131 protein-coding genes, 1 other RNA gene, 1 pseudogene and 1 other annotated feature (1 of these 134 running past the window's edge) are annotated in these 115343 nt (G+C 35.4%); of the genes and pseudogenes, 17 read left to right on the top strand and 116 right to left on the bottom strand.

Annotation, left to right across the window (positions count from 1 at the left end; all coding sequences use genetic code 11):
- Positions 1-1142 (top strand): IS256 family transposase (locus H7K77_RS10050; RefSeq protein ID WP_186577711.1); only part of this gene is annotated, 1142 nt, incomplete at its 5' end.
- A 399-nt stretch (positions 1143-1541) separates the two neighbouring features.
- Here H7K77_RS10050 and H7K77_RS10060 read toward each other — a convergent pair.
- From H7K77_RS10060 to H7K77_RS10130, 17 genes and pseudogenes are all read right to left on the bottom strand, one after another.
- Entirely contained in the window at positions 1542-2081 is a 540-nt protein-coding gene (locus tag H7K77_RS10060; RefSeq protein ID WP_186577712.1) for a GNAT family N-acetyltransferase, read from the bottom strand.
- Between the two features lie 372 nt (positions 2082-2453).
- Positions 2454-3155: a class I SAM-dependent methyltransferase gene (locus tag H7K77_RS10065; protein WP_186577713.1), complete on the bottom strand. Its 702-nt coding sequence runs from the start codon at positions 3153-3155 to the stop codon at positions 2454-2456.
- A 40-nt stretch (positions 3156-3195) separates the two neighbouring features.
- Positions 3196-3417, bottom strand: a binding site (T-box leader).
- A gap of 108 nt (positions 3418-3525) precedes the next feature.
- Entirely contained in the window at positions 3526-3870 is a 345-nt protein-coding gene (locus H7K77_RS10070; protein WP_186577714.1) for a hypothetical protein, read from the bottom strand.
- 111 nt (positions 3871-3981) lie between these two features.
- Positions 3982-4488 (bottom strand): nucleoside deaminase, encoded by a 507-nt coding sequence (locus H7K77_RS10075; protein WP_407926429.1) that lies wholly within the window; start codon positions 4486-4488, stop codon positions 3982-3984.
- Between the two features lie 320 nt (positions 4489-4808).
- The gene (locus H7K77_RS10080; protein ID WP_186577715.1) at positions 4809-5525 is read right to left on the bottom strand and encodes a ferredoxin reductase domain-containing protein; all 717 of its coding nucleotides are present in this window, start codon (positions 5523-5525) and stop codon (positions 4809-4811) included.
- 425 nt (positions 5526-5950) lie between these two features.
- On the bottom strand, positions 5951-7387 hold the full coding sequence (locus H7K77_RS10085; protein WP_186577716.1) for a pyridoxal phosphate-dependent decarboxylase family protein: 1437 nt from the start codon (positions 7385-7387) through the stop codon (positions 5951-5953).
- A gap of 255 nt (positions 7388-7642) precedes the next feature.
- Positions 7643-8104, bottom strand: a complete 462-nt coding sequence (locus H7K77_RS10090; RefSeq protein WP_186577717.1) for a hypothetical protein — start codon at positions 8102-8104, stop codon at positions 7643-7645.
- A 221-nt stretch (positions 8105-8325) separates the two neighbouring features.
- Positions 8326-8910 (bottom strand): annotated as a pseudogene (locus H7K77_RS10095) (DUF5694 domain-containing protein).
- Between the two features lie 237 nt (positions 8911-9147).
- Entirely contained in the window at positions 9148-9282 is a 135-nt protein-coding gene (locus H7K77_RS21510) for a hypothetical protein (RefSeq protein ID WP_268911906.1), read from the bottom strand.
- A gap of 120 nt (positions 9283-9402) precedes the next feature.
- The gene (locus H7K77_RS10100; RefSeq protein ID WP_222599313.1) at positions 9403-9936 is read right to left on the bottom strand and encodes a hypothetical protein; all 534 of its coding nucleotides are present in this window, start codon (positions 9934-9936) and stop codon (positions 9403-9405) included.
- 206 nt (positions 9937-10142) lie between these two features.
- On the bottom strand, positions 10143-10547 hold the full coding sequence (locus H7K77_RS10105; RefSeq protein ID WP_186577720.1) for a hypothetical protein: 405 nt from the start codon (positions 10545-10547) through the stop codon (positions 10143-10145).
- A gap of 336 nt (positions 10548-10883) precedes the next feature.
- Positions 10884-11483, bottom strand: coding sequence for a class I SAM-dependent methyltransferase (locus tag H7K77_RS10110; protein WP_186577721.1), 600 nt, complete (start codon positions 11481-11483; stop codon positions 10884-10886).
- Between the two features lie 119 nt (positions 11484-11602).
- Positions 11603-11950 carry a VOC family protein gene (locus H7K77_RS10115; protein WP_186577844.1) on the bottom strand — a complete coding sequence of 116 codons (348 nt, stop codon included), beginning with the start codon at positions 11948-11950 and terminating at the stop codon, positions 11603-11605.
- A 125-nt stretch (positions 11951-12075) separates the two neighbouring features.
- Positions 12076-12210, bottom strand: a complete 135-nt coding sequence (locus tag H7K77_RS21515) for a hypothetical protein (protein WP_268911907.1) — start codon at positions 12208-12210, stop codon at positions 12076-12078.
- Positions 12211-13026: 816 nt separating this feature from the next.
- On the bottom strand, positions 13027-13869 hold the full coding sequence (locus tag H7K77_RS10120; RefSeq protein ID WP_186577722.1) for a MetQ/NlpA family ABC transporter substrate-binding protein: 843 nt from the start codon (positions 13867-13869) through the stop codon (positions 13027-13029).
- A 33-nt stretch (positions 13870-13902) separates the two neighbouring features.
- The gene (locus H7K77_RS10125) at positions 13903-14565 is read right to left on the bottom strand and encodes a methionine ABC transporter permease (protein ID WP_186577723.1); all 663 of its coding nucleotides are present in this window, start codon (positions 14563-14565) and stop codon (positions 13903-13905) included.
- Positions 14558-15304 carry a methionine ABC transporter ATP-binding protein gene (locus H7K77_RS10130; protein WP_186577724.1) on the bottom strand — a complete coding sequence of 249 codons (747 nt, stop codon included), beginning with the start codon at positions 15302-15304 and terminating at the stop codon, positions 14558-14560. The genes H7K77_RS10125 and H7K77_RS10130 overlap by 8 nt, the downstream gene beginning before the upstream one ends.
- A 252-nt stretch (positions 15305-15556) precedes the next feature.
- On the opposite strand from H7K77_RS10130, the gene H7K77_RS10135 reads away from it, so the two are divergent.
- Together H7K77_RS10135 and H7K77_RS10140 are read left to right on the top strand one after the other, a co-directional pair.
- Positions 15557-16687, top strand: coding sequence for a CAP domain-containing protein (locus tag H7K77_RS10135; RefSeq protein ID WP_186577725.1), 1131 nt, complete (start codon positions 15557-15559; stop codon positions 16685-16687).
- Between the two features lie 109 nt (positions 16688-16796).
- A complete protein-coding gene (locus tag H7K77_RS10140) occupies positions 16797-17270 on the top strand; it encodes a DinB family protein (RefSeq protein ID WP_186577726.1) in 474 nt (157 codons plus the stop codon).
- Positions 17271-17326: 56 nt separating this feature from the next.
- Here the strand turns inward: H7K77_RS10140 and H7K77_RS10145 are convergent, their stop codons facing one another.
- The 7 genes from H7K77_RS10145 to H7K77_RS10175 form a co-directional block, all read right to left on the bottom strand.
- Positions 17327-17869 (bottom strand): GNAT family N-acetyltransferase, encoded by a 543-nt coding sequence (locus tag H7K77_RS10145; protein ID WP_186577727.1) that lies wholly within the window; start codon positions 17867-17869, stop codon positions 17327-17329.
- A 120-nt stretch (positions 17870-17989) separates the two neighbouring features.
- The gene (locus H7K77_RS10150; protein ID WP_186577728.1) at positions 17990-19147 is read right to left on the bottom strand and encodes a glycosyltransferase family 4 protein; all 1158 of its coding nucleotides are present in this window, start codon (positions 19145-19147) and stop codon (positions 17990-17992) included.
- A 17-nt stretch (positions 19148-19164) separates the two neighbouring features.
- The gene (locus H7K77_RS10155) at positions 19165-20313 is read right to left on the bottom strand and encodes an NAD-dependent epimerase/dehydratase family protein (RefSeq protein ID WP_186577729.1); all 1149 of its coding nucleotides are present in this window, start codon (positions 20311-20313) and stop codon (positions 19165-19167) included.
- A gap of 157 nt (positions 20314-20470) precedes the next feature.
- Positions 20471-21232, bottom strand: coding sequence for an alpha/beta fold hydrolase (locus tag H7K77_RS10160; protein WP_186577730.1), 762 nt, complete (start codon positions 21230-21232; stop codon positions 20471-20473).
- A gap of 15 nt (positions 21233-21247) precedes the next feature.
- On the bottom strand, positions 21248-22780 hold the full coding sequence (locus H7K77_RS10165; protein WP_186577731.1) for an FAD-dependent oxidoreductase: 1533 nt from the start codon (positions 22778-22780) through the stop codon (positions 21248-21250).
- A 122-nt stretch (positions 22781-22902) separates the two neighbouring features.
- Complete coding sequence (locus H7K77_RS10170; protein ID WP_222599314.1) at positions 22903-24120, bottom strand: peptidase U32 family protein; 1218 nt, start codon at positions 24118-24120, stop codon at positions 22903-22905.
- An 18-nt stretch (positions 24121-24138) separates the two neighbouring features.
- A complete protein-coding gene (locus H7K77_RS10175) occupies positions 24139-25068 on the bottom strand; it encodes a peptidase U32 family protein (RefSeq protein ID WP_186577733.1) in 930 nt (309 codons plus the stop codon).
- A 179-nt stretch (positions 25069-25247) separates the two neighbouring features.
- Here H7K77_RS10175 and H7K77_RS10180 point away from each other — a divergent pair, with 179 nt between their 5' ends.
- Positions 25248-25526 (top strand): acylphosphatase, encoded by a 279-nt coding sequence (locus H7K77_RS10180; protein ID WP_186577734.1) that lies wholly within the window; start codon positions 25248-25250, stop codon positions 25524-25526.
- A 111-nt stretch (positions 25527-25637) separates the two neighbouring features.
- Here H7K77_RS10180 and H7K77_RS10185 read toward each other — a convergent pair whose 3' ends face one another.
- Positions 25638-25877, bottom strand: coding sequence for an indolepyruvate ferredoxin oxidoreductase subunit alpha (locus H7K77_RS10185; protein WP_186577735.1), 240 nt, complete (start codon positions 25875-25877; stop codon positions 25638-25640).
- A gap of 229 nt (positions 25878-26106) precedes the next feature.
- Between H7K77_RS10185 and H7K77_RS10190 the strand changes: the two genes are divergently transcribed.
- Complete coding sequence (locus H7K77_RS10190; protein ID WP_186577736.1) at positions 26107-27297, top strand: M14 family metallopeptidase; 1191 nt, start codon at positions 26107-26109, stop codon at positions 27295-27297.
- A 31-nt stretch (positions 27298-27328) separates the two neighbouring features.
- Here H7K77_RS10190 and H7K77_RS10195 read toward each other — a convergent pair whose 3' ends face one another.
- The 10 genes from H7K77_RS10195 to H7K77_RS10240 form a co-directional block, all read right to left on the bottom strand.
- Positions 27329-27979 (bottom strand): histidine phosphatase family protein, encoded by a 651-nt coding sequence (locus H7K77_RS10195; protein WP_222599315.1) that lies wholly within the window; start codon positions 27977-27979, stop codon positions 27329-27331.
- Between the two features lie 293 nt (positions 27980-28272).
- Entirely contained in the window at positions 28273-28476 is a 204-nt protein-coding gene (locus H7K77_RS10200; protein ID WP_186577737.1) for a DUF6501 family protein, read from the bottom strand.
- A gap of 108 nt (positions 28477-28584) precedes the next feature.
- Positions 28585-29655, bottom strand: coding sequence for an AbrB family transcriptional regulator (locus tag H7K77_RS10205; RefSeq protein ID WP_186577738.1), 1071 nt, complete (start codon positions 29653-29655; stop codon positions 28585-28587).
- Between the two features lie 93 nt (positions 29656-29748).
- Positions 29749-30711 (bottom strand): peptide-methionine (S)-S-oxide reductase MsrA, encoded by a 963-nt coding sequence (msrA, locus tag H7K77_RS10210; protein WP_186577739.1) that lies wholly within the window; start codon positions 30709-30711, stop codon positions 29749-29751.
- Positions 30712-30795: 84 nt separating this feature from the next.
- The gene (vrrA, locus tag H7K77_RS10215; RefSeq protein ID WP_186577740.1) at positions 30796-31407 is read right to left on the bottom strand and encodes a VrrA/YqfQ family protein; all 612 of its coding nucleotides are present in this window, start codon (positions 31405-31407) and stop codon (positions 30796-30798) included.
- A gap of 588 nt (positions 31408-31995) precedes the next feature.
- On the bottom strand, positions 31996-32244 hold the full coding sequence (locus H7K77_RS10220) for a DUF2584 family protein (protein ID WP_186577741.1): 249 nt from the start codon (positions 32242-32244) through the stop codon (positions 31996-31998).
- A 71-nt stretch (positions 32245-32315) separates the two neighbouring features.
- Positions 32316-32693: a DUF5365 family protein gene (locus tag H7K77_RS10225; RefSeq protein WP_186577742.1), complete on the bottom strand. Its 378-nt coding sequence runs from the start codon at positions 32691-32693 to the stop codon at positions 32316-32318.
- A gap of 135 nt (positions 32694-32828) precedes the next feature.
- A complete protein-coding gene (locus H7K77_RS10230) occupies positions 32829-35945 on the bottom strand; it encodes an AAA family ATPase (RefSeq protein WP_186577743.1) in 3117 nt (1038 codons plus the stop codon).
- Between the two features lies 1 nt (position 35946).
- Entirely contained in the window at positions 35947-37092 is a 1146-nt protein-coding gene (locus H7K77_RS10235; protein ID WP_222599321.1) for an exonuclease SbcCD subunit D, read from the bottom strand.
- A gap of 78 nt (positions 37093-37170) precedes the next feature.
- Positions 37171-37377 (bottom strand): hypothetical protein, encoded by a 207-nt coding sequence (locus H7K77_RS10240; RefSeq protein WP_186577745.1) that lies wholly within the window; start codon positions 37375-37377, stop codon positions 37171-37173.
- A 122-nt stretch (positions 37378-37499) separates the two neighbouring features.
- Between H7K77_RS10240 and H7K77_RS10245 the strand changes: the two genes are divergently transcribed.
- Positions 37500-37814: a YolD-like family protein gene (locus tag H7K77_RS10245; protein ID WP_186577746.1), complete on the top strand. Its 315-nt coding sequence runs from the start codon at positions 37500-37502 to the stop codon at positions 37812-37814.
- 83 nt (positions 37815-37897) lie between these two features.
- Here H7K77_RS10245 and H7K77_RS10250 read toward each other — a convergent pair whose 3' ends face one another.
- From H7K77_RS10250 to H7K77_RS10280, 7 genes are all read right to left on the bottom strand, one after another.
- On the bottom strand, positions 37898-38116 hold the full coding sequence (locus tag H7K77_RS10250; RefSeq protein WP_186577747.1) for a YozE family protein: 219 nt from the start codon (positions 38114-38116) through the stop codon (positions 37898-37900).
- A 14-nt stretch (positions 38117-38130) separates the two neighbouring features.
- Complete coding sequence (tatC, locus tag H7K77_RS10255) at positions 38131-38889, bottom strand: twin-arginine translocase subunit TatC (RefSeq protein ID WP_186577748.1); 759 nt, start codon at positions 38887-38889, stop codon at positions 38131-38133.
- Between the two features lie 112 nt (positions 38890-39001).
- Positions 39002-39181 (bottom strand): twin-arginine translocase TatA/TatE family subunit, encoded by a 180-nt coding sequence (gene tatA / locus H7K77_RS10260; protein ID WP_186577749.1) that lies wholly within the window; start codon positions 39179-39181, stop codon positions 39002-39004.
- Between the two features lie 20 nt (positions 39182-39201).
- A complete protein-coding gene (locus H7K77_RS10265; protein WP_328701089.1) occupies positions 39202-39399 on the bottom strand; it encodes a twin-arginine translocase TatA/TatE family subunit in 198 nt (65 codons plus the stop codon).
- 82 nt (positions 39400-39481) lie between these two features.
- A complete protein-coding gene (locus H7K77_RS10270; RefSeq protein ID WP_186577750.1) occupies positions 39482-39970 on the bottom strand; it encodes a dihydrofolate reductase in 489 nt (162 codons plus the stop codon).
- Between the two features lie 22 nt (positions 39971-39992).
- On the bottom strand, positions 39993-40952 hold the full coding sequence (locus H7K77_RS10275; protein ID WP_186577751.1) for a thymidylate synthase: 960 nt from the start codon (positions 40950-40952) through the stop codon (positions 39993-39995).
- 47 nt (positions 40953-40999) lie between these two features.
- Entirely contained in the window at positions 41000-41806 is an 807-nt protein-coding gene (locus tag H7K77_RS10280) for an anthrax toxin lethal factor-related metalloendopeptidase (RefSeq protein ID WP_186577752.1), read from the bottom strand.
- Between the two features lie 172 nt (positions 41807-41978).
- Here H7K77_RS10280 and H7K77_RS21720 point away from each other — a divergent pair, with 172 nt between their 5' ends.
- A complete protein-coding gene (locus H7K77_RS21720) occupies positions 41979-43019 on the top strand; it encodes a C40 family peptidase (protein ID WP_186577753.1) in 1041 nt (346 codons plus the stop codon).
- 39 nt (positions 43020-43058) lie between these two features.
- On the opposite strand, the gene H7K77_RS10290 is transcribed toward H7K77_RS21720, so the two are convergent.
- Positions 43059-43670, bottom strand: a complete 612-nt coding sequence (locus H7K77_RS10290; RefSeq protein ID WP_186577754.1) for an HD domain-containing protein — start codon at positions 43668-43670, stop codon at positions 43059-43061.
- A gap of 16 nt (positions 43671-43686) precedes the next feature.
- Positions 43687-44541: a DUF72 domain-containing protein gene (locus H7K77_RS10295; protein WP_186577755.1), complete on the bottom strand. Its 855-nt coding sequence runs from the start codon at positions 44539-44541 to the stop codon at positions 43687-43689.
- A gap of 373 nt (positions 44542-44914) precedes the next feature.
- Between H7K77_RS10295 and H7K77_RS10300 the strand changes: the two genes are divergently transcribed.
- The 3 genes from H7K77_RS10300 to H7K77_RS10310 all read left to right on the top strand — a co-directional run bounded on the left by H7K77_RS10300 (position 44915) and on the right by H7K77_RS10310 (position 46401).
- Complete coding sequence (locus tag H7K77_RS10300; RefSeq protein ID WP_186577756.1) at positions 44915-45115, top strand: cold-shock protein; 201 nt, start codon at positions 44915-44917, stop codon at positions 45113-45115.
- 165 nt (positions 45116-45280) lie between these two features.
- A complete protein-coding gene (locus H7K77_RS10305) occupies positions 45281-45958 on the top strand; it encodes a queuosine precursor transporter (RefSeq protein WP_186577757.1) in 678 nt (225 codons plus the stop codon).
- Between the two features lie 50 nt (positions 45959-46008).
- Positions 46009-46401 (top strand): ribonuclease HI family protein, encoded by a 393-nt coding sequence (locus tag H7K77_RS10310; protein WP_186577758.1) that lies wholly within the window; start codon positions 46009-46011, stop codon positions 46399-46401.
- 4 nt (positions 46402-46405) lie between these two features.
- On the opposite strand, the gene H7K77_RS10315 is transcribed toward H7K77_RS10310, so the two are convergent.
- From H7K77_RS10315 to H7K77_RS10330, 4 genes are all read right to left on the bottom strand, one after another.
- Positions 46406-46675: a DUF6123 family protein gene (locus tag H7K77_RS10315; protein WP_186577847.1), complete on the bottom strand. Its 270-nt coding sequence runs from the start codon at positions 46673-46675 to the stop codon at positions 46406-46408.
- Positions 46676-47005: 330 nt separating this feature from the next.
- Positions 47006-47146 (bottom strand): hypothetical protein, encoded by a 141-nt coding sequence (locus H7K77_RS10320; protein WP_186577759.1) that lies wholly within the window; start codon positions 47144-47146, stop codon positions 47006-47008.
- Between the two features lie 61 nt (positions 47147-47207).
- Positions 47208-47642, bottom strand: coding sequence for a DUF6376 family protein (locus tag H7K77_RS10325; RefSeq protein ID WP_186577760.1), 435 nt, complete (start codon positions 47640-47642; stop codon positions 47208-47210).
- Positions 47643-47833: 191 nt separating this feature from the next.
- Entirely contained in the window at positions 47834-48601 is a 768-nt protein-coding gene (locus tag H7K77_RS10330; RefSeq protein ID WP_186577848.1) for an SDR family NAD(P)-dependent oxidoreductase, read from the bottom strand.
- 278 nt (positions 48602-48879) lie between these two features.
- Here H7K77_RS10330 and H7K77_RS21040 point away from each other — a divergent pair, with 278 nt between their 5' ends.
- From H7K77_RS21040 to H7K77_RS10345, 3 genes are read left to right on the top strand one after another with little or no spacing between them, the layout of a single operon-like run.
- Positions 48880-49011 carry a cytochrome c oxidase subunit 2A gene (locus H7K77_RS21040; protein ID WP_328701090.1) on the top strand — a complete coding sequence of 44 codons (132 nt, stop codon included), beginning with the start codon at positions 48880-48882 and terminating at the stop codon, positions 49009-49011.
- A 17-nt stretch (positions 49012-49028) separates the two neighbouring features.
- Entirely contained in the window at positions 49029-49535 is a 507-nt protein-coding gene (locus H7K77_RS10340) for a cytochrome c oxidase subunit II (RefSeq protein WP_186577762.1), read from the top strand.
- Between the two features lie 44 nt (positions 49536-49579).
- Complete coding sequence (locus H7K77_RS10345; protein WP_186577849.1) at positions 49580-51184, top strand: b(o/a)3-type cytochrome-c oxidase subunit 1; 1605 nt, start codon at positions 49580-49582, stop codon at positions 51182-51184.
- Positions 51185-51261: 77 nt separating this feature from the next.
- On the opposite strand, the gene H7K77_RS10350 is transcribed toward H7K77_RS10345, so the two are convergent.
- The 10 genes from H7K77_RS10350 to H7K77_RS10395 all read right to left on the bottom strand — a co-directional run bounded on the left by H7K77_RS10350 (position 51262) and on the right by H7K77_RS10395 (position 58505).
- Positions 51262-52752 carry a carboxypeptidase M32 gene (locus H7K77_RS10350; protein WP_407926432.1) on the bottom strand — a complete coding sequence of 497 codons (1491 nt, stop codon included), beginning with the start codon at positions 52750-52752 and terminating at the stop codon, positions 51262-51264.
- A 58-nt stretch (positions 52753-52810) separates the two neighbouring features.
- Positions 52811-53950: a THUMP domain-containing class I SAM-dependent RNA methyltransferase gene (locus tag H7K77_RS10355; RefSeq protein ID WP_186577764.1), complete on the bottom strand. Its 1140-nt coding sequence runs from the start codon at positions 53948-53950 to the stop codon at positions 52811-52813.
- A gap of 94 nt (positions 53951-54044) precedes the next feature.
- An RNA gene (gene rnpB / locus H7K77_RS10360) (RNase P RNA component class B) lies at positions 54045-54427 on the bottom strand.
- Between the two features lie 88 nt (positions 54428-54515).
- Positions 54516-54812, bottom strand: coding sequence for a cell division regulator GpsB (gpsB, locus tag H7K77_RS10365; RefSeq protein WP_186577765.1), 297 nt, complete (start codon positions 54810-54812; stop codon positions 54516-54518).
- Positions 54813-54876: 64 nt separating this feature from the next.
- Entirely contained in the window at positions 54877-55446 is a 570-nt protein-coding gene (locus tag H7K77_RS10370; protein WP_186577766.1) for an SLOG family protein, read from the bottom strand.
- A gap of 65 nt (positions 55447-55511) precedes the next feature.
- Entirely contained in the window at positions 55512-55904 is a 393-nt protein-coding gene (locus H7K77_RS10375; RefSeq protein WP_186577767.1) for a CotD family spore coat protein, read from the bottom strand.
- 102 nt (positions 55905-56006) lie between these two features.
- The gene (locus H7K77_RS10380; RefSeq protein WP_186577768.1) at positions 56007-56402 is read right to left on the bottom strand and encodes a cytidine deaminase; all 396 of its coding nucleotides are present in this window, start codon (positions 56400-56402) and stop codon (positions 56007-56009) included.
- Between the two features lie 114 nt (positions 56403-56516).
- A complete protein-coding gene (locus tag H7K77_RS10385) occupies positions 56517-56876 on the bottom strand; it encodes a DUF1798 family protein (RefSeq protein WP_186577769.1) in 360 nt (119 codons plus the stop codon).
- A gap of 34 nt (positions 56877-56910) precedes the next feature.
- Positions 56911-57237, bottom strand: a complete 327-nt coding sequence (locus H7K77_RS10390) for a hypothetical protein (protein WP_186577770.1) — start codon at positions 57235-57237, stop codon at positions 56911-56913.
- 338 nt (positions 57238-57575) lie between these two features.
- The gene (locus H7K77_RS10395) at positions 57576-58505 is read right to left on the bottom strand and encodes a DUF2515 family protein (protein ID WP_186577771.1); all 930 of its coding nucleotides are present in this window, start codon (positions 58503-58505) and stop codon (positions 57576-57578) included.
- Between the two features lie 131 nt (positions 58506-58636).
- Between H7K77_RS10395 and recU the strand changes: the two genes are divergently transcribed.
- Positions 58637-59224 (top strand): Holliday junction resolvase RecU, encoded by a 588-nt coding sequence (gene recU, locus H7K77_RS10400; protein WP_186577850.1) that lies wholly within the window; start codon positions 58637-58639, stop codon positions 59222-59224.
- Positions 59225-59242: 18 nt separating this feature from the next.
- Positions 59243-61963 (top strand): transglycosylase domain-containing protein, encoded by a 2721-nt coding sequence (locus H7K77_RS10405; RefSeq protein ID WP_186577772.1) that lies wholly within the window; start codon positions 59243-59245, stop codon positions 61961-61963.
- Positions 61964-62076: 113 nt separating this feature from the next.
- Here the strand turns inward: H7K77_RS10405 and H7K77_RS10410 are convergent, their stop codons facing one another.
- The 17 genes from H7K77_RS10410 to H7K77_RS10490 all read right to left on the bottom strand — a co-directional run bounded on the left by H7K77_RS10410 (position 62077) and on the right by H7K77_RS10490 (position 76979).
- Positions 62077-62424, bottom strand: a complete 348-nt coding sequence (locus H7K77_RS10410; protein WP_186577773.1) for a YpoC family protein — start codon at positions 62422-62424, stop codon at positions 62077-62079.
- Positions 62417-63082 (bottom strand): endonuclease III, encoded by a 666-nt coding sequence (gene nth / locus H7K77_RS10415; protein ID WP_186577774.1) that lies wholly within the window; start codon positions 63080-63082, stop codon positions 62417-62419. Before nth ends, H7K77_RS10410 begins: the two co-directional genes overlap by 8 nt.
- Before the next feature lie 14 nt (positions 63083-63096).
- A complete protein-coding gene (locus tag H7K77_RS10420; protein ID WP_235988902.1) occupies positions 63097-63777 on the bottom strand; it encodes a DnaD domain-containing protein in 681 nt (226 codons plus the stop codon).
- Positions 63778-63912: 135 nt separating this feature from the next.
- A complete protein-coding gene (gene asnS, locus H7K77_RS10425; protein WP_186577775.1) occupies positions 63913-65205 on the bottom strand; it encodes an asparagine--tRNA ligase in 1293 nt (430 codons plus the stop codon).
- A 65-nt stretch (positions 65206-65270) separates the two neighbouring features.
- Positions 65271-65798, bottom strand: coding sequence for a cell wall elongation regulator TseB-like domain-containing protein (locus H7K77_RS10430; protein WP_186577776.1), 528 nt, complete (start codon positions 65796-65798; stop codon positions 65271-65273).
- The gene (locus H7K77_RS10435) at positions 65764-65937 is read right to left on the bottom strand and encodes a YpmA family protein (RefSeq protein WP_186577777.1); all 174 of its coding nucleotides are present in this window, start codon (positions 65935-65937) and stop codon (positions 65764-65766) included. Before H7K77_RS10435 ends, H7K77_RS10430 begins: the two co-directional genes overlap by 35 nt.
- Before the next feature lie 230 nt (positions 65938-66167).
- On the bottom strand, positions 66168-66974 hold the full coding sequence (locus H7K77_RS10440) for a ComEC/Rec2 family competence protein (protein ID WP_186577778.1): 807 nt from the start codon (positions 66972-66974) through the stop codon (positions 66168-66170).
- A gap of 57 nt (positions 66975-67031) precedes the next feature.
- Positions 67032-69833, bottom strand: a complete 2802-nt coding sequence (gene dinG / locus H7K77_RS10445) for an ATP-dependent DNA helicase DinG (protein WP_186577779.1) — start codon at positions 69831-69833, stop codon at positions 67032-67034.
- Positions 69834-69918: 85 nt separating this feature from the next.
- Positions 69919-70302 carry an aspartate 1-decarboxylase gene (gene panD / locus H7K77_RS10450; RefSeq protein ID WP_186577780.1) on the bottom strand — a complete coding sequence of 128 codons (384 nt, stop codon included), beginning with the start codon at positions 70300-70302 and terminating at the stop codon, positions 69919-69921.
- Between the two features lie 14 nt (positions 70303-70316).
- On the bottom strand, positions 70317-71186 hold the full coding sequence (panC, locus tag H7K77_RS10455) for a pantoate--beta-alanine ligase (RefSeq protein ID WP_186577781.1): 870 nt from the start codon (positions 71184-71186) through the stop codon (positions 70317-70319).
- Positions 71187-71189: 3 nt separating this feature from the next.
- Positions 71190-72026 carry a 3-methyl-2-oxobutanoate hydroxymethyltransferase gene (gene panB / locus H7K77_RS10460; RefSeq protein ID WP_186577782.1) on the bottom strand — a complete coding sequence of 279 codons (837 nt, stop codon included), beginning with the start codon at positions 72024-72026 and terminating at the stop codon, positions 71190-71192.
- Between the two features lie 12 nt (positions 72027-72038).
- Positions 72039-73010, bottom strand: a complete 972-nt coding sequence (locus H7K77_RS10465) for a biotin--[acetyl-CoA-carboxylase] ligase (RefSeq protein ID WP_186577783.1) — start codon at positions 73008-73010, stop codon at positions 72039-72041.
- Positions 72986-74191: a CCA tRNA nucleotidyltransferase gene (locus H7K77_RS10470; protein WP_186577784.1), complete on the bottom strand. Its 1206-nt coding sequence runs from the start codon at positions 74189-74191 to the stop codon at positions 72986-72988. The genes H7K77_RS10465 and H7K77_RS10470 overlap by 25 nt, the downstream gene beginning before the upstream one ends.
- A gap of 2 nt (positions 74192-74193) precedes the next feature.
- A complete protein-coding gene (gene bshA, locus H7K77_RS10475; protein WP_186577852.1) occupies positions 74194-75321 on the bottom strand; it encodes an N-acetyl-alpha-D-glucosaminyl L-malate synthase BshA in 1128 nt (375 codons plus the stop codon).
- 32 nt (positions 75322-75353) lie between these two features.
- Positions 75354-75749, bottom strand: a complete 396-nt coding sequence (gene mgsA, locus H7K77_RS10480; RefSeq protein ID WP_186577785.1) for a methylglyoxal synthase — start codon at positions 75747-75749, stop codon at positions 75354-75356.
- Positions 75750-75760: 11 nt separating this feature from the next.
- The gene (gene dapB / locus H7K77_RS10485; protein ID WP_186577786.1) at positions 75761-76561 is read right to left on the bottom strand and encodes a 4-hydroxy-tetrahydrodipicolinate reductase; all 801 of its coding nucleotides are present in this window, start codon (positions 76559-76561) and stop codon (positions 75761-75763) included.
- Complete coding sequence (locus H7K77_RS10490; protein WP_407926430.1) at positions 76548-76979, bottom strand: nucleotide pyrophosphohydrolase; 432 nt, start codon at positions 76977-76979, stop codon at positions 76548-76550. The genes dapB and H7K77_RS10490 overlap by 14 nt, the downstream gene beginning before the upstream one ends.
- Before the next feature lie 74 nt (positions 76980-77053).
- Here H7K77_RS10490 and H7K77_RS10495 point away from each other — a divergent pair, with 74 nt between their 5' ends.
- Positions 77054-77941 carry a YitT family protein gene (locus tag H7K77_RS10495; RefSeq protein WP_407926431.1) on the top strand — a complete coding sequence of 296 codons (888 nt, stop codon included), beginning with the start codon at positions 77054-77056 and terminating at the stop codon, positions 77939-77941.
- 280 nt (positions 77942-78221) lie between these two features.
- Here the strand turns inward: H7K77_RS10495 and H7K77_RS10500 are convergent, their stop codons facing one another.
- The 39 genes from H7K77_RS10500 to prsW form a co-directional block, all read right to left on the bottom strand.
- Positions 78222-78902: a zinc metallopeptidase gene (locus H7K77_RS10500; RefSeq protein ID WP_186577788.1), complete on the bottom strand. Its 681-nt coding sequence runs from the start codon at positions 78900-78902 to the stop codon at positions 78222-78224.
- Between the two features lie 70 nt (positions 78903-78972).
- Positions 78973-79731 (bottom strand): sporulation protein YpjB, encoded by a 759-nt coding sequence (locus tag H7K77_RS10505; protein WP_186577789.1) that lies wholly within the window; start codon positions 79729-79731, stop codon positions 78973-78975.
- 61 nt (positions 79732-79792) lie between these two features.
- Positions 79793-80380, bottom strand: a complete 588-nt coding sequence (gene lhaT, locus H7K77_RS10510) for a lipoprotein heptaprenylglyceryl N-acetyltransferase LhaT (RefSeq protein ID WP_186577790.1) — start codon at positions 80378-80380, stop codon at positions 79793-79795.
- 121 nt (positions 80381-80501) lie between these two features.
- Positions 80502-81278 carry a menaquinol-cytochrome c reductase cytochrome b/c subunit gene (locus H7K77_RS10515; RefSeq protein WP_186577791.1) on the bottom strand — a complete coding sequence of 259 codons (777 nt, stop codon included), beginning with the start codon at positions 81276-81278 and terminating at the stop codon, positions 80502-80504.
- Positions 81279-81308: 30 nt separating this feature from the next.
- Entirely contained in the window at positions 81309-81983 is a 675-nt protein-coding gene (gene qcrB, locus H7K77_RS10520; protein WP_186577792.1) for a menaquinol-cytochrome c reductase cytochrome b subunit, read from the bottom strand.
- A 6-nt stretch (positions 81984-81989) separates the two neighbouring features.
- Positions 81990-82499, bottom strand: a complete 510-nt coding sequence (locus tag H7K77_RS10525) for a QcrA and Rieske domain-containing protein (protein ID WP_186577793.1) — start codon at positions 82497-82499, stop codon at positions 81990-81992.
- A gap of 132 nt (positions 82500-82631) precedes the next feature.
- Entirely contained in the window at positions 82632-83084 is a 453-nt protein-coding gene (locus H7K77_RS10530; protein WP_186577794.1) for a DUF2487 family protein, read from the bottom strand.
- Positions 83085-83177: 93 nt separating this feature from the next.
- Positions 83178-83759, bottom strand: a complete 582-nt coding sequence (locus tag H7K77_RS10535) for a ReoY family proteolytic degradation factor (protein ID WP_186577795.1) — start codon at positions 83757-83759, stop codon at positions 83178-83180.
- An 18-nt stretch (positions 83760-83777) separates the two neighbouring features.
- Entirely contained in the window at positions 83778-85046 is a 1269-nt protein-coding gene (locus H7K77_RS10540; RefSeq protein ID WP_186577796.1) for a tetratricopeptide repeat protein, read from the bottom strand.
- A 349-nt stretch (positions 85047-85395) separates the two neighbouring features.
- A complete protein-coding gene (locus tag H7K77_RS10545; RefSeq protein ID WP_186577797.1) occupies positions 85396-86277 on the bottom strand; it encodes a hypothetical protein in 882 nt (293 codons plus the stop codon).
- A gap of 60 nt (positions 86278-86337) precedes the next feature.
- Positions 86338-87627: a 3-phosphoshikimate 1-carboxyvinyltransferase gene (gene aroA, locus H7K77_RS10550; RefSeq protein ID WP_186577798.1), complete on the bottom strand. Its 1290-nt coding sequence runs from the start codon at positions 87625-87627 to the stop codon at positions 86338-86340.
- A gap of 13 nt (positions 87628-87640) precedes the next feature.
- Positions 87641-88741: a prephenate dehydrogenase gene (locus H7K77_RS10555; RefSeq protein ID WP_186577799.1), complete on the bottom strand. Its 1101-nt coding sequence runs from the start codon at positions 88739-88741 to the stop codon at positions 87641-87643.
- A complete protein-coding gene (gene hisC, locus H7K77_RS10560) occupies positions 88738-89844 on the bottom strand; it encodes a histidinol-phosphate transaminase (protein WP_186577800.1) in 1107 nt (368 codons plus the stop codon). Before hisC ends, H7K77_RS10555 begins: the two co-directional genes overlap by 4 nt.
- A 42-nt stretch (positions 89845-89886) precedes the next feature.
- Positions 89887-90255, bottom strand: a complete 369-nt coding sequence (gene aroH, locus H7K77_RS10565; protein WP_186577801.1) for a chorismate mutase — start codon at positions 90253-90255, stop codon at positions 89887-89889.
- 2 nt (positions 90256-90257) lie between these two features.
- Positions 90258-91331, bottom strand: coding sequence for a 3-dehydroquinate synthase (gene aroB / locus H7K77_RS10570; protein WP_186577802.1), 1074 nt, complete (start codon positions 91329-91331; stop codon positions 90258-90260).
- On the bottom strand, positions 91331-92497 hold the full coding sequence (aroC, locus tag H7K77_RS10575) for a chorismate synthase (RefSeq protein ID WP_186577803.1): 1167 nt from the start codon (positions 92495-92497) through the stop codon (positions 91331-91333). The genes aroB and aroC overlap by 1 nt, the downstream gene beginning before the upstream one ends.
- Before the next feature lie 221 nt (positions 92498-92718).
- Complete coding sequence (locus H7K77_RS10580; RefSeq protein WP_186577804.1) at positions 92719-93492, bottom strand: CheR family methyltransferase; 774 nt, start codon at positions 93490-93492, stop codon at positions 92719-92721.
- Positions 93493-93682: 190 nt separating this feature from the next.
- Positions 93683-94129 carry a nucleoside-diphosphate kinase gene (gene ndk, locus H7K77_RS10585; RefSeq protein ID WP_186577805.1) on the bottom strand — a complete coding sequence of 149 codons (447 nt, stop codon included), beginning with the start codon at positions 94127-94129 and terminating at the stop codon, positions 93683-93685.
- A gap of 96 nt (positions 94130-94225) precedes the next feature.
- The gene (gene hepT / locus H7K77_RS10590; RefSeq protein WP_186577806.1) at positions 94226-95197 is read right to left on the bottom strand and encodes a heptaprenyl diphosphate synthase component II; all 972 of its coding nucleotides are present in this window, start codon (positions 95195-95197) and stop codon (positions 94226-94228) included.
- 23 nt (positions 95198-95220) lie between these two features.
- The gene (menG, locus tag H7K77_RS10595; RefSeq protein WP_186577807.1) at positions 95221-95931 is read right to left on the bottom strand and encodes a demethylmenaquinone methyltransferase; all 711 of its coding nucleotides are present in this window, start codon (positions 95929-95931) and stop codon (positions 95221-95223) included.
- A 5-nt stretch (positions 95932-95936) separates the two neighbouring features.
- Positions 95937-96728 carry a heptaprenyl diphosphate synthase component 1 gene (locus tag H7K77_RS10600; RefSeq protein WP_186577808.1) on the bottom strand — a complete coding sequence of 264 codons (792 nt, stop codon included), beginning with the start codon at positions 96726-96728 and terminating at the stop codon, positions 95937-95939.
- Between the two features lie 178 nt (positions 96729-96906).
- Positions 96907-97179 carry an HU family DNA-binding protein gene (locus H7K77_RS10605; protein WP_066193194.1) on the bottom strand — a complete coding sequence of 91 codons (273 nt, stop codon included), beginning with the start codon at positions 97177-97179 and terminating at the stop codon, positions 96907-96909.
- A gap of 385 nt (positions 97180-97564) precedes the next feature.
- On the bottom strand, positions 97565-99043 hold the full coding sequence (gene spoIVA / locus H7K77_RS10610) for a stage IV sporulation protein A (protein WP_186577809.1): 1479 nt from the start codon (positions 99041-99043) through the stop codon (positions 97565-97567).
- 210 nt (positions 99044-99253) lie between these two features.
- Positions 99254-99979 carry a hypothetical protein gene (locus H7K77_RS10615; protein WP_186577810.1) on the bottom strand — a complete coding sequence of 242 codons (726 nt, stop codon included), beginning with the start codon at positions 99977-99979 and terminating at the stop codon, positions 99254-99256.
- Between the two features lie 16 nt (positions 99980-99995).
- Positions 99996-100193 (bottom strand): DUF2768 domain-containing protein, encoded by a 198-nt coding sequence (locus H7K77_RS10620; RefSeq protein WP_186577811.1) that lies wholly within the window; start codon positions 100191-100193, stop codon positions 99996-99998.
- A gap of 331 nt (positions 100194-100524) precedes the next feature.
- Positions 100525-100785 (bottom strand): stage VI sporulation protein F, encoded by a 261-nt coding sequence (locus tag H7K77_RS10625; protein ID WP_186577812.1) that lies wholly within the window; start codon positions 100783-100785, stop codon positions 100525-100527.
- Positions 100786-100847: 62 nt separating this feature from the next.
- Positions 100848-101888 carry an NAD(P)H-dependent glycerol-3-phosphate dehydrogenase gene (locus H7K77_RS10630; protein WP_186577813.1) on the bottom strand — a complete coding sequence of 347 codons (1041 nt, stop codon included), beginning with the start codon at positions 101886-101888 and terminating at the stop codon, positions 100848-100850.
- 17 nt (positions 101889-101905) lie between these two features.
- Positions 101906-103216: a ribosome biogenesis GTPase Der gene (der, locus tag H7K77_RS10635; protein WP_186577814.1), complete on the bottom strand. Its 1311-nt coding sequence runs from the start codon at positions 103214-103216 to the stop codon at positions 101906-101908.
- Between the two features lie 157 nt (positions 103217-103373).
- Complete coding sequence (locus H7K77_RS10640; RefSeq protein ID WP_186577815.1) at positions 103374-103559, bottom strand: capping complex subunit for YIEGIA; 186 nt, start codon at positions 103557-103559, stop codon at positions 103374-103376.
- Positions 103556-104452 (bottom strand): YIEGIA family protein, encoded by an 897-nt coding sequence (locus H7K77_RS10645; protein ID WP_186577816.1) that lies wholly within the window; start codon positions 104450-104452, stop codon positions 103556-103558. The genes H7K77_RS10640 and H7K77_RS10645 overlap by 4 nt, the downstream gene beginning before the upstream one ends.
- Entirely contained in the window at positions 104449-105051 is a 603-nt protein-coding gene (locus H7K77_RS10650; RefSeq protein ID WP_186577817.1) for a YphA family membrane protein, read from the bottom strand. Before H7K77_RS10650 ends, H7K77_RS10645 begins: the two co-directional genes overlap by 4 nt.
- A gap of 285 nt (positions 105052-105336) precedes the next feature.
- Entirely contained in the window at positions 105337-106476 is a 1140-nt protein-coding gene (gene rpsA / locus H7K77_RS10655; protein WP_186577818.1) for a 30S ribosomal protein S1, read from the bottom strand.
- 103 nt (positions 106477-106579) lie between these two features.
- Positions 106580-107158, bottom strand: coding sequence for a lysophospholipid acyltransferase family protein (locus H7K77_RS10660; protein WP_186577819.1), 579 nt, complete (start codon positions 107156-107158; stop codon positions 106580-106582).
- Entirely contained in the window at positions 107145-107840 is a 696-nt protein-coding gene (cmk, locus tag H7K77_RS10665) for a (d)CMP kinase (protein WP_186577820.1), read from the bottom strand. The genes H7K77_RS10660 and cmk overlap by 14 nt, the downstream gene beginning before the upstream one ends.
- Positions 107841-107886: 46 nt before the next feature.
- Positions 107887-108087: a DUF5359 family protein gene (locus H7K77_RS10670; protein ID WP_186577821.1), complete on the bottom strand. Its 201-nt coding sequence runs from the start codon at positions 108085-108087 to the stop codon at positions 107887-107889.
- Between the two features lie 56 nt (positions 108088-108143).
- Positions 108144-108800 (bottom strand): flagellar brake protein, encoded by a 657-nt coding sequence (locus tag H7K77_RS10675; RefSeq protein WP_186577822.1) that lies wholly within the window; start codon positions 108798-108800, stop codon positions 108144-108146.
- Between the two features lie 126 nt (positions 108801-108926).
- Positions 108927-110261, bottom strand: a complete 1335-nt coding sequence (ypeB, locus tag H7K77_RS10680; RefSeq protein WP_186577823.1) for a germination protein YpeB — start codon at positions 110259-110261, stop codon at positions 108927-108929.
- A gap of 15 nt (positions 110262-110276) precedes the next feature.
- Positions 110277-111173 (bottom strand): spore cortex-lytic enzyme, encoded by an 897-nt coding sequence (gene sleB / locus H7K77_RS10685; protein ID WP_186577824.1) that lies wholly within the window; start codon positions 111171-111173, stop codon positions 110277-110279.
- 153 nt (positions 111174-111326) lie between these two features.
- Positions 111327-112022, bottom strand: a complete 696-nt coding sequence (prsW, locus tag H7K77_RS10690; RefSeq protein WP_186577825.1) for a glutamic-type intramembrane protease PrsW — start codon at positions 112020-112022, stop codon at positions 111327-111329.
- A gap of 87 nt (positions 112023-112109) precedes the next feature.
- Between prsW and H7K77_RS10695 the strand changes: the two genes are divergently transcribed.
- Entirely contained in the window at positions 112110-113078 is a 969-nt protein-coding gene (locus H7K77_RS10695; protein WP_186577826.1) for an asparaginase, read from the top strand.
- Between the two features lie 224 nt (positions 113079-113302).
- Here H7K77_RS10695 and H7K77_RS10700 read toward each other — a convergent pair whose 3' ends face one another.
- Complete coding sequence (locus tag H7K77_RS10700; RefSeq protein ID WP_186577827.1) at positions 113303-114277, bottom strand: YpdA family putative bacillithiol disulfide reductase; 975 nt, start codon at positions 114275-114277, stop codon at positions 113303-113305.
- Positions 114278-114466: 189 nt separating this feature from the next.
- On the bottom strand, positions 114467-115343 hold the 3' portion of the coding sequence (locus H7K77_RS10705; protein WP_186577828.1) for a Glu/Leu/Phe/Val family dehydrogenase. The gene runs 404 nt beyond the window's last position; only the last 877 of its 1281 coding nucleotides appear in the window; its start codon lies beyond the right edge, outside the window; it ends in the stop codon at positions 114467-114469.

A 115343-nucleotide genomic window follows, 5' to 3' on the forward strand; every position in this document is an offset into this window, starting at 1 on the left:
CTTTAAAAGATATATTCGGCCCGATGTTTGAAGCGATGTTAAAAGGTGAAATGAACCATCACTTGGGGTATGAATCCAATGATAAAGGAGAAAAAGAAACGTCAAATAGACGAAATGGATACGGGAAAAAGTCGGTGAAAACAACAGCTGGAGAAGTGGAAATATCCGTTCCTAGAGATCGTGATGGGTCGTTTGAACCGTATTTAATACCAAAACGTCAAAAAGATGTTTCGGAAATGGAGAATAAGGTCATTTCTATGTATGCGAGGGGAATGTCGCAGCGAGATATTTCCGCCACCGTTGAGGACATTTATGGTTTTTCTGTATCCCATGAAATGATTTCAGATATTACAGATGCAGTTCTACCTGAACTGGAAGAGTGGCAGACACGCCCATTAAGCAACTGCTACGCTTTCCTATTTGTCGACTGTATGTACACAACGATTAGGAATCAATATGAGACAAAGAAATATGCAGTCTACACCATTTTAGGTTATACGATAGATGGAAAGAAGGATATTCTAGGTCTGTGGCTGAATGAAACAGAAAGTAAGCATAAATGGATGCAGATATTTGATGAGTTAAAAGCTAGAGGGATTGAAGATATTTTCTTTATTTCTATGGATGGCGTAAGTGGCTTAGAAGAAGGAGCCCGTGCCATATTTCCTGACGTTACCGTTCAAAGATGCATCGTTCATTTAATTCGAAACGCTATTAAATATGTCCCAAGCAAAGATTATAAAGCATTTACAGCTTCTTTGAAGAAAGTCTATGGAGCTCAAAGTTTAAAAGCATGCCAAAGTGCATTTGAAGCCTTTAAACAGCAGTGGTCTGCTTATCCAGGTGCCATTGATGTGTGGATAAGGAACTTTCACCATGTCGAGCAGCTCTATGATTATGGTAGTGCCATTCGTAAGATTATGTACACCACTAACGCCGTAGAAAGCATCCATTCCAGCTTCAGAAAAGTCACAAAAAAAGGAGCATTCCCCAACGAGAACGCTCTACTGAAAGTCTTATTTTTACGTACAAAAGAACTGGAGAAAAAGTGGAACGGTGGCCACATTCAAAACTGGTCCATGGTCATGAATCAACTACTCATCCATGATAAATTGGAGAGTAGGGTTTTAAAATATATTTAAAACTTACACACTTTTCTTGACAAGCCCAACTAAAGAACCTACTAATTTATTAGTGGTTTCTTTAGTTTACAATCAATTCTTTATTCAACTCTTGCATCCCGTTAGTTCGACAACAGGTACGGACTAACTACGAACCATCAGGTTTTCCAAAAACAAATTTCTGCAAAGTTATGACGATATTACATCACCATTTAGTTCAGTAACAGATACTTTGGTGCACCACCCCAGCCAGTAGGGTATCTTTTTTCAATCAGTTCTTTTGCTGTTTTATATAATTTTTGTTCAATATCCAATTTTGTTCCTCCTAATTACTCCTTTTTCTTGCCTAACATAATTTACTGCCATATAACACAATAGAAGCTGCCGAATAAACAACTTCTTATTCCACTTTTGCATCCGTTAATTAAAGAAATCTTGTTTAAGAATACTCATTCTTAAACGGTCAACAAACTCTCCGTTTCGTAGTCTGTCTTGTCTTAAAATTCCCTCTTCTACATAGCCTGCTCGTTGGTAAGATTTGATGGCTTTTTCATTATCCACTTCAACTCTTAGCCAAATTTTATTTAGCTCTAATTCATTAAATCCCCATAAGAGCATTTCTTTCATTGCTGCAAGTCCAAAACCTTTGCCCCAATAGTTTTTATCGCCAATCGCAATACCTAATTCAGCGTGTTTATTTAATTTATCTATGTTCTTTAAATCAACCCACCCAATGTGTTTTCCCTCTTCTGTTAGGATGGCTTTTTGTTCATATCCATTTGTCTTGTGTATACACATTTCAATCCAATTTCGAGTTTCTTCTCTGCTAAAAGGTGGGTATTTCTTTGGCATATTTAAGTGTTCCGTCAATTCTTTATCTAAACACCATTGATAACGGTCTTCCACGTCTTCAAGAGTTAACTCTCTTAATTGAACTATCGGTAATTTATTTGTTTTCATCTCTCTATCTCCCAAAACTTATTTCTAATTACTTAAATTTACTTTCAAAGATTAAGCTAAATCTTATTTAACTCTTCTCCCCTTTAACACAATCAGAGTTGCCGCATAATTTCCTATCTGACAAAATCTCACCTACTTTAAGCAATCCATTTAATAAATTTGATTAACAATCGCCCAGTTCCTTCTTCAACAATTCACAATGTCGGAAATTTCTGTACAAAAATCTTACCAGAAGATAATAAGGATTTGTTTTTTCAAAAATTATTTTCTGCGTAGTATCCGTTGTACTATTCAGAAAAATAATTAGCTTGAACCCATGCCAACTTTAACAAACGCATGCTTAGTTGAACAGTAAAATTATTGGGAATCGCCTTATTTCACACCCCCAAAAACAGCAAGCTCCATCCATTTAAAATAACAATCTGCATGTTTAAATCCAATATGTCTAAGCCACTCCACTTGTATATCTACTCTTTCAAGAATATTATCTTCCTTATCTGGTCGATTGTAATGTTCCTTAGCAACTTCATCTCTATTTTTATCGTTATGCGAAGCAAGGTAGTCAATAAAAAGCTCATCGTGCAATCTTTCAATTTCGGAAGTTGCGGATGCAACATGCTCAATATTTACAAAAACACCACCTTCTGATAACAGATTATATATATCAAGGTAAAGTTCTTTTTTCTTTTCATGTGTAAGATGATGAATTGCAAAACCAGAAACAATACAATCAACTGAATTTTGTTCTGCATATTTTTTAATTGATTGACTGAAATCACCATGAATAATCTCACAACGGTCGCTATATTCACTCATATGTTTATGGGCTTCCTGAATCATCGGTTCAGAATGGTCTAATAGTAGAGCAGAAGCATCAGGATATGTTTTAAGTAAAAGTTCAGCTAAAAAACCATTACCGCAGCCCAAGTCCATAATTCTCTTAGGATTTGTTGTGAAATGATTAACAACTTGGAGCATTACTTTAGCTTGCTCAGCCCCAAAGGGAATTCCCCCTCTAACTTGTTCTAAATAATGTTGTGTAACGTCTTGTCTTTGCCAATTTGTAGTAGCCATCCTAACTCCTCCTATAAAAAATAAAAAAGCCCCTCATCTCATAAGAGACGACAGGCTTATACTGACATGGTACCACTCTTTTTGGTTTAATATTTATAAAATACCAAACCCTCTTCATAACCGATTACGGAAGTCAACCGTTAAGACCTATTATCAGCCTTACCACTCATGGGCGAGTTGGGGATTCTATTGACTGTCTTTCACCAACCGACAGCTCTCTATACAATAAATAAACCTTAATACTCCCAATCATAGCGTTTTCCTAATTGTTTAAATTTCCCTTATTTTAAATGTGTTGGTTTTATTTGTCAATCTTTTTTTCTAAAGAAAATACATACTCTGTTACACATTTGACCCGTTACGCAATATTCTAATTTACCTCTTCTACTTCAAATTTTAATCTATCTAAATCCCAGACATCTTCAGCATAATTTTTGAAAACTTTTACCGATATTTTTTGCCCTTCATCATAATCTTCTGGATTGGAAACCCGAATAGTTTGTGATTTTGCCTTCTTTTTAAAACTATATATTTTGTTAGTAGTTCCTTGCTGGCTAACTGTTGACCATGCTTCGATTTCGATTTCCATATCTCCACTTTTTTCATTAATCTCAGTTATGTCACCTTGAATAAAAGTTCCTTCTTCGATCTGAGAACAACCTATCAACGTAATAGTTATAGTTGTAATAATGAAGAATATCTTGCTTTTTGACATATGGTAATCCCCCCCCTAATTTATTAAATAATCCGACTTCTTTAATACAATAGGAGCTACCGCATCAACAATCCCTTTTACAATATTCGCCACCCGTTACTAGAATAGGAATTACTCATTTACAGCTTTTCGTAAATTAACAATGTTATTTGAATTTATTGACCATCTCTCCATTAGGTTTATTTGTTTCTTTTTTAAATCCTCAAAAGGCTCTTCTATTAATACTACTTCGCTAAATCTGTCATCAAAAACATTTGCGTCTTTAATTTTTCTGTATCCACCAAAACCTAAATCATCATTTATCATCCAAACTACTTTTTTTATGTTCGCAAATAAGATACCACCAGTACACATTGGACAGGGCTCCAATGACGTATAGATTGTAAATTTCTCTCGATTAACTTTCGCATTTAAAATTGCTTGACCAGCACTTCTGATAGCATCAATCTCTGCATGGGCTGTTGCATCTTGTTGTGGGTGAACTCTATTTCTACCCTTTGATATTAAATTAAAAATCTCATCAACGATGACTGCACCTATCGGATATGTATTCTCCTCCAATGATTGTTCAGCTTCATTTAGTGCCATCTCTAAATAATAACTATCTTTATCCATCATCGTAGCTTCCCCTCTGAGATTTAAGATTACTTCTATTTTCGACTAATTAGTAGCTATACCCTTCCTTCCTATGAAGGGTTCATACGGCAAGATTTCTTTGTTATTGGCTATATTAGGATTTATTTTATGTATAATGGCATTGTTTATATTAACATCTACTTATATACAAAAAAACGAATCCAAATAATGTGATTCGTTTCTTTTTTAGATAAATGAACGCAATAAGGTCGACCATATTGGACAGCCCTTATTGCGTTCAACCATTGCACACTGTTAATGAACATCTATTTGGTCTTTACCATGGCAATATTTTATCTCGTTTAAATTGACAAATCTAATGATAAAAATTCAGGCAGTTGTTGCTCATGCTTATCAAGCATAATCTGTTCTGGCTTGATGTTCTGCTCACGCAGTACTTCAATGTTCTGCACAAGGAACTCATCACTGCCAACAACATAAAAGAGACCATCCTTGTCTGCAGCAAGATTTTTCACTTCTTCATAATAGTCTTTACGGTTATCGACGAACTGTGCTGTAAACTTCTTGTCAGATGCAGATTCAAAAACATTAGTAAATAAGAAATCTTTTGATGAATCGATATTCAAGGAATGAATTTGATTGACATTATCAGCACTTTCGAAATAATCAAGTACAAGTGGTCTGAATGTTGCTAGGCCAACACCTGACGATAACAGGTAAACATTTTTATTTTCTCTTTTTAGCGGTACATTCGAATGAGTTTTAAAGATGGCAACTTCATCACCGACTCCAAGATTTCTTAAAATCGACTTAAATTCAGAGCACTGCTCTTTGATGCGTGTTGTGATACCGATTGAATTTTCGTGCGGTAAAGTGGAGATCGACATGTGGCGAATTAGACTACGATTTGGCTTTTCTCCGGCATTGAAACCTTCCAGTGCAAAGTGGGTGTGGGAACCTTCTTCCCATGTAAACTCTTTCGGACAGTCGAGTAAATATGTATTAACCTCTGGTGTTTCCTTAATAACCTTATTTATTTTGGTCCAATAAATTTGCATTGTACATTCTCCTTACTCCATCAAATGGATCGTTACTATCAAGTATACAACAAGTGATAATAATTCTCAATTAAAAACATACGAATATTACTTAATATTCCACAATCTCCCCCATTTGTTTAAGAGTTTTATTATTAAAGGTTTACGCTATTAATTTCTTCTAATAAAGAAATTACCTTTTCGTTTTGTTCTATTATCCAATCGTTTTGTTTCCTAAGTCTTGTAAAATCAAATAAAAATACTATTAAAATTACTCCGATAAAAAAATCATTCCGTTCACCCCATATACTATTTTCCGCTTTAAATAGACTCAACAATAATACTATAAAAAATTTCCATTCTTTGACGAAACGGAGCCTGTATCTCATGGTCTGGATAAGCACCCTTTCAGTGTATCCTTTCACCATTCCTTTATTTATAGTTTTTTAGGAATTTGAATTCATGTAAAACTCATCAACTTTTGCAAATAACTCTTTGATTATATCTTCATTGATAAGTGGATTAAGTAGTACCGTTCTTAGCCATCGGTTTCCTTTGTAACTCGGTAGAGATAGAAAAGTATTTATTTCTTTTAACAGAAATTGCTGTAATTCTAAATTCCAATCATCCCATTTCGTTTCGTCTAACTGAGAAGGTTTTCCTCTGAAACATATTAAATTAGTTTCAGGCACACTAGCTAACTCTAAAAATGACCGTTGCTTGATCTCATATAGGAAGTAGTCAACTAATTTATAAGACTCCTTGATAAGATTGTCGTACCCTCTTAAACCAATATGTTGAATGGAAAGATACAATTTCAATATATCAGCGTGCCTTGTCCCCTGAACGCTAATCTCCCCTAAGTTTGTAAAATCTGTTTCATTCATATAAGGAGCAGAAATGCGAAATTCTTTTTCTAATAACTCGAGATCTTTAAATAGAACCATCGCACACGTTTTGGCGACATACATCCATTTTTGTGGATTAAATGTAATAGAGTCCGCACGATTGATTCCTTTTAGAAGTTGACGTTTATCTTTAGAAAAGACAAGAGCACCAGCATATGCAGCATCAACGTGCAGCCAAAGATCGTATTTATTAGCTACTTCAAAAATGGATTCGATAGGGTCTATATTTCCAGTCACAGTCGTTCCAGCCGTTGCTACAACTGCAAATGGATATTTCCCGTCTTGTTTTAGATGTTTTATTTTAGCCTCTAAATCTACTACATCCATCTGAGATTTTGAATTGACCTCAACCGGAACTACATTTAAGCTCCCAATACCAATTACACTAGCCACCTTAATTATCGAGGTATGACTATCTTCTGAAACTAAAATGACAGGTTGTTTTGTAAGAGCAATAAGACCATATTTTTTAACATTTAATTTTTTGTTTCTTGCGACTGTTAATGCTTGTAGATTAGCTAAACTTCCACCGCTAGTCATTACACCTCCACTGTGGTCATCATAGCCAAATAAACTGGCTATATGCTTGAGAACTTCAACTTCCATTTGTGAAAATACTGGAGACATTTCCAGACTTAATAAATTGTTATTTAAGGATGTTGATACAAACTCACCTAAGCAGGAAATTAAAGTTGGTATTGAATCCATATGACCAATATAGCTTGAAGATAGTGGATTCATTGATCCATTTATTATGTATTGAAGTTCTTTAACGATTTCCTCATTTGTCAATCCCTCGTAAGAAAAGTTAGTCAAAGCAAACTCTTCTGGTGTTGGTATCGCAGTCCTATTTTGAGCTTGGGAGGAATTTTCAACTATTAAATTAATAACTGTATCTATTAATTTTTTTACTGATTCAATATTCTCTCCATTTGGCAAAACAAACGAGTTATCAGGTAATAATTCAATATTCATTTTTCACCTCTATTCTTATGTAAATTAAACTTCCCAGGAAACAGTATTGATTCTCTACCCTAAATTTTTATTTCTTTTTAAAAAGATATTCTTGTCCTTAAAGTTGATTCCATGAATAATACGAAGTTCATTCCGTATAAAACGTTAATATTATCATGAAGTTGTAGCTAATTGAATATTTCATTAAGTATCATCCCACCATTAAAATTCACTATTATATTTCTTATCGCCCATTCTCACTCCCAATTAACTTCACTACTCCTGATTACGTTCTTTTTTAAATAAACCTCGAAGTCTCGTTATAATAACAACTAGCATGAGTAGAGAGAAGATTAATATCGATAATTGAGAAATATAAATTTCTATTGGCATATCTTTAAAGAAAAACACCATTATGAGTACCTCCGCAACTCCAGCCAACATGGAGAATCCGAGTATAACGGTTAATAAATAAAGTTTTATCTTTTTGTATATCTGATTGCCAAACAAAAAGTGAATATAAAGATATAGAACAATGCTACCTACTAAAAAAAAGCCTATGTAATCATGAAAGGGCATTGTCATGTACTCTTCGTATGGCATATCTACTGTAATAACATTTCCAGCCCATAACAAATGGAAGATGAAACTATATAATGCAGTAAAAAATCCCAATACTAGAAAAATCACTAAATCCCCAAGATATTGAAGAAGCTTAATTCCATTACCTTTTTCCACATCTGTCCCCGCCTTTTATGTGCTTAAAGCTAATAAGTGTAATATCTCACAAATCAAAAAATAAAGACTGTCTCAGATTTATTTATGTTAGACGATAAAGCTAAAAAAACAAAAAACAGGGTTGAAAAACCGAAACCAATCCCCTGCCCAATTAGCCGGAACCACATCTCTTAAATAGTCAAAGTCCCTCACTTGTAAGGTACTAACAGGCTCACGCTCAACTAAAATGGATTTGTCACACTCCATCCATGTCCTTCAAACAACTTTCTTAACAACCATAGATGGTCACTGCCAATTATGAGTAGTATGCGTTCGTCAGGATTGTTGGTCTCAATAATATTCTTAAAAATCAATAGTTCCCTTTCCATCTATTTCTGCAAGAAATTAAAACCAACCTTTCTACCATTTTTGTCTGTTATAACAACAAATGACAAATACACTTCTTCCAGTGCTTTTGTAGACTTTTTGTCATTTAGTTTTTTATATGATTCTATCAATGGCGTGTCTAAACTAATATCAGGGGTGTTTTGTTGAATGTTTTTCATTTTATGTGCTATTTCAGGATAGGAATTTTGGATTGTTTGATTTAGTTCAATCATATCTGCGGATGAAATTTGACCAGGTGAATCAACTGCATATACTTTATCATGTCCTAAACTGTTAGCTAACCCAAATCCAACCTGGTGAATTTCATTGCTTGAATATCCTCCATCTATTTGTTGATATTCTTTATTTAGTTCTTTTTCTTTTAAAATATCCCACTCTAAAGCTACTTTTTCAGGTTTGAAATCTGCTAAATATTCCACCAACTCTTTTATATCATTTTCTTTCTTTTCTATCAGTTCTTCATATTGTTCAAAATGATAAGTGCCAACTAGTATAATTTCTCTTTCCAAATTCTTCTCCCCTAACAATGTAAGTTCTACTAGTTTTCCATCTAATACTTCTAAGCAACTCTTTTTCCACTTTAGGCTTTAGAGTAATAATTACCTTGATAGGTTTGTTAGTTGGAAGAACTCTTGTTCTGGTTTCATTAATTTTGTTCACTTACCCGATTGAAAGTAGATTTCCTTTTTGTTTTCATACTTAACCTCTACGTCCATAGTCCCAAACTCAATTATACTTGATTCATTACGTGGCATTACTTCTCCCTTCCAATCAATCGCGTCGTTAATCAATCCAACAATTTGTTGAATTTTAATTTTATCTGTTATCTGAGAACATTTTTTGTCTGTTGAACTTTTATAAATACAAATACTCTCCGGGACTTTTTCAATCCAAGTCGTTGCGTTATGTATTTATCTTTTGTCAAAACTGACCTCTGTTCGATCTTCATATTGATTATAATAAGCTGCAATACTTAATTCCCCATCAAAGCCAGTTTTTATCCAGCTAGAATGAAAGCCACTCCAATCATTTTCTGTATCACTATCTTGGAGTGCAGATCCTTCGTAATCCAGATTCCAATCTAAGCTAGGGAGCTCTCTTAAGTAATACTCATATATATCAACCCAACGGTTTCCATCGATAACATAATTGGATTGAGTGGGTTTTAAACCCTCGAACAACGGTATGTCATCCGTTTTCTCTGGAATAATAGACATCCCTTCATAAGTATCATCCGTGATCTTTAGAAATAATAACCAGCCTATAAAAATCAAAAAAATTATAATACCAAAAATTAACCAATTTGTTTTTTTCATTCCATACACCTCAAACCATTCTTTACTATCTAGGTATACTACTTTACCACAAATTCCCATTAAAAAGGAAAAGATCGCCAAAATTGACGATCTCTTGATATACTTTTTCAACCCTATCAGGTTCTTCACTTAGGAAATACAAAGTATCGATTGTTTTTTCATACCCCTTTCTTATTTCCTTAGCCACCAACAAATATTTTCCAGTAGTTTTTTACTCCTGCACATTGCCAACTGTCGGTATGCTATTGATTAAAATCCATCAAAGGATACGACTTCTATTTTCGTTGCTTACTCTTTACATCTATTAAATGAATGGTTAATAAAATGGTTTTGATCTACTGTATTGGTTCAACTAACTTTTCGATATAATTATAATCAATAGGAATGTTTGTCGACCTGTAAAAGAACCCTCTATATCTTATTGTTTTACTTGAGTTTATTATTAAACTCTTAATTTCGTTTCCTTTGCTATCAAAAATGGTTGCTCTAAAATTAAAACCCATGTAACCGATTGATAGTTTCTCTTTTTGAAAAGTAACGTTGTTCAAATTATTGATAATATGGCTAATATCATTATTATCAGTGATCTCAATTTCGTTCCCCGTGTTTCCATCAAATACGGTTATTTTTGATACATTGTTTGGGTCTATCTTAACAACTTTATGAGGGATAAAAGTTAATATGAAAATTAAAACTAATACGATTGGAATTGCTAGGATAATCCATTTTCTTTTATACAAAATAAAGATTTCCTCCTTTAACAAGTAAATATATTTCATAAAGCTAGTTTGATTTTATAATATTATAAAAGGAAAGAACAAACCTCACAGAGCGTTGGTTAGCGACGTACGGACTGGACTGACTGTGCGAGATAAAGGTAGTGCGGTGAAGGAAGTGATTTAGGAAATTTTTCGTAGGGAGGTGAAGGGATTCTCTAGCAGCGTACATGGATGAGGGTGCTTTTACCTGTATCCCTAGCAATAAAGAAAGAAGATTCCTTTTGAGTACAACCTTTCATTGAGAGGTTATTTTCGGAATCTTAACTGAGAAATCAAACTAACTGTGGTAATCCTGGTTTACCCTTTTATAGCCTGAATACAAATAAACTTCTTATTTTTATTTTCAAAAATCTTAACTCTTTTAAATCCTATTTCCCTTAACAATATCTCCATCTCTTCTTTTGTTTTATAGGAGTGCATGTGATAATTCATTTTATATGTCTCCGCAACAATTAAGAAACAGCCTTCTGATTTCAATACTCTAAAAATTTCTTTTAAACCCTTCTCTATATCGTCCCAAAAGTAATGTGTTTGAAAAGCAGTAATGATATCAAAAGCATCTCTTTGAAACGGGAGGTTGGCTACACTTGCTCTCCTAATATCAACTTTCCCTGTTTCAACATCATGATGATTGGCTCTTATAGAATCCGTTACTGCCTGTTGGGAATAATCTATACCATATATCTTCCCATCTTTTCTCAACTGGGATAATAATTGTATAGTTTTTCCTCCACCACATCCTATGTCTAAAATCATAGCATTATCTTTGACCACAATGTATTCAAATGCCCATTTATTCATATTTGAGTGTGCAACATTCATTATTTTTAACATGAATGAACCTAATCTCCCACTCGGATTTTTAGCTTGACCAATCAACTTTTTTAACAAGTTCACCTCATACCACCTATACACATCAGAATTTTAGTTTACGATAAAAATACTTGTTTTGCTTTATGACAATTCATCAATGAGAGCCAATATCTCAAACATAATCGTCTATTTCAACTCCATAGTCATTCACAAACCATTATTAAATTACCATCAGGGTCTTTAAAATTAAACCAATGGCCATTCTCGATTTCTGTAACTAACTCCACCTTCTTCTTTCGCATAAACTCATATGCTTGTTTAATAGATTCCGTATGTAATTGTAAGGCCGGAATATTATACACGTTATCTGGACTATAAATTTTACTGTCCAGAATAATATTGGTACCTGTTAATGGAAGCACGTAAATATGCCCAAAGAAGATTTCGCCATCTGCTGGCAAACCTAACAAATCACAATACCAATCACGAGCACTTTCTATGTTACTTACCGGGACAAAGACGCCGTTGATTTTAGCTGAAATAGGATTCATAATAATTCCTCCATTTGTTTTTTTGTATAATACATTCGGCACAACTAACTCAATTCCTTTCTTTTTAACAAAAAAAGGAAGAATCATCTACTAGATGCTCCTTCCTTTTTTCACTAACTCATCTGTTATTTTTTTTTTGCAGATTGTTTTCCCTTAGACTTTTGATGTTGTGTTTCAGTATCGTCATTCATTCTTAATGTAGAAGAACCCAAATTATTATTAAGTGCGGCCTCTTCATTCAACTTTTCTTCCCTAGCCATCCATATTCCCTCCAATAATATATTTAATTAAGTTAGTTTTTAGCAAAAAGCATAAATTATTCGTTATTACATAAGCTTCTTATCACAACTACTGCTGCTTTTGTCACAATATAAAGTAAAAGATAGATTGTGCGACTGAATTTCACTGCTCGCCGAGGTTTGTAAGATACAAAAGTACATCCTTTTATTAGCGGTGATTGTAGTGGCGGACAGTCGACTCCAGCGGGAAAAGCAACAGCTGAAGATCCCGGAGGAAGCGGTCTTCTTCCGAGGAAGCTGAAGCGTTGCCCGCGGAAAGCGACTGCCCGGAGCGGAGATCACTAACTCGTTATGACGTATTTTTTCATATGTTTACAATAAAAGAAACGACAAAGTTTACGAAAAACGCCTCCATAAAAAAAGTACTCTCCTAAAGGAAAGCACCTTACAATTTAAATGTTTACTTTTTAGCCGGCGTTACGAAATAACTAATATTTGAATAGTTAACATGACAGGTGGTAAAGTAGCCGGATAATTCAAGTGTGGATAATTTTGCATCACGGCACTCCTTTTCTTAACCCTATACTATATGCATAACAATATAGGATGACACCCAATGTTCTTTCCTGTAGAATTCATCATAGGAATGGGATATGATCGAGAAATACCATTTTTTAACACTACTTAATTTATTTAAATATCCTTCCATGTCAGTTGCGTGAAATTTCTTAATTTTCTTACAAACGTCCTATACCAATAATTAGGTTATAAACATTTTAAAACATAGAAAAGACCATTCTCGTGTATGTACAGCTACTAGAATGGTCTTTTTGTTATTTAGAATGCCGGAATGGCAGTTTCGTTATAATTTTCTTCTAAAAACTCACGTATCTCAGGACTAGTCATCGCTTCAGCTAACTTTTGAATTGGCTCTGAATCAGCATTATCTTTACGCGCAATCAATGTGATAGCAAATTCATTATCTATCCCTTCTGTAAGCAAAGCATCACTTTTAGGTGTCAATCCAAGTGGTGCTGCATAAGCAGGGGTCATGACAACAGCATCTGCATCATCATACATTCTTGCTAGCATTAACAAGTCTACTTCCTCAAACTTATAGTTTTTCGGATTTTCTATAATATCAGCTTGTGTATAGAAAGAACCTGTTTTTTCTTTTAACGTAATCACTTCATGTTGAGCTAGCAATGCTAAAGAACGATCAATATTAGAGCTATCATTTGCAATTGCAACTACAGATCCTTCAGGTAATTCATCCATTGAACTGAATTCTTTTGAATACACACCATAGTTCGCAAAGTAGATTGGTTTTACAGGAACTAACTCTGCATCATTATTTTTATTGAATTCCTCCATATAAGGAACATGTTGAAAGAAATTAGCATCTACTTCTTTTGCTGCAAGAGCGGTATTAGGTTGCACATTATCACTAAGTACAACCATCTCAAGGTTAATACCTTCTTCTTTTAATTTTGGTTTGACGAGCTCAAGTATTTCCGTCATTGGCGGTATTAATGAAGCAACTTTTAATGTTACTTCTTCCTCTGTTTTTGGTTCCGTTTGTGTTTCTTCATTATTCTTAGTTGTTTCATTATTTTCCTGGCTACAGGCTGTTAAAACGATTAGAAACAATGTTACTAGAAAAAGTAATGTCTTTTTCATTTGTGATTCCCCCTACTATTCTCTTTTTATCTTCTATCTTTTGTCAATTAATCTGGATACAGTTGTACCAGTGAATTGTATGAACTGTACTAATATGACCATAATAATAATCATATACACCATTAAATCTGTTTTAAATTGTTGGTAACCATATCGAATCGCAAAATCGCCGATCCCACCGCCTCCGACTACACCCATAATAGTTGAATAGGAAATAAAACTTATGATTGATGTCGTTAATCCTAGAACGAGTCCAGAACGAGCTTCCACATATAGAAATTTGATGATAATTCCTTTAACAGATGCTCCCATAGAGATAGCTGCTTCCAGGACACCTTTTGGTATATCCAATAAAGATTGTTCAACTAATCGCGAATAATGAGCAATTGCAATGATAGATAACGGTACAGTTGCTGCCGCAGTACCTATTGCAGTCCCAATTATTAATCTTGTGAATGGAATTAAAAATACGACTAAAAGTAAAAATGGAAAAGAGCGTATGATATTTACTACTAAATTTAATGATGAAAAGATAATCCGGTTTTCGAGAATATTGCCTTTTCTACTAAGAAATAACAATGTTCCTACCGGTAGTCCAATCAATACAGCTGCTAAAATAGAAACACCAACCATTATAAACGTTTCTACTATAGCTTGCCAAATCTCTGCTTGGTATTGAACTAATATCTCAGGCATCGTCATCACCAGCCTTAGTTAATTGTGTTACAAACCATTGTGGACTACTGTTTAGATGTTGAATTCCTGACGGTTCTACTGATAGCGTGTCGTAGCATTCTCCTTCAGCCATTACAGAGACTCGATTACATATACTCTTAATAACCTCCATCTCATGGCTAACTATAACTATGGTTACTCCAAGACGTTTATTAATATTTTCTAATACACCTAATATTTCAGCAGTTGTGTTGGGATCAAGAGATGAAGTTGGTTCGTCACATAATAAGACCTGCGGTTGGTTTGCCAATGCTCTTGCAATCGCAACACGCTGCTTTTGTCCCCCACTTAATTCCGCAGGGTATTTATCCTGTAAACTCTCCAACCCAACGAATTGAAGACACTCAACCACTCGGTTCCGAAGTTTCTGCTTTGGAAATTTTGCAATTTCTAATGGTACCGCAACATTATCATAAACCGATTTATTTGCTACGAGATTAAAGTGTTGAAAAATCATCCCAATTGATTGACGTGCATGTCGAAGTTGTTTGCTAGTCATCTCCGTTAAACATTGACCATTAACTTCTACTTCCCCGTTATCTGGGATTTCCAACAAATTCATTAATCTCAGTAATGTTGACTTCCCAGCTCCGCTTGCACCAATAATCCCATAAATCTCACCTTTATGTATTGTTAAAGATGTCGACTTTATAGCCGAAAACTGTGAAAAGCTTTTCGTTACATTTTTCAATTTAATCATAAAAAAACCCCCTTCCTACTATTTGAAAGGTGATTAGAACTTTTCTATTATAGCTTAATATGAGGGGGTTGTCATTTTCTCAGGTTTTATTACTTAGTAATTTTTCGAGTAAAAGCTTCTAAGAACTAAAAATTCACGAAAATAACAGAATATGATGCTACTCCATTCTCAAAAAGCTTTTTGTTGTCTACAATAATAATACTTGCTAGAATAATGAGTTATTAGATACCGTGAGACGGGAGTGCCTTTTTTGTGAGGAAGATTAAAAATATAGTCTTATTAGTGATCGTTTTGGGTGTGCTTTGGCATTTTTATGGAGAGACATTCAAAGAAGCAGGGATTCAAGGTGTAGTTTCAGACATCAAAACGGATGTTAATCAAATAAAAGATAACCCAAAGTTTATTAGTACTATTGAAAATATACATATAGGTATCGAACAACTGATCAGCAAGGTGGGTGGAAACAAAGAGGAAAGCAAACAACCAAACGAAACTACCCCAGATAAACCTTTATTGGAAAACCCAACTGAACAATCCTTCTCTGTACATAATATCGAGCTAGGTGATGATCGTTCAGCAGTAGAACAGGTAGTTGGATCCCCTAAAAGGTCTTCTTTAAATGAATACGGGGTTGAATGGGTAGCCTACCATGAAAACTATCATAATTTTCTTATGGTCTCCTATAATGAGCAAAATAAAGTAGTCGGATTATATACCAACCAGAACTTGATTAAATCGAAACAAGAAATTAGCTTTGAGAGTACACGAAATGATGTACTACAACAATTAAACGAACCGTTAGAATTTATCCGTAAGGGATTTGTTAACTATCAGGTCCAAAGTAATCAAGAGTACGACTTATTTCAAATCAATCAAACTTACGTTACCATCTTCTATGATAAGCATGAAAATAACACAGTGACAGCTATTCAACTTATTAGTAACGACTTGGAAAATCAAAAAAAGAAGTTTTTTGCTCCTCCTAGTGATTCTCTGAAAGAGGGGTTTGAATATCAATTGTTTGATCTTACGAATGCAGCCAGAGTGAACCATAATCTTTCTGTCCTATCCTGGGAAGATGAGGTGAGACAGACTGCTCGTGATCATAGTGACGATATGGCAGTAAATAATTATTTCGGCCATACAAACTTGGAAGGACAGTCTCCTTTTGATCGTATGACAGAGGATAATATTAGCTACAGAATGGCTGGAGAGAATTTAGCGACAGGCCAACCGAGTAGTATTTTTGCTCATGAAGGTTTGATGAACTCCCTTGGGCACCGGGAAAATATATTACAACCAGATTTTGAAATGCTTGCTGTCGGGGTTGCTTTTAACGAGGAATCTCAGCCATTTTATACTGAAAATTTCTTAACCAAATGATAATAGCAAATAGAATAATTATGTTGTTATCAGGCTATATTATTTTTCTATCCTAGTATAATTTGATATCTTTAACTTATTCCTACATATAAATACGAGGAGGATAATTATGTATCGTAATGTTAATGATTTTGTAAAAGATTGGACAAGAGCTAGTGAAGGTACAATTAAAGTACTTGAGTCTCTTACGGATGACAAATTAGGTCAATCTATTGTTGAGGGGCATAGTACCCTAGGTTGGCTAGGTTGGCATATAGCTACAGCACCTATTTATTTTGCTTCATTAGTTGGTGTAAATTTGGGTATTTCGACAGACCCAAGTGACATTCCTAGCAAAGCTAGTACTATTCTTGATACCTATAAAGAGGTTACAAAAAAATTCAAACAAGAAGTGGAAAATAATTTTACAGATGAGCAGCTATTAGAAGAAGTAGATCAACATGGAACGCTAGCGCCTCGTGGCGAAATTCTACGTACCTTGATTGATCATCAGACCCATCATCGCGGACAAATGACCGTCCTTCTTCGTCAAGCTGGTCTACCAGTTCCAGGAATTATGGGACCAACTCAAGAACAAAATTAATGAATATAAAACACGTCAGAAAACAGTATGTACAGCTTTCTGACGTGTTTTTTCTATTATTGAATCCTTCCCATCACTAGCGTATTATAGAATTCCCCATCGGAAAGAAGCTTATCATTTCGCAGTGTCCCTTCAATCTCAAAGCCATGCTGTTGATAGATTTTAATTGCTTTCTCGTTAGTCTCCAGTACACTTAACATGATTTTCTTTATTCCATTTGAATCTGCCCAATCAATTGATCGTTTTAAAAGGGTTGTACCTATCCCATAACCCCAATATTCTTTTAATACAGCAATTCCGAACTCCACTCGATGCGAATATCTCTTTAAGAGGCTTCCTTCACACCTTGAAAAGCCTACAATTTCCCCATTTATCTCTGCTATTAAGAATACATTTCGCTCAGCTACATTATCATCCGTAATGAGTTGCTTAAAGGCCGCTTCATCTAAATACTCCTCGCCTCTCACCCTGTCTAAATTCTCTGTCTCTCCATCAATTTGTAACCTTATCTGAGATAATTGTCTTGCGTCTCCTTCTGACGCGCTCCGAACCGTGTAGCATATTTGTTCACCATTATATTCTTTTGCATCCACTATCATTTTATCTTCTCCTACTATGGCTTTTTTCTCTAGTATAGCTTAATCAGCTATACTAAAATATACATAAGAAAACAGCCTACATTATTTTCAGATCAATAAATGTAGGCTGTGAAAGGCTATCTAATTATTCACTTGTTCTTGTACTGCTTTGTAACTAGTAACATTGTTCATTCTCAAAGTCTTCTCATAGAAATCGAGTAATTGTTCCGATGGTCCCGTCCAACTAAACTTCTCCGCTTCTTTTCTCGCATTTTCTTTTAATGATTGATGAAGCAATTGATTGTCTAGTTGATTAACGGCATTAATTAAGCTATCTATATTTTCATTCTCAAACAACAGACCCGTTTTCCCGTCTTCTACTTGTTCCATTGTAGGTCCACTTTTGGCTGCAATAACTGGTAGTCCCGCTGCCATAGCTTCTAAAATGACTAGTCCTAATGTTTCTGTGACAGATGGAAACACTAAAGCATCAGCTGAAGCAAATGCTTGACCTAGCTCATCCCCATGTAAGAAACCAGTAAAGACCGTATTTGTACCTTCAAACGTTTTTTCTAAATCGTCTCTAGCTGGTCCATCCCCAACAATAGCTAAACATACATCATTTCTTTTTTCTAGTAGTGGCTTCAACTTATGAATCTCTTTCTCAGCAGCCAGGCGTCCTACAAATAATAATAACTTTTTACCTGGTTGATGATGATTGGTCAAAGCCTGACGCATATCGTTGCTATATTTGTTTGGATGATATTTCTTGATATCAACTCCACGTTTCCAAAGATGAACATTGAAGAAATCTTTTTCTACTAATTCGTTTTTTACGGCCTGGGAAGTACATAAATTCACATCTGCTTTGTTATGAAGTGATCGAAAATACTTCCAACATAAAGGAATTAACGGCTTTAAATTATAGTAGTCAAAATACTTTGGTACGTGTGTATGATAGGATGCTACCAGTGGGAAACCCAGTTTTTCTGCATAATGAACACCAGCAATACCAAGAATAGCTGGGTTAACGACATGAACGAGATCTGGATCATATTTCTGTAAAATTTTCTTAACCTTCCGTTGCGGCAGTGAAAATTTCTTGTAGCGATAAAAAGGTAATGTAGTTGCCTTTACCCCTTCTACGATTGCTCCTTCGTATTCCTTCACACCAAGATCAGGTGCAATCACAACTACTTCATGATTTTGTTTACGCATATGCTTAATTGCTTCCGTTAATCTAGTAACGACCCCGTCTGTTGAAGGTAAGAATGTTTCAGTCACTATTGCAATTTTCAAAACTAAATGCTCCTTTACTATTTCCAAGAAATAGATGGTAAGACGTTCTCTTTTATTACTCTGTCCTTATACTTAATAACCGTTTCTAAAATGTTTTCAAGTACATTATCGGTTAATAAGTTTGGCTCTAAACCTAAATCACGAAGTTTCGTATTCACAGCATGATAATAATGCTCTTCTGTTTCAACGCGAGGATTTTCTAAATGCGCGATATTTGCTTGAATACCTAATTTATCAGCAACTACTTTCACCTTGTCTGCTAATTCTTGTACAGTAAAGTATTCTGTAAATTGGTTAAAGACACGGAATTCACCTTTATCTGCTGGGTTATTAGCAGCGATTTCTACACATCTCACGGTATCTTTTATGTTTAAGAATGCTCGTGTTTGTGATCCAGAACCGTAGACAGTTAAATCATGACCAATAGCTGCTTGTATTAAAAAGCGGTTTAATGCAGTACCATATACACCATCATAGTCTATACGATTATTTAAAATGGGGTCCATTTCTGTTTCATTTGTATGTAGGCCATAAACAACCCCTTGATTTAAATCTGTAGCCTTAATTCCCCACACCTTACAAGCGAACATGATGTTATGGCTATCGTGGACCTTTGAAAGATGGTAGAAAGAACCGGGTTGTTTAGGATACGGAAGTGTATCTTTTCTGCCGTTATGTTCGATCTCAATATATCCTTCTTCTATATCAATGTTGGGGGTTCCGTATTCGCCCATTGTTCCCAACTTAATTAAATGACAATCTGGTGCGTACTCCTTAATAGCATATAGAACGTTTAGGTTCCCTAACACATTGTTTGATTGAGTATAAACAGCGTGTTCACGATCAATCATGGAGTATGGAGCAGATCTTTGTTCAGCAAAATGTACGAAAGCTTCTGGTTCTGTTTGTATAAATACTTGACGAAGAAAATCGTAATGATTAAGGTCACCAACAAAGGTTTTTATTTCTTTACCTGTCAGCTCCTTCCACTTTTGTACACGTTCCTCTAAACTAGCAATAGGCGTTACAGAGTTAGAATGTAACTCCTCATCAATTTTTCTTCTAACCAAATTATCTACAATGGATACCTCGTGACCTTGTTTTGATAAATACAAGGCGGTAGGCCATCCGCAAAATCCATCTCCCCCAGCTACTACAATTCTCATATTTCCCCTCCTATGTAATTGCTATCAGAATTCACAGACCATTATAAAGTAAAATATCAACATTGAAAAATGAAACCTATTGATTATACTGAAAATTGAGGCTTATTTTACTTTTAATTAATATAAGGTCTATGAAATTTCACCTTACATAGATAGTCTATAACAGAGATTGAAGAAAGTTTCCTATTATTTGATTAAAAGCATGTGAATTTTTAGAAGGAACTTGGTGTAATCCATTTTTTATAATGGCGATATTATTGGTTGGACAGTAACTGTAATAGGTTTTATGCTTATTAATCCAAATTGCTTTTTCACCGTAAATACACAGAACTGGAGAGAGAAGCACTTGTAATCGATCCGAGCAATCATAATGCAATGTTTCTTGATAAAACTGATACCAATGGTTTACATTCGTTTTACTTATATGATTGTAAAGATCTTTACGGAATTCTTTACCTCTTGCATGACTTTTAGCGAGTATTCTAGCTAAATAGTCCGGAGATTTTTTTAACAAATACATCCCTGCAACATACATAAAGTATAAGCCAGGTGTATCAACCTTTGGATAACCACCTGACAAAATGAGTGCTTTTATTTTTGAAGGGTAAGAAATAGCGAATTCTTGTGCAATCATCCCCCCTGCTGAATAGCCACATAGAATTACTTCCCGAAAACCCTCAGCCTCGATAATAGCTTTAATCTCCTGTACATATTGATCAATGATAGGCCCATTTAGTATAGACGTAGAAGCACCATGACCACTAAAATCAGGAAATATCACACAATAGTCCTCTGCTAGCTCCCATTGATGCCGAAATACAGCTTTTCCAAGACCGGGGGGATGAATAAAAATAATTGGGGTTCCGCTACCCAATTTATCATAATATACTTTTCCATTTTCTAATTCAATATGTTCCATAGCTCCTCCTAAGTCCTATTCTTCTAACTTTTTAAGAGGTTTATTAGCTGGTCCTTCTACAACGGCTCCATCAATAGCAAACCTAGATCCGTGACATGGACAATCCCAAGTCCTATCTCCATTATTCCAATTTACTTCACATCCCATATGCGTACATGTCGTGTCTACGATATGTACTTCTCCATGCTTATCTCGATAAACACCAGCACGGTTCCCATTTAACCGGATTACCTTTGCCTCATCTTGTCCAACATCTTCAATTGTTGTTGACGTGTATTCTAATTTTCCTTTAATCAAATGTTTTGCTACTTTAGCATTATATTTGTTAAACTTCTTCAAATCGGGGTCAGCATGAAATCTACTAGGCTTATATAAATCAATGAATCGGTTGTCGGTCCCAGTGATAATATCTGTTAAAACTAAAGCCGCAACGGTACCGTTTGTCATTCCCCATTTTCTGTAACCAGTAGCAACTAAAATCTCTGGTTGATCGTCCGTAACTTGGCCAATATAAGGTACTTTATCAAGTGTGGTAAGATCTTGAGCGGACCAACGATATTTATACTCATCCATACCAAATGTCGTTTCAGCGAATTGTTCTAGTGCTTGATAGTGTTCTAAGGTAGGTTTTCCTTCGCCTGTTCGATGACCATCTCCTCCTATTAACCAGAGTTCTTCTCCATCCACAGTAGTGGACCTAATAGAGCGAGTAGGTTTTTCTGCACTAATATACATTCCACCTGGATAGGATTCTTTTGAGGTAACCCCGACAATATACGATCTGCTAGGATACATTCTTGCAAAATAATACCCCTCCCCACCGTGAAACGGAAAATGAGAAGCTTGCACAACACGCTTACAGACAATATGGTGACTATTACTCGTTAATATAATCGGATGATCACCACTATCAACGCTAGACGCCGTTGTATTTTCATATATTAACCCGTCGTTCTCTATAATCGAATCCACTAATGGCTTCAAATATTTTAATGGGTGGAATTGAGCTTGGTCGTCCATCTTAATTGCTTTTTTAATTGGAATGTTGAAAGGTATATCGTCCACAATTCCTCCCTTTATATCTAGTTTTTCATATGCTTCCATTTCCTTATCTATTTTGGAAACATACTTGTCCGAATTCGTATAAACAAATGCATCTTCAGATGACCAGTCACAAGCGATGTTTTTTTCCTCAATCGTATCTTTAATAAATTGTTTTGCTTCCATCGCAGCTTCATAGTATAATCTAGCTTTATCTTCTCCTAAATGTTGGATGAGTTCATCATATATTAATCCATGTTGTGCAGTGACCTTTGCAGTAGTGTGACCTGTTGTTCCATTCAATAGCTTACCAGCTTCGATCAAGGCAACTTTATACCCTTTCTTAGACAATAGATAAGCAGTAGTGATTCCAGTAATCCCACCGCCGACAATACCAACATCAACCGTTATATCTTCTTCCAGCTTAGGAAATGACGGAAATGAAACAGACTCTCTCCAATATGGTTCTGGTGTTTCAGGCATGTGGTAGTTATTTTCTTCGGTCATTGTGTTTCCTCCTCTAGGAATTGCAGTTATTTTCTTTATTGTTTTCAAAATAAACCTATATCATGTATTTCACACATAAAAAAAACTCCTATAATAGTGCTTTATAGGAGTTAATCAATCGTTTATTTATTTTTTCTCATCATATCGTAATACTTTACAGGTTGTTCAACCTTGATTTTAACAATCATCATCGGGTGTTTTGCCATTTCAATAGCTTGGCCTTTCTCATCCCATATGTCTGTTATTTTTTGCTTAAAATGATAAAAATTTGGACCAAAAAATTCAATTTCATCCCCGATAGAGAAGGAGTTTCTTTGTTGAATCGTAGCTATTTGTGTTGATTCGTCATAATCTAACACCAATCCAGCAAAATCGTACTTTGGTATTTTATCTGGTTTTCCAAATAATTGTGCTTGTTCCGTTGGCTCTTCATAATAAAAAGCAGTAGTCAACGATCGTTGAGCAGCCTTCCAAATTTCATCAACCCATTCTTGCTTTAATTGATAGTTCTGCGGATCTTCATAATAGGTGTCGATTATTTTGCGATACACGTTCACAACAGTCGCTACATAATGGATGCTTTTCATTCTTCCTTCAATTTTTAAGCTATCTACTCCTGATTCGATTAAGTCTGGCATATGCTCAACCATGCTCAAATCCTTAGAACTCATCGTGTACGTTTCTTCAGCAGCTTCCGTTACAGCAACCGCCCCATCTAATCCATCTTCAAATAAATCATATTTCCAACGGCAGGATTGGGCACATCCCCCTCGATTGGCGTCACGTGCTGTCATATGGTTAGATAGGACACACCTACCAGAGTAGGAAATACACATTGCACCATGGACAAATGTTTCTAGCTCAATATCGACTTTTTCTTTTATCTCTTTTATTTCTTCCATCGAAACTTCCCGCGCAAGTACTACTCGAGGTATTCCTTCCTCTTTCCAAAATTGTACCGTACGCCAGTTAACGATAGAGGCCTGTGTGCTAATATGAACTTCCAAATTTGGAGCTGCTTCACGACAAGCTTGTACTAATGCAGGATCTGCTACTATAACTGCAGCTATTCCTATCTCATAAAGGTTTTTGAAGTATTCCTTCGCACCTTCTAAGTTCTCATTATGTGCGATGATATTTGCTGCTACATATACCTTGGCACCATATTTATTGGCAAACTCTACTCCTTCTCTCATATCTTCGAAAGAAAAGTTTCCCGCTTTAGACCGTAAACCAAATTGTTTTCCACCAATGTAGACAGCATCTGCCCCATAATGGATAGCAAATTTTAATTTTTCTAAGTTGCCTGCAGGTGCTAGTAATTCTGGTTTCTTATTCAATTTTCTCTCCACCCCAATTTAATAAATCTGTTCTTTATAATAAAATCCTGTATCAAGTTTTCTTTCATCAGGCTGTATTTGGATAATCTGATGTTTCCACGTTTCTGTTAATTGATTAAATTTATCTTGATCACTAATCCATGTATCTATCGCAGTACGATACAAAGAGACTATTTTTTCTTGATAATCTCTAGACTTATACATACCATTGATCCTTACACAATCTATTTCAGCTAGGAAGATATCCTGTAGGAATTCCATCATACACAAGTCTTCATTACTCATTATATGTGTTCCGTTACAGTCTTCGAAAATCGGATAGTGGCTATCTGCTTCTTTAAATTGTTTTAAATGAAGTTGTTTTCCATCCACCCCAGAACTATCTCCAATATAATTATAATAGTTCGATACTAATTTACGTTTCGATTGAAAAATACAAGTCATCCCATGAACTTGGATTTCAACTGGTATTGATAACTTATTTTTTATCTCCTTTATCGCCTCTATCGATAATTCATTCGATAGAACAGCACGCGATATCCCCTTACTGTGCCAATAGTTTAGGGTTTCATAATTAGTTGACAAGGTTTCTGGATTCCAGTGTATAGATAGGTTCAAATCCATTTCGTTTAAAATAGGAAAAATCGAAGGGTCCCCACATATAATCCCATCTACCTGGAGCTTGTCTAATTCCTGCAAATAAGCTGGTAGTGTTTCTAATCTCTCATTATGAAAAATAGCATTGGTTAGTACATATAGTTTTTTATTAGAGGCATGTAGGAATTGGACAGCCTCTTTTATATCAAATAAGGAAAAATCTCCTGCTACACGCAATCCATAGTGCTGATGTCCAACCGTTAAGGCATCTGCACCTATATTTGCTAATTGTTTTAATTCTTCCATGTCCCTTGCTGTTGTTATTAATTCTGGACGATAAGATGTATCCATGTTTTCACCTCAAAAATGTACAGTCTACCTGTCATTATGATGAAATTAATGAATTAAGTCAGTGATTTATATCACAATTAGGATAATAGTAAGTATAGAAAGGTTCTACAATGAATGTACATGTTTACATTCTTGCAGTTTAGGTTAAAAGACTTACGAGACATAAATGAGGTGATGAAATGAAAAAACGTGTACATTTATTTGTTAGTGGTAGAGTGCAATCTGTAGGGTTTCGTGCAATGACACAGCAGTTAGCTAGTACATTAAATATAAAAGGATGGGTTAAAAATTTATCAAACGGTGATGTAGAAGTTGAGGCAGAGGGAACTACGGAAAATCTCGAAAAATTTATAGCAAGTATAAAACAAGGTCCCTCTCGTTTTATAAAGGTGTCAAACATTGATATGACAACTTACAACGACATAGTTGGGTATACATCCTTTAAGATAAAGTATTAGATATATATAATATTGAACACAGGCTTAGTTTTTCTTTTATATCCTTTACGATTTACATGAAAAAAGCCGCTATAGATTTATAGCGGCTTTCTAATACTGGTCCTAAGACAATTAATTTTCTTGAAAGAATTTACGGTTTAATGCGATATATTCATGCTCATTGTCAGGCACTTCATCTTCCATGTAGATTGCTTCTACAGGACAAACTGCTTCACAAGCACCACAATCGATGCAAATATCAGGATCTATATAGAACATATCTTTTCCTTCTTCTATACAATCTACAGGACAAACTTCTACGCATTCGCCTGCTTTTTCTACTTTACAAGGTGATGTAATTACAAACGCCAAGTTTAACTCCTCCTTTATTAAACTAACTATAAGTTATGATAGTAACATGTAAAAAGTACATCAATTAACATTATAGACTATAAATTCCATTTGTTAAAAGGGTTTTTTGTGAAATCTTTTATATTATATGTTGTTTTCTCTTTTATAAAAGTCAAAAATCCACATCAGTTAACTTTATGGGCCCTTCTTTCATACAATAGGTTGTAACTGAAAATATAGGAGGGGTTTTATGCAGGTTACAGTTCGGCAGGGGGACTCTTTATGGTTCTATAATCAGCTATTTCAAGTTCCAATTCAATTATTGATTGATTCTAATCGTGGTATTAATCAAGATCAACTAATGGTTGGACAGCGCATTCATATTCCCGGTTTTGTTCTTTCTGATTACAAAATTAAACGTGGTGATACATTTTGGTCCATCGCTAGGAGAAATAATTTGCAACCTGATGCTCTTACTTTAGCAAACCCTACTGTTAACCCTCAAACCTTGCAGGTAGGGCAATCAATTAATTTACCTACACGGGTAACTTGGCGTGTTGTAAACGGGAAAGAGAAATACGACTATAATAAGCTTCGTGAAGATATTCGTGAACTAATCGCTATCTATCCTTTTATTATCCAGGAATCAGTAGGTAATTCAGTTATGGGGAAACGGATTGATGAATTAAGAATTGGAAATGGGAGTAAACGGGTTCATGTAAATGGGTCTTTCCATGCGAATGAATGGATTACGACTCCGATTATAATGAAATTTTTAAATGATTACCTATTAGGTCTAACGAACAGTGGATCTATGGCCAATATTGATTTAAATCAATTATATCAAAGTACCATGCTTTCATCTGTTCCAATGGTGAATCCAGACGGAGTGAATTTAGTTTTAAATGGACCACCACAAGCGGAACCATATCGTAGTAATGTATTAGAGATTAATAATGGAAGTACGGATTTCTCCAATTGGAAAGCAAACATTCGAGGAGTCGATCTGAATAATCAATTCCCCGCAAGATGGGAAATTGAAAAAGAAAGAAAAGAACAGGAACCAGCTCCCCGTGATTATCCTGGACCTTACCCTTTATCTGAACCAGAAGCACAAGCAATGGCTGATTTAACTTATCAGAGGGACTTTTACAGTGTGAATGCTTTTCATACTCAAGGTCGAGTCATTTATTGGGGGTTTGAAAATCAAGAACCACCACTTGCTGAAGCAATTGTTCGTGAATATGCAAATGTAAGTGGATACCAACCAATTAAATCTGTTGATAGCTACGCAGGATATAAAGATTGGTTTATCCAGGAATGGGAGCGTCCTGGTTATACTATTGAATTAGGAAGTGGAAATAACCCGTTACCACTTAGTCAATTCAATGAAATTTATCGTGCAGCACGCCCCATTTTGCTCGCATCTTTATATATGTAACCATTTTTTAAAACGGTAGCCTTGAAAAAGGTTACCGTTCACTATTCCATAATCTTTCTACTACATATTCCCCACCGATTCTTTGTGCTAGGAAAAGATCAGGATTTGTGAACTCCTTCCAATGACTAAAACCAAAATCAGCCTGAAATTCTTTTAATAAAATGGCAAGTAGGTTTCCATGTGTAACAATGATTATATTTTCACTGCTGTCATCATGTTTTACTTCATTCACCACTTGAATAGATCTAGACAAAGCATCATTGGAAGATTCTCCTCCTGGAAGAGCAAAATCAAAGTCTGAGAAAGACTGTTCCAAAACGTCCATCCAATCATCTATTGGTTCTTGACTCAATACCCTTTCATGTAGTCTCTGATCCACTTGTATAGTTAGATTAGCTCTTTCTGCAAAAGGTTTAATACTTTCAATTGCACGAAGATAGGGACTAGTTATAATTCGATCAAAAGTGTAACTTGATTGTTCAAGGAAATTGGCTAGCTTCATAGCTTGCCTGACGCCGTCTTTTGTTAACGGGGAATCCTTGTGCTGTCCTTCTGCATTACAATGTCGAACCAAAAATAGTCTTTTCACTACATCATCTCCTAGAAAAGGGTTATCTTCATTATTATGGAAAATGAGATAGAAGACAAGGTAAACTTTTACATTATCTCTATTTACCTCCATCATTCTCTCCCCTTTTGATGAAAATATTCTTAAAATTCATTAAAGATAATTTTATCTATTTTACTTATAAGGAATACAGAATCAGAAAACATTGATAAACCGTTCACTTGAGATAAAACAGACAGGACCTCCTAAAGGCCCTGTCTGTTTTATCTCAAGAATACTATTTAAATCGAGGGTTTTTCCGCAGCGTTGGTATTGCACTCAATGGATGTTAACCTGCAAAGTCTATAATATAAGAAAAACAACAATAGTTGTAAAAGTGCATAAAAAAACTAGGTCTATTCCTAGTTTTAAACTTCTTCAAAATATTCCTTTTTAAACCCTGCAATACGTTCTGTATTATCGATAATGAAATAAAATTCTTCTGTTTCATTTTTAACGTCATAGACTTTACCTGCAGTTAGTACAGAGTCTACTACGAATTTTTTAGCGTTTGTACGAACACATTTTATTTTTTTAATTGTTTGGTTGTCTTCCCATGTTTTATGAATCATTGTAAATCTCCTTTGTGTCTTTTACTGTATGATACTATCATAACGATTATTTTTAACTTTGCAAACTTAATTGAGCAATTAAATCCAAATGAAGTTTACATAATATTATTATGATTTACTTGTGTTTTTTTCTCTTATCAATTTCGGTAATAGGGTTTTCAATAATAACGGCAAGACTACAACGATCGTTAACATTCGTATCATTTGTAAAGATCCTACAACAGATGGATCCCCTTTCACGGAATGGGCAGTTAAAGCCATCTCTATCAATCCTCCTGGTGCAAAGCTAAGTATTGCAGTAGCTAGGTCCATGTTGGTGTGCAAACTAAACAGGTATCCAAATCCGAAAGAAATACCAATTAATAAAACGGTTAATCCTAAATAATAAACACAATATTTCCCTGCTTTAATTAAATCTCTGATTGAGATGGTTGTACCTAAGTGTATCCCAATCGTTAACTGGGCAAACAGATATAGTGCTTCTGGTAAATGATAAAGTTCTATGGAGTTTATTTGAAAAAAAGCAACCAACAGCATAGGAACAATTACTAAAGAAGCAGGCACTTTATGTTCGACTAACAGGGCGATTATAAAAAATAAAAAAAGAAGTAAAATAGTCCATAACGGTCCTTGTACTGTGGTCGTCGTATCGATATAGTTTGTCACTCCATCATTTCCTGAAAATAAATGCGTTACAACAAAGGGGACTAAAAATAAGACAGACATTAACCGAATCGTATGAAAAATGGCTACAAGTGCAGTATTTCCTTTTAAAGAATCACTTAATGCAACAATAACAGACAGTCCACCTGGTACACTACCCAACATACTAGTTGTTGGATCGATCGGAATCCATTTGGTTAGCCAATATGCATTTACAAGGCTAATGGTGATCAGAAGTAGGGTAAGTATGGTGTACGGAATAAAATAAGGGAGAACCTGATCAATGGTTGTAGCAGTAAATGTTGCACCAATCTGAATCCCTGTAATGGTAAAGCTTACCTTTCTCAGTGGACTTGATGATTCAGCATCAACGGGTGATAAACTTTTCATAAGTAGTATTGACAATAATGGACCTAAGATCCATGGTAAGGGCAAATGTAAATAGACGAATAGACTTGCGCCGATCAACCCTACTACGTAAGTGAATAATACCCTAGATAAATAGCCTGTCTTCATATACTTCCTTCTCCCTACATAAGTTACTCCTATATTTTAGCAAAAAAACAACTGATACCTAAACAATTAGGCACCAGTTGTGTTTCATTCTATTTATTTAAACAAGTTCAAATACTCTCCATACCCTTCTTCTTCCATCTTATCAGTTGGAACGAAGCGCATTGCAGCTGAATTCATACAATACCTTAAACCGCCGCGGTCAACAGGACCATCTTCAAATACATGACCTAGGTGGGAGTCAGCCTCATTACTACGAATCTCTATTCTTCTCATTCCGTGAGTCGTATCCATTTTCTCCGATAAAGCCTTTCGATCAATCGGCTTTGTAAAACTAGGCCAACCACAACCCGCATCATACTTATCACGAGAAGAGAACAAAGGTTCGCCGCTGACAACATCAACATAAATACCTTCTTCTGTTGTATCATAATATTCATTTTGAAATGGTCTTTCTGTTCCGTTTTCCTGAGTTACGTGATATTGAATAGGAGTTAGCTTCTCTTTTAATTCTTCTTTATCAATTTTCTTGGACCAATTTTCCTTTATAAAATCAGCTCTACCTGATCCTTTCTTATATAAGCGATAATGAAAAGGTTGTTTTTTATAATAATCCTGATGTTTCTCTTCAGCAACATAAAACGGTTTAGCAGGTAGTATTTGTGTAACGATTGGTTTTGAGAACTTACCACTTTCTTGGAGTGACTGTTTCGATTGTTCGGCTAATTCCTTTTGTTGTTGATTATGATAAAAGATTGCCGTTTGATACGATTCTCCTCGATCATTAAACTGCCCACCAGGATCAGTCGGGTCAATTTGCGACCAAAATAATTCTAGAAGTTTTTCATATGGGAAAATGTTTGGATTAAAAGTGATTTGAACCGCTTCTACATGCCCAGTTGTATTAGAACATACTTCCTCATACGTCGGGTTTTCTATTTCTCCTCCTGTATATCCTGATATAACTTGAACGATACCAGGCCTTTCATCAAATGGTTCTACCATACACCAAAAGCATCCACCTGCAAATGTGGCTAATTCTTGATTTTCATTAAGCACTGAACACGCCTCCTAGGATGTCTATATATCTTTTCCTCCCATTTTTAACTTAATGAATGAAAAAATCAAGTAGTGTGCATTCGATTAGACAAAAAGCTTTGGACGAGATGTTCCTTGTAAAGTTTTCTCTTTATTTTCAGAGCGTTTCGATTTTTGTTTTTTATACGATTCTGCATCAATATCTATTTTATTTATACTTTCCTTCGTCACGTTCACCTTAGCTTTCTTTTCTTCCTCCTCATTCTCCATACTTTCTGGTTCCACTTCTACATTTTCATCGTCTTCATTTTCATCATCATCCTCTGCTTCATTAAACGCTTTAAGCATTCGAACCATCGTTGGAATATTTTTAACCATTGGACCGTATTCCCGGATTAGCGGTGTTGCAGATTGTGCCATTTTCATCACTTGCTGTATATTTCCAAGCTTACTTGTTAATCCACCACCACTTGTAGCAGCGTTTGCAATCCCAGTTACCCCTTGACCTGCACCGGAAGGTTTAATAAATTTCTGAAGCATTCCTTTGATTCCACCACTGCTAGTTCTTGATGCTGCTTGTTGTCCCATTTGTCCTAATTGCCCCATCTGCCTCATAGGAGACGGGCCATGTGATCCCATTCCACGTCCGATTTGACCCATTGGACCTCGATTGCCCATTTGTGTAAATGGAGACCGTCCTTGAGGTGGCTTAAACATATGAATCCCTCTCTTCTTCTTTTACTGTTACTACTAATGTACGTTTATAACAGAAAACGGTGTAGGCACCTAGAAAAATTTATTAAAATAAAAGATTAGGGTAAGTCTGTTAATCTCATATAGAATAAGATGACAAAGAAAAGAACAAACAAAGAGTGTTTCGCAAACAAAATAATGTAAGTTATTATAATGAATTGGAGGGAATCTGGTCAGTGTTAGGAGTTGATCGAAATATTCCTGTCAGATTTTTCACTATCGAAAAAAAGAGATGACCAATGGGTCATCTCTTTCACAATGTTCTATTATTCAGCTATTATATCAGCTGTAATAATTAATCCAATTGTACCACTCAAAATTATTCCAAATAATACGGCACCAAGCATAATATCCCTCTTTTCAAAATCAGTATAATCTTGAAAACTATTATGCTTTTATTATATCCTATAAAAAGTTAACTTGAGTGGTCATAGTTATGACGATTTTATGAAAACACTTCTCTTTTAAAACCATTAAACGTGACACCAAAGTATTTCCCGGGCAAGCGCACTAAATTACGTAAAACGCTATCAAACCACATAGAATATGTCGTTAATTGACGTTATACAAAGAGATCAGTTGATATTTGCAAACTGTTGTATTATCTTTCCACGTAAGTTCGACAATTTCACCACTTCCGATTTGGTCAGATACATCATTTCTTCTTAACTCAATTGTTTCATTCAAAGGAAATAACTTATAGCCATCAAAAGTGATTTCAAATAGATTATCCTGACCTTTAATTCGCTTCTCCTTGCCGTAGGTGATAAGTTTCCATTCGATTGCCATAGGCATGGACATAAAGAACCCTCCATCTATACCTTTTTACTTCATTATAACTTATAAAACGATTGTATGCTTTATAAATAACATTAAATAGTAAAAGTATTTTGTGGAGTATTGCCTTTGATATTTCCACAAAAATCATTTAATTGAAATGGAAAATCAATTTCATATTTAGATAAAATTGTGGCATTCTTATTAAAAGCTTGTTCATATCCAGAAAGATTGTCGGTGGTTTGAACAGATTGTTCTAGAATTGTAGTAATTGTCTGTACAGCCGCCGTGACCTCCATAATCTCCGTTAAATCTAGATCCTCCAGGTTAGGTACATGCATCAGATTAAATCTCTTTAACTCTTGTATGTACTCTTTTGTAAAAAAATACGGAAAGATAGAATCATATAGCTTTTCAATCAGCTCTTTTACATAGTATTGTTGTTCGGGTGTAGATGCAGTTACAACTTTCATAAATTTGCCTCCTATATTAAGCAACGAATTAGGCTAAAAAGAAGAGCCCTTATCTTAGGACAAGGGACTAATCTTATTTCCTATACTATACCATGTATTTACGTCTAAATTTAGGAGTAATTATTGGCAAAACTGTTAGAAAGTAAATGTCGCATGTGATCCCTGAGGGGTCGTGCTGATCTGTAATTTTGCATGAATCTCTTCTTTCAATTGAGGTACGTGAGAAATAATCCCTAGTATCCTATTACTTTGCTGCAAACCCTTTAAACAATCGATAGCTTGTTCCAAGGAAAGTTCATCTAGGGTTCCAAATCCTTCATCAATAAATAAGGTTTCTAATTGAACCCCACCAGCGTGTGCTTGGACAACATCAGCCATTCCTAGTGCTAAACTTAGAGCAGCTTTGAAGCCTTCCCCTCCAGACAGTGTTTTAACAGAGCGCTGCTGTCCAGTATGATGATCAATAACTTCTAAGTCTAATCCACTTTGGGCACCTCGTTTGGCAACTTGATCACTACGAATAAGCTGGTATCGATGTTCGGTTAATTGATCCATGCGAATGTTTGCTTGCAATAAAATTTCGTCTAAAAAGGATGATAAGACATACCTTTCAAATGACAACTTTAAGTGATTTTCTCCTCTAGCCAAGTCGGCTAACTCACCAATGTCATAGTACTGTTTGGTGAGACTTTGGTTTTTTTCATGCAAATCGTCAAGCGATTGTTTAATCTGTTCGTATTGTTCCATTTGAATAGATAATTGTTGAATAATTTGACTTGTATGATCTACTTTATTCTCTTGTTCGGTTAGCTTCTCATTTAACATAGTTAGATTCGGTATTTCTTTATTTTCTAACTGTTCCTGCAAAGTTACGATTCTATCGTGATTAGATTGTTTTCTTTTTTCAAATTCATTAATTGCCTCTGCAATTTCCTTTTGTTCTGGTTCAGATCGCTTTGCAGATTGATATGAATCGACGGATGTGAATTCATTTTCCTGCACTTTTTGCTGATAAAGCGCTTGTTGCTCTTCATAACGACCTTTTAAATCCACTAAGAAGGTCTGTAATTGTTCCAGTATAACCGTTGCTTGTTGCAATTCGGAGCTGACTTGCTGATATTTTTCTTGAATTAACTCCCATCTCTTTACCCACTCTTGGAATGTGGTTTCCAATTTCGTTATTTGCTGCTGTACACTTGTTGGCGTACTATTCTTGTCTGAGATATCTTGTTCAAGACTTTCTAATTGGGTTTTAATTCGTATGTGCTCTTCACTTACCTTTTCACTATCTAGTTGCATCTTTTCTAATTGTTCTGTTTTCTCTTTTTTACTTGTTTGTAGCACTTGACGTTGCTTTTCAGCTTGTTCAATCCAGTTTATTTGTTGGTTAATTATATCCCGTTCCTGTTCTAGACTCTTTCTAGTTTCGATTGATTTTTTTATATAAGCACTAATGGATTCCATCTCTAATTCCAATTGATCATCTTGTAATTCTGTATATAGCTTCTCTACTACTTGACGCTGTGCTTGTCCATTAGATTTTATCTGAATGTAGTTTTCCTGACTCTGCTCTAGTTGTTTTTCAATGGTAGCTAGCTCTTTTTGTAAAGCATTGATTCTATCCTCTGAAATAGACTCGCTACTTTTGTTTGCTTTATTTGGATGTTCCGTAGAACCACAAACCGGACAAGTTTCACCATCATGTAAATGTTGCGCTAAATAATAGGCTTGGTTTTCACGTTGCTCTTGTTCTAACTTTTGAATGGTCTCACGCTTATCTGTAACCTGTTTTTGAATAGATTGATAGTATTGATTAACCTTTTGAAATTCATTTCTTAACTTATCAAGCTCTGTAAATTCTTTTTTCAATCTTTCTAGATTTGTTAGCTTTTCTTGTCTATCTTTCAGCTTAGCTTCCATCTCATAAAATGCTTTTGTCCACTTCGTTTGATCATTTACTTGCTTTTCTAATTCCTCAATTTCTTTTGTGTAGTTCTCTACTTCTTGTTTTACCTGCTTCATCGTTTGTTGTGTTGTGTTTAGCTTTTTAGTAACAAGCTGATGTTTGTCTTTTAATTGGTAATAGCTTGTAAGTTTTTCTAACTGTTGTTTTTCAGATTGAATCGTTTCTTTTAGCTGTTCACGTTCTTTCTCTTTTGCTAATTCCAGTTCATAGGAATGCTTCACTTCTTCATATTGCTTTTGGAGTCTAGCTACTCTTTCTTTTTGCTCAGTGAGCTTCTGTGTTTGCTCCTGCCACTCTTTTTTTCGATTATTCGCTTGGTCTTCAAACGGAATAATAATACCAGCTCTTTGCGCAAGTTCTAAAACGCGTTTCTTCTCTATCACTTGTGGTAATTGCTGTTCTAACACTTCTTTTGTTTTATTTAATTGAGCAAACTCTTCAAATTTATCTGCAAGTTGCTTTTGTTCAAAAAGTGTTTCCTGTATTTTTTTGAGTGATTCTTTTTCAACTTTTAATTGATGATTCCATTTGGTACTCTCTTCTTTTCCTACTTGTATTTCCGTATTTAAATTACTTAATATCTCATCTGTAGTTGCATCTTCAATCGTCTCTACATCAACATGTTTCCAAGATATTTTCTCTACTTCCTGCGTTATTTTCCACTCGTTTTGCTCAATCCATTGTTTGAGTTCTTTCGATTGTTTTTTCAATTCATCTGTTATTCTTTGATAAAAATGTGTACGGAAAATTTTTTGAAGGATTTCTTCACGTTCTTTACTATTTTCGGATATTAGACGACGAAATTCCCCTTGAGGAATCATGATCATTTTGCGAAACTGCTCATAATCAAGTCCAAGCATTTCCTCTAAAGATTCATTGACATCTTTTATTTTGGCTGAGATTAAGTTGAGCCCATTATTCCCATCCATTTCATAGAGCTCTGCACGAGCAGGGTCTTCCGTATATCCTTCTCCACGTTCTTTGCGCTTTTGCTGTTTAGGATATCGATTAACTTGATAAATTTTGCCCTTTAGAGAGAATATAAAACTGATTTCGGTAGTTTGATCTATATTGGCAAAATGGCTTCTTAATGAATCCTGATCACGATCACTACCACTTGCACGACCATATAATGCATAACATATAGCATCGAATATCGTTGTTTTTCCTGCGCCGGTAGGACCAGTTATCAAAAAAATCGATTCGTCGCCAAGCTCGTTGAAATTGATAACCTGTTTATCACGATACGGTCCAAAGGCAGTCATTTCTAACGTTATAGCACGCACTTTATTTCCCCCTCTCTTGCTCTACTAATTGTTGTATAACCTTGGCCATGTGAGACTTTCTTTGATCTGTTATTAGATCCCCTTTCATTTCTTCATAAAAGGATTCAAACAATTGAATATGTGACATTTGCTGCTTTTCTTTAATTCTATTTAAATCATTTAATTTCATTTTAGATGAAAGTACTTTCCGTTCTAAGCGTAATATATTGGGGAACTTTTTACGTAATTTCCCCATCGGATCCACTAATTGGCCATCATCTAGTAAGCTTATATGCAAGTAATCTTCTGTCCGTTGCACATACTTCTCGTCTAAAAGGTCAGCAAAATAACCTTCAATCACACGCATATCTCTCCTTGGCTTAAGGGGAATAAACTCCATATGACATTGACCCGTTTCATCTATTTCTAGAATAGTCACAGATTTTTTATGATTTGCTTCCGAAAAAGAGTACTTTAATATGGACCCACTATAGCGAATCGTATCCCTTGTTACCCGTTGTGGCTGATGTAAATGACCTAACGCGACGTAATTAAATAGATGGAATAAGTTTGCATCGACGTATGGACTTCCACCGATCATGGATAAGCGTTCTTCTGATTCTGATTCCATTCCACCTGCTATAAAAGCATGTCCAACCAAGATATGTCTTTCATCCATATCATTGTGTTGTTCAATGTGATTTATAATAGCCTTCATTGCAACTTGGTGCGATTGGATCGTTTCATCCTCAAAAAATTGACGAGCATCAGCAGGTTCCATGTAGGGTATTAAATGAAAATGTACAGGACCCGCATGATCATACAATGTAATTGGTTCTAGGTTGTTTTTTAATTTTGTTTCTATATATAATTGTTTTGCCTTAAATAATTGTGTTCCAAATTCTAATCGATCCGGGCTATCATGATTACCTGAAATAGAAAGGATTGGGATTTCAAAGTCCGTAATTATTTTGGTAAGTACATGATTTAATAGTTCAACGGCTTCCTTTGGTGGGATTGATCTATCGTATAAATCTCCTGCTATAATAATGACATCAGGTTTCTCATCTTTTATGATAGTAATTAATTCTTCTAATACATAGGCCTGATCTTCTGTCATATGAACGCTATTTACGATTTTTCCTAAGTGCCAATCTGCTGTGTGCATTATTTTCACGATAATCCTCCCCTTCACTACTATTCTACACGTTTTTTGTCATGTTTTGTTACTATATGTTTTCGAAAATTAATACCAATTAGTAGTAGGCTGCCATGCCAGAACATTTTCTACTAGAAAGCTTCGACGTTGATTCCGGAGATAACAATACCCAAAAAATTGCTTTTTCGTAATACCCTGCACTTTTACACGCCTTTTGGTTAATTCTCCATCAGATGAACAATAAATAATTTCAATTGTTTTGTTAGCATAACGATTCACTTGTTCTATAGTCATAACATACAGCCTCCTTTTCTACATTATATACAAACATATGTTCCTTATCCATTGATTTAGAACATTTGTTCGTTTATAATTTAATAATTACTGATAGCACCAATTGAAAAGGAGGAAGCTAAATGGTTAATGACCGTGGTTCTATAAAGTGGACATCTTTAATGCTACCAGAGCATGTAGAGATGCTAAAAAACTTGTGGAAAGAAGATAAAAAGACAAAAAAACCACTGTTAGATGAACAGCAGTTAGAAGAAATGAATCGTGTTATGCAAGAAGCCAATTCTTATCAAACATCTATTTGCATCACCTTTTATAATAGGGGTTTTTATGAAGAGGTAACTGGAACGATTGTTCGTTTAGATAACACTGTAGTTAAAATAAAAACAACAGAGATAGCTGAGACTATTTATTTGAAGGATATTATTAATGTACGTTAATTTATCGTAATATAATATAAATATCCAAGAAATCATTTCAAGGCTCTTTTTGTAAAAAAAGCTAAGCCCACAAACGTCCGGACTTAGCTTTCATTCACAAGATAATCCTCCCAAAGTCTATCAAATACTTGAACAGCTTCGGTGAATGGGATATTCCATTCTAAATATCTACTTATTTCATCATATGAGGTGGAATGCTTCGGGAAATCATGATCACGAAAAATCCAATCCGCTAGCCTACTTTCCTCTGTAGGTTTTTTCATCCCCCGGTACCTCATCACGTAATGATAAAACGAACGCATTTACATGCTCCTTCCTAGTCTTCCTTCTCACTCGTAAACATATCGTGCTTTTCTTGTTTTTTTCTGTATACTATCCTAGATAATACAATACTAATCTCATATAGGATAATTAGTGGAACAGCAACAACAAGCTGTAAGACAAAATCAGGTGGAGATAAAATTGTACCAAGTACCACCAATACAAAATATGCGTACTTACGAGTTTTTCGTAAAAACGATGGATTAACAATTCCCAAACTAGTCAAAAACATCATGACAATTGGAATTTCAAAAAAGAAAGCAAATGGAATAGTAACGCGAAATATAAATTTAAAATAATTTTCAACCGTAAACATCGTATTAAATGTACCGTCATTTAAAGAAAGTAAAAACGGTAAAATAAATCCTACAAAGATATAATAGCCAAAGATTAAACCGGCTATAAATAATATAAATATTGCTGGTATGTAAGATAACGACACTCTTCGTTCCTTTGGTGTTAAACCCGGTTTCACAAATAACCAGATTTGAAGACATAAAAATGGAATGGTACCTATTGCTGCCACAAGAAATGCCATCGTAAAATAAATCCAAATAATTTCACCTGGGGCTATTAAGCTTAAGGTAACATCTATATCCTTTAAAAAGAAGTTTTCAATTTCACCAACAAAAATAAAGCCAATTGCAAAAAAGATAATAAATACGATTGCCGTCCAAATTAAACGTTTTCTTAATTCTGAAAAATGATCCAAATAGTTCATTTCTTTATTGGGAACATGATTATCTTGAGACATATATTGCTTCCTCTCCTAATAACACTGGGTAATACCTAACATAAGAAAACCAGAAAAGAAGATGTAAGGTAATATATCTCCTTACACCTTCCTATTGATTATTACTATAGTCTTACTTATTTGAATTTTTATCCTCATCGTCACTCATAATGTCCTTTGTTGCCTTTTTAAATTCTCTTAATGAACTTCCAACCGCTTTCCCTATATCTGGAAGTTTAGACGGTCCAAAAACAACAAGGGCTATAATTAGGATTAGAATTAAACCAGGGAATCCAATATTACCCAAACCCATCCCACATCACTCCATTAATTTTAATTAGAGCTTTTTTCAGAATTTTGCTGATTACTTAGTTTTTCATCGTCTTCTTCTGACAGCTCGCGTGCGGATTTTTTAAATTCACGTAATGTTTCGCCAGTTGCTTTTCCAATTTCCGGTAACTTTTTTGGTCCGAAAACAACTAATGCAATAACAAGGATAAGTATTAATCCCGGAATGCCAATCATTGACATAAGGTCACCTCAATTATAAAAGAATTACTTAACTTACTCCCTATCTTAACACTTTTTAGACGATTGTCCTAGCAGAAAATAATTACTTCCTATCATATTGAATGAAATAATAATCATAGGGATTTTTTTCGTCCTTTTGTCCTTTTTCTTTTTTAGTGATATTCCACTCTTCTTCCTCGAATTCAGGAAAGAATGTATCACCGGGAAAGGCTTCTTCTATAAGGGTTATATACATTCGATTAGCATAAGGTAAAACTTGGTTAAAGATATTACCTCCACCAATCACGAAGTACTCTATTTCAGGATTTTGCTTCTCCCACTCTATGATCGTATCAATGGAATGAATAACATCACATCCAGGTTGTTTATAAGAAGTATCCCTTGTCATAATCACATTTCTCCGATTAGGTAACGGTCTACCCATGGAATCAAAGGTCTTCCTTCCCATGATAATAACATTAGAGGTGGTTAATTCTTTAAAAAATTTGAGATCATTCGGTAATTTCCATGGTAAATCATTTTTATACCCGATCACTCTATTTTGATCCATAGCTAATAGTAAAGATATCATCTAGACAATACTCCTTTTAAACTCAAACAGCAACAGGTGCTTTTATTGGTGGGTGCGAATCATACCCAACAACCTCAAGATCTTCCATCTCAAAATCAAAAATCGACTGCTTATCTCCGTTTATTTTTAAAGATGGTAATGCTTTTGGTTCTCTGCTTAACTGTGTTTTAACTTGCTCCACGTGATTAGAATAAATATGTGCATCACCTAAAGTATGAATAAAATCTCCTACGTCGAGATTACACTCATGGGCAATTAAGTGCGTCAGCAGTGCATAACTAGCAATATTGAATGGTACACCTAAAAATATATCTGCGCTACGTTGATATAATTGACAGGACAATTTACCGTCAGCTACATAAAATTGAAACATCGTATGACATGGCGGTAAAGCCATATTAGTAGGTACATCCTCAGGGTTCCATGCAGACACAATATGCCTTCTAGAATTAGGGTTATGTTTAATCGAATCAATCACTTGCTTTAACTGATCAATGGTTTCACCCTTTGATGTCTTCCACGCTCTCCATTGTTGTCCATATACAGATCCTAGATCACCGTACTTGCTAGCAAAATCATCGTCGTGGAGAATCTTCTCTTTAAACTTGTCCATCTGGCCCTTATATAATGCATTAAATTCTGGATCCTGTTGACTTCTATTTCCAAAATCAGTCATATCTGGACCTTGATACTCATCCGATTCAACCCAGCTTTTAAACGCCCATTCATTCCAAATATTATTATCATGTTTCAACAAATATTGAATGTTTGTATCTCCCTTTATAAACCATAATAATTCACTAGCAATCAGCCGAAAAGGGACACGTTTCGTAGTAAGAAGTGGGAATCCTTCCTTTAAATCGAACCGCATTTGGTAACCAAATACAGATTGCGTACCCGTATTTGTTCGATCCCCTTTCCTTGTACCGCTTTTTAAAACCGTTTTACATAAATCCAAATACGCTTGTTCACTTGTGACCATTCGTAAACTCCTTTACTCTATATAAGTTATCTTGTTAAAATAATACATCATGACCAGTGTATATCATAGTTAGACAAAGCAAAGAACCTAGGTTTAATTAACGGATTCATACTATGAAAGAACTGGTGGTTGAAGCTTTTCATATTAAGCGAGGGCAAACTAACAAAAAATTGATACGTTTTAGGTGCTCGATACTTCATTTTTGCATTTGATCTTTCTGAATAATAATAGTAGGCAAACATCTCCGCAAAATATTCGGAACTGTAATTAATAAAATACTCTTTATCAGGAAAGATGTTATTTACTTCCTCATGCCAAACTTCTTGAAAATCTTCAGCAAGAGATGGATTTGTCTTTAACACTTTGAATATAGTATGCCCAATTTCATGTAATTCAAGATTGATAGAACTGTGCCCGCTCCCTTGCATGCTGGCACCAATCTTTGCAGAAATTAGCCAACTCCCTCCAGAACCGGGAACCTTTTCCCAAGTGACATCTTGATCCCATCCACGTGGCTTCTGCCATTTTAGGTAATAAAGTAATGGTTCATCTGTCAGCTTTCCTTCAAATAATCTGACCTTAACCCCTTGATTAGTAAGTAATTTCAATAAAGGGCGATCAATACCGTTTATTCGCTCAACCATTAGTATTAATTCATCTCTATTTTCAACCTTCTCAGGAATAATAACTAAATCACTTAATAAATCTGCATTTTCTAACGTTTCAAGTTTTAACAAATCATCTTGTCCGAAAGCTTTTTCTAACAGAATGCCATAAAAAGGCCTTGTTATCTCAATCGAAGAAAGAAATGAAAAAAACAAAATAACTATAACTGCACATAGTTTATTTTTCATATATATATAGTTCTAAAGATTACAAACCTCATTTAATCTTTGTAAGCTAAAAGTGGGTATCCCTATTGTAACATATTACAAAAATATTTCGTTTGATAAATTGGAGCATATTCTGTCTTTTTCCACATAAATCTTGATTAAGTCATATAAATTGGAAAGGGGAGTAATTTGCATGCTAACAAATGGAAGTGTACAGCAACTTGTAAAGCAATCCATGGCCTATGGGTTTGTGTTAAGTCAGCCATTCTCCTTTTATGTAGATGCATACCCTATGTTACAAAATGAAGTATTGGCAGAATCTAGTATGCTAAAATACGGACTTCATAATGATGCAGTCCGTGTTATGCAGTATAAATTAAATCAATTGTCTTATTATGATAAAGAAATTGACGGAGATTATGGTGTTTTAACTGAATATGCTTTAAAAAAGTTCCAAAAAGATAACAACTTAAAGGCAACCGGTCAAGCTGATGAAAAAACAATGAATACCTTAATTAAAATAGAGAGAGAAAAATACTTAAGACCACTCAGATCCATTGATCAAAACTACTATCCAGGTGACACAGGAAAAGATATAGAGACCATTCAAAAAGCTTTACATTATTTTGGCTATTACAAAGATGAATTAGATGGCATTTATGGGCCAATGACTGATCAGGCTTTGAAAGCATTTCAACAAGATCATGGAATCGAGGTCCAACCTGAGGTCAATGAAAAAACGATTAATGCTATCTACACAGCTGAACCTACTGAAGTTACCCAGCCAAAAGAAAAATCAAAAGAGCAAGAAGCAACGGAACCAAAAGAGCCGAAGCAAGTACCTAAGGCAGTTGAACAACAAGCCTATAGCACAGCAACACTAATTAGTAACGCTAAACAATATGTTGGCACACCATATGTATGGGGCGGAGAATCACCTGGTGGCTTTGATTGTAGCGGCTATATTCAATATGTATTTCAAACCGTTAACATACAATTACCTAGAACAGTTAGTGATATATGGAATATGACGAAACCAGTAAATGAATTATCAATAGGTGACTTTGTCTTCTACGAAACTTATAAGGCAGGACCTTCCCATATGGGCATTTACGTTGGAAATGGACAGTTCATTCATGCAGGAGAATCTCGTGGTGTAGAAATAAGCAATATGAATAATTCCTACTGGGAACCAAGATACCTAGGAGCCAAGCGATTGGCCATACAAAAATAACAAACGTCAGGCCTAAAAATAATTAGGTCTGACGTTCTTCTATAAATGAACATCCCATTCTTTATGAAATTGATCTAGAAAGGTTTCCATGAATTGGTGTTTTTGAACAGCAATAGCTCTAGCACTTTCGGTGTTCATCAATTCTTTTAACCTTAACAGCTTGTCATGAAAATGCTGAATAGAAGTAATGGATATATCTTCTTTGTTTTCCGTAAAGAACGGCCTTCCTTTAACCCCTCCATAAGCAAATGTTCTAGCTATCCCAATTGCACCAATTGCATCGAGTCTGTCAGCATCTTGAACGATTTTCCCTTCTAATGTTCTAGGGATATTCCCTTTACTAAATGAAACGTCTTTCATAGCCTTTTTAATAGCTGAAATTTGTTCATTGGTTAATTCAAGACCAATTAGAAAATTGTCTAATTGGTCTTGAGCCGCTTGAGGGTCTTCGAATAATTTTTTGTCACCAATATCGTGCATCCACCCTGCCGCTTCTGCAATAAAGGTGTCAGCACCTTCCCTTTCTGCTAATCTTTTAGCAGCTATAGCTACCCGTTTCATATGATAATAGTCATGTCCAGATGCATCATCATGGAATAATGAGTGGACATATTTTTCGATTTGAGTAAGTTTTTCTACAGATTGATTCATGTCATTCCTCCCTAGATTAGAAATCAAACATATCCAATTGCATAGGATTAAGGTTGCTGTATGTAATGTTTAGTAGTTTCATAAATTGTTTGGCATTATTAGCTGCGTCACCACCAGAATTGTTGTTAAAAAGAACGGTAATGTGTTTCGTTTCTTCCTGCAATTGATATACAAAGTTAACCCACTCTAGTAACTCTTGTTCATTGTATTTATAAAGAAATCGTACCTCTCTCCAATCATCTCTACCATTTCTATTCCACCCATGTACATTCCTACCATGAAAACGAATCAATGTTTTTTCTGGATGAGTTGCTTTTAATACAACTGGTATCGATCCATCACCAGCCTGTGGTTCGTCACAAATAGTATGAATCCACCCTTCTTCTGTAAGAAAATCTAGGGTATCTGATTTAAAGGATGGCAAAAACCAACTTCTGTTTCTAAATTCTATCGCTACAGGTAAATCATCCATCCAGGATTTTATCTTTTTTAGTTTACGGATATTATTCTGATTTAAATCAAACCACGGTGGAAACTGAAAAAGGACAGCATTTAACTTACCAGCAGATAAAACAGGTTGAATAGATTCTTTGAAGGCTTCAACAAGATCCTTGGCCTTTTGGTTGTTCAACGAAAGGCGATCATGTCCGGTAATCGACTTGAACACTTTTATAACAAAGGAAAAATTTTCTGGAGTTTCCTTAACCCACTTTACGTAATTAGCCTGTGGTTGAATAGCATAAAAAGCCGTATCTATTTCTACTACTGGAAAATGGGAACTATAACTCGCTAATTTATTACGATTAGACTCCCTATCCAAGTATAAACTGTCATGATCCCCCCACCCTGTTAATCCAATTGAGATGTCCAAAGTGTTCCCTCTCCTTTATAATTCCTAGTTAAACTTATAAAATAGGTCATTTTTATCAGCACTACCATAATAAAATGATAAAGAAGTTATGGCAAGAATATTTCCCTTTATATTCCTAAGCAGAGATAAAATTGATACTTGATTAAACCAGTACTAGTCACAGCTTTCAGAGTTTCAAATTCTTGACTGACATTCCAAATTGAGCTATATTTGACTCAAGCAAAGAAGATGTTTTTAAGGTCATTAATGACAAGGTAGCTTCCTATAGAAGTGATTGGAATGATGATCCTTTACTTCGATGTGAGCTACCTTTTTTTATTGTATCTGTCATCTTATTTGTATTTTCAAGAAAGTGTTTAGGAGGATCAATTACATGCAAAATGGTGTAGTGAAGTGGTTTAATGCAGAAAAGGGGTATGGTTTCATCCAATTAGAAGACGGAAATGATGTATTTGTTCATTATTCCGCTATCCAACAAGAAGGTTTTAAAACGTTAGAAGAAGGTCAAGAAGTTACCTTTGAAGTAGTTGAAGGAGATCGTGGCCCACAAGCTGCTAATGTAGAAAAAAAATAATAATCACTCAATATATAAGGCGGTGATTTCTATAATCACCGCCTTTTCCTGTATTTTCATAGGTATTCATATTTTTTACAAGGAAACCATAATGGATAGTATGGGTATTAAATGGTAACCCGCGGTTCGAAAACTCCCGCGTTATCAAAACTAAGGAGGAAAATTGTGAGTAATGAATTAATTTGGATTATTTTTGCTTTAGTAAATTTCTGTATGATAATTCTTGTATATCGATTATTTGGTAAGGCTGGACTATTTGTTTGGATAGGAATGTCCACGGTCGTAGCGAATATACAAGTTGTGAAAACGATAGAATTGTTTGGGCTAACAGCTACTTTAGGTAATATTATATACGGAACTGCCTTTCTAGCTACAGATATCCTAAATGAAAATCATAATAAAAATGAAGCGAAAAAAGCTGTATGGATGGGGTTTGCAACTCTAATTGCAATGACGATTATGATGCAAATAGCTATGGTATTCCAACCAGGAGAAGATGATTTTGCACAGGGTGCACTTGAAACAATATTTGGTTTCATTCCAAATATAGCTATTGGTAGTTTAGCAGCCTTTATCGTTAGTCAATACTTAGACGTATGGATCTATAATAAAATACGAAATGTCCTTCCGAGTAAAAAGTATTTATGGGTAAGAAATAATGGTAGTACAATGATTAGCCAACTTGTTGATAGCCTAATTTTTTGCGGGATAGCATTTTATGGCGCATACCCACTAGGTGTTTGGTTTGAGATATTATTAACCACTTATTTTATTAAATTTATTGTGGCTGCAATCGATACACCGTTTTTATATATTGCTAAGAAATTTAAAGTTAAGGATTAAAGGGAGAGGCTAATACCTCTCTCTTTCACATAGTAAGGAGGGAAAATAACATGCTTGAAATATATACAGATGGAGCTTCCAGTGGTGATCCAGGCCCTAGTGGTGTAGGAGTAGTTATTAAAAACGGCAAAGATATCTATGAGTATATGGAGTATGTAGGAATATTGTCTAACCATGAAACTGAATTTCACGCTGTTATTAAAGCGTTAGAGATATGTTCTAAGGAATTCCCTAATGAAATTTTGTCGTTACGATCCGATTCTAAACTAGTCGTAGACGTGATCGAAAAAGATTTTACTAAAAATCAAAAGTTTCAACCCTTATTAGAACAGATCCAGGTCAAAGCACAAAGTTTCCCCTACTTTTTTATAAAGTGGATTCCTGAAAAGCAAAACAAAAATGCTGATCGTCTTGCTAGACGTGCCATACATGAGCACAAGTAAGCAGTCAGCATACCCCTTTTTTCTTTAGTAATCGGTTAGCTGCTGATTTATTTTTAACAGTTTCTTTAGCTAGTAGCTCCAAAACACTTATAAAAAAACTTCCGACAAACCTCATTTGTAGCTTTAAGGTAACTTCGATTGCTAGTATAACCTTCCAATCAGAAGTACCCGTATATTTTTTTCCAAAATAAATGAAACGTACTTCCTCATCGGTTAGCTTAAAACCTTTTGTCCATAAATCTTCAATATAATATGCTAATTTATACCTTTCCATATGTTCCAACTTGATTAGCACACCATTCACTTCCCTTTTTCTATTCATGTACTAGTATAATTTACGAACATCCGTTTGTCTAGTAGTCAGGATTCTACAAAATAACTATTAATTTTTAAAGTCAACAATACAATACTTTTGATTTGTTTTTTAGTTCGTGAAGTTTCCACAAAGTTGATTTTGACGATGTAAATCATATTTAAATTCTAAGTAAGTATACACCCAAGATTAAAGGACCTATTTTAATAAATAAGGTCCTTAAGTCTTTATCTATACAAGAGTTGCATTTACCATGGATACTATAGATTAATACAAAAAGCAATAATCGTTCTAAAAAAAAGTCTTTACTATTTCCTCTTTTGAATTACAAATCGTACAAGTGTATTCAAACTCCATCTTCTCTTCTATAACTTCCTGTAACGTTTCTTTCTTACAATACTCACAGAATCTTTGTTCTTGATTATTTTCCATTATTTATCACCCATTATATCTTCCCCAATTTTTTTTAAGACATACCGCAAGGATGATACTATTAATTAAGTCCAAGATTTTCTATCCGATTAAATAGTTCATTGACATCATTTAGGGTCTTAACTAGTTTAGAATTTTCAATCCGTTCTATTGCTATATTTCCATTTTCAACAACAGAATCAATTTCATTTATTAATTGCTCACTTTTTTCAGTAATTTGTTGATGGACATCTTCAGCAACAGATGGTGCCTCCAATTGATTAAACTGTTTCAAATCCTCTTTTAAGTTATTCAACTTCTCCACTAATTGTTTCTGAGTTTGTGGATCTGATCCAGATTTGTCAACTAATGAGGGTATCTCATTAGAAAGTTCGCTAAGCGAATTTATCTGATCTTTTGCCTTATCCAAATAATCTAATGAACTATCAACTTCTTCTACAAGTGAACATGCACTTAATAGTACTAATAGTCCGACTAACACAGCTAACTTTTTCATTCAATCCCCCTTCCTCTCCCGTACCTTCTATAGGAATACGTAATTGAATGAAAAAGGGTTTCATTCTTTTGAATTGGCCTATTTTGTTGGTCTTTCATAATATAAAGCGGTCATCAAAAAAACAATTATAGGAAAGTTCTACCCCACGTTTCGTAAAAATATTAATTACTTAACATGAGGGATAATTCGGTTTAAAAACCATAGATGGTCATTCCACCATCCACAAATAGCGTTTGACCAGTCATATAGTTGCTTGCGTCAGAACCAAGATAAACAGCTGTTCCAGCAAGCTCCTCTAATTTTCCGATTCTATTTAATGGTGTACGGTCAAGTATGTCCTTCACATAGGCCTCATCTTGTAGCAATTTTTCTGTTAATGCAGTAGGAAAATACCATGGTCCAATTGCATTGACATTTATCCCATACTTTCCCCACTCCATTGCCAAGTTTTTTGTCATTTGAATAATGGCGCTTTTAGTCATCGCGTAAACAACACCCGTTCTTAATGCTACATGACCACCAACAGAAGACATATTAATGATTTTACCTTGCTTTTGGTTTACCATCCTTTTTGCAGCTGCTTGGGATAGAAAAAAAGAACTTTTCATATTTGTATCTAAAATTTGATTCCATTCAGACTCACTTACATGTAAGGCCTCTGTGCGAATATTCATTCCAGCGTTATTAACCCATATATCAATAGGTCTTTCTCCAATTAACTCATCCACTTTAGAAATAATATACGAATAGTCTTTAATATCACTACAAACCGTGAAAGCTTGGCTACCATAGGCCTCTACTTCTTCCTTCACACGCTCTAAATCATTTTCAGTTCTAGATATTAGCACGATATCAGCACCTGACTCTGCATATGCAAGTGCAATAGCACGACCAATCCCTTTTGTAGATCCCGTTATAACAGCTAGTTTATTGTTTAAAGAAAAACTTGGTAAATACATCACTTACTTCCTTCCTTTTGTCTAAATTGTTATGAAAAAATTCAACCATATTTGATTATAACACGCTTCACCTTATGAGACTTTACTACTAAAAAAGTGATTTAAGTTCACAGCGTTGACACAAACTTTCTAAACAAAAATGTTTGTAAAATAATGAAAACAGTCACTTCCGGAATTCTTGAACTATTTGTGAATCCATGCTTTCGCTCCTCTTTTTTTAGCCGTTATCATGTAACATTATAGAAGAAGATCGTGTATCAAATAAAGGGGTGAATGTAGTGTCAAAAAATTCCTCAAAAAAGAAACAGGAAGAACATGACTTGAAAGGAACATTAATTTCAGTACTAGGTATCGGAGCTTTTATTGTAATTAGTTGGTTTATTGTTTTTGCATTATTTGTAGCTAGGTAGTTAAGGGGGAGTTAGAAATGCATTTGCATAAATATGAAAAAATATGGTTAACGTTTGGAATTGGATCATTAATATTGTTTTTAACCGTCATAGGTATTGGAGCTTTTTACAAAGGGAGCCAACCACCAAGTCACTTAGCAACGATTGACCCACAAAATGTAGAGGCACATGAAGCCTTCCGAGAAGAGAATCTAGGTTTACGTAAAGTTGGAGACAATGAATATATTGTTAGTGTGGTAGCATCTGCTTTTAACTATGATTTAGGAAAGGACGAAGAAGGAAATGCAATAAGAGAAATTCGCATTCCAGTCGGTTCTACTGTTCTTTTTCAAGTGACAACAAAAGATGTAATACACGGATTTGAAATTGCTGGAACAAATGTAAACATGATGGTAGAGCCAGGTTATATCAATTCCTTGGAAACTGTTATGGATAAACCTGGAACTTATACATTAATATGTAACGAGTATTGTGGTTCAGGTCATCATTTTATGGCAACAAAGGTGGAGGTGTTTGAACCGTGATCAAAAATAGTGTAGCTCTAAATAAATTAGATTCAAAATTAGTAATGGCTCACATGTACGTCGCATTTATCTCTTTATTTATTGGTGGATTAATGGGCCTGCTTCAGACATTAGTACGATCTGGTACGCTAGTTTTGCCTTTCGGTATAAGTTATTACCAATTGTTAACCGTACACGGTGTCATTCTTGCACTCGTCTTAACTACGTTTTTTATCATTGGCTTTCAATTTGCATTAATGAGTAAAACGGTTGGAATGTCTGATAAACAACGAGATAGTGCTTGGTTTGGCTTTTGGATTATGCTATTTGGTACAGTAACAACTGCTATTACAATCCTGTTAGGGAAAGCAAATGTACTTTATACATTCTATGCACCATTAAAAGCTTATCCAACTTTCTATATTGGGCTAGCACTTGTAGTAGTTGGAAGTTGGATCGGTTGTTTTACAAATTTTAGACAACTTTATGTTTGGAAGAAGAAACATCCAGGCGAAAAGTCACCATTGCTAGCGTTTATGGTTGTCATCAACATGCTACTATGGTTTATTGCAACACTTGGAGTAGCCGCAACCGTTATTATCCAACTTATTCCTTGGTCGTTAGGAATGGTTGATACGGTTAACGTTCTCGTTAGTAGAACACTATTTTGGTATTTTGGTCACCCACTAGTATATTTCTGGTTATTACCTGCTTATATGGCATGGTACGCTATTATCCCAAAAATTATTGGAGGTAAAATATTCAGTGATTCACTAGCAAGACTCGCTTTCGTTTTGTTTTTAATGTTTTCGATACCAGTTGGATTTCACCACCAACTTACAGAGCCTGGTATTGATCCCGTTTGGAAATTTATACAAGTAGTGCTAACATTTATGGTTATTATTCCATCATTGTTAACGGCATTTTCTATGTTTGCTACATTTGAGGTAACAGGTAGATCAAAAGGATATACAGGGCTATTTGGATGGTTAAAAGGGCTTCCATGGAAAGATGTTCGATTTTTTGCACCAATGGTTGGGATGATCACCTTTATCCCTGCAGGTACAGGTGGAATTATAAATGCATCTAATCAGATGAATCAGGTCGTGCACAATACCATTTGGGTTACTGGACACTTTCACCTGACAGTAGGCACAACAGTAATACTTACCTTTTTCGGTATCTCTTACTGGCTTATCCCTTCACTAACTGGTCGTAAGCTAACAAAGAAGATTAATACATTAGGAATGATCCAAACAATTGTATGGGCGTTCGGTATGTCCATTATGTCTGGCTCTATGCACATCGCTGGCTTGTTAGGGGCTCCAAGAAGATCTTCCTATTCAACTTATGGCGGCAGTGAGCAGGCAACTGAATGGATTGGATATCAAATTGCTCAAGCAATTGGTGGTTCGATTTTATTTATCGGTATTATTTTAATGGTGTACATTTTCTTTTATATGGTATTTGCAGCACCAAAAGGTCAGGAAGAATTTCCAATTGCCGAGGTCTCAGAAGATGCAGAACCGACTCCTAAGTTTTTAGAGAATTGGAAGCTGTGGATTGGTATTACAGTTGCACTTATTTTATTTGCTTATACCATTCCTTTCCTAGACATTATCCACCACTCACCACCAGGGTCTCCTGGGTTTGACAAAATTATTAGATAACGAAAGAAGCACACCATTAAGGTGTGCTTCTTCATTACATATATATTTAATAAAACTTGCAGCTTGAGGCAGTGATTTTACAAATTATATAACTTAGAATACTTTTCAGTTAAGTAATCGACTAAATATTGAGGGTTTAGCGATTCATCTGTTACATCATTTAAAATTTCCAATGGCTTTTTCATTTTTCCATACTGGTGTATGTTCTTCGTTAACCATTGTTTAATTTCTGTAAAATTCCCCTCTTTTATTACCGTATCCACATCAAACTCTTTCTTCATCACATGATAAAACTGTGCTGCATACATATATCCTAATGCATATGACGGGAAGTAACCGAAGTCACCTGCAGACCAATGGATATCCTGTAAGACACCCTCTTTGTCTGAGTTTGGACGAATTCCTAAATAATCTTCCATTTTTTGATTCCAAAGCTCAGGTAAATCTTTCACTTCTATTTCACTATTGATCAGCGCTTTTTCCAGCTCATAACGAATCATTATATGAAGAGCGTAGGTCATTTCATCTGCTTCAATACGGATAAAGGACGGTTTCACTTCGTTAATTGCTAAATAAAAATCTTTTAGATCGACAGCCTGAAATGATTCTGGTGCAATCGATTTAAATAAATCATAGTGATTTCCCCAAAATTCTTCACTTCTTGCTACAAAGTTTTCCCAGAACAGGGATTGTGATTCATGTATTCCCATTGAAGTTCCATCTGCTAGAGGTGTTTGCGATAACTCTTTGGAAATATTCTGTTCATAAAGAGCATGGCCACCCTCATGGATCGTACCAAAAATCGCCATACGGAAGTCATCTTCATCGTAACGAGTTGTAACCCTAACGTCACCTTGATTTAATGTGATAGCAAAAGGGTGAATTGTCTCGTCTAAACGTCCCGCATCAAAATCATACCCCATACGCTTAAGAATTTCTAAGCTGAATTTCTCTTGTTTATCCTTAGGAAAATGCTGTTTAACAAGTGAAGGATTTGGCTTAACAGATGATTTATTAACCTTTTCTACAAGTTCAGTTAATGAACTTCTAAGCTCAGAGAACACTTTATCGAGTAACTCCGTTGTGACACCCGGCTCATACATATGTAATAAAGCATCGTAGATATTTTTTTCATATCCCCAATACTCAGCAAATTTTTTATTAAATGCTACTAACTTCTCTAGATAGGGTTGCAGAAGCGAAAAATCATTTTTTTCTCTAGCCTCCTGCCAGACAGTTTCAGATTTTGATCTCGTCATAATAAATTCCTTATATTCATCGTTAGGAATTTTGCGGTTTCTTTCATATTCCTCTTCGCATTCTTCTACTGCCTTCTGAATGATTTTGTTATCGGTTTTACCCTTTAATGAATCAATAAAGCCTTTCATCTCACTAGATGTCGAAAGGTTATGTAATTTCTGTGACAAAATACCAATTACTTCTGATCTTTGTTCCATTCCACTTTTAGGGATTTTTGTCCTAAGATCCCATTGAATTAATGCTAATGATTCTTTATAAGCATTTTGTTCTTTTAACAATTCTAGAAAATCTTCTTCAATCTTTTTCAAATCTGCCAAGTGTCTCACTCCTAATAAGTAATATTTGGTTTATAAAAAATAAACAAATTTAATCTAATTGTTTCTTACCAAAATACTGATAGTAATCTGTTTTAATAAACCCATTAAATAGTTTACGCTTTTTAGTTGCTTTTCGCCCATATAAAGTTTCGAAGTGCTCATTAGAAGTTAAAATATATACACTCCACGACGGGTGATTTTGTAATGCAACACCTAGATCTTTATACATTTTTTCCACTTCATTCTTTTCGCCTAATCGTTCCCCATATGGTGGATTTCCAATTAGATAACCATTTTCTCTCTTTGGGTTAAAGTCTTTAGCTTGCATTTGTTTCCATGAAACTAAGTCGCCAAGACCAGCTTCTATCGCATTTTTGCTAGCTATTTCCACCATTCGGTGATCAATATCAGAGCCAGTTATGTCTAATGGTTGATCATAATTAGCTAAATCTTCCGCTTCTTCTAAAGCCTTATCCCATAAGTTACTCGGAACAATATGCCAACCTTCTGAAGAAAATTCACGGTTAAATCCTGGTGCAATATTTTGACCAATTAGCGCCGCCTCGATTGCGATTGTACCAGATCCACAAAACGGATCTATTAAGGGATATTCAGGACGCCAGTTCGTTAGTTTAACCAATGCTGCAGATAACGTTTCTTTTAATGGTGCTTCCCCTTGCCCCACTCTGTATCCACGCTTATGAAGCCCTGTGCCTGAAGCATCGATAGTTAACGTTGCGATGTCCTTTAATAGTGCAACTTCAATGCGATAAAATGCTCCCGACTCTTCTAACCAGGAAGCAATCCCATATTTCAATTTTAGTTTTTCTACTACGGCTTTCTTGACGATAGCCTGACAATCTGGAACGCTATACAGTGTAGACTTCACTGATTTCCCAATGACAGGGAATTCTCCATCCTCAGGAATATAATCTTGCCAATCGATAGCCTTTGTTTTCTCAAATAATTCATCAAAAGTTTTGGCTTCAAATTCCCCAACCAAGACTTTAATGCGATCAGCAGTACGAAGCCACAAATTACAACGTGGAATAGCTGATACATCTGCTTTAAAAATAACCTTACCATTTTCAACAGTTACATCTTCGTACCCAAGATCTTTCACTTCACTCGCTACAATTGATTCTAATCCCATAGCAGCAGTTGCGATTAACGTTACATTCTTTTTCATATGTAGTTGGTCCTTTCTAACACATAATAAAACCCTTTCTAACTTTGTATTCATTAGAAAGGGTGTCATTACATTATTATTGACCAAATGAATGTTTTATAAGCCATGTTCTGTACTATTTGTACTCCAAACGGTGGTCAACCTCGTACGCAAGTAGTAATCATCTATCTACAAACTTAAAGCTTGTCCCTTTTTCGGTTCAATTCCCTAATCAAGGATGCCCCTACCAAAATTTGGGTTGCTCACTCGTGGGGTTTACCTCGTTCCACTCAGGATAGTTTCCTACCTGACTACGTCACTGTGGCACTTTCAAGGTCTGAACACCATATCCGAAGACTTAGGTAGTTCTACCTGCCGTTAACCAATGTGGTTACCTTGACTTATGAATTCGTCAAGCACGAACACTACAAGCATCTCAGCCTGTGTGAGCATGGACTTTCCTCTACACACGTAAATGTGCAGCGATTACTAAAACATTCATTTCTTCTGCTAATACATTGTATAAATTCTTGCGACAAGAGTCAATAGCTAATTTCTTTCAATTTGCCCAAGTCATTCCATCTCATTAATCAGCAAATTTCTTGCCAAACACTGCCTTTTCCAAATTGGATAATCGTTTTAAAATGTCATAGTTTACTTGATGATTAGAAGTAGCTGGTCTTGATCTTGTTTGATCTGATTGTTTTCGCAAACGATCATTCTCTTGCTTCAGCCTGTCTATTTCTAGATTAAAACTTTCATAGTCTTGTATAACAGTATCTAGAAACTCATCCACTTCTTCTTGGTTATAACCCCTCATGGACGTTTTGAAGCTTTTTTCTAATATATCTTTTGCATGCAATTGTATTCGTTCTAATGCCATTTTACTTTTCACCTCGTATTTTCATACAGCTTATCCTTTATTTTTTCAAATAAGTGAGCAATTGTCAATGATTGTTCCAATTGTTTGGATTTTGTTCTTGGATTTCCTGAACAATTTCCTCTAGGTCAAATGGAGTAATTGTTAAAATAGGGTAATGACCTCGGCTATAAGCTTTTTTTGCCTCTTCTAAGAAAAAGCTTGTACTTCCAGGAAATTCTTCATCCAATAAAATCAAACAAGCATCACTTTTTTCAATTAACCATTTGTCTCGTGCTTTAAATTGATACGGCCCTTTATATTCGTCTTGATATAGCTCTTGATGAAAATCAGCAAGCATGGAACATTCCTGAAATATTTCTTGATAATGCTCTGGCCATCTCGAGTCTTGATTGATAAAAGGAGGGATTATCCCTAAATTAATTGGATAGTCCTCCTCTTTTAGGTCAAGAACAACTTGACAGGTCCATAACTCTACCCCCATTTGACCAGAGACAAGTACCCATTCTAACCCCTCCTCTATGTATGTTGTCAATCTTTTTTTGATTGCTTCTTTTATAAAGTCTATTCTATGATCATTAGGTTTAAAAATATTCATTTCCATTGGTTTATATCCTGTTACGGTTAATACCTTCATATCGAACCTCACTTATGTATATCATTAAAAAGGCTAGGGTTTCCCCTAGCCCTATTACCTTTTAATTATCTTCTTGGTCCTCTGAAGCTTCCTGGTACATTAAAGTTTGGATCTACTCCAGGAACTGGCCCGCCAACAGGTCCAGGTACCGGTCCTGCTGGTGGTACTGGTGCACCTGCAAATGGTGGTACTGGAACGTTTGGTCTTGGAGGAGTCGGAACCTCGTAAGATCCACCATATACATCAACACTATCAACTGTATTATCATAAGAAGTAGAGTGTGGATAAACATGCGTATTTTTTACTAAATGGTGATTGACTACATTTGTGTGGGATGGGTGAACATGTTTAACATTGTTCTCACTGCATGTGTGCACTTCATTATACTTAGTTGGATAAACCACCGTTTCTACTGGTTTAGGGCATCCACAGTTTCCAAAGGGTTTAAAATGACTCATAAAAATCTCCTTTCTGATATTTATTTCACTAATAACCTATGTTCAGAAAGGAAGACATGTCTGAGACAGCCACCTAGTTTTGATGAAATTTTTTATTTTTTTTCATGTTAAATCATTTGGGCCAAAAGAATAAGGTAATAATTCTTCCGTTGTCATGGTTTTCAAATCATTTTTTAGATTTCCTATATGTACTTCCATTTTTTTATCGAAAAACTCACTCATAACCTGTCTACATGAACCACAAGGTGAAACCGGTCGATCCGTATCAGCTACAACAGCTAATTGCTCGAATTCTGTTTCACCATCAGAAATTGCTTTAAATATTGCTACTCTTTCCGCACAGAGGCTAACCGGGTAGGCAGCATTTTCGATATTACATCCCAGGTATAACTTCCCTGATTTTGTCAAAAGTGCAGCACCAACTGGAAATTTAGAATAAGGAACATAGGCCCTCTCTCTTATTTCCTTTGCTTTTTCTAATAAATTAAGTTTGTCCATATACTAACATCCTTTTCGGTGGATTTTTCTAGCATTAGTTTGACGATAGTTTATACAAACTAAAAAGGATTGTAAAGTATTTATTTTACAACACCCCTCAAAACATTGCATTTCCTATTTTGACATATGTATTTGATCCAAAATAGCATCAAATACATAGTGAACAGATTGGTAAAGCTCCATGTATCGTCTTTTTCTAGCATCTATATAATAACTATGCATTAATAACAAGTTTAGGTTTTCCTTTGTTGACTCTATTTGTTGAGGATGTACAGCTACCTCTCTTTTTTTAACGAAAGTTAAGGCATCCTGCTCCCATTTTTGAATCTTTTCAAATATAGGAGCTGTTTCCCCTTTTACGTATTCGAAAAATTGTCTATCTTTTTTGTTTTCAGGCTTTTCATTCGTTAGGTAACGATGTTTTAGCGCCTCTACTATTTCCTTTAATTGAATTGTATCATCTGCCAAATTCATGCAATAAAACCGCCCTTCTCACCTATACTTTACCTTATTTTCGGGCAATTTGCATTTTTTTAAACCAACTTGTAATCGTATTATTCCGTCTGATTTGGTCAAATTTTTCCGTACGTTCACGTTTTGCATTTTGGTTTTTAATTTGTTTTAACTCCCGATGTAACTCCACAACTTCTGATTGTAATTCTTCAATTTCCTGGCGATGTGCTAGTGACATGGTAAGAACTACTTCGTCAGCTTTTGTAGATAACCTTTGATCAATTATTCTTATATTATCCATTAATTCTACATATGCTTTTTCAAACTCTCTTTTCGTTACGGATTTTTGGTTGTGATATATTTGTTTAGCTGCTAGACCCATTGGAAATCCTCCTTTAATTTTGCTTTGTAAACGTATTATTCTACCTATAAATCCCATTCCCTTCACAGGCGACAAAACTAGAAGAAAAGAAACAGAATTAGTGAAATAATGCCGTATTTTTTAGCCGCATTTGTACCAAACTAAGAAACAAGGAGGGATTACTCATGAACAAAAAAGCAAAATTCAACGATAAGAAAAACAATGTAAAACAACAGGAAGAAAAAAAGCCCGGTTATGGTAATAAAAAACTTGAAGGTCCCGACCGTCCTTCTGTATAAGCCTAACGAATTAAGACTTTCGCTTTTTGCGAAAGTCTTTTTATTATTAATCAGCTCTATTCACATTAGTTTAGATAATGTTTGAATCAGTTTTCTTTTTTTATTAAACCCATTCCAGATGTTCTTTGGGTTGTGTTCTTTTTTCCACCACCGCTTCTTGACACCCCCACGAAGGTACCAATCCTTTCGAATATTATCTTGATGCTCGATTACTGGATAGACAAATCTAAGTATTGGCGAATCTTTAGCATCCGAATGTGGAAGGTATCTTAGATAATCATTTCTGGAGCCAGTATGCTCAGTATGAATCGCAAAATCAAGAAAGTCTTTATAATATATAGGGTTAAATAAGATATTTGCTAACTGTTTACCCAAGCGGATTCTCTTAGTCAAATTTGAGAAGTCATGAACAGTTACTGCATAGATATACCCACTTCTAGTTGGAAATAATACAGCACTCATTTTTAGAATATCCTGCATTAGGTATGGCCAGTTCATAAAAATACGATACTTATAAAAAGGGTGCTTCGTTACAGGACCCTGAATTACATTTTGCTCATTAATAATAAGTGCATTTACGAGTCGATCCTTATCACGACTCTGCCAAAAATGAAGCCATTCTTGTTCCATAAATGTTGAAACAGAAAAATGTCTTAATAAATGGAATAATGGTTTTTGGACTTCGCAGGATAACTGATATAATAATAATTGGGGATATGCATCAGAAAAGATTAACCAATTTGCTCTTTCATAGGTTGAAAACAATTGCTTTCTTATTCTATGGTTTAACATTCGTTTAAACATTGGGCTGTGCATATCTGTGATATTCCATCCGGCGTTTCTAGAAACCATACTAGCTAAAAAGGACCATTCTATTTCTGGGAATTCTAAATAAAAATATTGGTAGGCTTTAGTTCGTGAGATATTATCTATATTTGCTCTTTCCGTGCTTTTATTTATGTAGGCTATCAAATCTTGTTCTGTTAACATATTTCTTACCTCCCAGACTTATAGTATGGGCTAAACAATCGTGAAGTATTTGTCATAGTTTTTTCTTTTTTATTCTCAAAAACAGGAAAAGTTGGTATGATACACTCATGCATGAGGGGGAAAATGACTTGATGAATTATCCAAATGGCAAGAAACCTTCTATGTTGCAGCAGAACCATCAACAACTCGAGACAAGCTTCAGTAATCGTGGGATGACTCTAGAAGAAGATATAAATGATACAAATCACTACTATCTTCAGTTCAACAAGGCTGTAATCCATAAAAAGCCGACACCAGTACAAATTGTTAAGGTTGATTATCCAAGAAGAAGCGCTGCAGTCATAAAAGAGGGGTATTTTAAGCAAGCATCTACAACTGACTATAACGGAGTTTATAAAGGAAAATATATTGATTTTGAAGCTAAGGAAACTAAAAACAAAACATCGTTTCCTTTAAGTAATATTCATGACCACCAAATTGACCATATGAATGCTGTTGTAAGTCATGGAGGTATCTGTTTCTTAATCATTCGATTTTCTAAAAGACAGGAAACATTTTATTTCCCAGCTATGAAACTTTTTTCATATTGGGAGAGTCAATTTAAAGGAGGTAGAAAATCAATCCCTTATCAAGACATAAAGGAGTTTGGTGAGGAAATACCCTTACAATTCCAAGCAAGGGTTGATTATTTAACTGTGATTGACAAGCTTTATTTTTAGAACGGAGGAAGATGAGTTATGGCAAATGAAAGCCAATCTCGTATAGCAAGAAGAAAACAAAAAAAGAGTAAAAAGAAACCTATGTGGAAAAAGATATTTCTTACTATTGCCCTCTTTGTTTTGGCAATAGGTATTGGTGTAGGTGCACTATTTACTTATTATATTGCAACCGCACCAGATATTGATGCTGCATTATTATCCGATCCGGCATCAACGAAGTTAAGAGATATGAATGGTGAAGTTTTTGCTGATTTAGGAACTGAAAAAAGAACGAAAATTAAATATAATGAATTACCAGATGTACTAATAGATGCTGTTATTGCTACGGAAGACGCAAGGTTTATGGATCATATGGGAATTGATCTAAAAAGAATTGGTGGAGCTGTAATCGCCAATGTTACAGACGGATTTGGCTCACAGGGTGCTAGTACGATCACACAGCAGGTTATTAAACTATCCTTCTTATCTAGTGATAAGACAATAAAAAGGAAAGTTCAAGAGCAATGGCTCGCGATTAAATTAGATAGTGACTATTCAAAAGAAGAAATTTTAGAAATGTATTTAAATAAGATCTTTTATGGCGCGAATGCTTATGGTGTAGCCAAGGCAAGTGAAATCTACTTTGGTAAAAAAGATTTAAATGATCTAACATTGCCTGAGGCAGCGCTGTTAGCGGGGCTTCCGCAGCGTCCAACTGCATACAACCCATTCAATGATCCAGAATTAGCTAAGGAACGGATGAGTACCGTATTAAACCTAATGGTTCAGCACGGTAAAATCACACAAAAAGAAGCAGACGAAGCAAAGGAAGTTTCTATCGAATCATTACTTGTTGATAAACGTCCGGATTCAACCCCTTATGAAGCATTTATTCAACAAGTAGCCAAAGAAGTAGAAGAAAAAACAGGTGCAAATATATATAAAGAAGGGCTAGATATCTACACTACTTTAGATACGAGTGCACAAGACCATGTTGAATTTTTATTAAGCGATGCAGAAAATAACCCTATTCAATATACTGATGAAGAGTTACAGGCTGGTTTAACAGTACTAGATACTAAAACAGGTGCTATTCGTGCTGTTGGAGGCGGTCGAAACCGTGGCGAGAGTGGTTGGAACTTTGCTATTGATGGTGACGGAAGACAACCTGGATCAACATTTAAACCATTATTAGCATATGGTCCAGCTATTGAAAACCTTCAATGGTCAACGTATCAGCAAATAAATGATGATGGTGTCTATCCAATCGCAGGAACCGATAGTGTTATTCGTAACTGGGACGCAAATAGTAATCCTAATGGGCACGGTTATATTACGGCAAGATATGCTTTACAACGCTCCTATAACGTCCCAGCGGTAAAAGCACTTGAAGAAGTCGGCTATAGTGCATCTAAAGAGTTTGCTAATAATCTAGGGATTGAATTTAAAGATGACAAAGTTACTATCACAGATGCAATTGGTGGTACCAGCACTGAAGTTACTCCATTAGAACTAGCCGGAGCGTATCGTGCTTTTGGTAATGAAGGAATTTATAATGATCCTTATGCTGTTACAAAAGTTGTCTTTAATGACAATCGAACGGAAGAACTAAAGCCTAAACCAAAAGCTGTTATGCAAGATTATACCGCTTATATGGTGACAGACATGCTTAAATCAGTCTTACAAAGTCCTGGTACAGGTACAGAAGCAGCAGTTCCAGGTTTACCTATTGCTGGTAAGACAGGAACTACAAATCTAACAACTGGAGATGGAAGCCCGGATTCTTGGTTCAGTGGATATACAACTAACTATACTATCGCTGTATGGACTGGCTATGAAGAACATAAAAAAGTGGTTCAAAACACAAAAATTGCCCAACATCTTTTCAGAGAAACGATGAGTAAGATTTCGGAGAATGTTGATACCCCAGATTTCGTTAAACCAAATTCGGTGGTTGAGGTAACGATTGAAAAAGGATCAAACCCGGCTAAACTGCCTAGTGAATACACACCAGACGATATGAAAGTTACCGAGCTTTTTGTTAAAGGAACAGAACCAACAAAAACATCGCAGAAGTTTGACCAACTTGATCCGGTACAGAAGTTGAGTGCAGAATATGATCCTGAAAAAGAATTAATCAATGTTACGTGGGATTATTCTGAAGACAACAAAGATCTTTCCTTTGAAGTTAGTGCTGGAAGTGAAGGATCTGTCAAGAAACTTACTACTACAAAAGAAAAACAATTATCAATTGAAAAAGTAGAAAAAGGAAAAACTTACACGGTTCAAGTTATCGTAGTAAATGATGAAAATGAAGAAATGGTAAGTGAAGCTTCTTCCGTACAGGTACAAATACCAGATGAGGAAGAAAATGAAGATGAGGAAAATGAGAATGAGAACGAGGATGAAAATGGCAATGGTAATACACAGGTCAACCCTGTTGAATCGTTAAATCAGACTTATAATCCCGTCACAAATACAGCTATTTTAGAATGGAATTATCAAGGGAATGGTCCTATCTCCTTTGAAGTTGTTCTGATGAAGGATGGTGCAGCCGTTCAAACTCTAACAACCAACAAAAATTCGATTGAATTGAATAAGTTAGAACAAAATTCTAGGTACACGATTCAAGTAACAGCCGTTGATAAGAGGGATCCTGAAAATAGAGGTCAACCAGCCTCTACTGTCCTATCAACAGAAGGAATCGTGGAACCCGAATTAGACGGTGAACAACCCGAAGAAGAGGCTGTAACTCCGTAAAATTGAAACCTGTGGCCTTTAATCAAGAATGACACCTTAAAATTTAATAAGATACAAAAAACCAATCACGCTAAAAGCTTGATTGGTTTTTTAATTATCTTTGAATTCTTTATCTAATGTTTATTCGCCTCTATGATTATGGCTTTAGCGTATATCTTTTCAATTTCTTTGAATAATTCATTTAGCTGAATATAGCTGTGATACTGTTGAGGATGCTCTTTAATAAAGTGGATTCTTTCCATCACATTTGCTGGAGCGTATTTAAAATCGCTATCGAGTTCTGCTAATCTGTTCTCGTTATGTTGTTGACTATTTACAATTAGTAACACGTTTATAAACTGGCTTAAATACTTCTCCACATAGGCTTTTGCTTCCTGATTTCTTCTCTCATTAAATAGCTTACTTACCTCTTCCCTGTTACTTTTCCATTCTTCTATGAGACTCTTGCCTTCATTAAACATGGGCTGTCTTTTCCCTTGCTTTCATTCGTTTTTGACCCTCTCGACAAATGTCCAATAAATCACATGCATCACAATTTGGGTTCTTCGCCTTACAATGGTATCTACCAAAAAAAATCATCCGATGATGCGTTCTACTCCATTCATCTTTTGGTACCTTTCTCATTAGCGTCTTCTCGACTTCTAATACAGAATCCTTCCATTTACAGATCCCCAACCTTTTAGATACCCTCTCGACATGTGTATCTACAGCAATAGCTGGTTCACCAAAAGCTACAGAGGCAACGACATTGGCTGTTTTACGACCAACTCCTGCTAGTTTTTCTAATTCCGCTTTTTCAGATGGTACTTCTCCACCATAATTATCGAGTAGTGATTGACATAAATTTCGGATATGTTTTGCTTTGTTTCGATATAAACCAATAGATTTAATATCCTGTTGCAACTCTTCAAGACTCACATTCAAGTAATCCTCTGGAGTCTCATATTTTTCAAATAAACCCTTTGTCACCTTATTTACAAGTGCATCCGTGCACTGAGCAGATAACAAAACTGCAATAACAAGTTCAAATGGGTTTTTATGGATAAGCTCGCACTCTGCATCTGGAAACATTTCTTCCATAACATCCAAACAATATCTTATTTGTGCTTTGTTTAACATGATATGTCTCTCCTCTATTCATCTAGCCAATTATAGTACAAAGATACATCTCTTTTCGTCTCATTTGTCTTTTCCGTACTTCCTTGTTTCGTATGGAAAGATTTACTGTGGTTTCTAGCTTGTTCAACAGAATGTATCCCTTTTTTCTTCCATTCTCTCAATATACGATCTATATATCTAAAATTAAGCTTACCCATTAACACAGCTTCCCTTAAAGCCGCTTTAATTAAAGCTGGTGGTTGTTCATCCTCATCAATCCAAATGTTAACTGTTTCTATTTCAAATGGTGATAAAGGTCGTCCAAATTCCTGCTCAAATAAAATAAAAATATTTGTTTGTTCATTGTCAATAGGTTTTTGTTCAGGTTTGGGTGTATATAAAATTTTCCATAATTGTTCTAATGAATATTGCTCGTTTAAAACATTACGGTCATTTTGGTTTTGGTCAATAGACAACATATTTTTTTGAATAAGTTTACGTAAGATTGTAGAACACTCTTGCTCAGTTAGTGTTGAATAACTAGCAAGCTCATACGGTGTAGGAAAACTATTTCCTTCTAGATAAAAGCAATGTATTTGTAAAATGAGCATTACCTCTTGTTCATTTAATCCAAGCTCTTGATACTTTCTCAATAATAATGAAGGAATCGTTATTTGATCCTTTAAAAATAACTGGTAAGAATGTTTGTTGGTCAATGAATTTCACCTCGGAACTAATTATAACATGAATACACGTTGACGCTACCGTTAAGAAATAACAGTAGCTTGGTAAGTTAAACCATCCAAAAAGAAATAAATCCCTTGCACAACAGTGCAAGGGAACATACTATATTATGGATATAAACGATTTAATAAGCGAGGGAATGGAATAGTTTCTCTAACATGTTCTACTCCTGAGATCCAAGCTACCGTTCTTTCTAGACCAAGTCCAAAGCCAGCGTGCGGTACACTTCCGTATTTACGTAATTCTAAATACCATTGATACGCATCTCCGGTAAGGTTGTGCTCCTTATATCTTTGTTCCATTAATTCAAGATCATCAATACGTTGGGAACCACCAATTACCTCTCCATACCCTTCTGGAGCTATTAGATCGGCACATAATACAACCTCTGGTCTTTCTGGATCTGGTTTCATATAGAAGGCTTTAATAGCCGCAGGATAATGTGTAATAAATACTGGCTTTTCAAAGCTTTCAGCAATAGCTGTTTCATGTGGAGCACCGAAGTCCTCTCCCCATTCAATATCCTCAAAACCTTTTTCTTTTAGTAATTTAATTGCATCATCATACGTAATTCTTGGGAAAGGCGCTTTGATTGCTTCTAATTTAGTTAAATCTCTATCTAATGTGTTTAATTCCAATTTACAATTATCCAATACAGACTGGACAATGTAGCTTACATACTGTTCTTGAACTTGTAAGCTTTCTTCATGATCCATAAAGGCCATTTCTGGTTCGATCATCCAAAATTCAATTAGATGGCGTCGTGTTTTAGATTTTTCTGCACGGAATGTAGGACCAAATGAGAATACTTTGCCAAAAGCCATTGCAGCTGCTTCCATGTATAACTGTCCACTTTGAGATAGGTAAGCCTCTTCCTCAAAATATTGAGTATGGAATAATTCCGTGGTTCCTTCTGCTGCTGAACCTGTTAAGATAGGAGGATCAATCTTTACATAGCCACTTTCATTAAAATAGTTATAAGTAGCTCGAATTATTTCATTTCGTATTTTCATTATAGCATGTTGTTTTTTAGACCTTAACCACAAATGACGGTGGTCCATTAAGAATTCTGTACCATGTTCTTTCGGTGTGATCGGGAAATCTACAGCCTCATGAATCACCTCTAAAGAATGTACTTGTAACTCATATCCGAATGGTGAGCGAGTATCTTCAGCTACAGTACCCGTTACATACAAAGAAGTCTCCTGTGTTAAAGATTTAGCAGCTTGAAAAGTATCTTCACTTACTTCTGCTTTCACTACTACACCTTGAATAAAGCCCGTTCCATCACGAAGTTGTAAAAAGGCTATCTTTCCACTAGAACGCTTATTAGAAAGCCAAGCTCCTATCGTAACCTCTTTACCTACATGATTTGATACTTGATCAATTGTCGTTTTCATTTTAATATTCCCTCCAAAAAGCAATCTACATTTATTTCTATATTTACTAAATGCATGAAGCAACTTTAATAATTGGTTTGTCTCAATTTAATGGTTTCATACGTTTCTCCTGTTTTTAAAGAAAAGTATTCATACACTAAAAAATCTTTACTATCTATGTATTTAATTTCTAACAAAGGGATGTTGTTCTCTATTGCAAGGTTTTCTCCTAGTAAAGAACAAGAGGAACAATTTGCACGCCACTTACTAGTCAACTCTTCTTTACTTATCATTTTATCTGAAGAGTAAAACTGTACTTTACTATCCTGGTCAACAGGTACAAATACATACGCAGACTTTCCTGCTTCTGTTTTTCCAGATACAACATGATAATAGGTATCACCGTGAAAACGGTTAATATCATCTACTGTTGCAAGGGCTGTCTTGTTAAGCGCAATTTCTTTAGATTTCTCAAATCCATCTTCTTTTCCATTTATGGCATTCGTATATAAGTTTATACCAAAACCGAAAATAGTAAAAAGAATTAGTATTATTACTAATAAGGTGCCTATAATCCAGTTAGGTACGATAGATTGTAAAAATTGCTTTATCATGATCTTCCTCATCCAATGCTAACCCAAACATTAGGTCCTTTTCTTTTAAAGTTCGATTTAGGTTATCGATAATTTTATACATATCGCCTGAATACTGCACCTTTATAGTTGAAAGTGTCTCGATCTTGTTATTCTCCATACTTCATCCCTCCATTAAATTGTTGTAATTCCTTCAATTATTTGTTACACATAGTAATTGTATTTTAATTTAAACTATAAGTAAGTTGAAAAGAATTCCGTATTAATTATAACAGTTTCTACGAGAAATTTTACTTATTTCAACAAATAATTCTAACCCATTTTTTCGCTGTGCACAACTGTGCACAGCATTTTTTATTAGGGAGGATTCGATGAAGACCATCGATATCCTCAAGACAATATTTCATAATCATTTAAATTCATACGTAAAATGGTTGTACCAACTTGCTTTAGTAAATAGACATCTATCCAAGACTCATTTAAACGTTCCATAAGACCTTCGTTAGGTAAGTCGCCGTCATAATTAAAAATCACACTAATATGTGGATCCACTGATTCTAAAAAATGTGCACTAGGGGATTTCCCTCTACCGTAGTCACCTATTTTTAATATTTGTGGTCTTAGTTTAGGCTTTAATAATTTCTCTTCATCTTCTACATTGCTATTACTCAAATACATAATGGAATTGTCTCCAAACTCAATTCCTAGTGACATTTCGCCACTTTGCTCAGCATCCAGCACTTTTATTTTCAAATGATGAGTCAAACGATGTGTCGTTTCTGTCTTCCATTTGATCTGTTTTGTATCTGAGGTTTTTTCTTCACAGGAATTACCTAGCGTCCCAGCATGAATCGTCTGATCAATGTTAAATCTGCTTATGACACGTTTTGCATTTTCACAGTAGTCAGCTGTTTGTTTGGTGATTAGCAATGCATCAATCTTTTTCACTTCTAGCTCCTCTAATTGACCTACTAATTCATTTTCACTTTTTTCTGAGCCTGTATTTATTAGGTAATTTTTCCCTTCTCCTGTTTTAATAAGTGTTGCTTCGCCATCAGGTAAACCTAAAAAAGCAACATAAAGTTCTTCTTTTTCAAGAACAGGTAATGACTGTTTTTCTGCTTGGATTACTGATTCATTAACCAGAATTAGTAATGGTATTAGAATTACCAAGACATTTTTGAAAAGGTGTTTCAAATTTTATCACCACCCAAATGTGTACTAGTTATAGGGTATGTAAAAAAAGAAATCGTATCATAACCATTCTTCAGCTTTTAACAATAATTTTTGAGTAGAATTGTAATCAATTGGAACAGAAGGAATGGACTCAGTAAAGTATTTACCATATCTTGCCCGAATCATACGGTCGTCACAAATAAATACTATACCTCGATCTGTACTGGATCTTATAAGACGACCGAATCCTTGTTTAAATCTGATGACAGCATTAGGTAACGCTAATTCCATAAAGGCGTTTTTCCCATTTTCTTTAAGGTAATTTGATTTAGCTTCATAAATCGGATGATTTGGTGGTTGAAACGGAAGCCTGACAATCATTAGACAAGATAAGTCACTACCAGGAATGTCTACACCCTCCCAAAAAGAGCTAGTACCGAGCAGTATTGCACGATCAAATGCTTGAAAATTCTTCTTTAGTCGTGCCCTGCTCCCACTTGAAATTCCTTGTGCAATAACAATAAATTCTTCCTCTTCCATAATTTCACGTAACAAATTATATGACTTTTTTAACATATCGTAAGAAGTAAATAGGACTAACATACGTCCATCTGAAATCTGAGCCATAGACAGAATGGCCTCGCATGTCGCATAAATAAATTCATCTTGATTTCCATATTTAATATCCGGGAAATCATTTGGAATTAGTATTTGAACCTGTTTTTCATACGAATAAGGCGAATCAATTTTATATTCTGAAACATGCTCAGATGTTAACCCTAATCTTTCTCTTATATATCGAAAAGAATTACTCATTGTTAAAGTAGCACTTGTCATAATAACACTTTCTTTGATCTCAAATAATTTTTCTTTAAGGATTTGGGAGATATCTATTGGCTCACTAAAAAGGTAAACGGCATTTCTTGCACCATAAGCTTCAATTTCAATCCACTTTACAGTCTGCTCATCGTCTTGTAGAAATAACTCTTCTAAATCATCAATGATTTGCTGTAGCCGCTCCATAAACTTTGTCACTTGTTCCACTTCTTCTCCACGATCTAAGTCTTCATTCTTTAATAAAGCTTGTTTTATGGTTGAGAGAATATGAATTAGGTCTCTAAGGTTAAAGGAAAGCCGTGTTACCATTTCCTGAACCGTATTCCATTTCGCTACTGTTTCAGATTTTGGCTCAAAGCGATATTGGAAGCGACCAATATCATTAATGGCAACATCTTTATTTTGCTGTTCGATTACATAACTAAACAGGTACCGGAATAATTCATCTGTTTCTGTTTTGGTTTCTAACCACCATTTATCCCAGTTATATTCTTCTAATATCGATTCGACAATTGGTATTTCCTTACTTTTTTGATGGAACCATTCCCCTTCTTGTATAGATCCGATCCTATTTAAGAGAAATTGAATGTTTACATAGTCTAGCTTCAACCCAAAATGCTTAGCAGCTGTAGCTTCTAAATGATGCGCTTCGTCAATAATTACCTTCTTGTAAGTCGGTAGTAGCTGATATTCACTCGTCATATCCGTACATAACAGGGAGTGGTTTGTAATGATTACGTCTGCCTTTTGTGCTTTGGTCCTTATTCTTTGATAAAAGGACCGTGAAAACCAAGGTGATCGTGGATCTACAACACTTTCTGACTCAGAAGAGATCCGCTTAAAAAATTGTTTACCACTTGAAGGCAATTGAATCTCATCAATATCTCCAGTATCTGTTTCCGTTAGCCAGATCAAGATCATTGCTTTTGTCAAGGTTACGTCATAATTATCTTGTCCCGGACTCAATAACTCTTTTTCAAATTTACTTAGACTTAGGTAATGCTGTTTTCCCTTTACTAATGCGGTTTGGAAAGAGAAAGGTAACAGCTTCGATAATAAAGGTATTTCTTTTTCTAATAACTGTGACTGGAGCTGTGTGAGATGTGTACTAATTAATAAACGCTCTTTATTTGACACAGCCTCGTAAATAGCTGGAATTAAATACGCGAGTGATTTACCAGTGCCCGTTTCCGCTTCAATTAATGTATGTTGTTTAGCCCTAAAACCATCGAAAATGATTTCTGTCATTTTTCTTTGTCCAGGTCTTTCTTCATAAGCATTCATTTCCTGTTCAAAGATCCCTAATGGTTCATAGAAACTATCGATTAAGTCTCCGAATGAAGGTAATGATTCATTCTCCGTAATTTCGATTTTGTTTACTTTTCTTATGGCAATTCCACGATAAACCTCGATATCAGTTCTTGCTATAGGCTCAAATGATATTTCTTCCATTCTTTTTTCTAAAAGGTGGTATAGATCACTTTTTAACACTTTATCCATTTCCTGTAACTGAAATAAAGTTTCATAAGGTAAATCCTTTAACTTATTCAACAAATGATCCAATAGCATTGCAGTAACATTTGCGTCAGAAAGTGCACGATGCGGATCATCATGCTGCAATCCTAAGTATTCCGATAGTTGTCCTAACTTGAAGCCTGGAGCCTGTGGAATTAGAACCCTTGATAACTCAACTGTATCAATAACTGGCTGATTAAGAGGTTTTATTCCACATGACTGTAATTCATAATTTAAAAAACCTAAATCAAAAGGAACGTTATGAGCTACTATGTATGCATCAGAGAATAACTGCGCTACTTCTTCAGCTAGCATAGAAAAAGCAGGAGCATCACTCACATCCGTATTCGATATACCTGTTAAGTTCGTAATAAAAGGAGGTATTTCAATATTTGGGTTTATTAATGAAGAGAACTCTTTCACTACTTTCCCTTCTTGAAGTACGACTATACCTATTTCAATTATGCGATCACCTTTAGAAGGAGTGTGACCAGTCGTTTCTAGGTCGACTACAGCAAATTTTCTCAACGAATTTCAGCTCCATTTACAGACTATATGTAACGAAACTCTTATCATTAATCGATGATAAGAGTTTCGGTTAATAAATATACGATTACAAAACCGTTAATGGTGGTTCCTGATCGAGTACTTCCACAACTTCATTATATTCATTCATTAACGCTACTTTTGGTTTAAAAGTTGCTAGTTCCTCATCAGATAAAATAGCATAAGAAACAATAATAACAATGTCATCTTTCTGAACAAGTCTTGCAGCTGCTCCGTTTAAACAAATAACTTTACTTCCTCTTTCACCAGGAATAACGTATGTTTCTAGACGATGTCCATTATTGTTATTAACAATTTGTACTTTTTCATGAGGCAAAATCCCAACTTGATCTAAAATATCTCTATCAATCGTAATACTGCCAACATAATTTAAATTTGCTTCCGTTACACGAGCACGATGAATCTTCGCTTTCATCATGGTACGCAACATAATATTTCCCCCTACTATATCTGAACAGAAATAGATCCGTCAGCGTTCATTACAATATTATCAATTAACCTTGCTTTTTTAAAATGCACTGCTGTAGCAAGAATAATCGTTTCATTTATGGTCTCTACTGCCGTTAAATCCGGGTAGCTTAAGAGTTCTACGTAATCTATTTTACCACTAGTTTTACTAGTAATAAAACTCTCGACTTCCCTAACTATAATATCAGGATTTTTTTCTCCGTCAATGACCATTTTTTGCCCTAGTTGTAATGCTTTGAATATAATAGGTGCTTCTTCTCTTTCATGTGCAGAGAGATACACGTTTCGGCTACTCTTGGCTAAACCATCTTCTTCTCTAATTGTTTGAACAGGTACGATCGTAATAGGAAAATTAAAATCATGAATTAATCCTTCCACAACTGCCACTTGTTGTGCATCCTTCATTCCGAAATAAGCCTGATCTGGGCTTACAATGTGGAATAACTTTGTTAATACTGTTGCAACACCTGAGAAATGACCTTCCCTTGATCTCCCACATAAAGCATCTGTACGTTTATCTACATGAATGGAAATCACTTGAGGTTTTGGGTACATCTCATTATTATCAGGAAGAAACAGAACATCAACATTTAGACGTTTACATACTTGAACATCATGTTCTTCATCTCTAGGATAACGATCAAAATCTTCATTAGGACCAAATTGTAAAGGATTAACGAAGATACTTGTAATGGTTATATCATTGTCCTCTCTTGCAGTACGAATTAATTTTTCGTGACCTTCATGAAGAAATCCCATTGTAGGCACAAAACCAATTTTCTTCCCCTTTTGTTTCTCAGCTAAAATATACTGCTGCATTTGTTTTATCGACCGTATAATCTCCACTTTCTATTCCTCCAGCTCTAACTCTCTTACTATTTCTTCATTTAATGAAAAGGCATAATCTTCATTAGGAAATTGTTTCGCTTTCACTTCATTGTTGTACATAAATAATGACTTTTTCATATCTGCGTTAACATTAAGATAAGTTTTTACAAAAGACGCAACCCGATCTACACCGTATTGTAGAACATCATGATAAACTAATACTTGTCCATCACAATCAACCCCTGCACCAATTCCAATAGTGGGGATTTCGAGTTTACCTGTAATTACTTTTGCTAACTCTTTAGGGACACATTCTAAAACTACTGCCATTGCTCCACTTTTTTCCAAGTTCTGTGCATCTTTAATTAGCTGCCTTGCAGATTCTAGATCTTTGCCTTGTACCCGATAACCACCTAGTACATTTACTGATTGTGGAGTTAAACCAATATGAGCAACTACAGGGATACCTGCATTCGTTAACTGTTTGGTTAATTTTAAGATTTCTTCTGAAGCCCCTTCAATCTTTAAAGCTTGTGCATTTGATTCCTGATAAATCCTCCTGGCATTCTTTAAGGATTCTTCCAGGGAAATATGGTAAGACATAAATGGCATATCCACAACCACAAACGTATTACGCGCCCCTCTTGTTACTGCTTTAGCATGATGAATCATGTCGTCAACCGTAACTCGAATGGTAGAGTCATATCCAAGAACGACCATTCCTAGAGAATCTCCAACTAAAATCATATCTATATCCGCTTGTTCAACTAATTTAGCAGAAGGAAAATCATAAGCTGTTAGCATCGTAATTTTTTCCCCTTCTTGCTTCATTTTTTGCAATTGAACTCTATTTTTCATAATGATTTCTCCTTACCACTTAATTTCAGCTGAGTACAATACTTCCGTGCTCCCATCTTGGTTTCGAACAATTAGAGCTCCATCTGATTCGATTCCAACCAGTGTAGCACTCCAATTTTCTTTCGGAGTCACAATATCTACTGCCTCTCCAATTTTGTATCCATAGCTTACCCACTTTAACCGAATGTTCTCAAATCCACTTTCCATATATTCATCATATACAGTATCAAAATGTTCAAGGATACCATGGATCAATTCTTTTCTATCCCATTCTTTATTTGTTTCCACCCTAAGTGATGTTGCTTTGTCTTTTATACTATCTGGAAACTCACTTTGTAATTGGTTCAGATTCAATCCTATACCGAGGACAACGTATTTGATTTGATCTTGTTCAGCTTGCATCTCTGTGAGGATTCCAGCAGCCTTTTTACCATTAATTAATATATCGTTAGGCCATTTTATAGTCACACTAATGTTTTTTTGACTCAATACATCAGCTAACACTGTAGCAGTTAACAAAGTTAATTGAGGTGCCTGATTAGGAAGTAAACCAGGTCGCAAAATGATACTCATCCATATCCCTTTATCCCTCGCAGAGTACCACGATCGCTCCATTCTACCTCTTCCATTCGTTTGTTCGTCGGCAATAATGACGGTTCCGTGTCCCTCCCCTTCCGCAGCTAGTTGATTACCCAAAATTTGAGTAGAGTTTAGTTTTGTCTTATGAATAATGTTCTTTCCAAGCCAATTAGTATGTAAGCCCCAAAGAAGCGTGTTAGAGCTTAATTTATCTGGAAATTGTGTTATCTGATATCCTTTTTTAGGAAATGCCTCAATTTTATAGCCGTCCTTCTCCAACTCCTTCATATGTTTCCAAACAGCTGTTCTTGATATATTTAACTTCTTAGATAGCTCTTGACCAGATATATAGCTAGACTGACTATTTGCCAAAAGTTCAATTAATCGATGTCTTGTGGATTCCATGTCATCAACCACTTTCCTAATTCATTCGGCTCATTACTTATTTCACCTCGGACAATTTTTTTCTCTATCATTGTTAAGAGTTTGTTTATCCAGGGCCCCTTCTGTTGCATTGGAAATAAACCGATTATATCAGAACCAGAAATAACAATTTCAGTTCTATCTTTTATTGGTAAATTATTTCTGATTGTTTTCATTTTATCGATCGTTAAGCTTTTATTAGTAAGGATGGACAACATACGAATAAAGCTAGCATCCAGTTGTCTAGGTAATTGGTATACTAGCCATTCATCAATATGTTGATATTGATCGTAGTAAGCTATTGCTCTTACTAAATGAAGAGCATCTCGTTTAATTTTATTGGAGAGCTTCCATGATTTCACCCATTCCTCCACTTCAACTTTTGGAAGGTAGTGGTGGAACAAGGAAATCAACTCTTCCCAAGACTGGATAGGTTGAGACAAGTCTCGCCATTTGATAACTAACTCGGAATGATCTTTTAAAATAGGTAAATATGCTTGTACACCAGAGTTAATGAAAAAATGCATACCATGTGTAGTATATGTACCTGCAAAGAGCTTCTGTAATTCTACTGCAATTCGTTCGATCGATATTTTTTCTAACCATGCAGCATTCTCTTTTATAGCAGTCCATGTATCTGGATCCATTTTAAACCCTAATTGACTACTAAACCTAAGTGCTCTCATTATGCGCAAAGGATCTTCCCGAAACCTCTCAATAGGATTTCCTACCGTTTTAATCACCTTGTTTGATAAATCAATTCGTCCCTGAAATGGATCTACAATCTTCTCGTTATAGTCCATTGCGATAGCATTTATAGTAAAGTCTCTTCTTGCTAGATCTTCTTCGACGTTTCGCACAAAGGTTATTTGATCAGGATGTCTATGGTCAGAATAACCTGTCTCTGATCGAAACGTAGTGATCTCATAGGAATAGCCTTTATACCTAACAATAACCGTACCATGTTCAATACCAACTGGAATAACCTTTGAAAACATCTTGGTTACGGTTTCTGGACTAGCAGAAGTAGTAATATCTATGTCCCCCATTGGCCGCTTTAGCAAAGAATCCCGAACAGCTCCCCCAACAAAGTACGCCTGATGCCCGTTATTTTCAATAATGCGTAGGATCTCTTTGGCTTCTTTAAAGGTTACCTCTTTCATATTTAACCACCTATCAGTGTTCTATCATAAATCTGTTCATACTGCTTTCGAATCATAGTAGAATGAAAGCGTTCCTCGACTCTTTGTTTAGCTTCAGTGGACAACCGTTCCCATAGCACTGGATCTTTTAAAATAGTTACTGCTTTATCAGCTATCTGATCAATAGCTCCAACTTCAACAATAAAACCGTTAGCACCGTCTTCGATCACTTCAGGAATACCACCGACATTTGTACCAATGCCAGGTACCCCACAAGCCATTGCTTCAAGTAAAACTAAACCAAAGCTTTCTTTTTCAGATAAGAGTAGCATTAGATCAGAAATAGATAATAGCTCTGCAATATTCTTTTGTTTCCCCAAAAATAAAACCTTATCCAGTAAGTTCAATTCCTTAACAAGTTGATGAACTTCTGAATATTCCGGACCGTCTCCAATTAACAACAATTTTGACGGTACCTCACTTGAAATTTTTTCAAATGAATAGATAACATCATGAACTCTTTTCACTTTTCTAAAGTTTGAAATATGGACAATAACTTTTTCTTCTTCTTTTATTCGGAATTGATCTTTTAAATTTTTATTATTCCGGTAAAAATATTCAGATTCGTCTACAAAGTTATAGACTACATCTATTTCTTTTTCTATTTGTAACATTTCCTTCGTTTGATTGACTAAGCTATGGGAAACTGCTGTTACTGCATCTGACTTTTCAATGCCGTGCTTGATCATTTTCTTCAAACTTCTATCTATACCTAACACAGTAATATCCGTTCCATGTAGAGTTGTTACTATTTTAACTTTATGCTCAGCCATTTCTTTTGCAAGAATAGCACAAACTGCATGAGGGATAGCATAATGCACATGTAAAATATCTAATTTTTCCGTATCTATAACTTCGGCCATCTTATTAGCCAGTGCCAAATCGTAAGGTGGATATTGAAAAACTGGATAGTGGTTCATCTCCACTTCATGAAAATATATATTTGGATGGACACTATTTAATCGGAAAGGAACACTAGAAGTAATAAAATGTATCTCGTGTCCCTCGCTTGCTAACATTTTTCCAAGCTCAGTAGCAATAACTCCTGATCCCCCTACAGTTGGATAACATGTAATTCCTATTTTTTTCATTTTTAATTCTCGTCCTAACTTCACTACTGATTTTATTTTACGTTGTTTCTCCAATCGAAATACCCGTCTTCTAAGGCCCTGATCATAATTTCAGCTCCACCTAAATTTGTTACCAGTGGAATTTGATAAACATCACATAAACGTATTAATGCACTTATATCTGGCTCATGTGGCTGTGCAGTTAGTGGATCACGAAAAAAGATAACTAAATCCATTTCATTATTTGCTATTTTAGCTCCAATTTGTTGATCCCCACCAAGTGGACCTGATTGAAATCTGTGAACTTCTAGTCCTGTTGCTTCACTGATTTTTTTTCCTGTTGTACCAGTAGCAAACAGACTATGCTTATTCAAAATGTGAGTATATGCTACTGAAAAATTGACCATATCCGTTTTCTTTTTATCATGAGCTATTAGAGCAATATTCATATTGATCTCCCCTAATCCAATAAGTTTTCTAATCCATAAACTAGTAAATCTAATTTCACCACATGATCTATCGCCAATTTAACGCCCGACATGAATGACTCCCGGTGAAAAGAGTCGTGTTTAATCGTAAGGTTTTGACCAGAAGATCCAAAGACAACCTCTTGGTGAGCGACTAGCCCAGGTAACCGTACACTATGTATTCTCATTCCATCATAGTCTGCACCTCTTGCACCAGGTAACGTTTCCTTCTCGTCTGGGTGACCTTGTCGTTTACTCTCTCTTACTTCCTGAATCAGTTCTGCTGTTTTAACCGCTGTTCCTGAAGGTGCGTCAAGCTTTTGGTCATGGTGTCGTTCAATAATTTCTACATCTGGGAAATATTTGGCTGCCATTTTTGCAAATTGCATCATTAAGACGGCGCCGACTGCAAAGTTTGGAGCAATAACTGCACCAATTCCTTTCTCTTCTGAAAGATTTGTTAGCTCCTCTAACTGATCCCTAGTAAAACCAGTTGTACCAACTACTGGTCTTATCCCATATTCTATTGCTGTTTTAGTATGTAAGTAACCCACTTCAGGAGTTGTTAAATCAATTAGTACATCTGCTTCTACATTCTGAAAACATTGTTCTATATCATCATATACCAACGCATCAAAACCAGGAAGACCTTCTATGTCTTTCACAATACTGCCACCGAATTTATGATCTAAACAGGCCACTAATTCTAAATCAGATTCTCGTTCAACCATTCGTAAAGCTTCACTTCCCATTTTACCTCTTGGGCCTGCGACCACTACTTTAATTTTGCTCATCTTTTTCTACCTCCGTTTGTTCCTTTCTTGTCCAACGATCTTTGTCTCTCGTTTCAAACTTACTCATAGCACGATTAAAGGCTTCTGAAATATCAATATTTAATGAATTAGCAAATGAAATGGTTACAAACAATAAGTCACCAAGTTCATCCTCAATTGTATTGTCATCCTCCGATGTTTTTTTCGGTTTCTCACCATACACGTGATTTACCTCTCGGGCCAGTTCTCCAATTTCCTCTGTAAATCGTGCTAACATGCTTAATGGCGAAAAGTAACCTTCTTTAAATTGTGAAATGTATTGATCCACTCTATCTTGCATCTCTACTGTATTATAAACTTTTGGATCTGCCATAGATGAAACTCCTTTATTAATAACTTTCCCTATCTTCATGTTAGCTAAAAGTGTATGGTTTGACAAATTATTTTATCTAAAAATAAATTATCATTGTTAGTATTTTCTTGTTTGTCTATAATAAATGAAGTAATTTATAAATGGAGGTGAGGATTTTGGTATTTGGTTTAAGGTTTAAAAATATTTTTTTCATATTAATTGGTTCCGCCATGTTTTCATTTGGTATCGTTCATTTTAATATGCAAAACAACTTAGGGGAAGGTGGATTTACAGGGATAACGCTATTATTTTATTTTCTATGGGGATGGGATCCAGCGATCTCCAACATTGTATTGAATATACCAACTTTTATTGTAGGATGGAGATTTTTAAGTAGAAATACTTTTCTTTATACAGTAATCGGAACTCTAGCAGTTTCTTTATTTTTGTATATATTCCAAATAGATCCATTTCAGTTACATCTTCAATCTGATATGACGCTGGTTGCATTGTTTGCAGGTGTGTCAATTGGAATTGGGTTAGGAATTATCTTTCGTTACGGTGGAACTACCGGTGGGGTAGACATAATAGCAAGGATTGTAAACAAATACGCTGGATGGAGTATGGGGAAAACAATGTTTCTGTTTGATGCGGTAGTAATTGCTACTTCTATTATTACATATTTAGAACTAGTTGAAGGTATGTATACACTTGTTGCTGTTTATTTAGCAGCACGAGTTATAGATTTCATACAAGAAGGAGCATACACAGCAAGAGGCGCAACAATCATCTCACCTAAAAGCAATGAAATTTCTGCGAGAATCATGAAAGAGATGGACAGAGGTGTGACCGTTTTACAAGGAAGAGGCAGTTACACTGGAGAAAAAAGAGATGTACTATACTGTGTTGTAGGTCGTAATGAAATTGTTCGGATGAAAAACATTGTAGAAAGTATAGATCCTCATGCATTTGTTGCTGTAACCTCTGTGCACGATGTGCTTGGAGAAGGGTTTACCTTAGATGAGAACAAACGTCCACTATCCGATTAAGATTTGTATGTTTTTCCAAGAATTAAGATGAGATAAAGGAATAAAAGCGCAGAGCGCCGGTAAGCGACGTACGGACTGGACTGATCCGTAGGAGATAAAGGCAACACGGTGAACGAAGTGAACCGATGTTAACTTATCGTACGAAGGCGAGGGAAGTCTCGCTAGTCGCTGGCGCTCGGAGCTGGACAAGGCTGATCTTGAAGGTTATCCACATTTAGCAAATTTTATAATTTCTTAAACTATAAAAAAAGCTAGCACCCAAAGTGCTAGCTTTTTTTACTTAGTCATCAGAAACGACAAACATTAAGACAAAACGGATTAATTCCGCTACTGCAACCATTGCAGCTGCTACGTATGTTAAAGCTGCGGCGTTTAGAACCTTCTTTGTTTCTCTTTCTTCATTGTTACGGATTACGCCTGAAGATACTAACTGACTCATTGCACGATTTGATGCATCAAACTCAACAGGTAATGTTACCAATTGGAATAGCACGGCAAATGCCATAAACACAATACCGACTAAGACTAGGTTCATCATATTCAACAATGCCCCTGCAATAATTAAGATAAATGACATTTTGTCACCCAAGCTCGCTATAGGAACTAAAGCATGGCGAAATCTTAAAAATGCATATGCTTGCGCATCCTGAATAGCATGTCCAACCTCATGGGCCGCAATTGCAGAAGCAGCCATAGAATGACCATGGTAGTTATCACTAGATAAACGAACTACCTTCTTACGTGGATCATAGTGATCGGACAACGTTCCTCTTGTTTCTTCTATTTCGACATCATATAGACCATTGTCATCTAATATTTTGCGCGCAACTTGAGCACCTGTCATATAAGAAGAATTGGAAACCTTTGAAAACTTCTTGTAGGTTGATTTAACTCTTGACTGAGCCCAAAGTGGGATAATCATTAACAAAGCAATATATATAAGGTAACTTGTTAAAGACATGTGCACTCCTCCATGTAAAAATTCCTATGTTACTAAGGTCAATTTTAGTCAAAAATCAGGATCTAGTCAACTAATTTATCATTTGCTTTTGACTTATCTTTTCACCTTTATATTTTTTCCAAGCAACGTAGGATAATGTAAGGGTAATAAAGCCTCCAACAATTAATATCATCCAAACAAAATTTATCGAGTTTTTTGGATTCAAGGAATCCGTTAAGTTGATCGTCTGCATCTCATTAAAGACAGTTTGGAGCTCTTGCTTTTTAGTACCTTCATTATTTTCCAAATTTCTAAAAGCAGTAGCTAATTGCTGATAATTCTCTTCATCTAATGACAATTGAAGTGCTGGTTTCATAATTGTCCATTCACTGATTAGTGTTTGAAGCTGATTTTGATTAACGTCCTCAGCACTCATAAGAGTTGAGACAGTTTGTTCTAAGTCTGTTTTCCATTTAAACCAGATTGGATCTTCAGGGTTGTTAACAGAGTCCACAGCTAGTAGCAAACTTAACGATTGTGCCCTTTTATACTCTTTACTAAAGGTTTTATCATTAATAACTTCTACATTCGTTTCCAACAGTGCTGACAGCTCATCCAATAAATTAGGAGCATTGTCCTCAAATAATTTCGTAATTGCTGCTTTATGATCTGTTAGTAAGGCTTTTGCACTATCATACCTCTGCTGTTCTACAAACCGATCGTATTGATGAACTGTCTCAACCAACGATTTATGATTTGCTAAAGTAGTTGCTTGAAAAGACAGAGTTCCGATTCCGATCAACAAACTCAATGTTAGTAATATTATGACATGACTAGTTTTATGTCTCATAAAGCTCCCCTCTTCCAATACATTCTCTTAGCAATGTATGAAAAAAAGGGGAAATTTAGACCTAATAAATATAAGTCTTATTCAGATTCTTATGTACAGTTAAATAATAAGCTAAAGCTAAGGAAAGGATGCTAAGCCAAAAAGTAAAATAACCAATTTGGTTTGAGTAATCAGATAAGGTGGAATAAATAGGCATCATTCCAAACACATAATCAATAACATCATTATGTAATGTCCAAATTCCAGCTATTATTAAATGCCGTAATTTGATCTTATAAAACCCCGAGTACAATAACCCTTGAATCGCCATTGCTCCATGAGATCCAATCAACATATACCCCTGCCACGATAGCTCCCCAGTCACATTTAGTGTTAATAAATTCATGATAACTGCCCATACGCCGTATTTAAATAATGTTACCAAAGCTAGCGCTTCGATATATGGGGTGTTTTTACCTAATATATAAAAAAATAAGAAAATGGTAAAAAACAAACTTGCTGTTGGACTATCTGGAACAAAAATTAGATACTTTGGTGGTGTAATGGCAAGTTGTCCCTCGTACCATATATAGCCGTAAATCGTTCCTAGTAGGTTAATAATGAATAATAGAATTAAAAAACCTTTGTCAATCAGTATTTGTTTATACATATAACTTTTCCTTTCCGATTTACTAGCTTTTACTTTAAAAACAATAATAGTTTGGAACTACTAGGAATATTTTAAACGTAAAAGAATCCCTCGTCTATAAAAAAGAGAGGGATTCTCATCATTACTTAACTTGTTCATTCACAGAAACAATGAATTCAGCCAATTGTTGTAGTTCTTCTTCGCTACCTTTAAATTGTCCAGCTGGCATTGTTCGAATACCGTTTTTTGCAATGTCTTTAAGCTCTTCAACTGAATAATCAATACCAATTAAGGATGGCGCAGCTCCACCACCTTGTAATTGGTCGCCATGACACTGCATACAACTGTTTTCAAATACAGCGTATCCAGCACTTTCCGTATCAATTTCAACCTCTGGCTGCAATACAGGTTTATTGTTCTCCGCTTTCTCTTCCCAATTAACATGTTCTGCAGCTTCGTATGTTAACCAGAACACAGAAATAATACCGAGAAGCATTAAACCAGTTGCAATTGGACGATTGACCGGTCTTCTATTAGGTCCTTTATCCAAAAATGGAGCAAGTAATAATCCTCCAAATGCAAGACCAGGAGCAACTATTGCCCCTAGAACAAAGTAAGGACCACTAGCAAATTCATACTTTAAGAATTGATATAAGAATAAGAAATACCAGTCTGGTAACGGAATATATGCAGCATCAGTTGGATCAGCCATTTTTTCCAACGGTGCTGGGTGTGCTAAAGTTAAGCATAAAAATCCAACTAAAAAGACAGCACCAACTAGCCACTCTTTAAGTAAAAAGTTAGGCCAGAACGCTTCTGTTCTTCCAGGGTACTCTGAATAATCTTTAGGTATAAATTTTTGTTTGTCGGCAGTAATTCGGGAATCACCAACAAACTGCATCCCTTTACCCTTTTTCACAGCTATCCCTCCTTTATCTATCAGTAAATATTAAAGCGGACCAGATATACCTTGCTTACGGATCATTATGAAGTGAATACCCATCAAAAGGAACAAGGCTGCTGGTAAGAAAAATACGTGAATTGCAAAGAACCTCGTTAGCGTTTGGGCCCCTACAATTTCAGCGTCACCAGCTAATAATGTCTTCGTTGCTTCTCCGATAAACGGTACACCTTCAGCAATTTCAAGGGTTACCTGCGTCGCAAAATAAGCTTTATTATCCCAAGGTAATAAGTACCCAGTTAAACCAAGGCCCAGCATTACAAAGAAAATCATAACCCCAACCATCCAGTTAAGTTCACGTGGTTTCTTGTAAGCGCCTTGGAAAAAGACACGCAATGTATGTAGGAATAACATAACTATTACAACACTTGCACCCCAGTGGTGCATACCACGAACAATTTGCCCGTGCGCTACTTCTGTTTGTAAGTAATAAACTGATTTCCAAGCATTTTCGATATCAGGAACGTAATACATCGTTAAGAACATTCCAGATAACACTTGAATAACAGTAACAAAAAATGTTAAACCACCAAAACAATATACAAATGCAGAGAAATGATGAGCAGGGTTAACGTGTTCTGGAACCTCATGGTCAGCAATATCACGCCATAGTGGTGTTATGTCTACACGCTCATCAATCCAATCATAGATACGTTGCATCATAATTTTTTATGCCCCCTCTCTCGGTTTTGCTTTTCCAAGATACAATGTTCCATCTTCAATTTTGTGCTCGTAGATATCAAGGCCTACTGGTGGAGGTGTTCCTTCCACGTTCTCCCCACTTTTGTAGTACCTACCATCATGGCATGGACAAAAAAATTGTTCCGGATAATCACTGTTACCTTGCCAAGAGACAACACAACCTAAGTGTTTACAAACTGGTGAAAGTGCAAGAATACTTCCATCTTCTTGCTTATACACCCATGCACTCTTCGTTACTTCGGATTCATACCAAGCGTCTGTTTGATCGATTGTCCAATCAAAGCGCTGTGGTTCATTTGTTATTTCATCCACTTGAGCTACAGCTTTAAAATCTCCCTTACTTTGTGGCTGTAGAGCAGGATCGATTGCAAACCGAACCATTGGAGCAAGCATACCTGCTGCCATAAACCCCCCTACACCTGTAAGTGTATAGTTTAAAAACTGGCGACGGGATACTTGTTGTTTCTTTTCACTCATCTTTTACCCCCCTCTATGCTTTATACAACCTGCATGGTAAATATCTCTAATACTACTAGGACATTACCATGATAGCGCAAACTATTAGTCCGGTCAATAAATTATCTCTACTATACAGACTATTTTGTTTACTTACCAATAAGATTTAATCAATTCTGTTACCTGTTCAACCTGTTCCTTTATTAATTTAACTGAATCTTGGGAGCCAATTTCTGATATTGATATGGTTGGCAACCATATTAAATTTCCTTCAATACCTTTTTCAACCTTTTTCCATTGATGATCAAATGTAATAAAAAACACATGCTTAAACGGATTGTCTTCTGAATAGTTGATCCACTCATTTAATCTCTTTTCTTCCGTTTCATTCACAGTTTGATAGGTATAATTAGGTAACAATAGTATTCTGCCAGTAAACTGCCGTTCTATCTCTTTCGCATAGATTTCCATTAACTCCGCCTGACTTGCCTGCTTGACCATCTCTTTATCAGCATTTAACGTAAAAGGCGTTAGAGGAATAACTAATGTATCTACGTATTCTTTTACTTCTATGTATTGTTCTATGTCTTTTTTATTCCATTGCATATATATCAGTCCCTCAGTATTATTTGTTATTTTCCTTAATTTATCACAATAAAAAACGAATTTCACCCAAATGAGAGAAATTCGCTTTTTTATTTATTTAAATTTTGGAATATCCTGATGATTGGAGTAATATTTACTCTTCAGTTCTGAAAGTTGTTGGGAGTAAACTTGAAATGATTTTTGATCACGGTTATCAAGTGCATGGTCAATTTTAGACTGTAACTTGTCTCGTTGGTACTCGAATAAGGATGCCTGCAGGATTTCCTTTGCAAGATTTTTCTCTTTTTTTGTAATGAAAAAGTCATCCGGCAAGAAGGGATTATCTTCTAATACGGCAACATAATCGGCACTTTGATTTACATTTTTAAAACTTAGTTGTATATAGATAGGATCATTTCTATTTAAACGAATATCATGGAATGATTTTTCAGCGTCAGTTGTTACAATATGATTTTTATAAAAGCGAAACGGAACATCTTTCGAGCAATGTGTAGATATTACTATTCCCCGTGGACAATATCGTGCCTCTCTTACAAAATGAACATTATCTAATATAGAATCATGATTAATTAAATAATTTAATATCCACACACTTTCTCTTTTTTTCAATTGATAGTTACTTAAAAACCAACGAATAAACTCCTTTTTATCCTTTATTGAAACAGACGTGTTCAAGCTCCTGTCCCCTCCTAATCAAAAGAGACTCTCTTTGTTTTGTTTTAAACGTTCAAGATATTCCTCAATCTCTGTATCACTTGGATCTATCTTCAAGTAGCTTGTAAATACTTGAATTGCTTCACCTAACCTCCCTTCTTCTACTAAGAAATAACCATATTCTTTGAGAAAATCTGAATCATCTTTAAAAGTAGTATATGCATCATTATATAGCTTTAATGCATCATCATATAATTCTATCTCATAATAAGCTTTTGCTAGCTCCCATTTATAGCTTGCGTCATCTTCCCCTAATTCGATGATATGTGTAAGTAAATCAATAATAGCATTAAAATCATCGTGTTGTTTATAGTTTTCTACAAGGAATAGAATGGCTTCCCTATACCCTGGATCTATCGCTATAGCTTGTCTGATTAATTGTGTACTTCCCTCTGCATCACCTAGTTTATGTGCAACAACACCAGCATAGTGGAATAGTTCTTTGTTGAACTCGTCAACTTTTATTCCTTTTTTAGCTGTTTCAAAAGCTTCCTGCAACAGTCCGTCGGCTTCATAGGCTTTTGCTAAATAAAGATATACAGACTGATATTGGGGGTCTCTTTCAAGTAGTTCTTCCCAAACCTTGATCGATATATCTAAACGGTCTGCTTTGAAAGCCATAAACCCGTATCGAAACAAGTGATCAGGATCTTCACTAGCTGTTTCTTGATAGTAATCCATTGATTTTTCAAATTCTCCAGTAGCAGCAAATGCCTCAGCAAGTCTAACGCCGATTTCCACTTCCGCCACTTGTTGGTGAGCCTGAATAACTTTTTCATAATACGGAATCGATTTCTGATACTCTCCGTTAGAAAATGAAAGCTCTCCAAGTGCAAAGTCTATCAGCGGTTCCATAGGGTCCACATTTTTAGCTTCTAATAACTTCTGTTCTGCCACCTCGAATAATCCTTGTGTCTGATATAGATCTGCAAGTTGAACTAATGCCCCTAAGTATTCTTCGTCAGCTGACGTAAAACGGTTTAATATATCAATAGCCTCTTCATCTTCTTCTAAATCGATATGAATATCTGCTAGCATAAGTTTCAATTCAGCCTCATTCGGATAGCTTTGAGCAAGATCCAGTAAAATGAACTTCGCGTCTTCTAGCATACCCCATTGCATGTATAATTCAGCAATGGTGAACTTCTCATCCTCACTAGCATTTGGTAAATAGTTAGCTAACTTTTTCATAGCCTCTTCAGACTTATTTTGCTCCATTAGAACTATTGCATCATGAATCTCTTCCATTTGTCTCTTCCTTTCTATGTCTTGCTACCATTTGTCTACATTTCTTATAATTTCGAGTGGTATGGCTGAAAGATATCTATATATGTTTAAGTTCCCTTTTCCTTAGCAGGGTCTTCTAAGTCTGCTTTAAGAGCCATACATGTTTGGTAAAAGAGCTTCTTGAATTAGAATTGTTGCGTTTTTTTGTTTTAGATGCAAAGAACTGCTGTATCCGACTCTTATCGGATTTTAGCTATGCACGGAAATAATCGCTCTAATCTATCCGATTCATATAAAAGCACACTAGCCACATTTTAACTAGCGTAGAGTTCAACATGTCTCGCCACTTCATAACAAATAGTGAAGTTCTCTACAAAAAGTGATTAGGGATGGATATTTTTTGATAACTTCCATCGCCAATCTCCCCTTCAATTAAATGATTGGACCTTAATACAGTCCCATTCATTACCGTTACCACTGGTATAGCCTTATGATATCTAAAATCCGGTTCATCATCAATTGAAGGGACTTTCTCTATTGGAAATAAATTATAGTCAGCCGCACTATTCTCTATAAATTCTCCTTTAAATGGAGAAATTCCTGTTTTTCTAAGTGTTTCTTTTGGAAGTGGTAGTGTGGTTACACCATCGTCAAGCAATTGCATCTGAAATTTATTCCCGATCCATTTCCATAATGACTTTAGTTCCTTTAACATTTTTGTGTTTATTTTTGAGCTGTCATAAATAATGGGAATACCCGTAAACGATTGCGCTTGTTCAATCCATTCCCATTTCACGTTAAGGAGATCATCAATATTGTCAAGTTCTAAAATTATGAAAGGTACTTTTCGTCTTCCAAAAAAACGTATTTGGTCTGGATGAAGTAACGAAATAGGTATTCTCGGCACAATCATATAATCAAGTGGTAATCTTGCTAGCTTATTTTTAAATTGTAAAAACCTATTCTTAAAATTCCTCCTGCTTTTAAGAGGAAACTGGCATAACAATAACGTACATCCCCGATATATATACTTACTCACTGTTGTTTCCATATCTACTTGGTTAAAAACTGGTTCCTCTAAATCAACATATACTTTCCCAGGACCAACCCAAAACTGTTCTACATTTAATTCCCTAACAGTTGATTTACTAGATAAAAATCTAGTGAATTTCCCTTCTTGTATTTGCAAACATTTAGAAGTCCATTCACCATTGTCGTAAATAAAATCGCTATAAAAAAAATAGTCTCCCATACCTTTTCTCCTTTTTGTGGATTTTTTAAAAGGTATGAGAAACTATTTAAAACTATGATGTCATTTCAATATTTTAGTCAAGTCTTCAAAGAAAGATGGATAAGAAACGGCAATACACTCTTCATTTTCCAATTCTACATCTTCGTCGATTATTAAAGAAGCAATAGCAATCATCATCCCGATACGATGATCGCCGTAGGAGGTAACTGTTGCTCCATGTAGCTTACTATTTCCATGGATAATCATCCCATCCTGGGTAGCTTCTATTTCTGCACCCAACGCTTTAAGTGTATGTACAACAGATTCAATTCTATCTGTCTCTTTAAATCGAAGTTCTTCTGCATCTTTGATAATGGTTTTTCCTTTTGCTTGTGTAGCAAGCAGGGCAATAATCGGAATCTCATCAATTATTCTAGGAATGATATCACCATCAATAATGGTTGCATGAGGTGTAGAATATGCTACAGTTATAGATCCTACTGGTTCTCCTCCAATAGACCTTTCCTCTACAACTTCTAATTGAACACCCATCAAATTCAATACATCAATTATACCTGTTCGTGTCGGGTTCAACCCAACATCCTTTAAGGTCAATCTACTACCATCTTTAATGGCTGCTGCTACTAAAAAGAATGCAGCAGAGGATATATCGCCTGGAACATGAATGTGAGTCCCTGTTAGCTGTTGTTTGCCGTTTATTGAAATCTTGCCATCCTTTTTGGCTAGACTGCCTCCAAAGGCTTCTAGCATATTCTCTGTATGGTCTCTAGTTGTTGTTTTTTCTACTACAGTTGTGGTGCCAGTTGCTAGTAAACCTGCTAAAAGTACACCTGATTTGACTTGTGCACTCTTCACTGGTGATTCAAATGCTATACTGTTTAGGTTACCACCGCGCACTGCTAACGGAAGATATTTTCCATCTTCTCTACCATCAATAACTGCACCCATTTCCCTTAATGGTACTGCCACTCTATCCATCGGTCGTTTCGTTAACGACTCATCTCCATATAGTGCGAAATGGTACGGCAAACCTGCTAACACACCTAACAATAAGCGAGCAGTAGTTCCTGAGTTACCAAGATTAATGGGTTCAGTTGGTTCTTGAAGAGAGCTAACTCCTTTTCCATCAATCACAACTGTTTGCCCTTCTTTTTTAATTGACACACCCATAGCTTGAAACGCACTTATTGTACGTAAACAGTCCTCACCATCTAAAAAATGAGTAACCTTTGTTTCACCATTAGCTAGTGATCCAAATATAATTGCACGGTGAGATATTGACTTATCACCAGGAACATATAACTCACCTTGTAAGGCTAAATCAGTTGGTTTTAGAATTTTTGCACACATTCCCTGTCTCCCCCTAATCTTCAATCATTGTCTCGTAACCTTTTCTCTTCAATACTTCATTACTTATTGCTTGGTCATTCTTATTTTGGAAACTTAGACGTAATACTCCTGTTATTCCTTCTCTAATTTCAAGGATCTCAATATTATTAATACTAATGTCTTGTTCAGCTAAGAGAGAAACTACTTTAAGAAGTGCACCAGGTTGGTCAAAAATATCAACATAAATATCATAAAAAGATGGAATAGCACCTTGTTTCTTACTATCTAAACCATCACGATATTCTTTGGCTTGATCCAAATACTCATACATAGTATCGCGATCACCTGTCTCCAACATATCTTTCAATGACGACATTTCTTCAATCCAGTCTCCTAACAAATGGCTCATTCGATCACGATTTTGAAAAAAAATATCTTGCCACATAGAAGGGTTACTTGAAGCAATCCTGGTAATATCACGGAATCCACCTGCTGCTAATTTCGGGATATAGGCATGAGTCTTTTGCCAATTCTTTGCTTGGTGGACAAGCGAGGAAGCAATTAGGTGTGGAAAATGAGAAATAACGCTCGTCATTTCATCATGCTCCATTGGATCTAAAATAAGAAACTTAGATTTTGTTCCCTTCAGCAAAGATTGTAGTGCATTAATTTTATCTTCGGAACAATGTTTGACTGGGGTTAATATGTAAATCGCATTTTCAAATAAATGACCTTTTGCCGCATGAATTCCTTTTTTATGGGAACCAGCCATAGGATGGCCCCCGATAAAAGTAACCAAATTTGATTTTATTTGGTTGGCGACTTCCATAATAGGTGCCTTTACAGATGAAACGTCAGAAACAATAAGCTCCTTTTCAAATTCAATAGTACTCAATTGGTGAATCAAATCTACTGTTTTAGAAACAGGTGCCGCAAAAATACAATAATCAGCTTGTTTAACAGCAGTCTCAAAGTCAGAAAAGGATTCATCAATTATTCCATTCATTACGCAATAATCAAGCGTAGACTTACTAACATCATACCCAATTAGTCTATGACTTGTAGTTTGTTTCATATTTAAGGCAAGCGAGCCTCCTATCAAACCAAGCCCCGCAACTAGTACAGTTTGATTCACGATTGACTCTCCTTTGTTACTGGAGATAAATATTCTTCTATTAAATTTTGTAATTCTTTCATATCATCTTTCTTCCCTATTGTTATTCTAACCCCATTCGGGTGACCAAGCGCTTCCCCGGATCGAACAATATATCCTTTGCTTAGTAAATATTCAAACAATTCATCACCAGTAACCGGAAGTTTTACAAACACAAAATTGGTTTCAGAATCGTAATAACTCAAACCGATTTTATCAAAGAATGACACTAGATCTTGCTTGTTGGCACTATTCTTTTCCACGGTCTCTTGAATGAAGTCCTGGTCTTTTAAAGCAACTAATGCAGCTTTTTGAGCAATTGTAGTCGTGTTAAAAGGTCCACGTGTGATATTTAGAAGCGAAGCAACCTTTTCATTGGTTACCCCGTAGCCAATACGAAGTCCCGCTAAGCCGTACGCTTTTGAAAAAGTACGCAGCACAATAAGGTTTGAATACTCTTTTAAAGCTTTAATCGTGTCAGGTGCGTCTTTTGCTGTAACGTATTCAAAGTACGCTTCATCGACAACAACGAGAACGTCATTCGGACAACGTCCCATGAAACGGTCTAGTTCTGATTTATTTATTAAATTACCTGTAGGATTGTTAGGAGTACATAACCAAACTACTTTTGTATCTTCATCAATCTCTTGGATCATTCCATCCAAATCATGATAGCCATCAATTAGGGAAACTTCCCGGGTTTCAGCACCTTGGATTAATGCATTATGTTTGTACTGGGGAAAAGTAGGTGTTGCCATCACAGTGTTCGTACCTGGTTCAAGATACGTACGACAAATAATATCCACAACCTCATCTGAGCCACAACCAAATACGAGTTGTTCGTCATCAACGTCTAGTTTAGTAGCAAGTTCTGAACGTAGCTCTGCGGTATACCCATCAGGATAGATCTCTAAATGATCAATAAATGTCGTAATGGCTTCCTTAACCTTCGGAGAATAACCGAATGGATTTTCATTGGATGCTAACTTTATTATCTTAGAAAGATTATATTCCTTTTTTACTTCTTCAATTTGTTTCCCTGGTTTGTAGGGAGACATTTGTTTAAAGATCTCTTTACCATTCATTCTGTTCCTCTCCAATCTATATATATCTATCAACCTTATCTTTTAACTTTTTTTAGATAGGTCTGGTCTTAACTTTTTAGCCTCATAATGATATATATGCTTAATTTCTTTCTGAGTATTATCCGTATTAACAGTCATCATAACACGAATACATTTTTCTAGACTGCCCGGAACATCAATTTCTTTCATACACATTACAGGAACATAAGTCCAACCGTCAATTAGACGAAGAGCCTTAGCTGGAAAAGTAGCATTAATATCAGCTGTAACAGAAATTAATACTGTAGCAATCTCTTCTGGCTGAATACGGTTTTCACTGACCATTTCCTCCAATAACACTTTCGTACGTTCGACCATCATGCTTTCATCATTTATCTCAACAGTAGTTGCTCCTCTAATCCCTCTAATCAACTCTAACCCAACTCTCTAAAAAAAGTATTTAATAGATTTACTAAATCTGTATCCGCTATTTCCTTAACGATTGGTTGCCCAAGTTGCTCTAGGAGTACCATCTGCACATGTTGATCTCGCGACTTTTTATCTTTTTTCATTCGGCTAACCAAGACATCATTATTCATTTCAGGAAGTCGTAACGGGTAGTTATTTTTTTCTAGAAAATCATATAATTCACCGAATGGTAGAGAAATATTAAAATGATCTTCACTTACACGGATAGCAAATAACATTCCAATTGCTACGGCTTCCCCATGTGTGATTGTACCGTAGCCTAACTCTGCCTCAATTGCGTGTCCCAAGGTATGACCAAAATTAAGGAACATTCGTATATTGCTTTCTTTTTCATCTTTCTCAACAATAGCAGCTTTTACCTTAATCCCTTTAAGAAGTTGAGATGTTACTATTTTATCATCTAATTTTGCTGTTAAGTCTGCAACTTTTACTTCATGGAATAACGACAAATCACTTATCATCCCATGCTTGATGACCTCCGCGTAGCCAGATCTTACTTCTTTATCCGGCAATGAATGGAGAGTATCAACATCATAAATAACTGCTTGGGGAGGATAAAAATTTCCAATTAAGTTCTTCCCCTCAGGATGATTAATCGCTACTTTTCCACCAACACTACTGTCATGCGCTAATATTGTAGTCGGCATTTGAATATAGTCGATCCCTCTCATAAAGGTTGCCGCAACAAAACCAGCTAGATCCCCTATCATCCCACCACCTAATGCGATGATAAGAGAATGTCTATCTAAACCATATCCAATTGCCTTTGTCAAAAGGTCAAAGTACTGACCGGCACTTTTAGATGATTCGCCAGCAGGTACAACGGCCGTATAAACCTTCTCGTTATCAGCAAAGGACTGAACAACATCTTTTAGATATAACTCTGAAACAGAGGAATCAGTTATAATAAGAATCGATTTGTAAACCTTTTCTAAAAGTTCTTGGGTTTTAAAACGTAATTTAGTACCAACAAATACGTTGTATTTGTTGGTACTAGTTTTAATTGTCAAAGTATCCATTAGAAACGTTTGATCTCCTCTCTATACTGATCAACTGCCTCTTTTAATTTAGGGAACTGATCATGTGGGAACTGTTCCAATAATGCTTTCGCTACTTCAAAGGCTACAACATGTTCCATAACGACAGCGGCAGCTGGGACCGCGCAAGAGTCTGAGCGCTCAATACTAGCATTAAACGGTTCTTTTGTTTCAATATCTACACTTTGAAGTGGTTTATATAAAGTTGGGATTGGCTTCATTACACCTTTCACAACGATAGGCATGCCTGTTGTCATACCACCCTCAAAACCACCTAAACGATTCGTTTTTCTATAATAGCCTGTTTCCTTATCCCAAGCTATTTCATCATGAACCTCACTACCATTTTTTCGAGCAGCCTCAAAGCCAATACCAAATTCTACACCTTTAAAGGCATTAATACTTGATACAGCACCAGCAATTCGTCCATCTAGTTTTCGATCATAATGAACATAGGAACCTACACCAGCTGGAATGCCCTCTATATATACTTCACAAACCCCGCCAATTGAATCTCCCTCTTTTTTTGCTATGTCAATGGCGTCCATCATTTTTTGACTTGCCACAGGATCTAAGCTTCGAACTGGAGATTCTTCAGAGATACGAACACGGTCCTCCATGTTCATATCTGGGTACTCTTCTGAAATAATGCCAGCTATCTCTCTTACATAACCAACAATATTTATACCAAGGTGCGCTAATAACGTTTTCGCTACTGCACCAGCAGCAACCCTAGCCGCTGTTTCACGTGCAGAAGACCTTTCTAAAATATTACGCATATCTCGGTGACCATATTTTATAGCACCATTTAAGTCAGCGTGTCCAGGTCGAGGTCTTGTTACAACTCTTCTTATATCTTGATCCTCAGGAATTGGATCCTCTCCCATTACATCAACCCAATGTTTAAAATCATCGTTATGTACTACCATTGCAATTGGAGATCCTAGTGTATATCCGTGCCTTACACCACCTGCAATATCAACTAAATCTTTTTCAATTTGCATTCTTTTGCCGCGACCGTGACCTTTCTGCCTTCTAAGTAACGACTCATTTATATTTTCTTTTGTAAGAGGCATTAAAGATGGAATACCTTCTATTATAGTTGTTAGTTGTTTTCCGTGTGATTCGCCAGCAGTTAAGTAACGCATTTGTTTACCCCCGTATAAATATAATTTTGTACTACTATATCATACCTTTTTTATCTTGTGTGCATGAATTATGCTAAAAAAGCTCATTTTTTGATTTTTTTGAAAAATGATGCAAATTAAATCTGGTTAGATTATCTTACTATAGTTCTTTACTTTAATAAAGGAAAAGAGTAAAAAAAGAAAGAAGATTCCAAGTTAGAATCTTCTTCATTGTCTAATATCTACATATTTTTTTGATAGAAAAACGTATCTAACACTTTAAAATTATATTGATCAGGACTAAATATTTGTTCCGTGCTTCCTACAAAGAAGACCCCACCATCCACTAAGGAATTACTGAAATTTTGGTAGATGGTATGTTTCGCTTCTTCCGTAAAATAAATGAGAACATTACGACATACGATAAGGTCAAATGAACCTGGATAGGAATCAGCTAACAGGTTGTGCTTTTTAAAAGTAACACATTTTTTAATCTTTTCATCCAAATGAAAGAATGTTCCATCCTTAGTAAAATATGTTTCTTTGATTTTAGTTGGCATTTCCTGAAGCGCTCGTTCATTATAAACAGCTTTCTTTGCACGTGCAATTACATTATCATCTATATCAGTAGCTAAAATATCTATTTGGCTTAAATCTAAAAATTGACTTAACACTAGGGCTATTGTATAAGGTTCCTCGCCTGTAGAGCAAGCTGCACTCCATATTTTTAATTTCTTCTTTTTCTCAAATAATTTCGGTAATACTTTTGATTCAAGTACTGACCATCTACTAGCATTTCTATAGAACTCTGAAACATTAATCGTCACTTTATCTAGGAATTCATCTAATAATTCTTTTTCTTGGGCAATGGCATTGTAATATGATTGAAAGTCATTAAACCCTCTTTTTTCACGTAAAGAAGTAAGTCTTCTTTTCATCTGAACCTCTTTATAAAGAGATAAATCTATTCCTGTTTTTTTGTTAATTTGTTTTGTAAATTCTTGATAGTCGCTCATGTCTCATGCTCCTTATGTTTCATTAATCTAATCCTAATCATTTTTGGCATAGATGTAAACATTTTTTTAAAAAAAGATAGAATTTCCAAAACTTCAAAATCACCCATAATCAGTATTTGAAAGATCAAAAACACAACATAAATTTACAAACAAAAAACCTCATCTATAGTAAAGACGAGGTTTTCTTGAACTAGTAAATCCATGTATCGTTATGTTTGTTGTACTCTTGGAGTTCATTTTCAGAAAAGAACAAAGCAATTTCTCTTTCAGCACTTTCTGGAGAGTCTGATCCATGAATAACATTCTTATTCATTACCACGGCTAAGTCTCCTCTAATAGTACCAGGTAACGCTTCATTTGGCTTAGTTTTTCCCATCATTTGCCGTGCAGTAGAAATGATATCTTCTCCTTCCCACACCATTGCAAAAACAGGACCAGAGGTAATAAAATCAACTAGACTTTGAAAAAAAGGTTTTCCCTTATGTTCTGCATAATGCTGACTAGCGAGTTCTTCTGTGATAACCATGAGTTTACCACCAACTAATTTAAACCCTTTCTTTTCAAATCTAGCAACTATCTCCCCTATTAACCCTCGTTGTACAGCATCAGGTTTTACCATTAAAAATGTTTTCTCCAATATGTACACCTCTCCACTATGTATATTGCCTATGTAAGCGCTGATATCTAACATAATAAATAGTAACAAACTATTCCTATATTGACAATTATTGTATTAGGACTTTCTTTTACCAATATAAGTTGCGATATCCTTAAGTGTTTGTTTAGCTTTTATATCTGGAAGATGTTCTAACGATTCGTATGCTTTTAATAGGTATCTCTCACTAAGATCATATGATTTTTGAATAGCATCTGATGAAGTAATTCTACTAATAATAGGAGCAATTTCTTTTACATCTAAGCTATCTGGTGTTGAAAATAAAACTTTTATTTCCGATTTAAATGTTTGATCCTCCATTGCATACAGTACAGGCAGTGTTATATTTCCTTGAAACAAATCACTACCAGCAGGCTTCCCCAATTTAGCCTCAGTGGATGTGAAATCTAAAATATCATCTATGATTTGATAAGACATACCTATGTAATAGCCATAATGATATAGAGCTTTTTCATATTCCACAGGTACATTAGCAGCAATAGCGCCTAGTTGACAACTAGAGGAAATTAGCAATGCCGTTTTTCTTTTGATCCGACGTAAATATGTTCTTAAATTTTGATCAAAATTGTATTTATCTTTAATTTGTTCAATCTCACCAATTGTTAATTCAACCATCGTTTTTGATAGCGTTTTGTGCGCCTTAATATCGTCCAATTCAGATAGATATTCTAAAGATCGAGCAAATATATAGTCTCCTGTATACATGGCAATACGATTATCCCATTTTGCTTTCACTGTAGGCTTGCCTCTTCTCAATTCAGAGTCATCTATTACATCATCGTGGACGAGTGATGCCATGTGAATTAACTCTAATGAAACAGCCACTCTTTTCATTTTTTCAAAGTTATATTCACCAAACATCCCGGATAGCAAAACAAAAACAGGACGGAGTCTTTTTCCGCCTGCACGCAATAATTGTATAGATGCTTCTCGCAAGACTGGATGCTTTGCTCTGATTGTCTGCTCCAATGCCTTTTCAATCTGATTTAGATCTTGCTTTATATACGAATAGGTCATTGCTAATTTCATGTAGTTCACCTTTATTTTTTTATTTAATGTTTCTTCTCTCCCATATGCATTGCTGCAACTCCACCAGTATAACTTTTGACTTTAACGTTAGTAAGTCCTACCTTTTCAAACATTTCTTTTAAGCGTTCCTTGCCAGGGAAATCTTTTGCAGATTCGTGTAACCATGCATATTCCTTATAACTCTTAGCTAATAACCGTCCAAATAGTGGCATGATATAACGGAAATAAAAATAATAAAGCTGTCTGAAGCCCGGAGTAGTCGGTTGAGATGTTTCTAAACATACTACTTTTCCACCAGGTTTAACAACCCGCTTCATTTCCTTCAACACTTGTTGGTAATCAGGGACATTTCGCAAGCCAAATCCGATTGTAACGAAATCAAAGGAATTGTCTTCAAAAGGCAGCTCCATAGCATTTCCGTGGATAAATTCTAACTGACCAAGGTTAGTTTGATCTAATTTTTGCTGTGCAACAGATAGCATATTTTGACTAAAATCTAATCCAACCGTTTTACCTTTTGGCCCTACTGAATCGGCTAAGGAAAAAGACCAGTCGCCTGTCCCGCAGCAAACATCCAATGCAGACATACCTTCTTTTACATTCATGTGCTTCATAACATCTTTTCGCCAGACTTTATGACGCTGAAATGAAATAACAGAATTCATGAAGTCATATCTTTGATAGATTTTTTCAAATACATTATGTACGCGTTCTTCTTTTGATTGCTTGGTCATGTACCTCAACCTTCTTCCAATACCGTTATGTTTTCACCAAAGTTGTCATAAGCTGCTTTATTTACAAATGCTGTAATAGATGAAAAGTCTGATGATATATGCTTAATCCTATCTTCAACTCGACTGAGATGTTTTTGAATAGTTTCTTCCAATACTGCTTGTACTCTATCCCGTTGGATGTTAAAAGCAGGTCCATCTATGATTAATTTAAGGATATGGGATTGTTTACTTTTCACAAAATTACTTTTCTCTTTTATTAATTTTTGAATTAATAGCCAGTCCTCAGCAAAATTTGTTATCGTCTCTTTCCCCATATGTTCAGCTACTCTCTTAACAAGCAATGATTCTAGTTGCTTTAAAGAATCCATAAAGGAAGAAATTGTTTCAAATTCCTTATAGTAAACGCTCATTTTCAATTCGTTAATTTCTTTAATTGCCGTAGCAAGTGTATGTATCATTGGTATGTCATCAATTTTTGATAATAAATAATAGTACAGTCCGCTATAATAATCACCAGCTAATACTGTTAGTTGACGCTGCTTTGTTGATTGTTCTGTCCCTTTCGTATTATGTACTAAATCATGTGTATCGAGGGCAATTTGAACAAGCATCGTTGTAATAATATAGCTTTTCTTTTTTATGGCATCATAAGAGGTAGACTCCATAATCGTGTATAGGATAAATAATTTATCATTATCGACAACAGGCTTTTCTATAAATTTGCTTAGATATGAGTGAGTCAATTGATCCTCTAACTCTTGTTGTACTTCTTTAAATGTCAAGTTTGTTCCGTTCATGTTGACCCTCCCAAGCCCATTCATTCGTTCTCATACTCTATAAAAAATAGTATAACATATGTTTATAGTTGATGCCTTTAATATGTATTTTACTTCATTTTATTACTCAAATACGCTATAAAAAAAGTACAAAATAAAAAGGGTGCCTAAGCACCCTTTTTGCCCATATGTAAAAATATTATTTTACAGTATCTTTAAGGGCTTTACCTGGTTTGAAAGCTGGAACCTTACTAGCAGGGATTTCAATCTCATCACCTGTTTGAGGATTACGACCTTTACGTGCAGCTCGCTCACGTACTTCGAAGTTTCCAAAACCAATTAATTGTACTTTATCTCCATCTTTAAGTGAATCCATGATAGATTCAAAAACTGCGTCTACAGCTTTTGTAGCATCCTTTTTAGAAAGTTCGCTTTTTTCTGCGACAGCATTAATTAGATCAGTCTTATTCATGACATTCACCTCCTCCCAAAACGTATGTGGTGCTTTCGAACGAAAATGGCTATATTTCCATTTGTTCACCAATTTGCATTTTTTTATACCTATAGCCACCATTTACTTGATGACAAGGCTTATAATAAACGAGTTTTCGCGGAAATTCAACAATAATCAGCAATATTTATTAAAAAATATTATGTAACCGCTTGGAACTCTCGTTAATTAAATGAATCGTATCATACATACATGGCTTATGCAAGTGCTTAATCGCTTGATATAATTGCGTTGAGATTGATTTAGGACTCTGATTTTTGTGTATATTACGACTTTTCAGTTAACTTTTTTTGGAAATTCTTCATTTTCTAAACACAGAAAAAAAACGGCCTGAGTAATCAAGCCGTTAAAGAATTATGGCGATAAGACCGCCAGAGCCTTCGTTAATAATTCGCTCTAATGTTTCTTTTAATTTGTATCTAGCATTTTCAGGCATAAGAGAAAGTTTTGCCTGGATACCCTCTCTTACAATGGAACTTAATGATCTGCCAAATATGTCAGACTGCCATATAGATAATGGATCTTCTTCAAAATCTTGCATCAAATATCTAACTAATTCTTCACTCTGTTTCTCTGTCCCTATAATCGGTGCAAATTCTGATTCCACATCTACTTTAATCATATGAATAGATGGTGCGACCGCTTTTAATCTTACGCCAAATCTTGAACCTTGACGAATAATTTCTGGTTCATCAAGTGCCATATCATGAAGAGATGGTGCCGCAACGCCATAGCCAGTTTGTTTAACCATTTGAAGGGCATCCGCAACCTGATCATATTCCCTTTTAGCATTGGCAAAATCTTGCATTAGCTCAAGTAAATGATCTTTACCTCTTATCTCTTCACCAACAATCTCTTTTAGCACTTGGTCATAAAGATAGTCTGGTGCATGAAGATCAATTTCAGCAACCCCTTCACCCATTTCCATTCCAGCTAGTTGGGCCTTGTCGATATAATCATATTCATCAAAATGCCCAACAACACGATCCACATCACGCAATCGCTTTATGTCTTTAACTGTTTCTTGAATCGCAACCTGATAACTTTGTCTTAACCAGTGATCCTCATTAAGTACCATGACCCAGCTTGGTAAGTTAACATTAACCTCTAGTACAGGGAACTCATACAACGCCTCTCTGAGTACATTATATACATCATGGTCTGTCATACTCTCCACACTCATCGCTAGTACTGGTATATCATACTCTTCTACTAGTTGTTGCCTAAGTAATTCCGTGTCTTGGTGATAAGGTTGAACGGAATTGACAACCATAATAAATGGTTTCCCAACTTCTCGAAGTTCCTCCACTACCCTTGCCTCAGATTCTACATAATCTTCACGAGGAATATCACCTATCGTACCGTCGGTTGTAACTACAACACCCATTGTAGAATGCTCTTGGATGACCTTCCTTGTTCCGATTTCAGCTGCTTCATGGAAAGGGATTGGCTCCTCATACCATGGTGTGTTAATCATTCTAGGTCCATTCTCATCTTCAAACCCCTGGGCACTGCTAACCGTGTATCCTACGCAATCTACAAGTCGAACATTTACATCTAATCCCTCATCCACTTTCACAGAAACTGCTTGGTTTGGTACGAATTTGGGTTCTGTTGTCATAATTGTTTTTCCTGCTGCACTCTGAGGTAACTCATCCTGCGCCCTTGCTCGATCACCCTCATCGGCAATATTAGGTAATACAACCTGTTCCATAAATTTCTTAATAAATGTTGATTTACCTGTACGTACTGCTCCAACAACACCTAAATAAATATCCCCGTTAGTCCGCTTCGAGATATCTTTAAAAATATCAACTCTTTCCAAATGATCCCCTCCCGATCTACTTCGCCATAAACTATTACGAATCTCTGACACTTAAAGTCTATGACGTTGTCCTACTAAATTATGACTTGTTTATATAAAAATAAATAAATAATTACACAAACCCTAGGGTGAAGGATTAAAGGAACACTAAAAAAACCCTTGGCACATTATATGCAGCAAGGGGTGTTGTATGCTTAATTTTAATAAAATCTATTTTTCTTCTTGTTTAAGAAATGTTGGTTCATTATTTTTAATTGTGTAAGGTAAGGAATAAGCTGGAACAAACGGGTAATTTTCTGCTAGTATGTACCGAATATCATCACCTTGTTTGTAATCGTGCTCAAATTTCTGGAGTGCTTCATAAAGATCTTGGCTATAATCTACATATAAATTCCCATCTATATCCATAACAATAGGCAAGTTCTTTTGGGTAAAAGGACTAACGATATAAGGTACTTCATCAAGATTCAAAAGTTCCGTATCTATTGAAAATACTCCCTCAGCAACTTCCTCTCCGAATGGTGGATAGATATGTTCACTTCTGTAAACATTTAGTCTTTGCTTAACAGTTCGCAATTGAGCAGAAATTCGTAAATCAATTAATTTCACCCTTGGATTATCTTCTGGTGTAATCAATACATATTGATATAAACCACCATTTTCAAAAGCTGTCCCAGGTACACTCTGCATAATACCTTCTTGTTTTAATAGTGAAAAATCTAATAAATATTTTTCAAAAATCGGTGTATCATTTGTTTTTGTTTTAATTGGAACAAGGCCCTGTTGTCTTTCTACATATTGATCAACAGCATTTTGTACCATTTCTAATTGAACATCATTAGGTACTTGATTCTTTGAAAGTTGGCTATTTGGGTAAAAGCAACCACTTAACAATAAGGTTATGAAAAGTAGTGGTATTGCAATAGTATATTTCATTTAACCCCTCCTTAACTTAAGTGGTAGGACCACTAAAAACAATATAGAAAATAATTAAACTACCTAATATTAAGAACAGATATGCTATAACTGCGATAATTCCACCTAATACCCCTTTAAGCTTATATCGACTTAGCAATATTAGTCCAATCGATAATAACAGAAAAAGAATACCAGCAAACGATATGTACATATTCAGCATTCCTTCAGACATCTTTATACATCCTTCCCTTGCATGCTTGTCTCATTTTGCTCTAAGTATTATACCATATTTAGAACTAGATACTAAGAGTCTTAAATTAAGATACTTATAGTCGAGGCAAAATGTATCAATGAGGCTTTCTATAACTCTTCCTTTACGCAGACATAAAGATAAAGAATAAAAGTTTTAGTAATTATAAAGCAAAGACAAAAAGCCGAGATAGAAGGGGCATTCTATCCCGGCGTGACTAAATAATACCCAAAGCAACCCTAAAATGAAATGCTTGTGCGATTTATCTTATGCTAAACATTCCGTAATTGTATCCTCATATGCCCAGTAATAACTAATTTTTAAAAAGTTTGCTCAATGAATTTATATCAGTCGGCATTTGATTATTCGTAATGGATTTCACAATTTTATCTTCTTTCTCTTTAGAAACTGGCTTTCCGGCCATTTGTGCCAAGTTCTTAACTAATTCTCTTACTGTCTTTTCATCAGAAAAATCAGCATTTTGAACAGAGTTTGCCACCTTTAAAATTTCTTGAGGATTAATATTAGAGTTTTGTTGAATTTGATCAAACATATTTTTTTGAAAATCGCTCACTTCTACTCCTCCTTGCCTTATTTCGTTTACCACAATACTATATGCAAGAGAGTCGCCTAGTGTTAATTAGAATAGCGATTTGATAAAATATTTGACAAATCTTCCATTTCATGTCGTCTAACCCGAGTCATTAGCTCATCTACTATATCCTTTGGCTTGGCTTTTTCAAAAAGAATTCGATACAATCCTGTAGTAATTGGCATATCCACCTTCTGAGAGGTTGCTAGCTGGTGTGCAGCCCTGGTCGTCCGTACACCTTCCACAACCATACCCATTTCATTTAAAACATCATCTAAATCGTTTCCTTTTCCAAGTAAATTTCCGGCTTTCCAATTACGACTATGTACACTGGTACTTGTAACGATGAGGTCTCCTACTCCTGATAAGCCTATAAAGGTTAAAGGATTTGCCCCCATTGAAGTACCTAAGCGCGCTATCTCAGCTAACCCTCGGGTAATTAGAGCGGCTTTAGCATTGTCTCCATACCCTAATCCGTCTGATATACCAGCACCAAGTGCTATTATATTTTTTAAAGCTCCTCCAAGTTCTACACCAACCATATCTGGACTTGTATAAACTCTGAAGTAACGGTTTATAAACAGATCTTGTGCTCTCTCTGCTTCTGGAATACTATTGGAGGATGCTGTAATCGTTGTTGGATGCTTTCTACTTACTTCTTCAGCATGACTAGGCCCTGATAAGATAACTATATCTTCGTAGAACTTTTCCTCGATCTCTTCTTCTATCATTTCTGAAACTCTCTTAAAGGAATCAGGTTCAATTCCTTTTGTACCATGAATAATTGTTACCTTATGGTCTAACACTTGATTAAGTTCCTGACAGACTTGTCTGATTGCTTTTGTCGGTACGACTATCACAACTGTTGAGACATCTTTAACAGCCTTATCCAAATCGTTATACGCAACAATTTGTTCAGGTATGTTTACACCGGGTAAATACTTATCATTGGCATGCGTTTTATTTAAGAGCTGAGCGTGCTCCTCATTGTGAGTCCATAATCTGACTTCATGACCATTATCATTAAGTACCATAGCAAGAGCAGTTCCCCAACTTCCCGCACCAAGTACTGCAATTTTTTCCATCTTACCTCTCCACTCCCTTAACTTCTCTTTCTGGCAAATATTTTAATTGGAGTACCTTCAAAACCAAAAGCATCCCTAATTCTATTTTCAAGAAATCGTTCATAAGAGAAATGTAATAACTCTGGATCATTTACAAACACTACGAAACTAGGTGGTTTAACAGCCACTTGTGTAGCGTATAAGATTTTTAACCGCTGTCCTTTTATGGTTGGAGTTGGATTCATTGCAAGTGCATCCATAATTACGTCATTTAATACGTTCGTTTCCACACGTTTCGTATGATTTTCACTAGCTTCTAATATCTTTGGTAACAACGTATGGATACGCTTCTTAGTTTTTGCTGATAAGAAAACAATTGGAGCATAATCTAAGAACTGAAAATGTGCCCGAACCTTCTCTTCGAATTCTTTCATCGCTTTTTCATCAGATTCCACTGTATCCCACTTATTCACAACAATAACTACAGCTTTCCCTGCTTCATGAGCATAACCTGCTATTTTCTTGTCCTGCTCAATGATACCTGATTCTGCATCAATTAATGTTAAAACAACATCTGATCTCTCGATTGCCTTAAGTGCACGTAGAATACTGTATTTTTCTGTGGATTCATAGATCTTACCACGTTTACGCATACCAGCAGTATCAGTAATAACGAACTCTTGTTCATCTTTCTTAAACGGTGTATCTATGGCATCTCTAGTAGTCCCCGCAATATCACTAACGATAACACGTTCCTGATTTAATAAGGCATTAACAAGAGAAGATTTACCAACATTTGGTCTCCCGATAAGACTAAAATAAATGGTTTCATCATCTTTTTCTTCTTGATTCATTTCTGGAAAATGCTTGACAACTTCGTCCAGCAAATCTCCAAGTCCAAGTCCGTGAGTACCGGATATAGGAAAAGGTTCACCAAAACCTAAAGAATAAAACTCATAAATAGTTTCTCTCATTTCGGGATTGTCCACTTTATTAACACCTAGAACTACAGGTTTATTTGATTTAAATAACAGCTTTGCAACTTCTTCATCCGCAGCAGTAATGCCTTCTCTTCCATTTACCATAAAAATGATAACATCTGCTTCTCGAATCGCAACTTCCGCTTGCTCTCTCATTTGAACTAATAACGGTTCATCACCTAGTTCAATTCCACCTGTATCAATTAAATTAAAAGATGTTGTCAGCCACTCCGCCTTCGAGTAGATACGATCTCTAGTAACTCCAGGAACATCTTCTACAATCGAAATGCGCTCACCAACTAAACGATTAAAAATAGTGGATTTTCCAACATTCGGTCTTCCCACTATTGCAACAACAGATTTTCTCATGAAAGGTACATCCTTCCCTCTTACTATTAATAGCTTTTATTTGCAAAGGCTATATTTCACTTATATTTTCACTTATAAGAATCCTTTAACCTATCCATTTTAGCAAAAGAGTCAAATATAAACAACACACTTAAATTTTTCCACTAGTAAAATGACTCTAATGTTTTACAATAACATACATTTCATTACTTAATGCATGACTTATCCCATCTAATATTGCTTCTAAATTAGCAGCTACATTATCCATTTCCTCTTTTGTATCACAAATAAAAATTGGTGCACCACCTGAAATCTTATCTTTATTTGTTGTGATAACGGACAATACCGCTTTTTCCATCATCATTCTTTTCCACTTCCCTTCTTATTGGCCTTTGATTCGGAAGGAAGTCTTATTGCATTTTCTAATACTGGAACTGCACCAAGAACTTTTTTCGCCTTATCAACATCCTTATTTTGCGGGAGAATGAATACGCCAATTCTACCATCATCTAAATCCCTTTTAATTAACGGTACTAAAGCTGGTGTCCCTGAATCACGATAAACACCTAAAGCTATAGAAATATCGTGTAAAATTGCCTGCCGCTGCCCTAAATTAGCAATCGTAGATCGCACGTCAAAATTTTTCGGACTCAAGATAAAGCCCATACCATACCGCTTTATATCTTCTTGCCGCGCAGGTAAGCCAATATTCATAATATAAATATTGTCAACATAGAGTCCTGCACCATCAAATTGTACCTCATGGTGCTCAATATCTACTAATTCTTTTAACGTAGAACCACTCATAAACTTTCTAATAATGAAGTAACACACAATGGCAGCTACTAGTGCAATCCATACATTCCAAACTAAATAACAAAGCGTCGTAACTAAAGAAGTAAAGATAACTAAGTAATTTCGACTCTCAAATGCAATAGCAATTCCTTCAATATAGGTTTTTCCTCTTGGAACGAGTTCATAACCATCTAATTCTGTGAGTGTATTTCTTTCCATATTTCTTACTTCACGAAATTGGGACGCGGCAATCGTAAGGAAAGTTACTGCAGTAAATTCTTTTTCCATAATGGCCGGAACTGCTACAGAACCTAAACCTGCTGCAATAAAGCCAAGCGCTAAATGGATAACCTTCCCATGTAAATAAGTTGGGTATTGTCGATAATCTGTTTTTAGCATGATGGCACGTGCAATTGTTCCAACAATAACACCAAATAGAATCGGATATGTATATTCATTCATGATGTCCACCTCTTCTTTTGTTTCTCTATTAATTCTGAATACTGATCCAACTTATTTTTTAGTACAATTATATAGTGCACAACAATTAGCAATCCTATTTCAATTAATAACAAATCTAAGAATGCAAATTCCCCTATGGATTCTGTCATTTCATAGCTCTGTAATATCATCCCATGTAGAATCTCACCATTAGTCATACCGAGTAACCATACCGTACATTTTTCCTTAAAGTTTCCTGATAAAATGGTTAACGTTATAAATCCAATTAACGAAAGTGTTACTGTTCTTGGAAAAACAACCCACACCGGACTAATTTGCTCCCAAAAAAGCAAACCAACATATCCAAAAACAATACAAAATGACTTGAATATGACTGAAATTTTATTATTCCCCGTAACAACCATAATTAATGCACCTAAATATATGAAGAGTAAGGAGCAATTAAATGTAACTGATTCTATTACGATTTCTTTATTAGACAATGTGATGATCACTAGTAAACAAAACGCTAAGATATTTCTAGTCCTATCCTTTTGTCTTAAAAAGGTAACTATTATCCATATTAACCAACTTATCCAATAAAAAAATAATCCATCCATTAGCCCCACCTACCATTATTTTCATTATGGCTTAAGAATGGCCGATCTAAACATATATCGTTTATCATCTTTGTATTTAAAAGACTTACTTAAGTGCTATTCAATTCTAGTTAGAATTAGATAGGAACATAGTTTGCACTCCTTATATAGGGCCCTAAGTTAATAATCTAACGGTTAACACCAACTCGTGTTGAGAGAATACAATGTTATATCAAAAGCGATAACACTCACAAAAATAAACACAAAAAAACCAACCAATAATAATTGGTTGGTTTTTCATTCATTTTACTTATATTTATCTAGCTTGTCTCCAATCATGTCTCCTAATTGAAAGCCAGAATGTTCTTCTTCTTTTTCATATTGTTTTAATTCTTCTTGATTTTGATCCATTTCAATCTCTTTAATACTTAAAGAGATGCGCTTTTCATTTTCATTAACATCAAGTACTTTCACTTGAACATTCTGCCCAACAGTAAGTACTTCTTGTGGTGTTCCGATATGTTCAGTAGAAATTTGAGATATATGAACTAATCCCTCAACACCGGGTAAAATTTCCACAAAGGCGCCGAAATTTACTAGTCTTTTAACGGTTCCTTCTACAATTTCTCCTGGTTGAACACGGCTAGCAATACTATCCCAAGGTCCTGGCTGCGTTTCTTTGACAGATAAAGAAATACGTTCATTATCCCTGTCAACGGAGAGTACCTTTACTTTAATATCTTGTCCTTCTGAAACGACGTCAGATGCCTGTTCAACATGTTGGTGTGATAATTGGGAAATGTGTACTAAACCATCAATCCCTCCAATATCAACAAATACACCAAAGTTAGTAATACGTTGTACTTTTCCTTCCAACACCTGTCCTTCTCCAATTGATTGAAGGATTTCATGCTTCTTAGCATCTTCGTCAGCTTCAACAACTGCACGATGAGACAAAATCACTCTATTTTGCTCTTTATCTAACTCTACTACCTTTAATGTTAAAGACTTGTTTAAGTAATCTGAGAAGTCTTCAACATAAAAAGCTTCAACTAGAGAAGCAGGTATGAAGCCTCTTAAACCAACGTCTACTACTAATCCACCCTTAACTACATCTTTCACCGTTGCCTCAAATACTTCACCGCTATTAAACTTTTCTTGTAAATCCTGCCATGCTTTATCTGCATCAACAGCACGCTTAGACAATATAATTTCTTCATCTTCCACTTTCTTAATTTGGAGTACTAATTCATCCCCATCACTAATGACATCAGCCGCTTTTTCTATGTGAAGACTTGACAATTCACTAATTGGAACAATTCCATCCACTTTGTATCCAATATCAACGAGAACTTGTTTTTCTTCCACTTTAACTACTTTCCCTGTTACTTGTTCACCAACTGTTAACTCTTTGAATTCTGATACTTCATTGTTCATTTCATCCACTATAGAGACCTCCTTCAGTTTCCTACAAAAATTAACATATAAAGTCCTTTTTTCTAACTTCTAACATTTAGATATATTTGTCAAGTTTTTCAGAAAATAAAAACTAGTTATTTTCTTTTAATTTTCTAATCTCATCCATAATTATATCTGTAACTTCCTGTGCAGAAGCTTTATTAGATCTAAGTTCGTCCATTTCAATCGGCTTTCCATATATCACTTTTATTGGTTTAAATTTTTCATATGGTCCTACTATAGCGCAAGGTACTACTTTTGCCTCTGAGCGAAGTGCAAAAAAACCCGCCCCTGCTAACCCTTTTTTTAGTTCTCCCGTTTTGCTTCGTGTTCCTTCTGGAAATAAACCAAGCGTATTACCTTGCTTTAGAATATCTAATGCTTTTCTAAGTGCATTTCTGTCCTTCATTCCACGTTTTATTGGAAAAGCATTTATTCTTGTTAATAATCCACCTAAAAGTTTTTTATTAAATAATTCTTCCTTAGCCATAAAATATATATCCCTAGGACTTGTAATCCCAACCATAGGCGGATCTAAATTAGATATATGATTCGAACAAATAATGACAGGTCCACTTTTAGGAATATTGTCTTGGCCTACAATATTAATTTTATAAATACGTTTTAAAACCACACGGACAATAAACCTTGCAAATCTATATAGACTCATGATTCATCCCCTTAACCTCTTCTACCACCTCAAGGATACGTTCCACAACCCCGTTAATATCCAAAGCCGTTGTATCGATTTCAACCGCATCATCTGCTTTGATCAAAGGAGAAACTTCTCTTTCTGAATCGAGCTGATCACGTCTTTGTATCTCTTCTTTTAAAACTTCTAAATCCGACGCGAAACCCTTTTTGATATTCTCTTTGTGTCGTCTAATAGCTCTTTCCTCTACAGAGGCGACTAAGAATATTTTCACTTCAGCATCAGGTATAACGTGAGTTCCAATATCACGTCCATCCATTACAACCCTTCTCTTGGCTGCTAAGTTTTTTTGTCTCTTCACCATTTCAGTTCTCACTAGAGCATGTTTCGCCACAAGAGAGACATTATTGGTCACAGCTTCCGTTCGGATAGCATCAGTGACTTCCTTATTATCGATAAATACTTTTTGCCCTTGATTATTTTGTTCCAAATTAATTTCTGTTTGCATTAATAAACCATACAGCTGCTCTTCATTTTCTAAGTTTAAAGAATGTTGAATGGCTTTATATGTTAGTGATCTATACATTGCTCCTGTATCTATGTATATGTAACCCAATTGCTCTGCCACTAATTTTGCTACGGTACTCTTTCCTGCAGCAGCTGGTCCATCAATTGCAATTGCTAAGTCAAATTTGTTCATTTTAAGACCTTACTCCCTCTCTAATTGTTGCCATTTTTGTATTTTTTCACCGTAAAGATGATAACATACCACTTAGAAGTTGGTCTAATGTTTTTCGAGTCGTTTTTTCGCTGAAAACACCGATGTATTCATAAACTGGATTTATTGCTACTTGCACATCAGACACGTTTATTAACAGTTGCGATGCAAGCATTAAAACAGCATGAATAACTAATAAGGTTAAGACCCATCGTTCAATACGTTTCATAGCTACCACCCTTTTTTGGTAGTATTGTTACCATTCCACGGGGCATTTATGCTCGTTTAGGATAGACCACGTCGTCTTTCTCTTAGTTGGTTCTCAAAACAATAACGAATTACAGCTTCTCTATCTTTATCTTTTATCATTTCAAATTTTACTGATAATAAATTTTTCATATTTTCTCTTTGCACTACACGTATTACCTTGGACTTCGTTTCAATATAATATAATGCACCAGACTCCATCGGTAACACTACCCATATGTTTAACAATTGACCCCCAGTTAATTTTAGTTTCTTATCCGGGATTACTAAAGACATTCCTCCACCACTTATATCTTGCGTAACAGTTGTAAAAGGTACTATTTTATCTTCTATGTCATGAATAGCTGTATCTAATGTTGTGTTGATCCTAACATATTCCCGACGCTGAATTCGCTGAATATTGTCTTCAGGATAATGCAAGATTAACATAGGTATGTTGGCTTGCTTTTTTCCCATAATAACAGTTCTAAAACGGTAAACAGAATTTTGATCACCAATAAAGTTAGCAAAAAACTCGGTTCCTTTTGGGAAAATATTCGTACGACCTGTCTCTTCATTGATAGGATAATCAATATATAAGATACTACCTTCTTTTTCTACAATCTTACATTTAAAATTTTCTAATTTATCCTCGTTATACCTTTGCAATTGAAGGGATGTACCTATCTTAATCAATTCTATTTCCTCTTTCCGTTGACTAAATTTTATCGATACGTAAAATGTCCAAATGTATATTCTATTATCTCAAAAAAAAGGAAAAAGGGAAAGGGAAAATACCATTTATCCCTTTTCCCTTCTTTGTTAATCAAATTTTATTTCCGCATTTTTCAGCATATCTACTTGTACTTCCATACCTGTTGATGAATTGATATAGATTCTATAGGTGTTATTTCCCAATACTCCAAGGAATGAATAAGCTAGTACCTCTTCCCCTAAATCGTTATTAACAATAGCTAGGTGTTGATCTTTGATATCTACGTTTGGATTAACCTTCTCCTTAGCTTCTTCTATAGATAATTCTGGTTCAGGTATATCACGTTCTCTGTGATTACGAAGGTAATCTCTAGTTGAAAAACCTAGTATATCCCCATTATCTAAAGCAACCTTTATTTGAATGGAGTCAGGGTAAATCCGAACATCATCTTGATTATGGATAAAATTATATACACCTACACTATCATATTGACTACTTTGAAAAGCCTCCATGCTGTCAAAGCCATGTTTCTCTAAATATTTTCGAGCAAGTTCCATCCCTTCATTTAAACTAACTTTTTGTTTACCAACTTCTCTATTAACCATTAAGGATAGAGGATGGCCGCCCTCTTTCGTAATATCAACATAACCTGTTTTCTGATCATTTTTAAAGGATGCACTAAAGAATGGTAATTGTGCACCATCACCAGATTCGGTTATGGTAAGTTCTGTTTGTTTATCTATTTTAAATAGTTCTTTAGCCATTTCCTCTACTTTTTCTTTGGTAATAGCTTCACCTTTGACATATTTGTATTCATGATTCTCTCTCGCCATACCAGTCATAGTCGGGCCAAAGTTACCCTCTGAATATCCTTTAACTGTTTTCTCCACTGTTTTGAAACCATCGATAATAGTATTGTCTGCTTTTTCATCATTAGAAGCTAATGCTAGTTGAACATCCATCCAGCGTAAGTTATTCTTTAATGCTAAACTTTGTACTTTTCGTAGTTCCTTCTCGATCTCACCAGATTGTTCGTATAATTTATTTAGAGTTTCTAATTCCTCTTCAGATAAAGGTTCATTCCCTAAATCTCTTACTGCTGTTCGATAACTGAAGTCACCAATATTGGATAAAAATTCTTCCGTCTTATTGAAAGGAAGTAAAGCTAAAGGTAACTGCCCTACATCTGTATGCGCTTCTGAAGTTAAGCGCCAAATTTCTGCTAATTGAGGAGACAATTGTTCTCTCGTGTTCATTGCCAACGTGGTTCCGATCTTATCATGCAGTAAATCCATATGATAGGATAAATCATGAAAAGATCGCTGATAATTATTTTCTGCTTGTATTAAGATTGCGTTTTTTTCTCTATGTTCTTGGTAACCCCATATCCCTGTAGCAATAAGACCAAGTGTTAATACAACTATCGAAATCCATCTTACCATTTTTCATCCACCTTCCTACATGCAAAATATATGTTTACCAATTTGCTTTATTTGTGGTCGTGACCAAATCCAACTAGATGTAGCGGTATGTGGATTAAAATAATAAATCGCATTTCCGGTTGGGTCCCACCCATTAATTGCATCTAGTACTGCTCTTTTAGACGAATCATCAGGAGTTAACCATATTTGGCCATCGGCAACGGCTGTGAACGCTCTAGGTTCAAAAATCACACCAGAAACAGTGTTAGGAAAGGAAGGACTCTCGACACGATTTAGGATTACAGCCGCAACAGCTACCTGTCCTTCATAAGACTCCCCACGCGCTTCACCATGTACAGCATTGGCCATTAGCTTTATATCATTTTGTGAAAATCCGTTAGGAACATTCACTGCTGTAGGTTTAGGTGGTGTGCTTTGTTGGTTCTTATTGTTGTTATTAGTAGTCTTCTTTGGTGTTGCTGCATTGTTTTGATTTTTCCCTTGGTTCGTGTTTCCTTGATTTTTATTGTTATCCTGTTTCACCTGATTCTCTTTCGGTGTACCACCATAGTAAGTAAAGTCATTTCCTGCGTTAAGTTGTTTTTTAATAAAAGCTTCATCATATTGACTTGCTTTTGCTAGCTTTTGCTTGGTTGTTGAGCCTGCAAGTCCATCTACCTCTAATCCAAACTCGTATTGAAAGTTTCTTAATGCCCAATAAGTACCCCAACCAAATACGCCATCGATTTTACCATTGTAAAATCCGAGGTACTGCAGTCTAGCTTGCAGTTCGATAACATCTTCTCCCACTGCACCTTGCTGAATAACTTGATTACTAAAAGCTTCAACCTGTTTCGTTTCTTGTGTTGCTGTTACACTAAAAACAGTTATTACTGAGAATAATATAATTGTAATTTTCTTCTTGATGTTCATAAGCCTTGTCCTCCTAAGAACATTTTCTGTATATTTAATTCTATTTTTCGAAGGATTTACATTTTTTATTCATAGCTCCTATTTTAACTAGTAGTTACATTATAAAATTAAATAAGAAAAAGCTGTTCCCAATACTGAGGAAACAGCTTTTTCTTAATCGTAAAATTTTTGACTTTTCTGAGGTACGATAACCTTATCGATCGCTTGATATTGATTTGCTATTTTTACTTTTCTTAGTCCATTGATCCACAATGCAATCATAAAAGGAATGATAATAAATAGCCAATTATTACTTTTAATTGTTTCTAAAACAAAATCATAAAAACCATGTAATAAAACAGGGATGACTAATGCTAATAAGATGTTCATGTTAGTTGGATAGAGCGAAATTTTTGCTTTCCCTAAGTAATAGCCCATGATTACTCCAAATAAGGCATGGGAAGACACAGGAAATAATGCTCTCGTAAACGCATACTCAATTCCATGTGCCAATAAATATAGTATATTTTCAACGGTAGCGAAGCCTAGACTAATGGAAACACCATAGATAATACCATCATATAAGGAATAAAATTTTGTATATTTAAAGATGGTATATAAAAATATAAACCATTTAAAAAATTCCTCTAAAAAACCGATCAAAATAAATGATCGAATAAAAGGCGTTTGTCCTATGCCTTCTTCAGTAAATGCATATTGAATAAACATTAACGGAAATACTAATAAAGCCCCATACATAAACGTTTGGAACACTGCCCTTTTAGGTTCATTACTAAATTTATCCTTCAAATAAAAAAATGCCATCAATGCAAGTGTCGGTGCAACCCCTGCAGAAAGAAGAGCTAACATTTCAGGCACCCTCTTTCTTTATAAGTATATTCATCGTATCATGAAGTAAGAAGAAATAGAATACTGAATTTTAAGTTGGTGATTTTAATGAAAAAAATACTTATAGTACATACCGGTGGAACCATTTCAATGAAAGAAGATCGATTAACAGGGGAGGTCTCTGTAACGGACTCGCATCCGTTAGAGAACTTAGGTGGTTCATCCTTTGAACAAAGAATTGAAGAGGACTTTTTGTATAATTTACCATCTCCCCACATTACGCCTTATCATATGATAAATTTAGCAAAACATATGAAAGAAAAAATTCAAACAAACAACTATTCTGGTATAGTTGTCACACATGGTACAGACACCTTGGAAGAAACTGCTTATTTTTTAGACCTATATTTACAAGCTACTATACCTATTGTCATTACGGGGGCCATGCGATCAAGCAATGAGATTGGTTCTGATGGACTTTATAATTTACTTAGTGCGATAAAAGTTGTGAGTACACATGATTCTGTCGACAAAGGTGTACTTGTTGTTATGAACGATGAGATTCATACTGCAAAATATGTAACTAAAACTTCAACAAGTAATGTTGCAACTTTTCAGAGCCCGCAATTTGGTCCCATTGGAATAATCACAAAACAATCTGTCCATTTTTACCAAAAACTGATAACAGACGAAGTTTATCCTGTATCTAACTTAACGAAAAAAGTTGCATTAATTAAAACATATGCAGGAATGGAATCAACATTGATCGAAGCCATCTACCAGTCTGGAATTGATGGATTAATTATTGAAGGGCTTGGACAAGGTAATGTTCCAGAAACACTAGTAAAACCTTTGGAAACGATGTTGAATAATAACGTACCAATAGTTCTTGTATCGAGGTGTTTTAAAGGAATTGTTCAGCCAACTTATTCATATAACGGTGGCGGTAAACAATTAAAAGATATGGGAGTTATTTTTACTAATGGCTTGACTGGACCAAAAGCACGGATCAAATTGTTAATTGCTTTAGAGATAACGCAGAATATATACGAGTTACAAAGAATTTTTGATTTATAGACCATTAATAAGAAGAAAAGCAACAGACATTATGATCTGCTGCTTTCTTCTTGTTTTTTTTATTAATCTGGTCCTAAAGCGCTAAGGTTCGACTAAATGAATTTAGTTATTTCCAACTGGAGATAAGAACAAAACGTTGCTTTCAATGGAAAGCGACTTTTTAACCAAGCACAATGCAGTTTCTATAAACTTTGTACCAACTACAAAAAATATGAAATGAACCTTTACTTACTAACAATTGATTCAGCTAGTAACGCGCCATGAAAGCGTCCATTTTCTATAAAAATTTCGTTGTTATTATAACCAGCCGCAATAACCCCCGCAATATATAAACCTCGGACATTCGTTTCCATACTACTTTCATCAAATGTTGGTCTTCCGGTACTTTTATCGATTGTTATTCCCATATTTGTTAGAAAGTTTTGATCTGGCTGGTAACCGGTCATAGCGAATACAAAGTCATTCGCCACTTGTTTCTTATCACCGTTAACTTCATAACTAACTGTATCTTCCGAAATTTCCAAAACATTAGCATTAAATTCCATTTTTACAATCCCTTTTCGAACTAACGCTTCGAATTCAGGTAATATCCATGGTTTAATGCTTGACGAATAATCGGAACCACGATAAAGCACTGTAATTCTTGCCCCTGCTTTGTGTAATTCTAATGTCGCATCAACAGCGGAGTTTTTGCCACCTATTACAAGAACATCTTTGTCATAATAGGGATGGGCTTCTTTGAAATAATGGCTCACCTTACTAAGTTCTTCCCCTTCTATCCCCATAAAGTTAGGTTGGTCATAATATCCAGTTGCGACTACAACATGCTGACTTTGATACGTTGTCACTTCATCCTTTTGATTTTTAGTCTGAAGAACAAATAACTCCCCTTGCTTAGAGACAGACTCCACTCTTTCAAAACTATTTATTCTTAATTGCTTTCGCTCAGCAACAGCACGATAATAGGCCAATGCCTGATTTCTAACTGGCTTCTGCTTTTCTGTAACAAAAGCAATCTCTCCTATTTCTAGTCTATCGCTTGAACTAAAAAAAGTTTGATGAGTAGGGTAATTATAAATTGAGTTTACAATGTTTCCTTTTTCAATAAGTAAAGGATTAACTCCACGGTTTTGCAGTTCTATAGCAGCTGACATACCACAAGGACCCGCTCCAATAATAATTGTATGTTCTGTTTGCATGTAACAACATCTCCTTATACTCTTAGCCACCCTAAACAGGTTCCTATAAAATAATCTATTCTTTATCATAACATAAAAAAAGTACTAATTAGCATTATTTGCTAACTAGTACTTTCAAATGATCCCGGAATTCAATAAAGAAAACTACCTAGAATTAACATCACTAACCAGTACTCTCGCTATAGTTCTTTAGATCCATCCTCGGAAGCGTGCTGCTTCGGCCATCTTTCTTACACCGACCATATAGGCAGCTAATCGCATATCAACCTTTCGCGTTTCGGCTGTGCTGTATACGGCGTTAAAACCTTTTGTCATCACCTTATATAGCTTTTCCTCTATTTCCTCTTCTGACCAATAATAACCTTGATTATTTTGGACCCATTCAAAATAAGATACTGTTACCCCACCTGCAGAAGCGAGAACATCCGGTACTAATAAAATTCCTCGTTCTGAAAGAATTCTAGTCGCCTCTAGAGTGGTTGGACCATTTGCTGCCTCTACTATAATAGATGCATTTATTTTGTGTGCATTCTTCTCTGTTATCTGATTCTCCACCGCTGCTGGTACCAGAATATCACATTCTAGTTCCAACAATTCATCGTTCGTTATCGTGTCACTGAAAAGCTTTGTAACCGTTCCAAAACTATCTCTGCGGTCTAACAAATAGTCAATATCCAAGCCGTTTGGATCGTATAAGCCGCCGTAAGCATCAGAAATACCGACTACCTTCGCGCCAGCATCATGCATAAATTTTGCCAAGTAACTACCAGCATTACCAAACCCTTGGATAACTACTCTAGAACCTTTTACTTTTATATTTTTTTTCTTTACAGCCTCATCAATACAAATGGTTACCCCTTTTGCAGTAGCTGATTCACGCCCATGTGAACCACCAAGCACAATTGGTTTACCCGTGATAAAACCTGGGTTATTGAACTCATCAATCCTACTATACTCATCCATCATCCATGCCATGATTTGTGGATTCGTAAATACATCTGGAGCTGGAATATCTTTCGTAGGACCTACTATTTGGCTAATGGCACGAACGTATCCCCTGCTTAGC

Origin of the sequence: Aquibacillus kalidii (genome assembly GCF_014280935.1) — a bacterium.
In the GTDB taxonomy this organism is placed as follows: Bacteria; Bacillota; Bacilli; order Bacillales; family Amphibacillaceae; genus Aquibacillus_D; species Aquibacillus_D kalidii.

Coding starts and splice junctions, on each gene's coding strand:
- H7K77_RS21720 (WP_186577753.1), top strand. CDS start 41,979: ATGCTAACAAATGGAAGTGTACAGCAACTTGTAAAGCAATCCATGGCC.
- mgsA (WP_186577785.1), bottom strand. CDS start 75,749: ATGAATATTGCTCTAATAGCTCATGATAAAAAGAAAACGGATATGGTC.
- H7K77_RS10120 (WP_186577722.1), bottom strand. CDS start 13,869: ATGAAAAAGACATTACTTTTTCTAGTAACATTGTTTCTAATCGTTTTA.
- H7K77_RS10165 (WP_186577731.1), bottom strand. CDS start 22,780: ATGACCGAAGAAAATAACTACCACATGCCTGAAACACCAGAACCATAT.
- H7K77_RS10240 (WP_186577745.1), bottom strand. CDS start 37,377: ATGACTATAGAACAAGTGAATCGTTATGCTAACAAAACAATTGAAATT.
- H7K77_RS10340 (WP_186577762.1), top strand. CDS start 49,029: ATGCATTTGCATAAATATGAAAAAATATGGTTAACGTTTGGAATTGGA.
- recU (WP_186577850.1), top strand. CDS start 58,637: ATGAATTATCCAAATGGCAAGAAACCTTCTATGTTGCAGCAGAACCAT.
- H7K77_RS10660 (WP_186577819.1), bottom strand. CDS start 107,158: ATGAGTCTATATAGATTTGCAAGGTTTATTGTCCGTGTGGTTTTAAAA.
- H7K77_RS10640 (WP_186577815.1), bottom strand. CDS start 103,559: ATGATGATGGAAAAAGCGGTATTGTCCGTTATCACAACAAATAAAGAT.
- H7K77_RS10155 (WP_186577729.1), bottom strand. CDS start 20,313: ATGAGAATTGTAGTAGCTGGGGGAGATGGATTTTGCGGATGGCCTACC.
- H7K77_RS10065 (WP_186577713.1), bottom strand. CDS start 3,155: ATGGCTACTACAAATTGGCAAAGACAAGACGTTACACAACATTATTTA.
- H7K77_RS10380 (WP_186577768.1), bottom strand. CDS start 56,402: ATGGACAAACTTAATTTATTAGAAAAAGCAAAGGAAATAAGAGAGAGG.
- H7K77_RS10085 (WP_186577716.1), bottom strand. CDS start 7,387: ATGAATATTGAATTATTACCTGATAACTCGTTTGTTTTGCCAAATGGA.
- H7K77_RS21515 (WP_268911907.1), bottom strand. CDS start 12,210: ATGGCTAGGGAAGAAAAGTTGAATGAAGAGGCCGCACTTAATAATAAT.
- H7K77_RS10470 (WP_186577784.1), bottom strand. CDS start 74,191: ATGAAAGAGGTAACCTTTAAAGAAGCCAAAGAGATCCTACGCATTATT.
- hisC (WP_186577800.1), bottom strand. CDS start 89,844: ATGAATGGTAAAGAGATCTTTAAACAAATGTCTCCCTACAAACCAGGG.
- ypeB (WP_186577823.1), bottom strand. CDS start 110,261: ATGGTAAGATGGATTTCGATAGTTGTATTAACACTTGGTCTTATTGCT.
- H7K77_RS10325 (WP_186577760.1), bottom strand. CDS start 47,642: ATGAAAAAGTTAGCTGTGTTAGTCGGACTATTAGTACTATTAAGTGCA.
- H7K77_RS10495 (WP_407926431.1), top strand. CDS start 77,054: ATGGAGGTGAGGATTTTGGTATTTGGTTTAAGGTTTAAAAATATTTTT.
- H7K77_RS10160 (WP_186577730.1), bottom strand. CDS start 21,232: ATGGAACATATTGAATTAGAAAATGGAAAAGTATATTATGATAAATTG.
- H7K77_RS10310 (WP_186577758.1), top strand. CDS start 46,009: ATGCTTGAAATATATACAGATGGAGCTTCCAGTGGTGATCCAGGCCCT.
- H7K77_RS10225 (WP_186577742.1), bottom strand. CDS start 32,693: ATGAAAGTTGTAACTGCATCTACACCCGAACAACAATACTATGTAAAA.
- H7K77_RS10220 (WP_186577741.1), bottom strand. CDS start 32,244: ATGTCCATGCCTATGGCAATCGAATGGAAACTTATCACCTACGGCAAG.
- H7K77_RS10320 (WP_186577759.1), bottom strand. CDS start 47,146: ATGGAAAATAATCAAGAACAAAGATTCTGTGAGTATTGTAAGAAAGAA.
- H7K77_RS10385 (WP_186577769.1), bottom strand. CDS start 56,876: ATGAATTTGGCAGATGATACAATTCAATTAAAGGAAATAGTAGAGGCG.
- H7K77_RS10275 (WP_186577751.1), bottom strand. CDS start 40,952: ATGGTCACAAGTGAACAAGCGTATTTGGATTTATGTAAAACGGTTTTA.
- H7K77_RS10375 (WP_186577767.1), bottom strand. CDS start 55,904: ATGAGTCATTTTAAACCCTTTGGAAACTGTGGATGCCCTAAACCAGTA.
- lhaT (WP_186577790.1), bottom strand. CDS start 80,380: ATGTATAAACAAATACTGATTGACAAAGGTTTTTTAATTCTATTATTC.
- sleB (WP_186577824.1), bottom strand. CDS start 111,173: ATGAACATCAAGAAGAAAATTACAATTATATTATTCTCAGTAATAACT.
- panB (WP_186577782.1), bottom strand. CDS start 72,026: ATGAAAAATAGAGTTCAATTGCAAAAAATGAAGCAAGAAGGGGAAAAA.
- H7K77_RS10115 (WP_186577844.1), bottom strand. CDS start 11,950: ATGAATCCTATTTCAGCTAAAATCAACGGCGTCTTTGTCCCGGTAAGT.
- H7K77_RS10180 (WP_186577734.1), top strand. CDS start 25,248: ATGAAAAAACGTGTACATTTATTTGTTAGTGGTAGAGTGCAATCTGTA.
- H7K77_RS10525 (WP_186577793.1), bottom strand. CDS start 82,499: ATGAGTGAAAAGAAACAACAAGTATCCCGTCGCCAGTTTTTAAACTAT.
- H7K77_RS10430 (WP_186577776.1), bottom strand. CDS start 65,798: ATGATAAAGCAATTTTTACAATCTATCGTACCTAACTGGATTATAGGC.
- H7K77_RS10620 (WP_186577811.1), bottom strand. CDS start 100,193: ATGTCTGAAGGAATGCTGAATATGTACATATCGTTTGCTGGTATTCTT.
- panD (WP_186577780.1), bottom strand. CDS start 70,302: ATGTTGCGTACCATGATGAAAGCGAAGATTCATCGTGCTCGTGTAACG.
- H7K77_RS10500 (WP_186577788.1), bottom strand. CDS start 78,902: ATGTCTTTAACAAGTTACCTTATATATATTGCTTTGTTAATGATTATC.
- H7K77_RS10355 (WP_186577764.1), bottom strand. CDS start 53,950: ATGAAAAAGAATGTAACGTTAATCGCAACTGCTGCTATGGGATTAGAA.
- H7K77_RS10630 (WP_186577813.1), bottom strand. CDS start 101,888: ATGGAAAAAATTGCAGTACTTGGTGCGGGAAGTTGGGGAACTGCTCTT.
- H7K77_RS10280 (WP_186577752.1), bottom strand. CDS start 41,806: ATGAAAAATAAACTATGTGCAGTTATAGTTATTTTGTTTTTTTCATTT.
- H7K77_RS10435 (WP_186577777.1), bottom strand. CDS start 65,937: ATGGAGAATAACAAGATCGAGACACTTTCAACTATAAAGGTGCAGTAT.
- H7K77_RS10245 (WP_186577746.1), top strand. CDS start 37,500: ATGGTTAATGACCGTGGTTCTATAAAGTGGACATCTTTAATGCTACCA.
- H7K77_RS10190 (WP_186577736.1), top strand. CDS start 26,107: ATGCAGGTTACAGTTCGGCAGGGGGACTCTTTATGGTTCTATAATCAG.
- H7K77_RS10545 (WP_186577797.1), bottom strand. CDS start 86,277: ATGGGAGACTATTTTTTTTATAGCGATTTTATTTACGACAATGGTGAA.
- H7K77_RS10140 (WP_186577726.1), top strand. CDS start 16,797: ATGTATCGTAATGTTAATGATTTTGTAAAAGATTGGACAAGAGCTAGT.
- vrrA (WP_186577740.1), bottom strand. CDS start 31,407: ATGTTTAAGCCACCTCAAGGACGGTCTCCATTTACACAAATGGGCAAT.
- H7K77_RS10205 (WP_186577738.1), bottom strand. CDS start 29,655: ATGAAGACAGGCTATTTATCTAGGGTATTATTCACTTACGTAGTAGGG.
- H7K77_RS10695 (WP_186577826.1), top strand. CDS start 112,110: ATGAAAAAAATACTTATAGTACATACCGGTGGAACCATTTCAATGAAA.
- H7K77_RS10125 (WP_186577723.1), bottom strand. CDS start 14,565: ATGCCTGAGATATTAGTTCAATACCAAGCAGAGATTTGGCAAGCTATA.
- H7K77_RS10080 (WP_186577715.1), bottom strand. CDS start 5,525: ATGCAAATTTATTGGACCAAAATAAATAAGGTTATTAAGGAAACACCA.
- H7K77_RS10315 (WP_186577847.1), bottom strand. CDS start 46,675: ATGGAAAGGTATAAATTAGCATATTATATTGAAGATTTATGGACAAAA.
- prsW (WP_186577825.1), bottom strand. CDS start 112,022: ATGTTAGCTCTTCTTTCTGCAGGGGTTGCACCGACACTTGCATTGATG.
- H7K77_RS10345 (WP_186577849.1), top strand. CDS start 49,580: ATGGCTCACATGTACGTCGCATTTATCTCTTTATTTATTGGTGGATTA.
- H7K77_RS10235 (WP_222599321.1), bottom strand. CDS start 37,092: ATGCACACAGCAGATTGGCACTTAGGAAAAATCGTAAATAGCGTTCAT.
- tatA (WP_186577749.1), bottom strand. CDS start 39,181: ATGGGTTTGGGTAATATTGGATTCCCTGGTTTAATTCTAATCCTAATT.
- H7K77_RS10405 (WP_186577772.1), top strand. CDS start 59,243: ATGGCAAATGAAAGCCAATCTCGTATAGCAAGAAGAAAACAAAAAAAG.
- H7K77_RS10390 (WP_186577770.1), bottom strand. CDS start 57,237: ATGGGTCTAGCAGCTAAACAAATATATCACAACCAAAAATCCGTAACG.
- menG (WP_186577807.1), bottom strand. CDS start 95,931: ATGACCAAGCAATCAAAAGAAGAACGCGTACATAATGTATTTGAAAAA.
- qcrB (WP_186577792.1), bottom strand. CDS start 81,983: ATGATGCAACGTATCTATGATTGGATTGATGAGCGTGTAGACATAACA.
- H7K77_RS10605 (WP_066193194.1), bottom strand. CDS start 97,179: ATGAATAAGACTGATCTAATTAATGCTGTCGCAGAAAAAAGCGAACTT.
- H7K77_RS10265 (WP_328701089.1), bottom strand. CDS start 39,399: ATGTCAATGATTGGCATTCCGGGATTAATACTTATCCTTGTTATTGCA.
- dapB (WP_186577786.1), bottom strand. CDS start 76,561: ATGAGCAAAATTAAAGTAGTGGTCGCAGGCCCAAGAGGTAAAATGGGA.
- H7K77_RS10060 (WP_186577712.1), bottom strand. CDS start 2,081: ATGAAAACAAATAAATTACCGATAGTTCAATTAAGAGAGTTAACTCTT.
- H7K77_RS10070 (WP_186577714.1), bottom strand. CDS start 3,870: ATGTCAAAAAGCAAGATATTCTTCATTATTACAACTATAACTATTACG.
- H7K77_RS10540 (WP_186577796.1), bottom strand. CDS start 85,046: ATGGAAGAGATTCATGATGCAATAGTTCTAATGGAGCAAAATAAGTCT.
- aroB (WP_186577802.1), bottom strand. CDS start 91,331: ATGGATACTTTGACAATTAAAACTAGTACCAACAAATACAACGTATTT.
- H7K77_RS10290 (WP_186577754.1), bottom strand. CDS start 43,670: ATGAATCAATCTGTAGAAAAACTTACTCAAATCGAAAAATATGTCCAC.
- H7K77_RS10175 (WP_186577733.1), bottom strand. CDS start 25,068: ATGGATACATCTTATCGTCCAGAATTAATAACAACAGCAAGGGACATG.
- H7K77_RS10395 (WP_186577771.1), bottom strand. CDS start 58,505: ATGTTAACAGAACAAGATTTGATAGCCTACATAAATAAAAGCACGGAA.
- H7K77_RS10410 (WP_186577773.1), bottom strand. CDS start 62,424: ATGTTTAATGAAGGCAAGAGTCTCATAGAAGAATGGAAAAGTAACAGG.
- nth (WP_186577774.1), bottom strand. CDS start 63,082: ATGTTAAACAAAGCACAAATAAGATATTGTTTGGATGTTATGGAAGAA.
- H7K77_RS10145 (WP_186577727.1), bottom strand. CDS start 17,869: ATGATAGTGGATGCAAAAGAATATAATGGTGAACAAATATGCTACACG.
- H7K77_RS10580 (WP_186577804.1), bottom strand. CDS start 93,492: ATGAGCGACTATCAAGAATTTACAAAACAAATTAACAAAAAAACAGGA.
- H7K77_RS10270 (WP_186577750.1), bottom strand. CDS start 39,970: ATGATATCTTTACTATTAGCTATGGATCAAAATAGAGTGATCGGGTAT.
- H7K77_RS10195 (WP_222599315.1), bottom strand. CDS start 27,979: ATGGAGGTAAATAGAGATAATGTAAAAGTTTACCTTGTCTTCTATCTC.
- cmk (WP_186577820.1), bottom strand. CDS start 107,840: ATGAACAAATTTGACTTAGCAATTGCAATTGATGGACCAGCTGCTGCA.
- aroA (WP_186577798.1), bottom strand. CDS start 87,627: ATGTGTGCAAAAATTCTAAAACCAACTGATTTAGCCTTACAAGGTGAG.
- H7K77_RS10505 (WP_186577789.1), bottom strand. CDS start 79,731: ATGAGACATAAAACTAGTCATGTCATAATATTACTAACATTGAGTTTG.
- tatC (WP_186577748.1), bottom strand. CDS start 38,889: ATGTCTCAAGATAATCATGTTCCCAATAAAGAAATGAACTATTTGGAT.
- gpsB (WP_186577765.1), bottom strand. CDS start 54,812: ATGGCATTAGAACGAATACAATTGCATGCAAAAGATATATTAGAAAAA.
- aroC (WP_186577803.1), bottom strand. CDS start 92,497: ATGCGTTACTTAACTGCTGGCGAATCACACGGAAAACAACTAACAACT.
- asnS (WP_186577775.1), bottom strand. CDS start 65,205: ATGAAAACGACAATTGATCAAGTATCAAATCATGTAGGTAAAGAGGTT.
- H7K77_RS10670 (WP_186577821.1), bottom strand. CDS start 108,087: ATGAAACGTATTGAACGATGGGTCTTAACCTTATTAGTTATTCATGCT.
- H7K77_RS10615 (WP_186577810.1), bottom strand. CDS start 99,979: ATGAAATATACTATTGCAATACCACTACTTTTCATAACCTTATTGTTA.
- H7K77_RS10370 (WP_186577766.1), bottom strand. CDS start 55,446: ATGAAGGTATTAACCGTAACAGGATATAAACCAATGGAAATGAATATT.
- der (WP_186577814.1), bottom strand. CDS start 103,216: ATGAGAAAATCTGTTGTTGCAATAGTGGGAAGACCGAATGTTGGAAAA.
- H7K77_RS10650 (WP_186577817.1), bottom strand. CDS start 105,051: ATGGATGGATTATTTTTTTATTGGATAAGTTGGTTAATATGGATAATA.
- H7K77_RS10530 (WP_186577794.1), bottom strand. CDS start 83,084: ATGCAATGGAATAAAAAAGACATAGAACAATACATAGAAGTAAAAGAA.
- H7K77_RS10075 (WP_407926429.1), bottom strand. CDS start 4,488: ATGATGGATAAAGATAGTTATTATTTAGAGATGGCACTAAATGAAGCT.
- H7K77_RS10465 (WP_186577783.1), bottom strand. CDS start 73,010: ATGGAATCCACAAGACATCGATTAATTGAACTTTTGGCAAATAGTCAG.
- H7K77_RS10645 (WP_186577816.1), bottom strand. CDS start 104,452: ATGAATGAATATACATATCCGATTCTATTTGGTGTTATTGTTGGAACA.
- bshA (WP_186577852.1), bottom strand. CDS start 75,321: ATGAAAAAAATAGGAATTACATGTTATCCAACTGTAGGGGGATCAGGA.
- H7K77_RS10200 (WP_186577737.1), bottom strand. CDS start 28,476: ATGATTCATAAAACATGGGAAGACAACCAAACAATTAAAAAAATAAAA.
- H7K77_RS10330 (WP_186577848.1), bottom strand. CDS start 48,601: ATGTATTTACCAAGTTTTTCTTTAAACAATAAACTAGCTGTTATAACG.
- H7K77_RS10250 (WP_186577747.1), bottom strand. CDS start 38,116: ATGCGTTCGTTTTATCATTACGTGATGAGGTACCGGGGGATGAAAAAA.
- H7K77_RS10600 (WP_186577808.1), bottom strand. CDS start 96,728: ATGAACGGAACAAACTTGACATTTAAAGAAGTACAACAAGAGTTAGAG.
- H7K77_RS10700 (WP_186577827.1), bottom strand. CDS start 114,277: ATGCAAACAGAACATACAATTATTATTGGAGCGGGTCCTTGTGGTATG.
- H7K77_RS10300 (WP_186577756.1), top strand. CDS start 44,915: ATGCAAAATGGTGTAGTGAAGTGGTTTAATGCAGAAAAGGGGTATGGT.
- hepT (WP_186577806.1), bottom strand. CDS start 95,197: ATGAAATTAGCAATGACCTATTCGTATATAAAGCAAGATCTAAATCAG.
- H7K77_RS10130 (WP_186577724.1), bottom strand. CDS start 15,304: ATGATTAAATTGAAAAATGTAACGAAAAGCTTTTCACAGTTTTCGGCT.